Source organism: Pseudomonas sp. BNK-7 (assembly GCF_048072025.1).
In the GTDB taxonomy this organism is placed as follows: Bacteria; Pseudomonadota; Gammaproteobacteria; order Pseudomonadales; family Pseudomonadaceae; genus Aquipseudomonas; species Aquipseudomonas danubii.
In genome coordinates this window covers 4,324,371-4,439,713 of record NZ_CP182252.1, presented here as the reverse complement: position 1 = coordinate 4,439,713, position 115,343 = coordinate 4,324,371, and the positions used below count along the sequence as shown (strand labels likewise).

General features: G+C 64.5%; 67 protein-coding genes (2 of these 67 cut by a window edge). 25 read left to right on the top strand and 42 right to left on the bottom strand.

The window, feature by feature from the left end:
* Nucleotides 1–5,687 carry the start of an SDR family NAD(P)-dependent oxidoreductase gene (locus tag ACMGF8_RS20380; RefSeq protein WP_416757014.1) on the bottom strand. It extends 9,253 nt beyond the left edge of the window, so 5,687 of the gene's 14,940 nt are visible here — the first part of the coding sequence; the start codon lies at nt 5,685–5,687; its stop codon lies beyond the left edge, outside the window.
* Between the two features lie 56 nt (nt 5,688–5,743).
* Entirely contained in the window at nt 5,744–25,777 is a 20,034-nt protein-coding gene (locus tag ACMGF8_RS20375) for an amino acid adenylation domain-containing protein (protein ID WP_416757013.1), read from the bottom strand.
* A 739-nt stretch (nt 25,778–26,516) separates the two neighbouring features.
* On the opposite strand from ACMGF8_RS20375, the gene ACMGF8_RS20370 reads away from it, so the two are divergent.
* The 3 genes from ACMGF8_RS20370 (at nt 26,517) to ACMGF8_RS20360 (ending at nt 28,876) form a co-directional block, all read left to right on the top strand.
* A complete protein-coding gene (locus tag ACMGF8_RS20370) occupies nt 26,517–26,834 on the top strand; it encodes a hypothetical protein (RefSeq protein ID WP_207167909.1) in 318 nt (105 codons plus the stop codon).
* 123 nt (nt 26,835–26,957) lie between these two features.
* On the top strand, nt 26,958–27,938 hold the full coding sequence (locus ACMGF8_RS20365) for a response regulator (protein ID WP_102865050.1): 981 nt from the start codon (nt 26,958–26,960) through the stop codon (nt 27,936–27,938).
* Between the two features lie 20 nt (nt 27,939–27,958).
* Nucleotides 27,959–28,876: a LysR family transcriptional regulator gene (locus ACMGF8_RS20360; protein ID WP_115580025.1), complete on the top strand. Its 918-nt coding sequence runs from the start codon at nt 27,959–27,961 to the stop codon at nt 28,874–28,876.
* Here ACMGF8_RS20360 and ACMGF8_RS20355 read toward each other — a convergent pair.
* The 6 genes from ACMGF8_RS20355 to ACMGF8_RS20330 form a co-directional block, all read right to left on the bottom strand.
* On the bottom strand, nt 28,873–32,109 hold the full coding sequence (locus tag ACMGF8_RS20355) for an ATP-binding protein (RefSeq protein ID WP_207168053.1): 3,237 nt from the start codon (nt 32,107–32,109) through the stop codon (nt 28,873–28,875). The two genes, ACMGF8_RS20360 and ACMGF8_RS20355, sit on opposite strands and share 4 nt — an antisense overlap.
* An 80-nt stretch (nt 32,110–32,189) precedes the next feature.
* Entirely contained in the window at nt 32,190–33,695 is a 1,506-nt protein-coding gene (locus ACMGF8_RS20350) for a TolC family outer membrane protein (protein WP_207167907.1), read from the bottom strand.
* Between the two features lie 78 nt (nt 33,696–33,773).
* Nucleotides 33,774–42,785 (bottom strand): TcdA/TcdB pore-forming domain-containing protein, encoded by a 9,012-nt coding sequence (locus ACMGF8_RS20345; protein WP_207167905.1) that lies wholly within the window; start codon nt 42,783–42,785, stop codon nt 33,774–33,776.
* A gap of 115 nt (nt 42,786–42,900) precedes the next feature.
* Nucleotides 42,901–45,060: a type I secretion system permease/ATPase gene (locus tag ACMGF8_RS20340; RefSeq protein ID WP_416757012.1), complete on the bottom strand. Its 2,160-nt coding sequence runs from the start codon at nt 45,058–45,060 to the stop codon at nt 42,901–42,903.
* Nucleotides 45,061–45,062: 2 nt separating this feature from the next.
* On the bottom strand, nt 45,063–46,451 hold the full coding sequence (locus ACMGF8_RS20335; protein ID WP_207815137.1) for an HlyD family type I secretion periplasmic adaptor subunit: 1,389 nt from the start codon (nt 46,449–46,451) through the stop codon (nt 45,063–45,065).
* The gene (locus tag ACMGF8_RS20330; protein ID WP_207167904.1) at nt 46,448–48,589 is read right to left on the bottom strand and encodes a type I secretion system permease/ATPase; all 2,142 of its coding nucleotides are present in this window, start codon (nt 48,587–48,589) and stop codon (nt 46,448–46,450) included. The genes ACMGF8_RS20335 and ACMGF8_RS20330 overlap by 4 nt, the downstream gene beginning before the upstream one ends.
* Nucleotides 48,590–49,078: 489 nt before the next feature.
* On the opposite strand from ACMGF8_RS20330, the gene ACMGF8_RS20325 reads away from it, so the two are divergent.
* Complete coding sequence (locus ACMGF8_RS20325) at nt 49,079–49,846, top strand: substrate-binding periplasmic protein (RefSeq protein ID WP_207815136.1); 768 nt, start codon at nt 49,079–49,081, stop codon at nt 49,844–49,846.
* Nucleotides 49,847–49,979: 133 nt separating this feature from the next.
* Here the strand turns inward: ACMGF8_RS20325 and pelG are convergent, their stop codons facing one another.
* From pelG to ACMGF8_RS20265, 12 genes are all read right to left on the bottom strand, one after another.
* The gene (gene pelG / locus ACMGF8_RS20320) at nt 49,980–51,350 is read right to left on the bottom strand and encodes an exopolysaccharide Pel transporter PelG (protein ID WP_102865059.1); all 1,371 of its coding nucleotides are present in this window, start codon (nt 51,348–51,350) and stop codon (nt 49,980–49,982) included.
* On the bottom strand, nt 51,351–52,883 hold the full coding sequence (gene pelF / locus ACMGF8_RS20315; protein ID WP_115580017.1) for a GT4 family glycosyltransferase PelF: 1,533 nt from the start codon (nt 52,881–52,883) through the stop codon (nt 51,351–51,353).
* The gene (locus tag ACMGF8_RS20310) at nt 52,880–53,869 is read right to left on the bottom strand and encodes a tetratricopeptide repeat protein (protein ID WP_102865061.1); all 990 of its coding nucleotides are present in this window, start codon (nt 53,867–53,869) and stop codon (nt 52,880–52,882) included. The genes pelF and ACMGF8_RS20310 overlap by 4 nt, the downstream gene beginning before the upstream one ends.
* Nucleotides 53,847–55,217 carry a PelD GGDEF domain-containing protein gene (locus tag ACMGF8_RS20305; RefSeq protein WP_102865062.1) on the bottom strand — a complete coding sequence of 457 codons (1,371 nt, stop codon included), beginning with the start codon at nt 55,215–55,217 and terminating at the stop codon, nt 53,847–53,849. Before ACMGF8_RS20305 ends, ACMGF8_RS20310 begins: the two co-directional genes overlap by 23 nt.
* Before the next feature lie 5 nt (nt 55,218–55,222).
* Nucleotides 55,223–55,744, bottom strand: coding sequence for a penicillin-binding protein activator LpoB (locus ACMGF8_RS20300; RefSeq protein WP_102865063.1), 522 nt, complete (start codon nt 55,742–55,744; stop codon nt 55,223–55,225).
* 28 nt (nt 55,745–55,772) lie between these two features.
* Entirely contained in the window at nt 55,773–59,360 is a 3,588-nt protein-coding gene (locus ACMGF8_RS20295) for a tetratricopeptide repeat protein (protein WP_207815135.1), read from the bottom strand.
* Entirely contained in the window at nt 59,338–62,148 is a 2,811-nt protein-coding gene (locus tag ACMGF8_RS20290) for an endo alpha-1,4 polygalactosaminidase (RefSeq protein WP_416757011.1), read from the bottom strand. The genes ACMGF8_RS20295 and ACMGF8_RS20290 overlap by 23 nt, the downstream gene beginning before the upstream one ends.
* Before the next feature lie 80 nt (nt 62,149–62,228).
* A complete protein-coding gene (locus ACMGF8_RS20285; RefSeq protein WP_102865066.1) occupies nt 62,229–63,161 on the bottom strand; it encodes an NAD-dependent epimerase/dehydratase family protein in 933 nt (310 codons plus the stop codon).
* A 355-nt stretch (nt 63,162–63,516) separates the two neighbouring features.
* Entirely contained in the window at nt 63,517–64,560 is a 1,044-nt protein-coding gene (locus ACMGF8_RS20280) for a sensor histidine kinase (protein WP_102865067.1), read from the bottom strand.
* Nucleotides 64,561–64,570: 10 nt separating this feature from the next.
* Entirely contained in the window at nt 64,571–66,031 is a 1,461-nt protein-coding gene (locus ACMGF8_RS20275; protein ID WP_207167898.1) for an ATPase domain-containing protein, read from the bottom strand.
* A complete protein-coding gene (locus ACMGF8_RS20270; protein WP_240321997.1) occupies nt 66,028–66,462 on the bottom strand; it encodes a hypothetical protein in 435 nt (144 codons plus the stop codon). The genes ACMGF8_RS20275 and ACMGF8_RS20270 overlap by 4 nt, the downstream gene beginning before the upstream one ends.
* 82 nt (nt 66,463–66,544) lie before the next feature.
* Complete coding sequence (locus tag ACMGF8_RS20265) at nt 66,545–66,745, bottom strand: hypothetical protein (RefSeq protein ID WP_102865069.1); 201 nt, start codon at nt 66,743–66,745, stop codon at nt 66,545–66,547.
* Between the two features lie 512 nt (nt 66,746–67,257).
* Here ACMGF8_RS20265 and gltS point away from each other — a divergent pair.
* Complete coding sequence (gene gltS / locus ACMGF8_RS20260; RefSeq protein WP_102865070.1) at nt 67,258–68,469, top strand: sodium/glutamate symporter; 1,212 nt, start codon at nt 67,258–67,260, stop codon at nt 68,467–68,469.
* Between the two features lie 97 nt (nt 68,470–68,566).
* Here the strand turns inward: gltS and ACMGF8_RS20255 are convergent, their stop codons facing one another.
* The gene (locus ACMGF8_RS20255; RefSeq protein WP_162884047.1) at nt 68,567–68,710 is read right to left on the bottom strand and encodes a hypothetical protein; all 144 of its coding nucleotides are present in this window, start codon (nt 68,708–68,710) and stop codon (nt 68,567–68,569) included.
* Nucleotides 68,711–68,887: 177 nt separating this feature from the next.
* Here ACMGF8_RS20255 and ACMGF8_RS20250 point away from each other — a divergent pair, with 177 nt between their 5' ends.
* From ACMGF8_RS20250 to ACMGF8_RS20240, 3 genes are read left to right on the top strand one after another with little or no spacing between them, the layout of a single operon-like run.
* Nucleotides 68,888–69,598: an SDR family oxidoreductase gene (locus ACMGF8_RS20250; RefSeq protein ID WP_102865071.1), complete on the top strand. Its 711-nt coding sequence runs from the start codon at nt 68,888–68,890 to the stop codon at nt 69,596–69,598.
* Nucleotides 69,592–71,139, top strand: a complete 1,548-nt coding sequence (locus tag ACMGF8_RS20245; protein ID WP_115580013.1) for a cryptochrome/photolyase family protein — start codon at nt 69,592–69,594, stop codon at nt 71,137–71,139. Before ACMGF8_RS20250 ends, ACMGF8_RS20245 begins: the two co-directional genes overlap by 7 nt.
* Nucleotides 71,136–71,279, top strand: coding sequence for a DUF2256 domain-containing protein (locus tag ACMGF8_RS20240; protein ID WP_082729243.1), 144 nt, complete (start codon nt 71,136–71,138; stop codon nt 71,277–71,279). The genes ACMGF8_RS20245 and ACMGF8_RS20240 overlap by 4 nt, the downstream gene beginning before the upstream one ends.
* Before the next feature lie 12 nt (nt 71,280–71,291).
* On the opposite strand, the gene ACMGF8_RS20235 is transcribed toward ACMGF8_RS20240, so the two are convergent.
* The gene (locus ACMGF8_RS20235) at nt 71,292–71,633 is read right to left on the bottom strand and encodes a hypothetical protein (RefSeq protein WP_207815132.1); all 342 of its coding nucleotides are present in this window, start codon (nt 71,631–71,633) and stop codon (nt 71,292–71,294) included.
* A 197-nt stretch (nt 71,634–71,830) separates the two neighbouring features.
* Here ACMGF8_RS20235 and ACMGF8_RS20230 point away from each other — a divergent pair, with 197 nt between their 5' ends.
* Complete coding sequence (locus ACMGF8_RS20230; RefSeq protein ID WP_416757010.1) at nt 71,831–72,139, top strand: hypothetical protein; 309 nt, start codon at nt 71,831–71,833, stop codon at nt 72,137–72,139.
* On the opposite strand, the gene ACMGF8_RS20225 is transcribed toward ACMGF8_RS20230, so the two are convergent.
* Nucleotides 72,100–72,543: a nuclear transport factor 2 family protein gene (locus tag ACMGF8_RS20225; RefSeq protein WP_416757009.1), complete on the bottom strand. Its 444-nt coding sequence runs from the start codon at nt 72,541–72,543 to the stop codon at nt 72,100–72,102. The genes ACMGF8_RS20230 and ACMGF8_RS20225 overlap by 40 nt on opposite strands.
* A 138-nt stretch (nt 72,544–72,681) precedes the next feature.
* Between ACMGF8_RS20225 and ACMGF8_RS20220 the strand changes: the two genes are divergently transcribed.
* From ACMGF8_RS20220 to ACMGF8_RS20210, 3 genes are all read left to right on the top strand, one after another.
* Nucleotides 72,682–73,302: a TetR/AcrR family transcriptional regulator gene (locus tag ACMGF8_RS20220; protein WP_102865076.1), complete on the top strand. Its 621-nt coding sequence runs from the start codon at nt 72,682–72,684 to the stop codon at nt 73,300–73,302.
* Nucleotides 73,303–73,510: 208 nt separating this feature from the next.
* Entirely contained in the window at nt 73,511–73,891 is a 381-nt protein-coding gene (locus tag ACMGF8_RS20215) for a RidA family protein (RefSeq protein WP_102865077.1), read from the top strand.
* A 124-nt stretch (nt 73,892–74,015) separates the two neighbouring features.
* Nucleotides 74,016–76,019 carry a peptidase U32 family protein gene (locus ACMGF8_RS20210; protein WP_250330253.1) on the top strand — a complete coding sequence of 668 codons (2,004 nt, stop codon included), beginning with the start codon at nt 74,016–74,018 and terminating at the stop codon, nt 76,017–76,019.
* Nucleotides 76,020–76,038: 19 nt separating this feature from the next.
* On the opposite strand, the gene ACMGF8_RS20205 is transcribed toward ACMGF8_RS20210, so the two are convergent.
* The gene (locus ACMGF8_RS20205; RefSeq protein WP_416757008.1) at nt 76,039–76,920 is read right to left on the bottom strand and encodes a LysR family transcriptional regulator; all 882 of its coding nucleotides are present in this window, start codon (nt 76,918–76,920) and stop codon (nt 76,039–76,041) included.
* A 180-nt stretch (nt 76,921–77,100) separates the two neighbouring features.
* Here ACMGF8_RS20205 and ACMGF8_RS20200 point away from each other — a divergent pair, with 180 nt between their 5' ends.
* From ACMGF8_RS20200 to ACMGF8_RS20190, 3 genes are all read left to right on the top strand, one after another.
* Nucleotides 77,101–78,165, top strand: a complete 1,065-nt coding sequence (locus tag ACMGF8_RS20200) for an SDR family oxidoreductase (protein WP_416760343.1) — start codon at nt 77,101–77,103, stop codon at nt 78,163–78,165.
* Nucleotides 78,166–78,182: 17 nt separating this feature from the next.
* Nucleotides 78,183–78,719, top strand: coding sequence for a histidine phosphatase family protein (locus ACMGF8_RS20195; RefSeq protein WP_416760341.1), 537 nt, complete (start codon nt 78,183–78,185; stop codon nt 78,717–78,719).
* Nucleotides 78,720–78,895: 176 nt separating this feature from the next.
* A complete protein-coding gene (locus ACMGF8_RS20190) occupies nt 78,896–79,603 on the top strand; it encodes a peptidoglycan DD-metalloendopeptidase family protein (protein ID WP_102879395.1) in 708 nt (235 codons plus the stop codon).
* 91 nt (nt 79,604–79,694) lie between these two features.
* On the opposite strand, the gene ACMGF8_RS20185 is transcribed toward ACMGF8_RS20190, so the two are convergent.
* Nucleotides 79,695–81,887: a KAP family P-loop NTPase fold protein gene (locus ACMGF8_RS20185; RefSeq protein ID WP_416757007.1), complete on the bottom strand. Its 2,193-nt coding sequence runs from the start codon at nt 81,885–81,887 to the stop codon at nt 79,695–79,697.
* 99 nt (nt 81,888–81,986) lie between these two features.
* Nucleotides 81,987–83,393, bottom strand: coding sequence for a hypothetical protein (locus ACMGF8_RS20180; protein WP_102865082.1), 1,407 nt, complete (start codon nt 83,391–83,393; stop codon nt 81,987–81,989).
* Nucleotides 83,394–83,570: 177 nt separating this feature from the next.
* On the opposite strand from ACMGF8_RS20180, the gene fnr reads away from it, so the two are divergent.
* On the top strand, nt 83,571–84,323 hold the full coding sequence (fnr, locus tag ACMGF8_RS20175) for a fumarate/nitrate reduction transcriptional regulator Fnr (RefSeq protein WP_060843532.1): 753 nt from the start codon (nt 83,571–83,573) through the stop codon (nt 84,321–84,323).
* Here fnr and ACMGF8_RS20170 read toward each other — a convergent pair.
* Nucleotides 84,320–85,693, bottom strand: coding sequence for an MBL fold metallo-hydrolase RNA specificity domain-containing protein (locus ACMGF8_RS20170; RefSeq protein ID WP_102865083.1), 1,374 nt, complete (start codon nt 85,691–85,693; stop codon nt 84,320–84,322). The genes fnr and ACMGF8_RS20170 overlap by 4 nt on opposite strands.
* Nucleotides 85,694–85,739: 46 nt before the next feature.
* The gene (locus ACMGF8_RS20165; protein WP_102865084.1) at nt 85,740–86,651 is read right to left on the bottom strand and encodes a universal stress protein; all 912 of its coding nucleotides are present in this window, start codon (nt 86,649–86,651) and stop codon (nt 85,740–85,742) included.
* A 256-nt stretch (nt 86,652–86,907) separates the two neighbouring features.
* Between ACMGF8_RS20165 and ACMGF8_RS20160 the strand changes: the two genes are divergently transcribed.
* Complete coding sequence (locus ACMGF8_RS20160; protein ID WP_102865085.1) at nt 86,908–87,471, top strand: GNAT family N-acetyltransferase; 564 nt, start codon at nt 86,908–86,910, stop codon at nt 87,469–87,471.
* A 45-nt stretch (nt 87,472–87,516) separates the two neighbouring features.
* Here ACMGF8_RS20160 and ACMGF8_RS20155 read toward each other — a convergent pair whose 3' ends face one another.
* The 3 genes from ACMGF8_RS20155 to ACMGF8_RS20145 form a co-directional block, all read right to left on the bottom strand.
* Nucleotides 87,517–88,440 carry a universal stress protein gene (locus ACMGF8_RS20155; RefSeq protein WP_102865086.1) on the bottom strand — a complete coding sequence of 308 codons (924 nt, stop codon included), beginning with the start codon at nt 88,438–88,440 and terminating at the stop codon, nt 87,517–87,519.
* Between the two features lie 121 nt (nt 88,441–88,561).
* Nucleotides 88,562–89,800 carry an MgtC/SapB family protein gene (locus ACMGF8_RS20150; RefSeq protein ID WP_416757006.1) on the bottom strand — a complete coding sequence of 413 codons (1,239 nt, stop codon included), beginning with the start codon at nt 89,798–89,800 and terminating at the stop codon, nt 88,562–88,564.
* Between the two features lie 169 nt (nt 89,801–89,969).
* A complete protein-coding gene (locus tag ACMGF8_RS20145; protein ID WP_416757005.1) occupies nt 89,970–90,875 on the bottom strand; it encodes a helix-turn-helix domain-containing protein in 906 nt (301 codons plus the stop codon).
* Between the two features lie 163 nt (nt 90,876–91,038).
* On the opposite strand from ACMGF8_RS20145, the gene ACMGF8_RS20140 reads away from it, so the two are divergent.
* The 3 genes from ACMGF8_RS20140 to ACMGF8_RS20130 are packed head-to-tail and all read left to right on the top strand — an operon-like array spanning nt 91,039 to nt 94,844.
* Nucleotides 91,039–92,397 (top strand): glutamine synthetase family protein, encoded by a 1,359-nt coding sequence (locus tag ACMGF8_RS20140; RefSeq protein WP_207815128.1) that lies wholly within the window; start codon nt 91,039–91,041, stop codon nt 92,395–92,397.
* A gap of 48 nt (nt 92,398–92,445) precedes the next feature.
* A complete protein-coding gene (locus ACMGF8_RS20135; RefSeq protein WP_102865090.1) occupies nt 92,446–93,534 on the top strand; it encodes a polyamine ABC transporter substrate-binding protein in 1,089 nt (362 codons plus the stop codon).
* Nucleotides 93,531–94,844: an NAD(P)/FAD-dependent oxidoreductase gene (locus ACMGF8_RS20130; protein ID WP_102865091.1), complete on the top strand. Its 1,314-nt coding sequence runs from the start codon at nt 93,531–93,533 to the stop codon at nt 94,842–94,844. The genes ACMGF8_RS20135 and ACMGF8_RS20130 overlap by 4 nt, the downstream gene beginning before the upstream one ends.
* 251 nt (nt 94,845–95,095) lie before the next feature.
* Here ACMGF8_RS20130 and ACMGF8_RS20125 read toward each other — a convergent pair whose 3' ends face one another.
* Complete coding sequence (locus ACMGF8_RS20125; protein ID WP_207167879.1) at nt 95,096–95,851, bottom strand: TetR/AcrR family transcriptional regulator; 756 nt, start codon at nt 95,849–95,851, stop codon at nt 95,096–95,098.
* Between the two features lie 353 nt (nt 95,852–96,204).
* On the opposite strand from ACMGF8_RS20125, the gene ACMGF8_RS20120 reads away from it, so the two are divergent.
* From ACMGF8_RS20120 to ACMGF8_RS20105, 4 genes are read left to right on the top strand one after another with little or no spacing between them, the layout of a single operon-like run.
* Nucleotides 96,205–96,909 (top strand): ABC transporter ATP-binding protein, encoded by a 705-nt coding sequence (locus ACMGF8_RS20120; protein ID WP_250330245.1) that lies wholly within the window; start codon nt 96,205–96,207, stop codon nt 96,907–96,909.
* A complete protein-coding gene (locus ACMGF8_RS20115) occupies nt 96,906–98,105 on the top strand; it encodes an ABC transporter permease (protein ID WP_115579999.1) in 1,200 nt (399 codons plus the stop codon). The genes ACMGF8_RS20120 and ACMGF8_RS20115 overlap by 4 nt, the downstream gene beginning before the upstream one ends.
* On the top strand, nt 98,098–99,597 hold the full coding sequence (locus tag ACMGF8_RS20110) for a TolC family protein (RefSeq protein ID WP_102865095.1): 1,500 nt from the start codon (nt 98,098–98,100) through the stop codon (nt 99,595–99,597). The genes ACMGF8_RS20115 and ACMGF8_RS20110 overlap by 8 nt, the downstream gene beginning before the upstream one ends.
* Entirely contained in the window at nt 99,587–100,873 is a 1,287-nt protein-coding gene (locus tag ACMGF8_RS20105) for an efflux RND transporter periplasmic adaptor subunit (RefSeq protein WP_115579998.1), read from the top strand. The genes ACMGF8_RS20110 and ACMGF8_RS20105 overlap by 11 nt, the downstream gene beginning before the upstream one ends.
* 190 nt (nt 100,874–101,063) lie before the next feature.
* Here ACMGF8_RS20105 and ACMGF8_RS20100 read toward each other — a convergent pair whose 3' ends face one another.
* The 10 genes from ACMGF8_RS20100 to ACMGF8_RS20055 all read right to left on the bottom strand — a co-directional run bounded on the left by ACMGF8_RS20100 (nt 101,064) and on the right by ACMGF8_RS20055 (nt 114,653).
* On the bottom strand, nt 101,064–102,767 hold the full coding sequence (locus tag ACMGF8_RS20100) for an AMP-binding protein (protein WP_102865097.1): 1,704 nt from the start codon (nt 102,765–102,767) through the stop codon (nt 101,064–101,066).
* A gap of 19 nt (nt 102,768–102,786) precedes the next feature.
* Entirely contained in the window at nt 102,787–104,085 is a 1,299-nt protein-coding gene (locus ACMGF8_RS20095; RefSeq protein ID WP_115579996.1) for an acetyl-CoA C-acetyltransferase, read from the bottom strand.
* Entirely contained in the window at nt 104,082–104,975 is an 894-nt protein-coding gene (locus ACMGF8_RS20090; RefSeq protein ID WP_102865099.1) for a MaoC family dehydratase, read from the bottom strand. The genes ACMGF8_RS20095 and ACMGF8_RS20090 overlap by 4 nt, the downstream gene beginning before the upstream one ends.
* Before the next feature lie 3 nt (nt 104,976–104,978).
* The gene (locus ACMGF8_RS20085) at nt 104,979–106,331 is read right to left on the bottom strand and encodes a 3-oxoacyl-ACP reductase (protein ID WP_102865100.1); all 1,353 of its coding nucleotides are present in this window, start codon (nt 106,329–106,331) and stop codon (nt 104,979–104,981) included.
* 30 nt (nt 106,332–106,361) lie between these two features.
* Nucleotides 106,362–108,911 (bottom strand): acyl-CoA dehydrogenase, encoded by a 2,550-nt coding sequence (locus tag ACMGF8_RS20080; protein ID WP_102865101.1) that lies wholly within the window; start codon nt 108,909–108,911, stop codon nt 106,362–106,364.
* 279 nt (nt 108,912–109,190) lie between these two features.
* The gene (locus tag ACMGF8_RS20075; RefSeq protein ID WP_102865102.1) at nt 109,191–110,627 is read right to left on the bottom strand and encodes an outer membrane protein transport protein; all 1,437 of its coding nucleotides are present in this window, start codon (nt 110,625–110,627) and stop codon (nt 109,191–109,193) included.
* Nucleotides 110,628–110,750: 123 nt separating this feature from the next.
* The gene (gene praB / locus ACMGF8_RS20070) at nt 110,751–111,242 is read right to left on the bottom strand and encodes an alkane oxidation protein activator PraB (protein WP_102865103.1); all 492 of its coding nucleotides are present in this window, start codon (nt 111,240–111,242) and stop codon (nt 110,751–110,753) included.
* 207 nt (nt 111,243–111,449) lie between these two features.
* Nucleotides 111,450–111,941, bottom strand: a complete 492-nt coding sequence (gene praA / locus ACMGF8_RS20065; protein ID WP_102865104.1) for an alkane oxidation protein activator PraA — start codon at nt 111,939–111,941, stop codon at nt 111,450–111,452.
* A gap of 145 nt (nt 111,942–112,086) precedes the next feature.
* Nucleotides 112,087–113,364, bottom strand: coding sequence for an alkane 1-monooxygenase (locus ACMGF8_RS20060; protein WP_102865105.1), 1,278 nt, complete (start codon nt 113,362–113,364; stop codon nt 112,087–112,089).
* 293 nt (nt 113,365–113,657) lie between these two features.
* Complete coding sequence (locus ACMGF8_RS20055; RefSeq protein ID WP_207167874.1) at nt 113,658–114,653, bottom strand: alpha/beta fold hydrolase; 996 nt, start codon at nt 114,651–114,653, stop codon at nt 113,658–113,660.
* A 265-nt stretch (nt 114,654–114,918) separates the two neighbouring features.
* On the opposite strand from ACMGF8_RS20055, the gene ACMGF8_RS20050 reads away from it, so the two are divergent.
* Nucleotides 114,919–115,343 carry the 5' portion of a flavin-containing monooxygenase gene (locus ACMGF8_RS20050; protein ID WP_102865107.1) on the top strand. It continues 1,144 nt past the right edge of the window, so the window shows 425 of its 1,569 coding nt (coding positions 1–425); it begins with the start codon at nt 114,919–114,921; the stop codon falls past the right edge of the window.

Sequence of the window (115,343 nt, the reverse complement as noted above, 5' to 3'; positions counted from 1 at the left end):
CAGGTCTTACGGTTCAGTTCGTTCAACGCCAGCAGGCCGCCGCTGCGCAACAACGAACGGACATGGGCCAGGGTGTGGCGCATGTTGGCGGTGGCGTGCAGCACATTGGTGGCCACGACAATGTCATACCCCTGGCGGTTGCCGGGGAGCTGGCTGATGTCGAGGATTTGCGTGGTGAAGTAAGGCCGGCCGGCGGCGAAGCTGGCGTGCCCGTGCTGCAGGAAGGCGTGGGAAAGATCGCTGTAACAGTATTCACCCAGGTGCTCGGCCCAAGGTTCCAGCGCGGCCAGCAAGGGGGCTGTGGTGCCACCGGTGCCCGCGCCGATTTCCAGGATGCGCAGCGGCCGCCCGGGTTCGGCTGCGACCAGCCGTTGCACCTGTGCGCTGACCCGCGAGGCCAGTTGCGCGTTGAAAAAGTCCGACAGGCTGTTGTGCTTGTAGATGCCCTCGACCTGGTCCATCGAGCCGTCCGGAAACAGCAGGTCCGTGGCCTGGATCTGCCCCGTCAGGATCTGCGGCAGGTGCATCAGGCACGCGTCGACCAGGGTCACTTGAGCCCGGCGCTCGGGGTCTGCCAGGTAGTGCTCGCACTGGGTTTTCCAGGCCGCGAGGATCGCCGCGTGCCGTGAGCGGGCAATCGGCGTGGCCACCCCAAGGCCTTGGCCTTGCTGGCGCAGGTAGCCGTGCTCCAGCAGAATCGCCAGGCATTCCTGCCACCAGCGGCGGTAGCGCTCGCCGATACCCGCCTGCTGGCGCCAGAGCTCGGCGCTCTGCACCTCGGGGCTGGTGAAGATCCCCAGGGTCTGCAACTGGACCAACAGCAGCACGGCAATCGATTGATCGAGCATTTGCGGGTCAAACAGCTGCTGCAAGCGCTCATGCTCGGCAGGCTGCAGTTCGCCCCCCGGCAACCTGGCACTGGCCAGCGCTCCGGGCTCCAGGCGCCCTTGCAGGCCCTCGGGCACGGCCATCAACTGACGCACGGCCGGCGAGGCCTTGATGCACAGCAAGCGGCGCAGCGAGCTGCCGGCCAAATGCGCGACAAAACGGCTGAAACAGGTAAACCCCTGGTCATCATCCAGGGCATCCAGGTGCTCGCTGACCGCCTGCGCCTGCAGCGAGGCGCGCCAGAACCCCCAGTTGATCACCCCCACAGGAAAGCGCGCGCGCGGGCCAATGGCCTCGGCAAAGGCGTCGGCAAAGGTGATGCCACAGGCATAGGCCGAGAGCTTGGCCGCGCCGGAAAAGGCAAAGCCCTGCCCGGAGGAGAAATAGCAGAGAAAATCCAGCGCCTGCCCGGCCAGCGCCTGATAGAAATTCAGGCTGCCACGGCTCTTGATCTCGAGAATGTGCTGAAACTGCGCCTCGCTGCTGTGTTGGATGCTGTTCTCGAAGTCGAAGACCATGGCGCAAAACACCGCACCATTGATGCGTCCATACCGCTGATTGACCAGGGCCACGGCCTGCTGCAATTGCACCAGGTCGGTGCCATCGACCTGCAGGTAATCGACCCGACCGCGCCACTGCTCGTGCCCCAGGCTCTGCTGCAGTTGCGGACTGTCGGCGGCCTTGCGCCCGAGCCAGATCACCCGGGCCTGATAGTGCTCGATCAACTGACGGCTGATCACCTGACCGATCACACCGCTGCCGCCGAGAATCAGATAGACCCCGTTGTGTTGCAGCGCCGAGGCACTGCCGCGGTTCGCCGGCAGCGCCAACGGAATCAACTGCTGGACAAAGCGCTCGCCCCGGCTGAGCTTGATCGGTTCGCCGCGCTGGGACGCCGGCTCGGCGAGGATCTGTGCCAGCAGGCGTTGACGGCTGTCCGGGGTTTCCAGCTCGTCGCGGTTGAGGTCCAGGTTGCGCAGGTGCACCCGGTGCTCGCTCTGGGCCAGCGCATACCCCAGGCCGGCCATGCCCGCGCCCAGCGGATTGCCCCGTTGTGGCGCCCCGGCAAAGGCGTAGCGGCCAAACGACAACAGGAAACAGTCGATGCCGTGACCCGCTGGCATTTGGCTCGGCAACGCCTTGAACAGCCGCAGCAGCGGCAACTCGTGGTGTTGCAGGCTGTCGGCGAGCGCCGCCGGCGACAGCTCGTCGGCGCTTTGCCCGCTGATCACCAGCAACTGCGCCACCGGGCCCAGTGCCGCCAGAATCGTTGCCCAGCCAGCCGGATCAGCAGCACTGCAGCGCCAGTGGTCCGCCGCCAGTTGCGCCGTAGTGCCCAGGGTGCAATCGATCCGCAGCACCTGGCGGCGGTCCTGATAGTGCTCGGTCAGCGCCGCCAACAGCCCCTCGCTGGCAGCGGCAGACTCACCCAGCGTGACCAGCAGCACCGCGCCGGTGCCTGGCGCCTGAGCCTGTTCGTCGGCACTTTGCGCCTGCCAGCGAGGCAGGTAGCAGCAGCCGTTCAGATCTTGGTCCGAGGGTTCTGCACTGCGGACCTCATGGGCGGGCGGATGTGCCAGCCCGGGCATCCAGTAGCTGTTTCGGGCAAAGGGATAACCCGGCAGGCTGATCCGCAGCGGGCGCCGGTAGGCGTCGTGTCGGTAGAGCCTGGGCCAATCGACGACTGCGCCTGCGACCCACGCCGCGGCCAGTTCGCGCAGTTGCTGGTGCTGCAACCATTGCTCGATCAGCTGCGTGCCCGGCTCCTCCAGCGTCTCGTCATAGGGGTCGCTGTGCCCCTGCAACACCTGCTCTTGGGTTTCGCCTGCCAGCCATTGCGCCAGCCGACGCTGCAGCTCGGCGAGCGAATCGACCTGCAGCGCCAAGCGCTCGGCCATGGCTTCGCGGCCGACTTGCAGGGTCCACGCCAGATCGGCCAGGGCCACCTGTTGTGCGTCTTGTGTGGCGAGAAAGTCCTGCAAGCGCGTCACCGCTTGCCTCAGGCGCTGCTGGTCGCGGGCCGACAGCAGGATCAGCCAGGGGCCGGGCATGGCCGGGCGCGAGTCGGGGCTGGCGAGGTGTTCTTCAACGATCAGCGACGCATTGGCACCACCGGCGCCGAACGAGGAAATCGCCGCAATACGGGGCTCGCCCTGGGTGCTCCAGGGCGCCAGTTGCTGTTGCAGGCGAAACGGGCTGTGGGCGAAATCGATCTTCGGGTTGGGCTGTGCCGCATGCAGCGACGGCACCAACTGGCGGTGCTGCAATTGCAGCAGCACCTTGCTCAGGCCAGCGATGCCGGCGGCACTTTCGCAGTGACCGATATTGCTTTTGATCGAGCCAATGGCGCAGGAAGCGCCATCGCTGCTGGCAAAGACCCGGCTCAGGCCGCTGATCTCAATCGGATCGCCCAGCGCGGTGCCGGTGCCATGGGCCTCGATGTAGCTGATCTGCCGGGCATTGACCTCCGCCCGCGCCAGGGCTTTTTCCAGCACACGCTGTTGAGCCCCGGCGCTGGGGACGGTGTAGCCGTTGGTCTTGCCACCGGCGTTGATCGCCCCGCCACGAATCACCGCGTAGATCCGGTCGCCATCGGCCAGGGCCCGCTCCAGCGGCTTGAGCAGCACCGCACCCACACCTTCGGCGTCGACAAAGCCGTCGGCATCATCGGCAAAGGCCCGGCAGTGTTCGCCGCGCGACAGCATCATCATTTCGCACAGGCCGAGGTAGTGCTGCGGGTTGACGATCAGGTTGATGCCCCCGGCGATGGCCAGATCGCAGCTGCCACTGATCAGGCTCTCGACAGCCAGGTGGATGGCGGTCAGCGATGACGAGCAGGCACTGTCGAGCGCCAGGCTCGGGCCCTGCAGATCCAGCTGATAAGACACCCGGTTGGCAATCGACCAGTAATTGCTGATGGGGTTGTAGCTGCCGTTCATGACGCCGACAAACACCCCGACCTCGCCCTGTTGATGCAAGGTTGCCGGGTTGTAGCCTGCGTCTTCGATGCTGTGGTAGGCGACTTGCAGGAACAACCGCTCCTGGGGGTCCATCCGTTCGGCTTCGGTGCGCGAAATGCGGAAAAACGCCGCATCAAACTGATCGATGCCCTCGATGAAGCCGCCCCAGCGCGTGTAAAGGTGCCCGGGCTGCCCCTTCTCGGCCGAGAAATAGCGCTGCCAGTCCCAGCGTTCTTCGGGGATTTCGCCAATGGCGCAATGACCACCCGCCAGATTGCGCCACAAGTCGCTCATCGATTGCGCCCCTGGATAGCGGCCGTCGAGACCGATAATCGCGATAGAGCCGCCCGCGCCCTGCTCCCGGGCCTTGGCGCTGCTGTGCGGTGTGCTGGCGGGTGCCTGCGGCGCGGGCTGTTCGGCCTCGGGCTGGCCCAACAGCCGCTGAAGTTCTTCGCCACGCTGCTGGATAAAGTGCTCGGTCAGCGCCGCCAGGGTCGGGACTTCAAAAAACAGTGCGCTGTCCACGGCGGCAAAGTGCTCACTGAAGGCATGGGTCAGCCGCACCACCAGAATCGAGTCCAGGCCATAGTCTTCCAGTGGCCGCGACAGGCTCATCTTGTCGGCCGGGATCTTCAGCGTGGCGCTGACCAGATGGCGCAGGAAATCGGCGACCCGACGCCGCCAAGCGTCCGCGCTGCTCTGATCCGGGCCTGGGCTGAAGGTCTCCCGGGGCGCGCGGGCGTCAGCCGCCGCCGGCACCGGCCGCTGCTGGCCGACGACCGGCTGACGGACGATGCCGTCGCTCTCGGCGAGGATGATTTGCTGGCCCTGGGCATGGGCCTGCCGGGCCGGGAACAGCACCGGGCTGAATCCCTCTTGCTCCAGCACCGCCTGCCACCCCGCCGGCGACAGTCCAGGGCAACCGGGCAGCCGCAGAGGGCCATCGCGATACAGCCACCAGCCTTCGAGCAGGCCGAAGCTCAGGTGGGTGAACAACGACGCCTCGCTGATTTCGTTGAGCATCAGCAAACCGCCCTTGCAAAGCAGGGCCTTGGCATTGCGCAAGGTCTGGCGGATGTCGGGGGTGGCGTGCAGCACATTGGTCGCCACCACCAGGTGGTAGTGATCGGTATCGATTCCCTGTTCGGCGCAAGGGCGCGAGACATCGAACAGACGGGTGTGCAGGAACGGATGCTGGGCAGCGAACTGGTCGCTGCCGTGTTGCAGAAACGCCCGTGACAGATCGGTGTAGCAGTATTCGCCCATCTGCGAACGCCAGGGTGCCAGCGCCGCCAGCAGGCCGGCACTGGTGCCGCCGGTGCCGGCGCCGATTTCCAGGATGCGCAGCGGTTCGGCGTCCGCCGGGCGGCTTTCGATATAGGCCAGCACCGCCTCGGTCAGCACCTGATTGAAATAGTCGGCAACCCGGTTGTGCTTGTAGACCCCTTCCACCAGGGACATCGAGCCATCGGGAAACAGCAGGCCGGGGGCGCTCTGCTCGCCGCGCAGCACCCCCGGCAAACCCTTGAGGCAGGCGTCGAGCAACAACGCCCTGGGCGCCAGGTCCGGGTCCTGGCGCCATCCGGACAAAGCTTCATCCCACTGTTGCCACAGGGCCCCGGCGTCGGCGGTTTCGACACCGGTCACATACTTGAGGCTCTCGGCCAGCCACCGCTGCAGGTAAGCCGGCGTGACAGGGCCGTGGCGAGTGGCCAGGTGTTGCAGGTCCTCGGCATGGCCAAGTCCCAGCGCCTGGAGCTGGCTCGCCAGCAGGCGGCGCGCCAGTGCATCGAGTTCACCAAAGGCGCCGGCGCTGGTCTGATGTGCGGCTGTTTGCATGCTTCAACTTCCCTGTGACGCGTGTGCTGTAAGTGAATGAACGAGGGGCCGCAGCCCTAGGTGATCGCGGCCAACGCCGCCAGCCTGTGTTGCAACCTGTCCTGCATGGCCACCATGGCCCCGGGGTTGTCGGCGCACAGCACGATCTGTTCGTTGCCAAGCAGTCCGGCAAGGCTGTCGAATCCGGCGACCTGGGGGGTGTGCAACAGCTTGAGCAGCGCCAGTTGATCGAGGCCGCCCGCCAATAGCTGGTCGAGTGCCCGCAGGCCCTCCTCGGGCTCGATGGAACCCAGGCCCAGGGCCCTCATGCGCTCGCGGTAGCGCGGGTCGCTGACGGAACCGACGCCGCCCCAGTAGCCCCAATTGATCACCTTGACCGGGCACGCCCATTGGGCCCTGAGCTGGTCGGCAAAGGCGTCGGCGAAGGTGCAGCCTGCGGCGTAGTTGCTTTGCCCGGCGGCGCTGGTGAAGGACATCATCGAGGCGAAAAACAGCACGAAATCCAGCGTCGCGGCGCTGTCGCCGAAGACCTGGGCCAGGGCCACGCTGGTGGCGACCTTGGCGTTGAGTACCTGGCTGAAGGTCGCCTCGTCCATGTTGGCCAGGCTTTGATCCTTGAGCACGATGGCCGCGTGCACCACGCCATTGATCGGACCGAAACGCTCGTTAATCTGCTGTTTCGCCGTCGCCAGTTGCGTTGCGTCCGTGGCATCGACCTGCAGGTAAACCGGGGCCGGGGCCTCATGCATCAAGCTGACGGCGGTCAATTCGTCCAGCTTCGCTTCGATCTGCGCATCCCGCTCACGGCGACCGATCCACACCACCCGAGCACGATGCCGGCTGATCATCTGCTGGCTCCAGACGGCACCAATCCCGCCGGCGCCGCCGATGACCAGGTAAACGCCGCCGTCCCGATAGACCGGCAAACGAGGCGGCGCAGCATCGGCCTGCACCCGCGCCAATTGGCGGAACCACCATTGTCCCTGGCGCAGCGCCAGCACTTCACCAGACCGCACTGCCGTGAACGGCGCGCTGGCCAACCGCGGCAGTTGCGCGTCTTCCAGGTCGGCAAGGTGCACCTGCCAGTGCGGGTATTCCTTGGCCAGCGAGCCGGCCAGACCATGCACCGCCGCATGCGCCACATGGCTGGGCTCCCCAGGACGCAGGCTGATGGCCTGAGCAGTGACCAGGGTCAAGCGCAGCGGCCGTCGGCCGTAGCCCTGGCGCAGCAGCGCCTTGATCAGCCGCAACAGCGCCAGAACCCCCAGGTCCTGGGCGGCAATCAGGTCCTCGCTGCCATCAACCGGGGGGGCCAGCCACATCACGTCCGCCAGCTCGGGGCCGGCCTGCAGTTGGGCGTCGTAGTTGACCGGGCAGTCGTCCACCAGCCTCGCCTGGGGATAGAGCCCGGCCAGGGCCTGATGACGACATGGGGTCGCGCCGAAGATCAGCATCGCCCCCTGCCGATCCCTAGGCGGGTTGCTGCGGGTGCCGTCCCCGGCGAGCGGCTCATCGACAACCGACCAGATCGGCGTCAGCAGTTGCTCAATGGCCGGTGTCGGCGCTTTGGGGGCAGCCACGGCAAGCGCTCTGGCAGCGAACCCGACCCAGCGTGCGCAGAGACGACCCTGGTCGTCACTCAGCTCGATGTCGATCCGCTGGTTCGGGTGGTCGCCCGAGTCGCTGCGCAACAAGGCCCACATCCGCCGCGCACAGGGGGCGATGATCTCCAGGCGCTGCAGGGCAAAGGGCAGCATCAGTGGCAAGGGCTCGGTCGGCTCGGAATCCAGTGGCAGCAGCATACCGACGGCGGCCTGCAGCACGCTGTCGGTGATGCCGGGCTCCAGCCAGCAGTCGCTGGCCCCAGCGACCGCCTCAAGGCGCACCTCTGCCAGCACTTGGCGACGACCGCCCTGCTCCGCGATCAGCAACTGCTGGATACCGCGATGGCTGGGGCCGTAGGCCAGGCCCATGGCGTCGAACAGCCGATAGACGTCGTCGCGATCAAGGCGCCGCTGCCAAGGGCGATTACGCCAGTACCCAAGATCCAGGGGCTCGGCGACAGGCGCTGCCTCGGCCGTCACTCGGGCCTGACAATGCACCAGCGGTTGCTCGCCGTCATCGCTGAGCAAGGTCACGGCCAACTGATCATCGACCGCTTGCAGCGTGACCCGCAGACTCCGGGGCGCAGACTCCAGCGTCCAGGGGGCCAGCCAATGCAGCTGTTCGATGACCATGCCCCCGGCCTCGCCGGGCGCCCGCGAATGGCTCGCCGCGGCCCTGATGATTTCCAGGCAGGCAGCCCCGGGCAGGGTTTTGCGCCCCTGCACCTGGTGGTCAAGCAGCCACGGCTCGTCACCGCGAAAGAGGCTGATGAATTGCTGACGGTCGAAGGTCGAGCTGTTGCGGTGCAGCAAGGGATGCAAGGTCGTCGCCGCCGACGGCAACCCCGTGGTGGCAACGGGCGCCCAGTAACGACAGGTGGCGAAGGGATAGGTCGGCAGGCTGATACGCGAGGGGCGCTCGCCGCTGGCAGCGCGCAGCGCGTTCCAGTCGATACGCAGCCCGGCGCTCCACAACGCCAGCAATTGTTGCCGCTCGCCCTTGGCAAACAGCTGGGCCAGCTGTTCATGCCACGAGTTGCGGTAACGGTGCTTGAACGCCTGCAAGGTTTCGCTGCCGCTGTGGGTGTCACCGCAGATCCAGCCACTGCAGTCGTCATTGGCCAACGCGCGCAAGGCCTGAAGCAGGCTCGCGAGGGAACTGGTGATCAGCGCCGCGCGATGCTCCATGGCTTCGCGTCCGACCTGCAGCGTCCAGGCCACGGCCGCCAGGCTTGCGGCCACCGGGGCCTGCTCCAGTCTGGCCAGCAGGCGGCTGGCGATCTGGCGCAACTGTTCGGGCTCGCGGGCAGACAGCAGAATCATTTGCGGCTGGCCGTCAGGCGCCGGTACCGGCCGCTTGGACAGGTATTGCGCAACGATCAGGTGGGCGTTGGAGCCGCCAGCGCCAAAGGACGACAACCCGGCGATGCGCGGCAGCGGCTGGCCCTGGTGCCAAGGCTGCGGCCAGTCCCGCAACTGCTGGTTGACCTCGAACGGCGTGGCGGCAAAGTCGATAAAGGGATTGAGGGTCCGTGAGTGCAGCGAAGGTACGATTTTTTCGTGCTTGAGCTGCAACAGCACCTTGGTCAACCCGGCAATTCCGGCGGCCGCCTCGCAGTGGCCGATGTTGGACTTCACCGAGCCGATCCAGCAGGTCTGAGCCGGCGTGCGCGGGCCCAGGGCGCTGGCCAGGCCGGCGATTTCGATCGGGTCGCCCAGCCGGGTGCCGGTGCCGTGGGCCTCGATGTAGCTGATGGCGGCCGGATCGACCTTGGCGTCCTTGAGCGCACCGCTGATGGCGGCCTGCTGCGCCCGCGGATCGGGCACGCTGTAACCGGTGTTCTTGCCGCCGTGGTTGAGGTAGCTGCCCTTGATCAGGCCATAGACCTGATCGCCGTCGCGTTCGGCATCGGCGAGGCGCTTGAGCACCACCGCGCCAACCCCCTCCCCCGGCACATAGCCGTCGCCGCCTTCACCGAAGCTGGCGCACTGGCCCTGGTTGGAGATGAACTGACCACTGCTGAGCATCAGGTATTTGTTGGGGTGCAGGGTCAGGTTGACCCCGCCGGCAATGGCCATGGCCGTGCGCCCGCTGTGCAGATCCTGACAGGCCAGGTGCAAGGCTGTCAGCGAACTGGAGCACATCGAATCCACCGCCAGGCTCGGGCCCTGGAGGTTGAGGCAGAACGACACCCGGTTGGCGATGCTCGCGCTGGAACCGGCAAAGCCCATGCGCTGGCCGCGCAGGCTGGCTTCGGCACCCAGCAGTTGATACTCGTTGTACATCACCCCGGCATACACGCCGACCTGCAGCGCCGGGTCAGCCTGCTCGGCGCCGAGCTTTCGGCTGTAGCCGGCGTCTTCCATGGCTGACCAGGCGGTTTGCAGAAACAGCCGTTCCTGGGGGTCGATCAGCTCGGCTTCGAGGGGGGAAATATTGAAGAACAGCGGATCGAACTGATCGATGCCGTCGATAAAGCCGCCCCACTTGCTGTTGTGCACCCCGCTCAGGCTGCGGTCATTGCTGTAATAGTCGCGCCAGTCCCAGCGCTCGGGCGGAATTTCGCCAATGCTGTTCTTGCCCTGGCTGAGGTTCTGCCAGAAGGCCTCAAGATTGGCAGCCTCCGGGTAGCGCCCGGCGATGCCGATGATGGCGATATCGTCCCGTGGCTGGGCGGCCGGCAGCAGCGGTTGCGGCGGCCCGTCGAACAGCCGGCGTTGAGTCTCCTGGCTGGGGTTGCCCGCTTCGGCAGGTGCCTTGGCCGCCCTGGCCGTCAGGTAACGCGCCAGGGCCTGCAGGCTGGAATGCTCGAACAGCAACCCCGGCGGCAGCGCGCCAAAGCGCTGCTGCAGACGGCGCGTGAGTTCGACAATCTGCAACGAGTCGAGGCCATAGTCTTCGAAGCACTGCTGCTCGTCGATCTGCTGCGGCGGCAGGTCCAAGGCACTGGCAAGCAGGTCGCGCAACGAGTTGATCAAGGCGTTCTGGGGCGGTTTGCGAACCGGCCGCGTGGCCAGATGCTCGGCCAGGCCTTGCAGGCTGGGGTATTGGAAAAACAGGGTTTTGGACAAGGCGCCGAAGCGTTTTTCCAAGACCGCCGTCATCTCCATGATCATCAGCGAATCGATGCCGTAGTGTTCGAACGGCACCTCGCTGTCCAGCCGCGCTGGGTCGATCTTCAAGGTCTTGGCCAGTAGCTGGCGCAACCAGGCCAGCAGGTCATCGCCCTCCAGAGCGCCGGCTTCGGGGGTTGCGGCCGGCTCTGGGTTGAGCAAGGCGAGCAGTTTTTCGCGGTCACCGGCCAGCACCATCAACTGCGCTTGATCGCTGTGCAGGGCCTGATAGAGGGCCTGGACCCCGGTGGCGCTGGCCATCGCTTCAATGCCGCTGCGTTGTGCCAACAGGCGTCGCGCCGTATCGCTCATGTGCAGGCCGCCCTCCAGCCATAGCGGCCAGTTGATCGCCAGGCTGCGGCCGTGTCGCGTACCCGCCGCGACCTGCTGCTCGCGCTGGCTGGCGAATGCGTCCAGATAGCCGTTGGCCGCGGCGTAATCGGTCTGCCCGGGGTTGCCCAGAACGCTGGCGATCGAGGAGTACAACACGAAGAAATCCAGGGCCAGCCCGGCGCTGTAGCGATCCAGGTGGCGCACGCCGTCGACCTTGGCGGCGAACACCGCGGCAAAGTCCTCAATGGACTTGTCTGCCAGCAAGGCATCGCGGGTCACGCCTGCGCAATGGATGATCCCGTGCAGCCCACGGTCATCGCGCACCAGCTCAGCGATCAGTTGTTCAACCTGGTCGGCACTGGCCAGATCCACGGCGCGGTAGTCAACGCCGGCTCCCAGTTGCTCCAGTTTGGCCAGCACCGAGGGCGCGGTGGCCGGCGTGCGGCCACAGAGCACCACACGCGCCCGGGGCGCTGCCGCCCTGATCTCTCGTGCCAGGACCGTGCCGACACCGCCCAAGCCACCGGTGATCAGGTACACGCCCTCGGGCCGCCAGGGTGCGGGGGCCGTGTCCAGGGGCTGGTGATCCCAGCTCAGTTGCTGGCGGCGCAGTGTGCCGGCGTCTTGCAGATAGCGCAGTTGGCGTTCAGCGGGGTCGGCGGCCTCGGCAACCAGGGCCGTCAACAGCGGCTGGGCGGCAAGCTGCGGTGCCACTTCTATCAGTTGGCAGATCAAGGCCGGCTGCTCACGGCTGACGCTGTACAACAGGCCGCCAAGGCCGCGATAGCCATGGGCGTCGTCGGCTGCGACCAGCAGTTGAATCAGGCAAGGTTGAGCGCTGTGCAGCCAGGGCTTGAGCTGCTCGGCAAGGGCCAGCGCGGCCTGTGCATAGTCAAGCTCCGGCCAGGCGACATGACCGATGCCCCGCTCCGCCAGGTGCGGCGCCAGATCGGCAAAAGCCTGATGACGCCCCAGGGTCAGTACCTGATGCGCAAGCCCTGGCGCGGCAGCTGTTGGCGCCGGCCGCGCATCGTGCCAGTGCTTGTGGCAGAGCAGCCCGATGGTGGCGCCGGGGCCGGCGGCGAGGCTGGCGCCCGTCAGGGGCTGGAACGACAGTTGATTGAGGATCGCGCAGCACTGGCCCTGGTCGTCGAACAAGGCCAGATCGAAGCAATAGTCGTGCGCGGTGCTCGGGGCACGGCGTATCTGCACCTGCAGGCTGGCCGGGCAATCGGCCAACAGCACACATTGCCCCAGGCCGGCGGGCAACAGCAGTGCCGGGCGCTCCTCCAGTTCATCCAGGAGCAAGGCCATGACCCCTTGCATGGCGGCATCCAGCAAGGCCGGATGCAGCGCGAAACCGCTGTTCTGCGCCGGGTCTTGCAGGGCGATGCGCGCCAGCGCCTGATCCCCCTGGCGCACCAGCGACAGCAGCCGACGATGGCCCACGCCATACTCGATGCCCATGGCGGCAAAGCGCTGATAGCAGGCCTCGACGTCCACCACTTGCGCGCCAAGGCTGCTGAAGTCGAGCCGGGCCGCCTGGACCTCTGCGGTGCTGGCTCGGGCCTGGCAATGCAGTTGCAACTGCGCGGCTTGGTCATAGGCGTAGATCCCGATCCGATAGTCGCCCGCGGCCGGCATCGACAGTTCCAGGAACAGCTCGCCATTGTTGGCCGCATCAACGCTGAACGGCTGCCGCCAGCTCAGATCGCCGATCACCAGCCCCTTGCCCGCCGGCACCGCGCCGCCCAGGGCATCGGTCAACGCCGCCTGGATCATGACAATCATCGCGGCCCCCGCAAGCACCGCCTGGCCATTGACCCGATGCTCGGCCAGCACACTCTCATCACCGCTGAAGCGGCTCAGGTAGCGCAAGCCGCGCAGGTCCGAGACGTTGCGATGCAGCAGTGGGTGCAGGCGTTCCCCCCCTGTGGCAATCGCCGTGGCCGCCCCTTGCGTCGGTTGCCAATAGCGCTCGCGAGCAAAGGGATAACCCGGCAGGCTGAGGGGCGCCGGCGTGCCCTGGGGATACATCAGACGCCAATCCAGGGTCGCGCCCTCGAGCCAGGCGTCGAGCAGGCCTTGTTGTTCACCGCGCTGGAGCGCACTGGCCATGTCGAGGCTCGGTGCCTGGGTATCGGGTTTGAGCCGGCTACGGGCCTGGGTCGCGCCGTGGTCGATGAAGTCCCCCAGGCACTTGTGCAACTGGGCCAGGCAAGCAACCTGCCAGCCATGGCGATGTTCCATCGCTTCACGAGCGACTTGCAGGGTAAAGGCCAGCGCCGGCAGGTCGGCGTCAACCAGCACGCCCCGCTCCAGTTCCTCGCGCAACAGTCGGGCTTGCTGCAGCAACTGCTCGCCGGTCTTGGCGGACAGCAGGATGAGCGCCGGTTGCTCGTGGTTGACGGTGATCTGTGGCCGTACCCGCAGGTCTTCGTACTCTTCGATCACCACGTGGGCATTGGCGCCACCCGCACCGAAGGACGACACCGTGGCAATGCGCTTGAACGTCTGCTGCACCCCGTCGATCAGCACCTGCGGGCGCGACCATTGGGCCAGCGATTGCTGTACGACGAACGGGCTGTTGGCAAAATCGATGTGCGGGTTGGCGGTAGCGGCGTGCAGCGACGGCACCAACTGGCGGTGCTGCAGTTGCAGCAGCACCTTGGTGATACCGGCAATACCGGCTGCGCTTTCGCAATGGCCGATATTGGATTTGATCGAGCCGATGGCGCAGTACTGCTTGAGCGGCGTGGCGGCGTCGGCATTGAATGCCCGGGCCAGACCGGCGATCTCGATCGGGTCACCCAGCGCGGTGCCGGTGCCGTGGGCCTCGACATAGCTCACGGCTCTGGGGTCGACCCCGGCCCGGGCCAGGGAATCGACCACCAAACGGCTCTGGGCCAGGGGGTTGGGCACGGTGTAACCGTTGGTCTTGCCGCCGGCATTGATCATGCTGCCCTTGATCACACCGTAGATGCGGTCGCCATCGGCCTCGGCCTGTGCCAGCGGCTTGAGCAGCATGGCGCCCACCCCTTCTCCGGCGACAAAGCCGTCGGCATCGGCCCCGAACGCTTTGCAGTGCTGGCCCGAAGAGAGCATTTTCATTTCGCTCAGGCCGATGTAGTGCACCGGGTCCACCAGCAGGCTGACCCCGCCCACCAGCACGCAGTCGCTGACACCGTTGTGCAGGCTTTCCACGGCCAGATGCAGCGCAGTGAGCGACGACGAACAGGCGGTGTCGACTGCAAGGCTCGGACCCTGGAAGTTGAACTGATACGACACCCGGTTGGCCACCGACCAGTAGCTGGACTGGCGGCTGTAGGTGCCGTTCATCACGCCGACAAACACCCCGACTCGCTGCCGCTCGGCCAGGCGTGCGGGGGTATAACCGGCATCACTGATGCAGTGATAGGCCTCTTCCAGGAACAGCCGCTCCTGGGGGTCCATTTTCAGCGCTTCCCGGGGCGACAGGTGAAAGAACAGTGGATCGAACTGGTCGATCTGGCCAATGAATCCGCCCCACGGGCTGTAGACGCGGCCCTCGGTGCCCGGTGTCCGATCAAAGTACTGCCGCCAGTCCCAGCGGTCCGCCGGCACCTGAGCAATACAGCTTTCGGCGGCTTTGAGGTGTTGCCACAGCTCGCGAACGTTATCGGATTGGGCGTAGCGCCCCGCCAGACCGACGATGGCGACGTCTGAATCGCGGCCAGCGGCCGGGGTGTTGTCGGGCAACATGACCCTGAAGCGAGACGGGGCCGCTGGTTCGACGCTTGCTGTTGCTGTTGCTGATGGCGATGGGTTTGACGGCACCTGCCCCAGGCCCAGCAGGGTTTTGAGCCGATCCTGCTGGGTGGCGACAAAATGCTCCGCCAGCGCGTCGACCGTCTGGTATTCGAAGAACAGCGTGCTGCTGATCCCCGTCAGTTTGTCCCGCAGCAGGTTGGTCAGTTGCACCACCAGAATGGAATCGATGCCATAGGTTTCCAAGGCTTCACGGGCGTCGATCTGCTCGGGTTCGATCTTGAACAGCCCACCAATGACCTGTTTGAGGTAGCGCACCGTCTCGGCCTTGAGCCGGGCGCTGCTGACCTCGCCCAGCGGCGCGGCGATGACCCCAGGTTGTGGCGCACGCAATGCCTGGGACGCCGGCTGGTGGCGCTTGCTAGGCGCGATGGCGGGCGCTTGGGCGGCGTCGATAGGCTCCTGCCAGACCAGGCCATTGCTCTGGGCGATGACGATCTGCTGCCCCAGGTCATGCTCGGCCAGCGCCGGGAAATACACCTGTCGATAGCCTTCGCTTTCCAGCACCTGCTTCCATTGCGCTGGGGCCAATGCCGGGCCACCGGGCAAGCGCAACTGCGGATCGTCGAACAACCACCAGCCCTTGAGCAGGCCGAAGGTCAGGTGGGTAAACAGGCCATTGCGGGCAATCTCGTTGATCAGCAACAGGCCGTTGTGCTTGAGCGCGGCCTTGGCGTTTTGCAGGGCCCGGCGCAGGTCCGGCGTGGCGTGCAGGACGTTGGTGGCGATCACCAGATCATAGGCGTCGGGCTGGATGCCCTGAGCCGCCAGGGGCTGATGGACATCGAACAGCTGATAGCGCAGGTACGGCGTCTGCGGGCCGTAGGCTTGCTGCGCGTGGATCAGGAATGCCTGGGAGACGTCGGTGTAGCAGTACTCGGCGATCTGCGCCTGGAACGACCGCAGTTTTTCAAAGGCTCGCGCGCTGGTGCCGCCGGTGCCGGCACCGATCTCCAGGATGCGGATCGGCGTCTGCGGCGACTGCTCCAGGCGAGCGCGGACAAACTCCAGCAGGGCATCGAGCAGCACTTCGTTGAAGAAGTCGGACACCGGATTGTGTTTGTAGATGCCCTCGACCCGGGACATCGAAGCGTCGGGGAACAGGATGTCGGTGGCGGCAATCCGGCCATCGAGGATCTGCGGCAACTCGCGCAGGGTCGCTGCTGCGAGCAGGGTCTCGGCCTTGAGACCGGGGTATTCGAGCCACCCCGGCTGTTGCCGATCCCATTCGTGCCACAGCTGCTCAAGCATCAACGGCTGCGGGTGGCTGGCACGCCAGCTATCGCCTGCACGCTCGACGTAGCCGTGCTGGGCCAGCTCCTCCAGGCTCTGGTCGAACCAACGCTGGTACATCGGCAACAGCCCGATACGCTGGCGCATCTGAGCTACGGATTCGCCGTCCTGGCTGAAGCAGCCCAGGTGCTGCAACTGGGCGTAGAGCAGGCCACGCTGCAATTCGTCGATCACTGCCCGTTGCGCCTGTAGCTGCCCGGTGGCATGTCGCACCTGCTGATTGCTCGGCTGCAGATTGCGCTGCAACCGCTCGATCAGCGCCGGGTAAGCCGGCGGGCGAACTTCGCCGTACACGCCGAAGGTGCCGCCGGGATGTTGGGCCAGCCCCAGTTGGCTGAAGGTGTCGCTCAAGCGCTGCGAGGTGCGCAGGAAGGTCAATTGGCTCAACGGCGCGCCGTCATCACGGGCCCCGAGCAGCACGTCCAGGGCCTGCATCGCCGATTCGCCGTCGATGGAACCCAGCCCGACCGCGGCCATCCGCCGTCGATAGTCGTTGCTGGCCACCGAGCCGACCTCGCCCCAGTACCCCCAGTTGATGACCTTCACCGGGTAGCCGCGTTGTTGCGCCAGGTAGTGAGCGAAGGCGTTCTTGAAGGTGCAGCCGGCGGCGTAATTGCTCTGCCCCGCCGACCGGGTGAAGCTCTGCAACGAGGAGAAAAACAGCATGAAGTCCAGCGGCTGGTGCTCGAACACCTCGGCCAGACGGGCGCAGACATCGACTTTGGCGGCCAGTCCCGCAGCGAACTTCTGCCCGTCCATGCGGGCCAGGCTCTGGTCCTCAAGCTGGATCGCCGCGTGGATCACCCCGTGAATCTGCCCATGCTCGGCCAGCACCTGGCTCACCGCCTGCTGCAGCGCAGCGTGGTTGCCGGCATCGGCGCGGATGTAGCGCGGCGCCGGGCCCAGTCGGGCCAGTTCGCTGATGGCCGCGTCAATCCGGCTGTCTTGCTCACGGCGCCCCAACCAGATGATCCGGGCGCCCCGGGTACGGATCAGGTGTTCGCTCCACAGCCGGCCAATACCGCCGGCCCCTCCGACCACCAGGTACACACCGGCGTCGCGATACAGACTGCCCACCTCGGCGGCGCTGTCGGCCGGCACCAGGCACGGCGCCAGATAGGCGCGATGCCAGACACCCTGGCGCCAGGCCAAGGCCTCGCCACGTGGATCGGCGGGCAGTGACAGCAGGTCCTGGTCCGGCCAGCTGTCCCCCGCCGGCAGGTCCAGCAGGCACACCGGCCAATGGCTGTATTCCTTGGCCATCACCCCGATCAGCCCGTGGACGCTGGCGTGAGCCGGCGCCACCGGCTCACTGGCGGCCTGATGCAGCGGGCTGGCCTCGGCGAACACGGTCAGGGTGGCCCGGGTGATGACGGTCCAGGCCAACGGCTGCTGGTCCAGGCCCAGGGCCAGCAATGCCTTGATCAAGCGGAAGCAGCCGAGCACGCCGCGTTGCTGGGCGCGGATCATGCCGTCGGCGCTGGTATCTGCTGCCCCCGCGCCTGGCGCCAGCCACAGCAGATGCTCCAGGGGGCCGGCCTCGCCCAGCAATGCAGCGATCCTGTCGCTGGTTTCGCTGCCGTCGAGCAACAGTGTCGCGGCCTGCGGATAGCGGGCAGTCAACTGTTGCAAGCCTTGGGGATCGTTGGCGATCAACAGCAGCCGGGCGCCGCTGGACGGCACCGGTTGCACAGTGACCCGGCGCCATCGCTGCAGCAGATAGGCGTCCGTCCGCGATGGGTCGTCGAGCATCAGTTGCAGTGGCGACGGTGCTTTCAGCTCGCGCAGGACCAAGCCCTGCAGGGCAACGCAATGCTCGCCCTGGTGATTGTAGATATCGATATCAACGCTCGACTGCCCCGCTTCCCGGCGTTGCGCGCCGGGTCGCACCCAGGCCCATATCTGTTCGCCCAGTGCTGCGCCGCTGTGCTGCAACTGCTCCAGGGCAAAGGGCACAGCGGTGTGTTCGAGTTGCGGTGCAAGCCCCTGGTCCAGCTGATCCGCGACCAGTAGCCCCAGGGTGGACTGCAACGCCGCATCCATCAGGCTGGGGTGCAGGACGAACTGCCCGTGGCCGGCACTCAGTGACGGCGGCAGCTGGATCTGCGCCAGCACTTGGCCGCCGTCGATGCGCAGCTCGCGGACCGCCCGGTGGCTGGGGCCGTAATGGATATCGATGCTGTCGAACAGGCGGTACAGGCCCTCGGCGTCGAGACGATGGCCGTGGATTGCGCCTTGCAGCGACGCCAGCGAGGCCGGCGCCTGGACGGCGTTGTCATGCAACAGGGCCTCGCCCTGACAGCACAGGGTGCGCTGTGGCTGCTGGCGAATCTCGAATGTCAGTCGCTGGGGGGCCAGGCTATTGATGTGGATCTCGAGCGTAGCGGGCTCGGTGCCCTGCTCGCTGAGCGTCAACGGTTGCGACCACACCAGATGGCACAGGCTCAGGGTCGCGCGGGTGGCGCGGTCGCCGAGGGAGCGACTGAGGGCCTCTCGCGCCATCTCCAGATAGGCCACGCCGGGCAACACTTTCTGCCTGCCCACGCGATGATCGCGCAGGAAGAACTCAGCGCCGCTGAACACCGCGGTGAACTTCTGTTGCGCAAGGTCCGACACGTTGCGGTGCAGCAACGGGTGCAGACGGGCCTCGCCCAGGGACTCGACCTGAAGCGGAAACTGGACATCGCCGGACACCCAGATCCGCTCGCGGGCGAAGGGGTAACCCGGCAGGCTGATCCGCCGGACGCTGCCCATGGGCATCCCCAGCAGCGCCCAGTCGAAGTTCAGCCCCTTGACCCACAGCTCCAGCAGCTTCTGGTGTTTGCCCTTGTCGGCCCAGGCCGCCAGCGTCGCCGCCATGTCTTCATCGTGGGCCAGCACGGCCATGGCCGCCTTGTTCTCTTGCACCCGGCCTAGATGCAGGCCGTCAAAGCAGCCGAAGTGTTCGGGGGCCTTGAGCAGTTGCGCCAGGCCCTGTGCCAGACGCTCCTGCAACGCGCTGAAGGAGGCGGCGCTGAACCCCAGGCGATACTCCAGGGCTTCGCGGCCCTGCTGCAAGGTAAAGGCCAGGTCCGCCAGACGCGGCAGTTGGCCTTGCTGCTCGCGCCGTTGCAGGAACTGCTGCAAGCGTTCGACCTGCTGCTGCAACTGGCTCGGGGTCCTGGCCGACAGCACGATGATCGCGGGCTGTCCGGCAACCGGTTCATCCCGTTCGGGCGCCAGGTACTGGGCAAGGATCACGTGACCGTTGGAGCCGCCGGAGCCAAACGACGACACCGAAGCGGCCAAGGGGTACTCGCGCTCCCGGCCGTCGAGGTTGAGCCGTGGTCGGCGCCATTCCTGCAGTTGCTGCGGGATGTGGAACGGCGACTGGTCAAAGGCAATGCCCGGGTTGAGCCGGCTTGAATGCAGCGACGGTGCCAGTTGCCGATGCTTGAGCTGCAGCAGGACCTTGGCCACCCCGGCGATCCCGGCGGCCGATTCCAGGTGGCCGATATTCGACTTGGCCGAGCCCAGTGCGCACTGCTGCGCCGGCGCCGGTTCGCTGCCCAGGGCTGCGCTGCGCCGGGCAAAGCCCTGTTGCAGGCCGCTGATTTCAATCGGATCACCCAACGCGGTGCCGGTGCCGTGAGCCTCGATGTAACTCAGTTCCCGGGGATCCATCCCGGCCTTTTCCAGGGACTCGGCGATCATGGCGCCTTGGGCATTCGGACTAGGCACGGTGTAGCCATGGGTCTTGCCGTTATGGTTGATCGACGTCGCGCGGATCACGCCGTAAATATTGTCGCCATCGGCCTGTGCCTGGGACAGTGGCTTGAGCAACACCGCGCCGGCGCCTTCGCCCGGCACAAAGCCGTCGCCACCTTCACCGAAACTGCGGCAGCGGCCATCGCTGGAGGACATGGTCAGCTGCGACTGGATAAAGTATTTGTTCGGGTGCAACGACAGGTTGACGCCACCGGCCAGCGCCACCCGGCACTCGCCACGTTGCAGGCTTTGCACCGCCAGGTGCAGGGCCGTCAGCGACGACGAGCAGATGGTGTCGATGGCCATGCTCGGGCCGCTGCAGTCGAAGACGTAGGACACCCGATTGGCAATCGAACCAAAGGAAGCGTCCACCGCATCATCGGTGCAGTCGGCAGCGGCCGAGCGGGTATAGAGCAAGTATTCGCCGTGCATCACCCCGACAAACACGCCCATTTTCCCCTGGTAATGACGCTGCAGTGCGGCCCGGTCGTAGCCCGCGTCTTCCAGGGTGTGCCAGGCGGTTTCCAGGAAGATCCGTTCCTGGGGGTCCATGCGCTCGGCATCCCGCGGCGAAATGTTGAAAAACAGCGGATCAAAGCGGTCGACGTCGTCGATAAAGCCGCCCCATTTGCTGTTGATCTTGCCTTTGAGGCTGCGGTCGCGGCTGTAGTACTGCGGGTGCGCCCAACGCTCGGCGGGGATCTCGCTGATGCTGTCGACCCCGTTCTTCAGGTTGTCCCAGAAGTGCTCGATGTCCGGGGCCCCCGGAAAGCGTCCGGCCAGACCGATGATGGCGATGGGCTCATCGCAGGCCTGACGCCGCTCGATGTCGGTGCCGGGTGCGGCCTGCCGGGGGGCGGCAGCGCTTGCAACGGGCGCTTGCAGCCCCAGCAATTGGCGGCTGCGCGACGGATGCTCGGCAGCAAACCAGATCGCCAGTGCACGGATGCTCTGGTGTTCGAAGAACAGGGTGCTGGACAACTCGCCGAACCCTTGCGCCAGCCGTTGGTTGAGCTCGGTGATCATCAGCGAGGTCAAACCGTAGCGATCAAAGGTTTCCAGGCTGTCGATGCTGGCCTCGGGAATGGCCGATACCTTCGAGAAGTGTTGCTTGAGGTAGCCCTCCAGGGCCGTTTGCAGCCCCTCATCGGGCACAGGCGGCGCGACCATATCGCCCCTGGGGCTGTGGCCGAGATGGCAGTCGATGGCGGCAAAGGGGTACGCCGTCAACGCCACGCGCCGGCAATCGTGCCGGGCAATCGTCAGCAGCTCGGTCTCACCCGCCAGCCAACGGCGAGCGATGGCGTTCAGGGCCTGGCGATCGAGGCCACGCAGGTCCGCCTCGCTGGTCGGCGCTGGCGCGGCTCTGTCGAGGCGGCCTCGTAGCACTGAGTCGCCCTGGGCGGCGTTGAGCAGCGCCAGCAACTGGGCTTCGCTGTCAGCCACCAGCACCGCACGCTGGGCCTGTGCTACCCGTCCAACACACAGGCTGTAGCTGATGTCGCCGAGGCTTGCGGCGCTCAGGCGCCCAGCCTGAAGATCATCGGCAAACGCCGCCAGCAGTTGCTCAAGCTGAGCCTGACTGGCGGCGGAGAAGGGAAACAGCCAGGGCCCGACGGCCTTGCTCGGCGCGGCCACGGGGGGCGCTGCTTCGAGGATCAGATGACCGCCGGAACCGCTGGCGCCGAAGGCATTGATCAAGGCCCGCGGCGGCCCTTGCCATGGGCTCAAGGTGTCGGCGATGGCCAGATTGCCCGGCCCCTGTCCGATCAACGGACTCAGCGGATGACAGCCGAGGGTCGGTGCTATCTGGCCGTGTTGCAATTGCAGCAGGACCTTGGTGATCTGCGACAGGGCCGACGCCGATTCAAGGTGGCCGATATTGGCCTTGATCGAGCCGACTTTCAGCGGCGTCTGGCCAGGGCGCTCGCCGAAGACCTTGCCAAGCGCCGCGAACTCGGCGCCGTCCGCCAGGCTGGCGCCGGGCGCCGCAGCCTCCACGTAGCCGATGGCCTCGGCGGGCAGTCCCGCCTGCTCCAGGGCCTGGCGCATCGACGCAGCCTGACTCTCGGCGCTGGGTGTACCGTAGCGAAAGGTCTTGCCGCTGTGACTGATGGCCGTGGCGCGGATGACGCCGAGGATCTGGTCGCCTTCGCGGCGGGCAGCCTCCAGTGGCCTGATCAGCAGGGCACCAACGCCCTCACCCGCCACCCAGCCATTGGCATTGCGGCCGAACGGGTGCGACTGGCCCTCTGCGGACAACAGTTGCAGCGATGTCAGCAGCTCAAGGTGCGACGGATGGCTGATCAGGTTGACGCCGCCGACAATCGCCGCCTGGCATTCGCCGCGACGAATGCTCGCGCAGGCGAAATGCAGGGCGGTCATCGCGGACGAGCACGAGGTGTCGAACACCACGCTGGGGCCATTGAAGTCATTGAAGTACGAGACGCGGTTGGCAATGGCCGAATGGAACGAGGTGGCTCGCTCTCCCTGCGCCCCTGGCCGCTGGTGCTGGTAATCGCCCCACATTGCCCCGACGAACACGCCAACCCGTTGCGCCGTGCGGCGCAGACCGGCTGCGGTATAGCCGCTGTTTTCCAGGCAATGCCAGACCGTTTGCAGGAACAGCCGCTCCTGGGGGTCCAGGGTTTTCGCCTCGGCGGGGGTGATGTTGAACAACAGCGGATCGAACAGCTGCTTGTCGGCCAGTGTGCCCACCGCCCACTGCGGCGCATCCGCCGTGGGCGGGTCGCCAGCCAGCAGCGCTTGGCCGCTGACACTGTGGATCGACGAACGTCCGGCACTGAGGTTTTGCCACAGTTCCTGAGGATTGGCGGCGCCAGGATAGCGACCGCTGATGCCGATGATCGCCAGTGCGCCTTCACCCTCGGGCGCGGCGCCTGGTGGTTCATCAGCCTGGCGTTCGAGCCGTGGCCAGCCCAGCGGCAGCCGTTGGCTGACGGTGCCGCCAACGAAGCTGTGCAACAGCTCATCGCCCTCCTCCAGGTCGAAGGCGCCGCGAACCTTGTCGAAGTACATCGAGCCGATGGGGCACAGCCCGACGCCGAACTCCGTCTGATGGTCCAACAGCAACTGGCCGATTCTTCCTGCCTGGAGCAGGTTGAAATAGCGGCTGTCAGCGCCGTAGGCCGCAGAGCGAGCGCCAATGACGAATATCCGCAAACGGGCCTGTTGTGCATGTTTGCGATTGAACGGCGTGTAGCTGCCGTTGAACGCCTGCGGCTCAGCCTCGCCGATGCGGCTCAGGCAATGACGGTCGCTGTGGTAGCGGTAGATGCCCGGGGGCGGACATTGCGCCTGGCCCGGGGATTGATCCGTCGGGCCGGCCAGATGCAGGTAGATCTTCAGTGGCAGGGCGGGCTCGGTGTGGTACAGGCAGCCGCTGTCCGGCTCGGCCCGCAACAGGCTCAGCAGCCGGCTCAACTGCGCCACGCTCAGTGCTTCGCCGCCGTACTGACGCTTGGCGGCCCGCAGTTGCAGTGCATCGACGCTGATCGGCGCTGCCGGCAGTTCGATGACCCCATCCCCCTGCTCCGCCAGATCGCGGCGAATCTGCCGTTGTTGGCGGTGCAGCTGCTCCAGTGCATCCTTGCCCGGCAAGTCGAAGCCGTTGTTGTTACCGGCCAGAAAGTCGGCGAACAAGGCGCCGGGCTGCCCGCTGCCCAGCACAGAGGCCTGGGCCGGCATCAGGCAATGCAGCACACGGTGGCTGGGCTGCAGTTGCAACAGTGGCCCAAGCGTCGCCACGTCCACGCCATAGGCCGGGGCCAGCGCGATGCCGAAGTCGGCCTGGCGCGACAGCAACAGTTGCTCGATATAACCCGCTTCGAGTACCAGCAGCGCCGGGGCGGCGTGGTTGTAGATGGGCTCGATGGCGGCCATTTCCGCCACCAGAAACAGTGCCAGACCGGCTGCCGCCAGCGGCGACGCAGCCAGGGCGTGCGCATCGAGTTCGGCCGGCAGACGGACCGGCAACAGGCGGTTGAGCCGTGGCTGGTAGTACCAGGCGCCTGCCGGCAAGCCCTCGACCTGCCCCTGGGCCACATACAGATAGCACTGGATGGCGTTGAGGCCCCCGGCCGATGAATACAGGTACTTGCCCTTGCCCTCCAGGGTCACTTCACGCAGCAACGACAGCAGCCCCCCCAGCCGTTGAAGGCTGGGGGCTGCCACGTCGGTGGTTCGCCGATAGGCGCCTGGATCAAAGGGTACGGCTTGCAGGCAGATTGACGCCTGGATGCTGGCTCGCGGCGCCGGCAAGGCCTGCGCCACGCCGTTCTGGTCGGCGGCGACAGTTTGTTGATCGAGGATGTAGGCGATGACGGCGGCGAGGGTCGGCTGCTGAAGAAACACCTCCACCGGCAGCGTGACCTGATACTGCTGGTGAATGCTGTGGACGGCCTGGACCAGGGTGAAAGAAGTTGCGCCCTGATCAAAAAGATCATCGTCGACCCCCAGCGCCTCGATCCCCAGCGCCTCGATGAAATACTGCTGCAACCAGGCGCTGAGTGCCTGGGGCTCCAGCGCCGGTGCACGGACGCTGGCGGGCGCGATGCCATCAGCGGCGAGCAACGCCTGGCGGTCGGTCTTGCCGTGGGCCGTGACCGGGATCTGCTCGACGAACTGCACCCGATTGGGCGTCATGTACTCCGGCAGGCGGGCCTTTACAAAGTCGCGGATCGTCTTTTTGTCCAGCCCCTGGGCCACGACATAGGCCACCAGTTTGGGGTCTTCGCTGCCGGGGTCCTGGACCAGCACCACGGCATCACTGATCCCTGGATGGCTTTTGAGGGTGTTCTCGATCTCGCCCAATTCGATGCGAAACCCCCGCAGCTTGACCTGGGAGTCGAAACGCCCCAGCACTTCGATCTGGCCATCGTCGAGAAAGCGCGCCTCATCGCCGGTGCGGTACAGCCGCGCATCGGGCTGCGCGCAGAACGGGTCGCGGATGAACTTTTCCGCCGTCAGCTCGGGGCGATTGAGATACCCCCGGGCCAGGCCGACACCACCAATGCACAGCTCGCCGGTCTGGCCAATCGGCACGGGATGGGACTGGGCATCAAGGATATGAATCTGAATATTGTCGATGGGCCGGCCGATGGGCACGCGCTGGTCGGGCCTTGGTTCGGCGGGCCACCAAGTGACGTCCACCGCAGCCTCGGTCGGGCCATACAGGTTATGTAAGCGGGCATCCAGTCGCGAACAGAATTGCAGCAGCAGATCGTGGGTCAGGGCCTCGCCGCTGACGAACACCTGGCTCAAGGAGCGGCACTCGGCGACGGCCGGATGCTTGAGAAAGAAGCGCAGCATGGAGGGCACGAAATGGCAGATGGTGATCTGCTGTGCCTGGATGATCTGCACCAGATAATGGGCATCCTTGTGCCCTTCCGGCCTGGCCATGACCAGGCAGGCACCGCTGAGCAACGGCAGAAACAGCTCCCAGACCGAGACATCGAAGGTAAAGGGGGTCTTCTGCAAGATCCGCTCGGCCGGCCCGACCTGATAATGGCGCTGCATCCACAGCAGACGGTTGCAGATGGCCTTGTGCGGCAACATGCAGCCTTTGGGACGCCCGGTGGAACCGGAGGTGTAGATCACATAGGCCAGATCGCCGGGGCTGTTGATCGAGGCGGGATTGTCTTCGCTTGGGTGCAGCTCTTCGCTTGCCGGATCGTCCAGGCAGATCACTTCAACGGCCTGGGCCTTGAGCCGATGTGCAAAGCGCTGCTGCGTCAGCACCACGCTGACCGCGGCATCGTCAATGATCAGGGCCAGTCGTTCTTCGGGGTAACCCGGGTCCAGCGGCAGGTAGGCGCCACCGGCCTTGAGGATGGCCAGCAACGCGACCATCAGCTCCAGCGAGCGCTCCATCTGCACCCCGACCAGGCTGTCGGGGCCGATACCGAGCTCGCGCAGGTAGTGGGCCAGGCGATTGGCCCGACGATTCAACTGGCAGAAACTCAAGGTCTGATCGTCGAAACACACCGCCACGGCATCGGGGCTGCGCTGCACCTGTTGCTCGATCAACTGCTGCAGGCACTGGTCCAGCGGATACGCGTAGTGGGTCTGGTTCCAGCCGGCAATGAGCGCGGCTTCGGCAGTCCGATCAGCGGGTTGCGCTGCGCGCGGAGAGCTCTGTGGACCGTCATTGGTGGCGTTGTTGTCTGGCACTGCGCGACTTCCCTGTCAGGTTGGGCCGAGATCATCGGCGACTGTTCATCCGTGTCATTGCGTCAGCGCGGCACGCTTGAGTAGGCGCTTTGCCAGGCGACGTCAGATCGATACCCAGGAGTGTTCGGATTGGCTGTGCCGCTTAAGGACTCAACGGCGCGTAGAGCCGCAAGCCGACCGTCCTTGAAGGGACCGGGGCGTCCCACTCACAGGCACCTGCCCAGGAGAGGAAATGCGCAAAGCCGCCCACAGCCTCGCCGCAGCGGCAAGAATTGGGGCTGTTCAACGTGGATTCGATGAGGAGCAAGACCAACACATCCGTGTTCCTGAACACAGTAATTCCCTTTACCAGTGAGTGCCTGAAGATTGCCAGAGACAACGGTGCATGCCTTGCTTCGTTGTTTACTCACACTACTTGGGTCGTATTTTCTCGCTGGTGCCTGCCGCTTGGTGTCGCTTGCTGCAAGGCAACGGTACGAGCGTAGTAGGCAAAAATGAGCTGTCAAATTCACAGACCCAGACTTTACACAGGATGGACGGATGGCCTGTCGGGCGACACCCGACCAGCGTCACTCAAGCCCCCGGCGCGGCTCTGCTCCAGCGCTTTCAGCGGATCGAAAGGGCCTGTTTGCGGCAGGCAGAAAAATTGCCAATGGCAATTTTCCAGATCGGTATTAGGCTGACGATCTACGTGCCTATCGGCTTTCGGCACAATGCCATCATGAAAAGGATGACCTTCATGAGTACTTCCAACACGGATCGTTTCCACGTCTTTGGCGTTTGCCCCCCCACTGATTACTGCCTGTTCGTCGACTATGTCCTGGACGACATCAAGGATCACGAAAACAGCTTGCTGCAGCGCATCCAGCAAACGCCCGATCCGGCCTTGCGGGTCTGGCGCGAGGGTACGGCGCTGCAAGGCACGGACATCTTCGAAATCGAATGCGTGAATGACCGGGAAACCGCACAGGAAGCCGTGGAATTCTGGCGCGCCTATTTTCGCTCCCTGGGCGAAACCATCATCAAGGCCGAGCACCTGTGTGACAGGCTGGAGTGAGGTCGGACCCAGCACCGGGCACGGCCGTCAAACCATCGGTACGCTGACTGCGGCAGCTGGACGCTAGGAGCCCATAACGCAAATCAGTTAGACTGCCGGCCTATTTTGTTCAGGCCCCTCGTCATGCCCGCAGAGCATGCTTCCAAGCCCTATACCCTCCTGGCGATCGACGACGATCCGCAGTCGTTGATCGTGCTGTCGAAAACCTTGACCTGCGAGTATGAAGTGCTGCTGGCGAAGAACAGCGAGCGTGGCCTGGCCCTGGCGCGCAGTGCCAGTCCCGACCTGATCATTCTCGACATCCTGATGCCTGAGATGGACGGCTTCCAGGTGCTCAGCGCGCTCAAGAGCGACCCGGCGACTGCAACCATTCCGGTGATTTTCCTCACCTCGCGCAGCAGCGTCGAAGATGAACGCCTGGGGCTGCTGCTGGGCGCCGCCGATTACATCGCCAAGCCGATTTCACCGCCGGTGGTACTGGCCCGGGTGGCCACACAACTGGGCTACCGCAACAAGCCCCTGCATGGCCTGCCAGCGGCGCCCGGACCTTGCGCCGGCAGCGACATGCGCGACGGTTTTGTCAGTGCATTGACCCTGCAACTGGCCGGCAATCCGCTGATCCGCCTCCAAGCCCTGCTCGACAGCCTGTCGATTGTGCTGCGCAGCAGCCTGAGCCGGCGCGACCCCGCGGCCTTTCGCAGCGCCGCCTGCCTGGCGCTGATGGGCCTCAATCAGCCGGGCAGCCGCATCGATCAGGCCCTGGGCCACAGCAGGCTGTTGATCGAAGAGATTCTCGCCCACGCCGAGCCGGAAGATCCGATCCTCAACCTCGCCTGGAAAATGACCCACGCCGACGCCTTGCTCAAGGGCCCTGGGGAGCTGCCCAGCGGCGAGCAGTTGCCACTCTCGGCCCGTCTGTTTGCCCTGGCGCTGAACTACCACCTGAGCCTGCTGCAGAGCGCGCCCGAGGACCTCCACAGTCGGCATGCGCATGCCATGGACCAGCTGTACCGCCAGCCCGGGTTCGAGCAATGCATCGGCGGCGACCCGCAGGCACTGTCGGCGGCCTTGCTCAGTTCGTCACAGACCTTTTTTGGCCGGTGAGCGGACGGTGAGCCTGGCCAATGCCTAACTTCGCGGATCTGGAGCTGTTCATTCTGATCGCCGAGCTGCAGGGCCTGTCCCCCGCTGCCCGCGTCATGTCGATCACCCCGGCTGCCGCCAGCCTGGGGCTCAAGCGCCTGGAAAGTCGCCTCGGGGTGCGGCTGTTCACCCGCTCCACTCGCACCATGAAGCTGACCCCCGAAGGCGCACGCTACCTGGACAGTGCCCAGCACGCGTTGAAGATCCTGGCCAACGGCAAGCGCTCGTTGCGCCACGATGACGGCATGCTGGAACTCACGGTGTCTTCCGACCTGGGCCGCAATTTGCTGCTGGACATGCTCGCCCGGCTCAAGCATGAGCGGCCGCGCATGTACATCAAGCTGGCGCTGAGCGACAAGCAAGAGGACCTGCTCAAGGGGCGCTTCGATGCCGCGTTGCGCTATGGCAAGAACCAGGCGCTGGATCTGGTCGAGCTGCCGGTGCTCAAGCAGCATTACTTCATCGCCTGCGCCGCGCCCGATTACCTGGCGCAACATGGCCAGCCTGAGGCGCCGCAACAGTTGAGCGAACACGAATGCATCATCTGTCACAGCATCGGCCGCCCGGAGAGTCGCTGGCGTTTCCATGGCGCCGGCAAGGTCGAGGACGTGCCGGTGCAAGGGCACTTTTGCTGTGATGATGGCGATGCCGCACGGCGCTGGGCCGTGGCCGGCCACGGCGTGGTCAACCTGCCGCTGCTGAATGTCGTCGAGGACCTGCTCGCCGGTCGCTTGCTGGCGCTGCTGCCGGGCTGGCAATCCGATCCTGCGCCGCTGAATCTGGTGGTATCGCACCGCTCGCAGATCACTTCGTCGTTGCGCGCCTTGCATCAATGCCTGGTCGAGCACTGCACTGACCGCATGGCCCGCTATCAGGCCCTGAGCCAGAACAGCCGCTAGCCCTGCAAGTCCACTAGCAGGTCAAGGGCCTGCTGGAACTCCAAGCGGTAGATCCGCTCTTGAATGGCCCGCAGCGGGCCGCACGGGTATTGCTCGTACAGCTCATCGATCAGCGCCAGGGCCTGGGCATTATGCTTGCGCAGCAGCTGGGCCAGCCGCTCCAGCGCCAGCACCTGCTCAGCGTCCAGTCCCAGGCTCGGCGCTACCAGATCTTCGTTCGCCACTGGCAGGGAAGCCAGGCCGGCCAGTACCGGCTCCAGGCACTGCGCCAGATGCTCGATCAGCGGCCCCAGCGCTGCCGGCCCGGCCGCCTGTTCCTCCAGTTGTCTAGCGGCTTCCTTGACCGCCGTGGCGCCGATGCTCCCGGCATTGCCCTGCAGGCTGTGGGCCAGAAAGCCGATGGCGGCCAAGTCCCCGGCGGCATGGGCGTGCCACAAGCGCTCGATGACCTGCTGCTGGCCGTCACGAAAGTCGACCAAGAGTTTGCGCTGCAGAGCCAGGTCCTGGTTGACCACCGCCAGCCCCAGCGCGGTGTCGATCCCTTCGTAGGTCGAGGTCAAGACGCTTGCATCCGGTAGCGCTGCGCTCTGCGCGAGTGGCATGTCCGTGCCTGCAATCCAGCGCACCAGGGTCCGATAGAGCGCCGCGACCTCCAGGGGCTTGCTCAGCAGATCGCTCATGCCGGCCGCCAGCGCCCTGCCCTGCACATCGGTCTGGTGACTGGCGGTCACGGCAATGATCGGCAGGGACTGCAAATGGGGGTAGCCACGAATCTTGCGCGTGGTGCCGAAGCCGTCCATGACCGGCATCTGGCAATCCATCAGCACCGCATCGAAATGCCCCTGCTCCAGCAACAGGCGCAAGGCCTCGGCACCATTGACCGCCAGCACCACCTGGACCCCGACGCGCTGCAGCAGGCCCAGCAGCACTTCCTGGTTGAGACGGTTATCCTCGACCACCAGCACCCGTTTCCCCGCCAGCCAGCGTGCCGGGGCATTGACCAGACCCGGCCCCGCGACCTCGCCCATCGATGGCCCGGCAGGCGCAGTGCCGCTTGAAGCGTGCCCTTGCTCAAGCGCTGGCGGCGCCAGCCCCAGCTGCACACTGAACTTGAACGTCGCGCCCTGCCCCAGCCGGCTATTGACCCAGATATCGCCCTGCATCAGTTGCACGATTTTCTTCGAGATGGTCAGCCCCAGGCCGCTGCCGCCGTAACGCCGACTGATGGACCGGTCGGCCTGGACAAAGGCATTGAACAAACGGGCCTGCTGCTCGTCGCTGATGCCTACCCCGGTGTCGGTGACGCTGAAGCACAGCAGGGCCTGATGATCCCACTGGCGCACCAGGCACACACCGATACAGACATGGCCGGCCTCGGTGAACTTGATCGCGTTGTCCACCAGGTTGGTCAGCACCTGGGCCAGACGCAGTGGATCACCGACGTAACGGCGCGGCAGCGACGCCGGAATATCCAGCTGCAGCCGCAGCGCCTTTTCCTCTGCGCGCTGGCGAACCAGCAGCAACACATCGTCCACCAGCTCCCGCAGGTCAAAGCCGGTTTGCTCCATGCTCAGCTTGCCGGCCTCGATCTTCGACAGATCCAGCACGCCGTTGATGGTGCCCACCAGGTGCTTGGCCGCACGGTCGATCTTTTCGATGTAGTCGCGCTGCACCGGCTCCAACGGCAAGTCCTGGACCAGGTGGGCCATGCCGATGATCGCGTTCAGCGGCGTGCGGATTTCATGGGACATGCAGTCGAGAAATTCCGACTTGGCCTGGGTCGCCCGCTCGGCATCGCGCCGTGATTGCTGGATTTGCGCTTCCACCGCCTTGCGTTCGCTGATGTCCTGCAGCACCCCGGTGACTCGCGTCGGCGCGCCACTGGCGTCGCGCTGCATGATCTTGCCGATGTCCATGACCCACAGCCATTGCCCCTCTTTGTTGCGCATGCGGTATTCGGCGCGGTATTCGCCGACTTCATCGTTCAGGTGCGCCTTGAGCCGGGCCATCACCGGCTCGTAGTCGTCCGGGTGCACCAGAGCGGTCCAGCGCTCCAGGCCATGGCCGAAGGCCTGTTCCATCTGCTGTTTGCTGTAGCCAAGAATCTGCAGCCAGACATCGTTGTTGATGACGGTCCCCAGGCGCAGGTTCCAGTCCCACAGCCCCAGGGCCCCGCTTTGCAGGGCCATGTCCAGGCGCTGTTCGCTCTGCTCGATCTGCGCCACGTCACGCTTGTGTCGTCGGGCGTCGGCCAGACGCCGCAGGCCGCCCCACAGCAACAGCAAGAACACCAGGGCACTCACTCCCTCGATCAGCAGCACCTGTTCCGCCGGTAACAGTGCGTCCAGGTCGCCCAGGGTGATCAGGGTCCAGGGACCGCTCGGGTCATTCCAGTCGAAATCCACCCGGGACAGGCTGTAGCGCCGGCCGTCCAGCCGGACCACCGGCTGGTGGGCATCGAAGGGCAAGCGCTCAGGCACCCCGTTGGCAAACCGATAGTCGCTGAACTGGCGGCGGATCTCCCCGGTGAAGCGGTTCCAGGGCCAGGCGCGGTCGGACTTGAGGACCAAGTCCGGGGAACTGGCGGCCAGCACCACGCCGCTGGGGGACAGGATCATCTGCAGATCGGCGCTGTACGGCTTGCTCAAGCTGGCATCGAGCGTATCGGCGTCAAACCGCGCCACCAGCACCCCGATCACCTGGTCCTGGCGCGTACGCGACTCGAAGATCGGCACCGCCATGTAGAACATGCGCGTGCCGGTACTGGTGCTGATGGCGCCGTAGACACTGCTGCCGCCATTGAGGGCCACTTTGAAGTAGGGACGGAAGGCCACATTCAGCCCCAGGGGCGTCTGCCCCTGCTGGTCGTAGGCGGCCACCACCACCCCGTCCCGGTTGAGGACAAACGCATGGTTGGCATCCACCACCAGGGACAGGGTCTTGAGCGGCAGGGTGGCCCGTTCCATCAGCTCGGCAGAGGGCGCAGGCTCCAGGACGATGCGCTTGAGCCAGGGGTTGTGGCGCCCGAGGATCGACAGTGCGCCAATGGCAAAGCCGTTGGATTTCCATTGCTCCAGGTCCTGGGCCTGCTCCTGGGTCTGCATCTGGACGCTGGCCCGGTAGACGTCTTCGACCTGCACCCGGTAGTAGTTGCCCAACGCCACTGCGGCGCCGACCGCGATCACCACCCCCAAGGCATAACAGCAGCGTTTGTGACTGTCGAAGAAGTCCAATAACCCGTACAACCGCTCGCCCCTTTACCTTGAAAAAAACCCTGCCCGCCAACCCTGGCCCGGTGCCTTGCCAGGCCCTGTCAGCGTTTGGCCAGCCGGCGTGGAAACTCCGGCGGCAGAAAATCCAGGTCCGGATCGTAGTCGGCCTTGAGGTAATCACAAAGCGCCTTGAGGTCCTGGGGCGACAAGGTTCCCACCGCTTGCTTGAGCCGCAGGGTGTCGAGAATGTAGTCATAGCGGCTGTTGTTGTACTGGCGCACGGCGTTGTACAGCTGACGCTGCGCCTCCAGCACATCGACGATATTGCGGGTTCCGACTTGAAAGCCCATCTGCGAGGCCAGCACCGCGCCCTGGTTGGAAATGATCGACTGGCGCCGCGCCTGCACCTGATCGACACCGCTGTTGAGGCCACGATGCAGGTTGCGGGTCTGCTCCACGACCTGACGCCGCAAGCCGTCGTTGAGGGACTCGCGCTGGTTCATCCGCTGGTGGGCTTCGCGCACCTGGGAGCGGGTCTGGCCGCCGCTGAACAGCGGAATATTCAACTGCAGCCCGACCGTGCGCTGCTCGACGTTGCCGCCGTAGCCGTTGCCACGGATATCGCTGTTGCCGTAACCCAGGCTGTCGTTGTCACCGATCTGGTAGCGCAGCACCGCATCCAGGGTCGGCGCGTGCCCGGCCTTGCGCGCGCTCAGGGTCTGCTGCGTCGCCTCCAGGGCGTACTGGCTGGCCTGCAGGGTCAGGTTCTGGCGCACCGCGGTGTCCACCCAGCGCCGGGCGTCGTTGGGTTCGGGCAACAGCACCGGCATGTCGTGGCGCAGCCCCTGGATCGCCTGGTACTGCTGATGCGTCAGGGTGTCCAGGGCTTGGAAGGCATCGTCGGTCTGCTTCTGCGCGACGATGCGGTTGGCCCGCGCGGTGTCATGCCCGGCCTGGGCCTGCAGCACATCGGTGCGGTCCGACAGGCCCAGTTGCAAGCCGCGCTCGGCCAGTTGCTGCTGGCGCTTGAGCGCCGCTTCCTCGGCCTTGGCCGCCGCCAGGGCGTCCTGGGCCTTGAGCAGGCCGAAGTAGGCCTGGGCGCTGTCGAACATGAGTTTCTGCTCGGCGGCGGCCAGCTCCAGCTGGGCCTGCTGGTCTTCGGCTTGCGCCGCCTTGAGGGCGAACCAGCGATCGGCGCGGAATATCGGCTGGTTCAGCACCGCTTGATAACTGTTGCCACTGCGCCGGGTGTCCTGCCGTGGCTGCTGCAGGGAGGTGCGGGTGGCATTCAGATCGGCGCTGGCGGACAGCGTCGGCAGCAGGCCGGCCCTGGCCTGGGGCACCGCCTCGGCGCGGGCCGCCTGATCGGCCTGGGCCGCCGCCAGCTCGCTGTTGTTCTGCCGGGCATCCAGGTACACCCGCCACAGGTCACTGGGCAGCGCCTGGGGCCGCTGTTGTGGCATAGGGGGTGGCGGATGCTGCGCTGAGTCTGGTGGCAGGTCTTGCTGATGCAATGGCAGCGCCTGCACCAGGGGCGCCGCCAACAGCGGGACGACAAGCAGCCAGCCGGCAAAGGCTCGCTGCCGCGAATTCATGGGTTTGCTCATGGTTGGATCTAACACCGGGAAAAGAGGGAGCCGCAGACAGGAGAGGCTTTGCGCCCCTCCTGTGTTTCTGCTGCGTGGTCAGGTCAGTGAAGGCACCAGCACCGCCTGCGCGGCCTGATGGTGTTTGGGCAGCTGTTCGCGAGCGCCGCCTGTGTCAGCGAAGGCCGCCATGGCCCCGCTGAGTTTTGCCAGGCTGGGGCCCTGGCCATCTGCCGCCGGGTCCAGCCCAGCCGCCGCCGAGCTCAGAGCATTCGCCGCCGGCAGCGTCTCGCGCTGGCTCCAGGCCAGCTCGAACACGCTGTCCCGGGCTGATCCGCTCGGGCCAAAGCCCTTGAGCAGCTGCTCGACGCTGAGCATCGACGCATCGCCTTTGAGCTCGATCAGCAAATGCCCATGGGCGGCCGCCTGGCTGCCCAGCACCTGGCGCAGCACCAGGGCGGTGCCATTGCCCGTGTCGGTCAACTGCACGTCCTCACCCCGACGGCTGACGAGCATGTGCTTGCCATCGGCCACCGGCAGGATCACCCGGTCCAGAGCCAGGCCCGGATCGTCGTTGTCGATGACCACCGTGCGGTAATGCGCCCACATCGCCGGAGTCAGGCGGTAGGTGTCACCCCCGGCGCCGCCGTGCAGCACCAAACTGTCGACCCCGGCAATCAACGGCGGCGCCAGATCATCCTGATGACCATTGCCGCTGGCGCCCTGAAGCAGCAGCGAGGAGCCGATACGCTCGACATTGGCGTAGTGGCCAAGCTGCTGTGCCTGGCCGTCCTTGAGCTGATACAGCGCCTGCTCGGTCGGGCTATAGACATAGGCCGAGTTCGGCGTCCCGGCGGCGACTCCGATAAAGCGCAGGTCGCTGCCCGCAATACCGCTGCTGGCAAACATCTGCCCACTGGCGATATCGAACCAGCCGCGGCTGGCGCCATCCTGCAAGGTCAACACACCTTTGGCGCCCCACTGTCCAGCCACGGTCGCCAGGGCCTGGGGCAGATTGCCCAGATGTGCCTGCTGCCAGCCCTTGTCCACGGCCACCAACTGCGCATCGCCGTTGTTGCTGCGCAGCAGCACTTCGCCCTGCACGGTGGTCAGGCGCAAGCCGGCATCGACCTGGACCGCCGAGCGCAGTTGCAGCGTGGGCATCCAGTCAATGGCGGCCGGCAATTGGGCCGAGGCCTCAAGCACCTCATCGTTGCCAAACGCGCTCGGCAGTGCCTGGGATGTCAGCGGCGGCTGCAGATAGAGCTTGCCGCTCTCGGGCTCGAACAGCCGGGCACTGCCACTGGCACCGTCGAAGCCGAGAAACTGCAGCGGCTTGTCTTGCAGCGCGGACGACGCCACCACCACCTGAGCGTTGTGGTACCACACTGGCAACGCACGCTTGCCGTCGGCGGCCTTGACCCCGAATACCGCCAGGGTGGCGTTGCTGCCGGCGACCTCGGCGAGGTCCTTCCACCAGCTACTGCGCCCCTTGAGCCAATGCTCGTTGACCGCCTCATAGCTCAGGCGCCCGGTCGCCTCGATCCGCGCCATGCGCCCGTCCTGGGTCACGGCCAGCAGATGGCCGTTGAGATTGAGCACATTGGCCAGGGGCGGCGTGGTCAGGCGCAAGGCGCTTGGCTGGCCGGCATCGAGCACCTGCTGCCCCGGCCCTTCCTGGCGGAACAGCACCTGCTGCGCCTGGCTGTAGAAATAGAACACCTCCTGGCCACCGGGCTGGGCCAGGCTGCCGGCCAACACCAGGTCCGCCGGAATCTTCCAGGCACTTTGCACCTGCCCCGACGCATCGGCACTCGGCGCCTGCCCGGCCGGTGGCGCCAGGTTCGGCTTGATCACCACACCATCGCTGCTGCGCACCCAGTAGCGGTGCGCGACTTTGGCGTTATCCAGGCCAAACACCGTGATCAGCTCTGCCGCGGTCGGCTCCAGCAGGGGCGCGCCCAGGCTGTACACCGGTGTGTCGCGCGGGGTGGTCTGAGCCTCGTAACCCTTGAGCAGGGTACTGAGCAGGGTCTTGGCGTCCCTGCCATGCTGACCGTTGCTTGCCGACCGTTGCAGCAGCGACTCATCGCCGACCACCCCCACCAGCTCCATCCGGTCACCGAGGATGCGGAAGCTCAGCTCGGCTTCCCGTTCCTTGAGCTGATAACGACGGGCCAGATACACCGCGTCGCCCTCTTGCCAGAACCGGCTGATCTGGCCGGCGCTCTGGTTGAACGACGGGGCGAACTGCGCATCGACCTTGCCGCTGGCAATCTCGACCCGCCAGGCGGCGGCGTTCTGGGCATCGACGAAGTAGGCATGCTCGCCGATGACCGCGCCCAGCTGGGCGTTGCCGGCCTGCTGTACATCGGTGTCGGTGAACAGCATGCGGTCCTTGGCGACGTCGTAGTACGCCCGACCGACATTGCGCTCACCGTGCTTGTAGTTCTCCACCAGCACGTATTGGCCGTGCAACTGATGGGCCTGGGCCAGGTCCTTGAGGTGCTGTTCGATGCGCTGCCCGGGCACTTGCCATTGGCTGGCGTCTTCCTTGACCACGTCAGTGGTCTGGCCGACAAAATCGACTGCCCGCACTTCGCCCTTGGCGTTGACCAGCAGCACCTGGCCGCTTTGGGCCGGATCGAGCTTGACCTTGACCCCGCCCACCAGCAAATGGTCCTTGGCCACCGTAATGCTGTCGCTCTCCAGCTGGCTGCTGTCGATGATCCAGCGTGACGGCTGACGGCCGGCCTCGTTGCTGAGCCTGACCTCGGTGCCTTCATTGAGGCCGATCAGGTATTCGCCGCCGGCGCCCTGGATGTCGTAGCGCAGGTAGCCGTACAGTTCCTTGGGCAATTGCGGTACCACCAATTGCCGGTTGCGCCCATCCAGCAGCACTTCTACCGGCGTCTCGACGTACTCCTGGTGAATGCGCCGGATCGTCTCCTCGCTCGGGAAGATGTAGAAGTCGTAGTCGAAGCGCCGGTCCTGCTCGAGCCTGCGAATCACATCGAAGCCCGTGTCATGCCGGGTGGTGGCCCCCGGCAGGATCATGTACTCGTAGCTGATGTAGGACTTGGGCGTGCCCGGCAGGATCACCGTCCGGCTGTCGCCGTGGTCGAGTTTGGGCGGTGGGTTGCCGTGGCCAATGCCGCTGCGCACCTCGATCGCCTGGGCGCGGTCGTTGATCATCCGCGGGAAGTCGCCAACCCAGAAGAAGTAGTTGATCGCCCCGGAGCCGGTGGAACCGTGATGGGTGCGGTAGATGTACTGGCTGTCGAAACCGACCTCGCTTGAGCGCAGGTCGAGGCGCTTGACCACCGCTCCGGGCAGCGGCACCAGCACCTGCTGTTTCTCGTCATAACGGTAGCCGTTGCCTTGATAGGCCTTGTCCAGGGTATCGAAGTAACGTCCCACCGCCTTGGCGTCTTCGGCCACCGCGCCAAAAGCCTGGGCCAGGGCCGTGAAGCCTACCGCCAGGCCGCCGAGGATCACCCCCGCGCCGCCCAGCACCGCCGCGGTGGTCGAGGCGCCGACCAACCCGGCACCGATACCCGCCGCGCCGCTGACGAAGCTCGCCGAATCGAACGCCAGTTGGGTGCCGAATACGGCTTTCTGCACATCGTTTTCGGCATGGGCCAGCTCATAGGCATCCAGGCCGACCATGACCCCGCCAAACAGCACGCCTGCGCCCTCGTTGACCGTGTGCCCCAGGGTCGAGGCAAAGTCCTTGAGCGAGGACTCGGCGGCCAGGGCCTCGCCACGCAACGCGGTTTGCACCAGTTGGGTGACCTTGGCCACATCTTGCACGGTGCCGTGGCCGATCTGCGCCAGGCCCAGGTAGCTATGGATCTTCAGGGCCGTGGCCAGGTCCGGTGACACCACGCCCTGGGCTGCGTCCTTGCGGTTCTTGTCGGCCAACCACTGGATCAGGGTCTGGACCGCAAAGCCCGCGTTCAGGCCGTCCACATGCGCCGCTTCGCCGACCCCGGCGCGGGGCCGGATCTGCCCGTGTTCCAGGGTGAAGTGCTCGCTGAGCACGCTCATGTGCTCATCGACGAAACGACGGAATTCGACAAAGGTGCCGTCGTCGGTGCTCAGCCAGCGGGTCTGCTCGGGCTGGTCACGGTTGATGAACTGCACCCGATAGCCGCCCTCCGGCTGCGCCTCGGTGTTGGCGATGATCGGTATCCACTGGCTGCTCAGCTGGTGCTCCTGGGCCAGTCGGGTGCTGGCGGCATCGAAGCGCGCACCCCATTGCTCGGCGTCGAAGGTGGTCAGCGCCGCACCCAGGCGCAGGTCCTGGCTGACACGCTGCTGGGCACCTACCGCCTGCTCCACCTGACGGCGTTGGCCGATGACGCCGGCCAGTTCCTCGGGACGGGACAGATCGGCGACATTCAGCCCGCTGCCCAGCGGCACCTCGGCCATCTTGTGGGTGTCGATCTCGACCAGGTTGAAGGCCGGCTGCGACTGGCTGCCGAACGAGCTGTAGTGCGCCGCCAGTTTTCGGCGCACCAGGTGCTGCTCCATGGCCTTGGCCAGGCCCTTGCTGGAATCGAAGGCGAAGATCCCCACGTTCGGGTCATAGAAGTAGTAGCGACGGCCTTCGGGGCCCTGGGCACTGCCCACCAGCATCGAGTGGTTCCGGGTATTGAGGGCAAACATCGAGTCGCTGCCGCTGTTGGCCAGCCGCGCCACCACGTCGGACAACTGGAACTGCCCCAGCGCCTTGGAGGCCTGGACCGCGTCGACATTGGAATGCAGGCGGATCAGGCTGTTCTTGAGCAAGGTCGAGCTGCCGGCCTGGGGATCGGCCGAGGCCAGGAACAGCTTCTGCACCAGGCTGTTGACCCCCGCCTCGCCGCCATTGGCCAGGGCCACGGCCATGGCCCGGACCAGCGGGTAGCAGCGACCGCCGGAGCGATCCCCCACCAGCGACAGGTAAAAGTCCTGGGGTGCCAACTGACTGAAGACACTGCCGGCGCCCTGGAAGTCTTCACTGAAGGTCGCGGTCTGGCGCAGCACCTTGTCGACGTATTCGGCCTGGCTGGTTTCGCTGATGCGAGCACTCAAGGCGCCACGCTGCCCAGGCGTGAACTGGCCGTCGAGAAACAGGCGCTTCATTTCCAGGGCCGACTGCTTGCCGTCCAGCCCGGGGATCTTGATCTCGCGAAAATCCCGCACGCCATCGCTGAAGGCCGTGCCCCGGGCCCCGCGCTGATAGGCTTCGGCAATGGCGTAGCGCTCGCCGATGCTGGTGCTGCGCTCATCGCCCCCGCCCTGGATCGCCGTGTCGTCGGTGCGCACCACCGCAGCGCTGCCTTGCTTGGCCTGGATCTGCTGCCAGAGCCAGGTCTTTTCTACCGAAGCGGCCTCACGCAAGACCGGCTCGTACTGCGCCCGGTAGAAATCCTGGGTGAGGTTGAGCTGCTTGATCTGCTGGTCGATCAGGCGCTTGTCGCCCGCCCCGCGCCGCTGCTCCTGGAGTTGATAGCGCTGATTGCTGAGCTGTTCGATGTCGGCACTGACCCTGGCATGGACCGCTTCGCGCAGCCGATTCCAGGCGGCAATGGCCGGATGCTCGGCAGAGAAATCGCCGCCGTTGTAGACGCCATCGGCCACCCCTTCGCTGGACACGCCGAACTGGCTCGCGACTTTCTTCAGGTTCTGGTGCACCTGTTCGCGGTACTCGGCGAACTGGATCCGGTTGCGTTCCTGCACCTGGTTGTCGGCGGTCTGGATGGCAAGCGGCTCTGCACCCTCGCGCAACTTCGGCCAGACCATCTGCCCTTCGCGCTGGTACTCCTGGCGCTGGAACACCAGTTGCCACTGGCCGTCGACGAATTGCATGTACGCCGCCGCCAGGCCCTCGGCCGTGCCGGCCACCTGGTAGTCCTTGTAGTCGACCGCCATCACCACGTTGTCGTACAGCAGCGAACTGTTGACCCGACCGTCGTGATAGACCCGATAGGTATCGGCGTCCAGGCGGGTCACCACCAGCGAGCTGCCCGACAAGGTGCCGGTAAACAGGAAGCTGCCCGGGCGCGCCTGCCGGGGAATGTCCACATAGGCCGGCGCGGCGTTGGCCTGGTTCGGCCCGTTGTAGCCGAGGAAGTACGCCGGCACGCTGTCCGCGCTCGCGGTGCTCACGGAGTTGGCGCTGTGCTCGGTGTATTCGAGCTCATACAGCTTGGGCGCGACTTCCACCAACTGCACGTGGCCCTGGGCTGGCAAGCGTCCGGCCTTGACCAGGGCCTCGGCGCTGAGGGTGTGGGTCTGGGCGAACTGCACCGGGTCGGCGGCAAACTGATGAATGTCGGCGCTGCCCTGGCGTGGTTCGAAGCCGGCCTCGTGGGCTGTCAGTCCGCCCTTGAGTTGCCGGTCCTTGTCGGCCTGCCCCAACAGCGCAGGCAGCGGGCCGAGGTCGGTGAAGCGCGGCGGATGGAACTCCTCGCTCGGCGCCAGGCCTTGATTGACGATGGGCAGGACTCGGGCCATCACCGCGTCGTACAGCTCCCCGTGCAAGGCCTCGCGGCGCCCTTGGGCACGGTAGCGGTCGAAGGTCTGCAGCAGGTCCTGGCCGATGCTGTCCGGCCCCTGGGGTTCATAACGGGCGGCGACATACAGGGTTTCGAAGAACGAGTGATAGCCGTTGCGGATCATGAAGGCCGCGTTGGCCATCTGGAACTGCCAGTACTGCTTGACGCTCGGCACACGACCGAACAACTCCGGCAAGGCATTGCTGACGGTCTGGGTGGTGCCGGAAATGCCCCCCACGAACGGGGTGTCCAAATCGTTCATGTAGCGCGTGGCTTCATTGTTCGGATCGGGACGGAACTGGCTGTAGCTGCGGTACTTGTCGTCCTGGATCAGCAGCGCTGTATCGGTCTGGGCCTGCTCCGGGTGGGTATTGAGGATCAGGTAGGGGTCGGGCTGATTCAGCCGGTTGTTGATCATGACCTTGTCGGCGCCGGTTTTCGGCGTCAGCGCGGCATGGGCATTGACCGGCACCGCGGCCTTGGAAAAGCTGTCGGCCACGGGGCGCAGGGCATGGAACAACGCCTGCTTGCGCAGGCTGCGGCCCTGGTCGCCGGACAACAGCGCCTCGACCGTCGGGCGCAAGGCGCCGTCGGCCGGCGCCAGGCCCTGGGGGCCGCTCAACAACAGGTTCAGCAGTTTGCTGTCCAGGCCGCGCTCCAGCGTCACCTTATCGAAGACATGCACCTTCGGGTTGCCGGGATGCTGCGCGGCGTTGGCGCTGGCCACACGCTGGGTTTCCAACTCGATCGCCTGGGCGCGCCACTGTTCATACAGCGGTGCCAGCAGCAACTTGGCCTGGGCAATGTCGCTTTGCAGATAGCCGCCTTGCAGGACCTTGCCCAGTGCCTGGCTCTGCACCAGGTTCTGCCCCAGGTCGAACAACAGTTGATCGTTGTCGTGGCTCTGCCAGACCGACGCGGCGAAGGCCTGTTCCCACAGCACCTTGTTCAGGTTGTTGCCCTTGATATCCCGCAGGCTCGGGCGGCTGTGTTGCGCCAGCAGCACCCCGGCCGGGGTGATGTGGTTGCGTTCGAGCAAGCGCGTCAGTTGTTGCACGAAGGTGGCGCGCTCGCTGCTGCCTTCGAACAGCCGGCTGGCCTTGAAGCCTTTGTCGCGCAGTTGTTCCAGGCGCTCGAAAAACGCCGCGTTGTATTGGTACAAAGCCTCGGTCTGGGCCTTGCTCAGGTGGCTGCTGCTGACCTTGTCGCCCTCGACGGTCATCAGGGCAAACGGCGTCGCCGAACGGAAAGCGTCGCCCTGGGGCATTTCCAGCAGGTACTGGTGCTCGGCAAAGCCGACCGAGCGCTGCAGCTCATGAACATTGACGAACAGCCCGTCGCGGTCCGGGTGGTAGCTGTGCTGCCGATAGTCTTCGACGCCCAGGGTCTGGAAGCTGCTGAGGTCCGCGTTCTGGTTGATCAGCTCGCTCAAGGCGCCGGCCAGGGGCACTTCGCGAGGCACGCTGGTGCCGGGCGACTGGCCCGATACCTGGATGCCGACCTGGTTGGGCACCTTGCGATCGACGTTGGTCAACAGCAGCTTGTGGCCGTTGCTCAGCAACTGGGCCTTGAAGCCTTCACGCAGGGAGCTTTCCGACACCAGATGGTTGGCGAAGTACTGCTCGACGAACCCGGTCTTGACCAGCACCGAGCGAATCGGCGCAAAGGTCGGCGAGCGCATGGACGGCGGCTCACTCTTGAGCCGGTACTGTTGCTGCCAGGCCAGAGACCGGGCCGCGGTGCCAAAGGAAAAATTCAGCACGCCGTCGGTGGGCACCACCAGCCGGCCGTGGTCCAGGTAGAAGTCCTTGAAACGCCCATCGGTACTGGCATTGACCAGTGCCACGTTCATGCGGATATAGCCCGGGCGCTCTTCCATCATCAGCAGTGACAGGTTCACCGGCAGCTCGTCGGAAGCCCGAGGCGGCTTGACCAGTGCCGCCAGGCTCGCGGCCTGCTGCTGCGGTGCGGCCTTGAGCAAGGCGTTGTAGCGAGTACTCACCTCCTTGTAGGCCTGCAGCTCGGAGAACAGGGTCACGTAGGCCTGACTGAAGGTGGAGTCGGCAACCTGCACGCTCAGGAGCTTCTCCAGGCGATTGATCCGGCCCTTGAGCTCTTTCTGCTTGGCCGGCGCATCGGCTTGCAGGACCTCGGCCTTGGCGCCACCAGGACTGAGCAGCCGCAGGGCCTTGTTCCAGGTGCTGTCATAGTGGCTGATCGCCGTGTCCTGGCGGCTGTACAGCTGGATGTCGCGGTCCAGTTGCTGCTTGTAGGCAAGGGTGGCCGGAGTGTCGGCGATGGCCTTCATTTCTTTGCGGCGTTGTTGCAGCACCTGCAACTGGTCGCTCACCGAGACCGGGTTGTCCTGCATCTGGTAGTGCTGGGCGGCCAGCACGCTCAGGGTGCTCTGCTGCATTTCCAGCAGCCGCTCGCCGACCTGGCCGATGTACTCGGCGCGCTCGTCGGCGCTCATGTGGAACCATTCGGTTTGCCGCCCTGCCGTCTTGATCTGTTGGTCGATCAGGGTATTGAGCAGGCGCGTGAAGTCCTTGGACATAAAAGCCATTGCAATGATCCTTTGTCTGTTTTGAGCCGGGCCCTGCGTATTGCGCAGGGCTGCCTATGGATATGCGGAGTGGGGAGACATGACGGGTGGCTGAGTCCTCCTGCCGTGGGTGGGGTCAATCCTTCATCTGCAGTGCCCATTGCCGGGCATACACGCCGTCCAGGGCGAGCAGCTGTTGATGTGTGCCTTGTTCGAGCACCCGGCCCTGATCGATGACCAGAATCCGGTCCGCGTGGCGCAGGGTGTTGAGGCGATGGGCGACACTGATCACCGTGCGGCCGCGGACGATGCCCTGCAGATTGGCCATCACCGCTGCTTCCGACTCGTAGTCCAGGGCACTGGTGGCTTCATCCAGCAACAGGATGCCGGGGTTGGTCAGCAGGGCCCGGGCCAGGGCGATGCGTTGCCGCTGGCCGCCGGAGAGCTGGCCGCCCCGCTCGCCCACCTCGGTCTCGTAGCCTTGGGCCAGGACCTCGATAAAGGACGCCGCCCCGGCCAGACTGGCGGCGTGCCGCACTTCGGCATCGCTGGCCTGAGGCCGGCACAGGCGGATGTTCTGGGCAATGCTGCCGGCGAACAGCACGCTCTCCTGGAGCACCACGCTCATGTTGCGGCGCAGGGCCACCGGGTCGGCGATGGCCAGGTCGATGCCGTCCACCAGCACCCGGCCGTGCTGGGGCACATAGAGGCGCTGCAGCAGGCGGGTCAGGGTCGACTTGCCGGAACCGGAGGGCCCGGTAATGCCGACGAACTCGCCCGGCTGGATCTCCAGATCCAGCTGGCGCAGCACCTCCTGGCCGTCTTCTTCGTAGCGAAAGCGCACGCCCTGGAAGCTCACGGCGCCCTGCAACGCCGGCACCGAGGCCAGACCGCCGCTACCGCTTTCACAGTCGCTGTCGAGAATGTCCCCCAGGCGGCGCAGGGAAATCAGCGTGTGCTGAAAGTCCTGCCAGACCTGGGCCAGGCGCAGGATCGGCTCCACCACATGCCCGGCCAGCATGTTGAAGGCCACCAGCTGGCCGGGGCTCAACTGGCCGTCCAGCACCAGCATTACGCCCCACCAGAGCAACAGCGCCGCGGTCAGCTTCTGGATCAGGCCGATGCCCTGCCCGGCCCAGATGCCGACGATGCGGGTGTGGAACGCCGCCCGCACATAGGCCGCCAGCTGGCGCTGCCACTGCTGCTGGAAGGCGCTTTCGATGGCCCCGGTCTTGATGGTCTCGATGCCGCTCACGGTCTCGGTGAGAAACGCCGTGTTGGCCGCATTCAACTCGTATTCGCGCAAGGCCCGGCTGCGCAGCAAGGGCCCCACGCACAGCCAGAAAAGGAAATACAGGGCCAGGGAGCCCACCACCACCCAGGTCAGCAGCGGTGCATAGCTGTACATCACGGCGATGAACAGCCCGCAGAACGCCAGGTCCAGCACCAGGGTCAAGGCCGAGCCGGTGAGAAACTGGCGGACCTGCTGCATCTCGCCGACCCGGGCGATGATCTCGCCGCTCTGGCGGCGCTGGAAATACTCCAGCGGTAACTGGATCAGGTGCTGGTACAGGCGCGCGGACAACTCGGCGTTGATCTTGCTCGCCACATTGCTGAACAGCCAGGACCGCAACAAGCCGAACAATGGCTCGAACAGCGCCAGGGCCAACATGGCGATCCCCAGCACTTGCAGGCTCGACAGGCCGCGACTGACCAGGACCCGGTCGATGATGTTCTCGAACAGCAGCGGCGTGACCAGCGCCACCCCTTGCAGCATCAGCGACACCAGCAGCACGCTGCGAAACTGGCGCCCATGCTTGAGGATCGACGGCAGGAACCAGGAGACGCCGAAACCACCGGTCTTGAGTTGCACGTGCCGCTCGGCCAGCAGCAGCACCTCTCCCGTTCGCTGATCCTGGCCCTGCCAGAGCGTCGCCAGCTCCTGGCGCGACAGGCTCTGGCATTGCCCCTGCAACGGCCAGAACACCCGGACCTGCTCGTCCTCTACCGCCTCCAGCACCGCCCAGCCGTGAGGGGTGTTCAACAGTGCCGGCAGCGGCAGGTGATGCAGGCGCTGCACCCGGCTCTGCACCGCCCGTGCGCGCAGGCCGATCCAGCCGGCGCAGCGCCGCAGGTCAAGGCTGTCGGCCGGACCTTCAACCCGTCCCAGGCGGTGAGTCAGTTGCGCCACGCTGATGTTCAGGTCGAAGCGCCGGGCGGCCCAGGCCAGGGCGTGCAGGCCGGTGTCGAGCAGCGTCGCTGAGGGTTCGGAGGCGGCATCGAAAGCGCGGGTCATGTTCAACGCTCCCGCAACGCTTCGGACTGATACTCACGAATCGGGCTCAGCAGGTAATTGATCACCCGCCGCTCGCCGGTGCGAATCTCGCCGGTCACGCTCATCCCCGCCTGCAAGGGCATCCAGCCCTGCCCCGCGGCAATGGCCGCACGCTCCAGGCGAATCCGCGTGGGGAACACCAGCCCCAGCTGGTCGTCCTTGATGGCATCACCGGAGACATGCTCCACCGTGCCGCGCAAGGTGCCGTAGCGGGTGTAGGGAAACGCATCCACCTTGATCTCCACCGGCTGGCCGGCCCTGACGAAGCCCACGTCCTTGTTCAGCACCATGACCTCGGCATCCAGCTCGGCCCCTTCGGGCACGATCACCAGCAACTGTTGCGCCGCTTGCACGGCGCCGCCCAGGGTATGCACCGCCAGTTGCTGGACCACGCCGTCCACCGGTGCCAGCAGGGTTTGCAGGCGCTGGCGGTCGCGGCCGCGAATCAGTTGCTGCTCAAGCACAGCGATCTCCTGTTGACTGCGGTTGAGCAGTTCGTGCTGCTCGCGCTGGGTCCTGGCCAGGAAGCTGTCGCGCTGCTCGCGACGGTTCTGCGCCTGGGCCTTGAGCACCTGCAACTCGGCCTGTTGCTGGGCCAGCGAACGCTCGACTTCCAGTTGCTCCTTTTCCTGCTCAAGCAACTCGACCATGGGCATCAATTGTTCAGCCGCCATCGCCCGGCGTGCATGGAGCCGTTTGCGCACATTGCTGGACAGCTTGCCCAGGGCGCTGATCTCGCTGCCCCGGGCCCGCTGATTGGCCTGGTTGATGGCGATCTCGGCATTGAGGCTGTCCAGGTTGGCGCTGATTTCCTTCCAGGTGCTCAGCAGTTGCTCCCGGGCCGCTGCTACCTGCTGTGCATCCAGGCCCGCCGGCGCCTGATAGCTGTGCAAGGGCTCCGGGGTCAGCAGTGCGCGAGCCCGGGCCAGCTCCAGACGTTTGAAGTCCAGTTGCGTGCGCAACTCGCTCAGTTCGGCGTCGATGCCAATCGGGTTCAGCGCCACCAGCACCTCGCCGGCCTTGACCCGCTGCCCGTCACGCACATGGATGGCCCGGACTTCACCTGCCTCGTGGGCCTGGATCACCTTGGTGTAGCTGGACACCATGAGGCGTCCGGCGGCACTGGCATGAATGTCGAGAAAACCGAAGATCGCCCAGCCCAGGGCCAGCAGGATCGCCAGGATCAGCAGCAGCGCCGTGCAGCGCGCCCAGGGCGCCGGTGGCCGCTCGACAATTTCCAGGTAGCCGGGCTGGAACTCGTACTCGTCGCGGCTGCGCTTGAGCCGCGTCCGCGCCTGCCCCAGGCGTTGCCAGGCGCGACGTGCGCGAGACAACAGCGTGCCGAACATCATGACGCCTCCTTGCTCAGCGCCTGCTGCAACGCCCACAGGCGCGCGTAGCAACCACCGTTGGCCAAGAGTTGCTGATGGCTGCCGGATTCGCTGATACGCCCCTGTTCCAGGGCGATGATGCGTTGGCAATGCCGTACCGCAGACAGGCGATGGGCAATGATGATCACCGTGCGTCCCTGGGCGATGCTTGCCATGTTGTCCTGGATCAGCGCCTGGGATTCGTCATCCAGGGCGCTGGTGGCCTCGTCGAAAATCAGCAGGCGCGGGTCGCCCATCAGTGCCCGGGCAATGGCGATGCGTTGCCGCTGGCCGCCGGACAACGAGCTGCCGGCTTCGGCCAGCACCGTGTCGTAGCCCAGGGGCAGGCGCAGGATGAAATCATGGGCACCGGCCAGGCGCGCCGCGGCAATCACGCTTTCCAGGGAAGCCGTGGGATGGCGCAGGGCGATGTTGTGGCGCACGCTGCGGTTGAACAGGTAGTTTTCCTGGAGCACCACGCCAATCTGGCTGCGCAGCCAGGCCGGCTGCAACTGATCCAGGGGCAAGCCGTCGATCAGGATGCGCCCGCCATCGGGGGTGTAGAGTTTCTGCAGCAGGCGGGTCAGCGTGCTCTTACCGGAGCCGGACGGGCCGACGATACCCAAGGTCTGCCCGGCGGCGATATGCAGGTCCAGGCCGCGCAGCACCCATGCAAGTTCCGGGCGGTAGCGGAACACCAACTGTTCGATGCGCACTTCGCCACGCAGCGCCTGAGTCGGGCGCAAATCCCCCTCGGCCTGCTCCACCGGCAGGTTGAGCATGTCGCCCAGCTTGTCCACCGACACCCGCACCCGGACGAACTGCTGCCAGACCTCGATCAGCTTGGCCACAGGCTGGCTGACGTGGGACAGCATCATGTTGAAGGCAATCAACTGGCCGATGCTCATCTGCAGGTCGATGACACGGCTCGCGCCCCAGCAGATCACCGCCACCGCGGTGACTTTCTGCAACAGCATCACGCTCTGGCTGATGGCGCTGCCCAGGGTCTGGCTGGCAAACCCGGCCTCGACCATCTGCGCCGTCTGCGACTCCCAGCGACGCTGCATGCGCGGCTCCACCGCCAGGCTCTTGATGGTTTCGCTGCTGCTGACGCTTTCATTGAGAAAGGCGGTGTTGCGCGCCGCGCTGTAGAACTGGCGCTCGATGCGCTTCTCCAGCGGGCCGGTGCTGAACCAGGCCAGCAGCGCATACAGCGGCAGGGTCAGCAGCACCAGCAGGGTCAAGGGCCAGGAAATCCAGGCCATGACCGCAAAGAACACCAGGGTGAAGGCCACGTCGACACACAGGGTCAGCAGCGAGCCGGTGAGAAACTCGCGGATGCTGTCCAGCTCCTGGACCCGGGTGATGATCGCCCCCACCTGGCGTTGCTTGAAGTACAGCAACGGCAGGCCCAGCAGATGGCGCAAGAGCTTGACCCCAAGGCCGATGTCGATGCGATTGGCGGTGTGCGCCGCCAGGTATTCACGCAAGCCCTTGAGCAGCACCTCGAACAGGCCCACCAGCACCAGGGTCAGCACCAGCACGTCGAGGGTCGACAGCGCCCGGTGCACCATGACCTTGTCCATCACCGCCTGGAAGAACAGCGGCGTCGCCAGGGCCAGCACCTGCAGCAACAGCGAGCACAGCAACACTTCGCCGAGTATCCGCCGATGGCGCAGCAGCTCCGGTACGAACCAGGACAGATCGAAGCGCAGGCCGCTCTGGCGCAGGCGAATCACCTCCCCGCTCCACTGCTCGGCCAACTGCTGGCGATCGAGCATGTCCGGAGTCGGCATTGAAGGTCGCTGCACCAGCGCCTGGGTGTCCGAGAGCCGCGCCAGCAGCATGAATTCGCCGCTGTGGTTGCGCCAGACCAGGGGCAGCATCTTCGGCGTCAGTCGGGCCAGCGCCAGGCGTTCCAGGCGCAGATCAACGCCGGCGTTGCGCGCATAGTCCCTGAGGGCCTGGCGCAGGTCCGGCGAGGGGGACTGCTCCTGGGATGGCGGCTGCGCAGCTGGCGGTAGGCGTTCCTGGGTCAGTTGCAGCAGCAGATGGCAACAGGCCAAGGCTGATTGAACGGCCGTGTCGGCCGCGGATGAGGTGGCAGACAGCGTCGTCATAGCGGCGCGTCCGCAAAAAACAGACTGCGGGGTGGTGCAATAGTGACTGGCATAGACCGCTCGTTGCTTGCTCCAGGGAGCGTGGAGGCACGAACGCAGTCTGAGTCAGCTAATTGCGAATGATAATCAGCAGTTTGATTGAAGCGTTTTAACTAAAACTTAAAGCTGTCCCCTAAATCCCCGGCATGCCCAGGCTGCGCATGCAGGGGGACCTGGCCCCAGGCTGACGAGGCTACTGATACAGCGCTGCCCACGGCTGTTCAACCTGAGTCTCAGCGCGTACCAGTCGCTGCCCTCACCGGTTGCGCCAGCCCTGAACCGTGATGGCAATCAGCGGTCAAAATAATCCGTCAAATCCATCCATCTCTGCACATAACCCTCTAATCTTGGCGGCACGTTTTGCAGGTCGTTGCGGTCGGTCTTTGTAGGTGTCGAATACGCAGCGTTAATCCGAGAGCATGAAATGCCACTGTCTGTTGAGTTACTGCCATGACTCAGGTGAGTCAATCGTTGCGCCAGCGGGGGGCGCTGATCCTGACGACGCTGCTCGCGCTGATGGCCTGGGGGCCCGCAGTGTCTGGCGCAGAGTCCCGTAGCTTCGAGCTGTACATCGCCGAAGCGCCGCCTTTATCGATGCTGGATCAGTCCGGCCTGCATGGCATCGTCGGCGACGCGACACTGGAAGCGGCGACCCGGGCCGGATATGCGCTGCACTTTGTCGAAGTGCCTTGGGCACGAGCCCAGCAAAGCGTACGCAAAGGCGTCGACAAGCTGATCATTCCGCTGTCGCGCACGCCAGAAAGAGAGGCTGATTACACCTGGATCGCGCCCATCATGACCATGGACAGAGCGTTTTTCAGCCTCGATAAACGCGTCCAGAGCATGCAGCAGGCACGGGAAACCTTTGCCCGCATCGCCGTTGGCCGAGGCAGCGCCCAAGAGCAAAAACTGCGGGCAGAGGGCTTTAGCGATGCCCAGATTTATCCGTTTGAGATTGGTGAGAATCCGGCGCAATTGCTGCTGATGGGGCGCGTCGATGCCTGGTTCAACGGCATTCCTGAAACGCAAGCTATCTGGCGCAAGCTGTCAAACAGGACGTTGCAGGTCAGTCCGTCCTTGATGAAGACCGATCTGTATCTGGCCTGCTCCAGACAGTGCGATGCGCTACTCGTGCGCCACTTGCAGGCGGCAGTCGAGACACTGCGCAAGGACGGCACGCTGGAGCGGATAAAAAACGCTTACCTGAAAGAGCGGTGATCCGTTGCCCCGGCGCAGGTCAATCAGCACCTCGCGCCAGGGGGCAACTCACGCAGTGCACTGCATCACCTCGGCCCTGTACCCGGCTTGCGCTGGCGTCATGACTGCGAGCCTGGAGAGGCCGTGCACGGCCTTAACGCGAGAGCATGAAGGTCTCGTACTCCAGGTCATCCAGCGCCGTCGACAGCCGCGCCAGCCCCAGCAATACGCAGATCAGCAGCGACAGGGTAAAGCCATAACCGAAGTAGCTCGGCCCCAGGTGCAGGCTCAGCAGGGTCAAGGCGGCGTTGAGGGCGACGAAGAACAGGCACAGCTCCAGCACGATCGCGCGTTTGTCGAGGTAGAAAAACACGTTGAGGATCGCCATGAACACCACCTGGATGCTCACCCCGATCAGGTCGATGTAGAACAGCGGCAGGTAATAACTGGACATCCCCAGCCACTCCAGCAGGCGCGGACCGAAGAGAAACAGCAGCACCACCGTCAGCCCCTGGACCTTGCAGATTTCCAGCAGGCCCTGGCGGATCGAGAAGGTCATCTCGGCTTTCAGCGAGCCGATATGCTGCAGGGTCTCGCCGTCGCGCACCGCGCGAAACAGCCGGTCGTACCACTCGGCGAAGTCGGTTTCGATCCTGACCAGAAACACCGCCATGCCGGGAATGATCGCCAGGTAGGCGAGGAAGATCGGCAAGTCGTAGAGGATCGAGGCGCGCATCGGCCCGATCACCTGGCTTGAGGTGTCCGGGTTGAACCAGAAGATGAACTTGTCGATCCAGATGCCCAGGTTGTAGCAAAACCCGGTCAACAGCAGGCTGAGGAACACCTGGCGACGGTCGAGGAAGTCGAAGGCCACCAGCTTTTCCGCCCGGTACTCGCGCAGGATGTCGTAGAGAAACAGGAACAACAGCGAGCTATGCCCCAGCAGCAACGCCAGCAACAAGCCTTCCATGCCCATGTGGCGCAGGAAGAATGCGCTGCCGACCATCAGTCCGTAGCCCACCAGCATCACCAGCAGGATGCGGTTATAGGCCTTCATCCCCGAGAGAAAGATGATCACCAGCCACAGGTTGCACAGCACCACGAAGTTGGCCAGGGTCAGCAGGCGGTAGAGCAGCGGCTGGTCGAACAGGGTGCCCAACAGCACGATGCCCAGCACCCCGGAGCCCAGGGTCACCAGCAGCAGTACACCCACCAGGTTCGGCAGGATCTGCTCGTACTTGCGCTCGAACAGGCGGTCGGAGACAAAACGGGTGAAGAACAGCTGCAAACCGCCGGTGAGGATCAGCGACGTGGCCATCAGGTAGGTCACGGTGATCAGGAACTGGCGGATCAACACCTCCGGAATCACCAGCCCCAGGCTGATGACCCCCACCAGCATCACGCTGAGAATCGACAGCACCCAGGGTCCGGAGCTGATCAGCCCGGCATAGACATAGGCGTGCAGCGTCGCCGTGTAGGAGTCGCGGGAGAGAATCTTGCGCAGTTCAAAACCGATGCCGGCCATTTACACAGCCTCCTTGTGTGCGGTGCCCATGGCGGTGTCATACAGCGCACGATAGCGTTCGATCATCAGGGTTTCGCTGTAATAGCGATGCACCCGCAGCAAACCGGCGGCCTGGGCGGACTTCCAGCGTTCGGGACTGCGCAGCAGGTCGATGATCGCCTGGGACGTGGCCTGGGGATCGGCGATGGCCACCACTTCCCCGGCCAGCCCCAGATCGCGGTCGGCCGCCTCGCCGCCCTCGATCAGCTCACGGCAGGAGCCCACGTCGCTGCTCACCACCGGCGTGCCGGCGGCCCAGGCTTCGAGAATCACCAGGGGCTGGGCCTCGCTGATGGAGGTCAGCACCATCAGGCCCAGTTGCGGCAGGATGTCCTGGATCTTCTGGAACCCGAGGAACAGCACCTTTTGCTCCAGCCCGAGACTGGCCACCAGGCTGCGACACTCGGCGACGTACTCGGGGTCTTCCTCTTCCGGCCCGACGATCCAGCCTTCGACCTGGGGCATGACGCTGACCACCCCGCGCATGGCCCGCAGGAAGGTCTTCACGTCCTTGATCGGCACCACCCGGCCGATCAGCCCGACCACCGGAGCGATGCCGTCGGCCCGGGACTCAAGGGCCTGGGTCCACACGTCCAGGTTGATGCCGTTGGGAATCACCCGGGTGCGCTCGGCCGGCGCGCCGTCCTTGATCTGGCGCTGGCGGTTGCCGTCGTACAGGGCAATGATCTGGTCGGCGCTTTCGTAGACCAGATGACCGATGCGCTCGAAGAAGCGCACCCAGAGCATGCGGATGTAACCGGAGCCTGCGTCCATGCTGTCGTTGAGCGCCTGGTTGCTGCTTTCGGCGATCCAGCTGGCCTGAGCCAGGTCGATCTTGCGCTCCTTGGTGTAGATCCCATGTTCGCTGAGCAGCAACTGGCAGCCCCACAGCTGCTTGAGAATGCAGCCCACCAGCCCGGCATAACCGGTTGAAATCGAGTGCAGGACCCGGGCCCGCGGCATGTGCCGGGCGGCATCGGCGAGCATCAGCAACGGCGACTGCATGGTGCGCAGGGTCCAGAAATAGTTGACGAAGGACGGGTCGGCACAGTGCTGTTCGTAACCTTCGGTCAGCGCCTCCCAACTGGGACGACTGTAAAGCACGTCATCCAGGGTGATACGCGCCTGGGCCAGGGAATCGAGCACGCCAATGCCCAGCTCGGCGGCCGGTTTCTCCGGGTTGTGCAGGTAACGGTACAGGTTGCTCAATTCCTCCAGGGACGCCGTGTGGGCAACCCGCTTGTGCTTGGGATTGCGCCAGGCCTCCTCCAGATACACTTCTTCGATGTGCACCACGTTGGCCGGGATCTCGTAGCGGCGCTGACCGTAGGCTTCGCGCTGCCCCCCAATGAACAGCACGGAAAAGGTCAGTTGCGGCAGACCGAGGATCATCTGGTGAATCCAGCTGGACACACCGCCGCGCACATAAGGCCAGGTGCCCTCGAGCAACAGGCAGACATCGGCAATGGGCGTTGGGTTGACGGCGGTTTTCATGTCCAGGTCCTTACCAGCCCGGCAAAGGGCGGACGTTGTTGCATCTGCGGCGGCAAGCTTTTGAGCAGCGCGGGAATCTCTGAATAGTTGCCGGTTTCAAAGGCGATCTCGGCCCGAAACGGCAGGACCTTGGCCGGGTCCATGCCCGCTTCCTGGGCCTGGTGCATGTGCAGTCGCGCCTTGCCGATGTCGCCCCGCTCAAGGGCGATACGCCCGGCCAGCAACAGCAACTCGCCGCCCTCTCCCGCCTCCAGCGCCAGCTCGGCATGCTCGCCGGCTTGCCCTAGCACGTGCTGCTGGACGCTGCCCTGGGCCAGGCCCAGGTAGGCCAGTTCCCAGTACCAGCGCGCCAGGGTGGCATGCAAGGCGCCGGCCTTCTTCGGCGCGGCACCGGGCAGCTGTTCGAGGGCGGTCTGGATGCGCTGGTTGATGTCGGTTTCCTGCTTGTCGAGCATCGAATAGGCCAGCAGGCGGACATCGTCGCTGGGATCTCCCAGGGCCAGCTTGAGGATCGGCACCGCTTCCTTGCCCGGCATCTTGCGGGTGGCGAGCAGCGCTGCCAGGCGCTGGTCGGGGTCCGGGGCGTGGCGCAGCACGTCCTGCAAGCCGCTGTCGCCGAAGGTCGGCGAATGCAGATGGGTCTGGGCGCGAAACGGCAGTTCGGGAATGCCAACCGCCTGCCACATCTGCGTCTCGCGCTTGCGCGGCAGATACAGCGCCGGAAAGATCGCGGCAATCACCCCGACCGAGCCCAGCAGCGGTACAAAGAACGCCAGGCTGAAAATGAACAGCGGACTCCAGGGCAACGGCCGGCGATAGCGGGCCGGCAACAGCAGCCACACCGCCGCCGTCAGCAGGCCGCAGGCGATACCGTGGGACATTGCATACAGCAGCGCGATCTGCAGGTCGGGCAATTGAGTCGTCAGACTGGCCCAGCTCCCCACCTCGAAAAACAGCGCTCCGCTAAACAGCCACTTGCTGATCATTCAGGCCACACTCGTTGTACAGGAAGTTACGCAGCCCATCGCGTTGCCGGGCCGACTCCAGGTCGTAAGGCAGCACCGCGACCCCCAGGCTGGCCAGGTCCACGTTCATGCCGAAGTGCTCGTGAACCAGCTTGCCCAGGCGCGCCAGGTAGCCTTGGGCGCCCTCGGCACTGGTCAGTGGCAACAGCACCAGCAACAGCCCGTGCCCGCGACTGTTGACCAGGCTCAGGTGCAGGTCCAGCCCGCGCTGGCTGCGCTCGAACAGCCGCGCCAGTTCATCGTTGGGCTGGGTCAGTTCAAAGGCGTAGAGGCATCCGGACAGACCGTGTTGCTCGACATCCACCAGCGAACGCTTGAGCTGGCGGGTGAAGTGCTGGGCGTCGGCGTTTTCCAGCTGCAGTACCTGTGAATCCGGGTGCAGCAGGTCGGCGATATGCCCGGCCAGCAGCGCCAGCAGGCTGAGGGTGCGCTCCTGGAAGGCAAAGAACGGCATCTGCCGCACCGCGAGAATCGCCAGCACCCGCCCCTGGGTATCGACCAAGGGAATACAGGCCTGCAGGGACGACACCGACGCCTGCCCGCCGCTGTCGAGCAGCTCTTCACGCACACTCACCAGCTCTTCGCGCTCCAGGCACAAGCGCACCAGCAGGTCCTGGTTGTCCAGGGGCCCCATGGTCCCGGTGGAGGCCAGCAGCGTCAGAGTGGGAGGCGCGCTGCCGGCCTGCTCCACACGGTACAGCCCGGCCACCCGCAACGAGCCGTACTGGCCCAGCAGGGTCAGCACCGGCTCGGCCAGCAGGGTCAGCGAATCATCGCCATTGGGCACCGCACGCAGGCGCTCGCGCAGGCCCAGCAAGGAACTGCGCAGGCTCTGATCGCTGCCGGCCAGACGCTGCTCCAGGCGATCATGGGACACCCGCAGGATCTGGTGCGCCCGGGTGAAGTCGTCGAGTCGGTACTGGCGATACTCGTTGGCCATCTGCAAGCGCAACAGGCGCCGCTCCCACAGGTCGCGCACCTCGCCCACGAGCATGCCGCAGACCAGCACGCCGACGATGTAGGACGAAGCGATAGGCGCATAAGCCTCCAGCCCCGACTGACGCAGGATGAAGAACGCCGCCACCAGCAGGCTGGCGCTGATCAGGCCGCGGACAAAGCCGTAGCGCACGCCCAGCAACAACGGCGCCAGCACCGGCCAGGGAAACTCGGCCTGTACTTGCAAAGGGTCCTGCGGCGTCAGCCACAGCCCCAAGCCGATGACCAGCGCGGTCACCAGGAATGTTTCCAGCCATGACGCCGGACCGCTGGCGCGGGGCGCCAGCGCGTAGTCCATGTGTGGAGAGCTCATGACAGTCACTCGATCCTGAGGCCACCGACAAGCTTGTCGAGCACCTTCTGCGCTGCGCCAGCCAGGCTTTCACGAGACCAGCCGGCACGGGCGCCACTGTTGCTCCAGAGCACTTTGCCAGTGCCCGCCTCAACCACCCGCAGGCTGATGCCCACCGCCGGCTCGCCATCCAGGCCATTTTTGTACTGCCACTCTTCAACACTGCCGGACACCACATAGTCGAGCTTCTGCTCGCGGGCCCAATCCATGGCACCGGCCAGACGCTCGTTGTCGTCGAGCAAGGCCTGCTCGCCCTGCCCCGGCGCGCCGCTGTAGACCTGGGGTTGCAGGCCGCGGCTGCTCAGCACGCTGAGCAGAATCTGCTCACTGCGCTCCCCGGCCTGGGGCGTCTGGGAATAGTTGACCAGCGGCAACACGCCCCAGCGCGCACTCTTGGACAGTTCAGGGCTGTCTTGACCGGTAAAGCTGGTGCAGCCGGCCATCAGCAAAGCGGCCATCGCCAGACTCACGCAACGAATGGATTGCATAAGGTTCACTCCTCTTTGAATTCCATGATCAGCGTCCGAAACGCACGCTGTAGCTGACACCTGCGGTGCCACCGGACTGGCCAGTTCCGCCTTGTGGCGCCGACTGGTAGCCGAAGGTCACTGCCAATTCGTCATCCCCTATGACCTCGGTGCCGATACCGGTACTGATGGCGTAGTTGATGGTGTTGTCGGTCCACTGCCAGCCGGAGCTGACGTCCACCAGCCAGGTGTATTGCCCGCGCGTGCGGTTCAATGCTCCCGGGAAGCCACGCCGCCACGAACTGCCGAAGAACAGTTGGCCGTAGTGTTTCTGCAGCAGGGTCTGGCTGTTGATCTGGTCCGGATTGTCGAGTTCGGCCCCGATCAGGTCGATGCCCCCGCCCAGGGTATTGGCCAGGTTGGGCAGCGAACGGTTGTTCAGGCTGTTTTGCTGGTAGTCGATACCGCTGCGCAATTGCCAGTTCGGCCCTTCGAACTGCAGGGTGTGGTCGAACTCGATCTTCAACGCCTGACCATTGCCCAGGTCATCGCCGCCGCGGGTCGAGAACCAGCGCTGGGCCAGGCTCCAGGACAACTGGTCACGGGCCGAATAGCGATGCCGCCCACCGACCCAGACATCATTCTGCCGGCCGAAGGTGCGCATGTAGCCGCTGTCCTCGTTCTTGCGATGCCAATCGGCGCCGACGTCCAGTTCGTTGCCGCTGTCCACCTGCCAGGTGCGGCTGGCGCCCAGGCCGTTGCGGTCATCGTCCTTGCGCAGGCTGCTGTCGAAGATCAGCTTGTAGTTGCCGTTCTCCAACTGCCGCTGCAAGGTCAATTCGGTGTTGGTCTCGTTGCCCAGGCGCGATGGGTCGAGGACATCGCCGCTGTATCGACCCTGCTCCAGTACCAGCTTGGCGTACCAGTTGTCGTTCAGGTAACGCGCCGCGGTGAGGCGCGGGCCGTTGAACACCAGTCCGCCGTAGTCCTGGCGATCCCAGGCGATCTGCACCCCCTGGGGGGTGCGCTCGGTCAACTCGATGGCCTGGCGCCGCAATTGCTCACGGAGCGACGCAGACTGGTCCTCGCCGAGCGCCGACAGGTCCACGGCCAGCGCTTCGCCACTGCGCCCCAGGCTGTTGAGGGCCTCGACCCGTTGCGCCGGGTCCAGGTCGTCGCTGGCCACCAGGCGTTCCAGGGCCTGGCGGTTGTTGCCGCGCAGGGCTTCCTGGATCTGTTCGTAGCGATTGACCTTGAGGCCACGGGCGCGGGCCCAGGCCAGCCAGTCATCTTTCTGCGCCGACTGATTGATCTCATCCAGGCGGGCCAGCATCTGCTCGAACCACAACTGCAGCATCGGCTTGGAGCCGTCCTGCCATTGCATCGCCTTGTTCAGCGCCTTGCGCGACGAGTAGCTGCTGGCCACCAGGCGCAGCCAGGTCGCATAGCCCTGAGGCGTGGCGCGGATCTGCTCAGGCGTCACTTCACGGTTGAGCTTGAGCCGCAGGCGCTGGGCCGAGTCGGCATAACCCGCGCCTTCCAGGGCGTCGGCGTAGGCCGCCTGGACCATCCAGTCCTGAGGGTTGCTCCGCAGGTACAGGCGGTACCAGGCCAGGGCCTCGGTATTGCGCCCGAGCAACTGACTGGCAGCGGCAAACGGCAACCACAGGGTGCTGTCACCGCGGGCCAGGGAGCGCCATTGCTGCAACAGCGGCTTGAGCTCGCCGGTGCGGCCCAGGTCGACATACAGCCACATCAGGCGCTCGCGGAAGGTGTTGTCATCCGGGAAGCGGCTCAAGCCCAGGCGATACAGGCGCAGGGCCTCGTCGGTACGGCCTTGTTGCACCGCCAGCGCACCGCGGGCAGCCAGGACCTGGGAGCGGTCGGAGGCATCCGGGTACTGGTCGGCTTCCTTGAGCAGGTCGACCACCAGTGGCCAGTCCTGAAGCTCCTGGGCCAGTTGCAGGGCCGCAATCAGGCGTTGCGGATTGTGCTCACGGCGCCAACTGTCAACGGTCAACTGCAAGGCCTTGCGCGGATCGCGGACGCGATAGAGGGCAATCAACTCACTCTCGTCGCCACTATTGAGCGAGCCCTTGATGGCCAGCATCTTCTCCAGTGCCAGCTGCAGTTCATCGTCCAACTCCAGGTCCCACGCCAGTGCGGCACGGGACTGCCAGTAGTTGAAGTCATCGATCTTGTTGCCGTCGACTGCGGTGATCACCTTCCAGGCCGACGGGCTGTCAAACAGCTTGAGGTGGTTGTTGGCCCAGTCCACCCGCTCGGTGCTGGTCAACGGATAAAGGCCGGCGAAACGCTTCCAGACCGCCAGCCGCTGCGGGTACTGCGCGGTGTTTTCCAGGTTCTGCAACAGGCGGACCCAGGCCAGACGATGTTTCGGGTATTTGCCGACATAGCGGCGCAGCCACTGTTCCGCCTGCTCGGGCGTGCCCCTGGACTCTTCGGCGTACACCAGGGCATCGAGTTCGACATCGCTCAAGGCCCGGGTGTTCATGATCCCCGCCAACAGTGGAATGCCCCGGTCGAAATCGTAGGTCTGCATCGCCAGGCGCCAGGTGTGCTCGAACTCGGCCGGGTTGTTGCGCAGCTTGCTCAGGCTGATCCAGTAGCCCAGCGCCGAGGCCGAATCGCCCTGCCATTCGGCAAGATGAGCCATCTGCTCCAGCAGCAGCGGATCATCCGGATGCAGCTGGAGCAACTGCGTGCCCACGGCATGGGCACCTTCGAGGTCACCGAAGGCCAGGCGCTGCTTGAATTCCTTGGCCAGCACTTCCGGGCTGTCGGGTTGCAACTTGCGCCAGGCACTGAAGAACTGCTCGGCCAGGTCCCTGCGGTTGTGCGCCACCGCCACGTCGACGCCCTGATCCAGCAGCGCCGCATCCAGCGCCTCCGGCTGGGTGGCCAGCTCCCGGGCCAGCAGCTCGGCGGCCTGATCGCCACGATCCGCTGCCACCAGGCTCTTGAAGGCTTTCTCCAGGAACTGGCGACGCGCTTGCGGCGTCTGGCTGGCATCGAGCAGTTGCACATAGAGATCGGCGGCGCGTCCGGGTTGCTCGCTGGCCTGGTACCACTTGGCCGCCTCGGGCAGCCATTGATCGCGCTGCTTGGGATCGCGACGGGCCAGTTCGGTATAGACATCCGCCGCCAGTCCCGGGGCCTGGGCACTCAAGGCCAGCGTGGCCAGGCGCTCGAGCTGCGGGCTGGGCAGTGTCTTGTAGTCAAAGGCCTTGAAGCGCTCGGCCAGGGCCTGCAACGCGGCGCTGTCGGTGCTGTTGTTCAGCGCCAGGGCATCGAGTTGCAAGCGGTAGTAGGCCTTCAATGCCGGATCGGGCTGTGGCCACTGCGCCAGGTGCTTTTCCGCCCTCGGGTAGTCGCCCAGCTGGATCAGCAGGTCGAGCAACTGGGTGCGCAACTCGTTGTTGTCCGGGTGGGCCGCCAGCAGGACTTCGGCATAGCTGGCGGACACTTCGTCCGGTTGGCCGCCCTTGGGACGGAACGCATCTTCGTTGCGATAGGTCGCCCACAGCAGCACGCCGACGACAATCGCCACCACCAGCAATGCCCAGGGATTGAGCAGCCGCGCGCGTGGGGCCTTAGTTGCAGAAGAGTTGGGCATCACTCACCTGCTTCATGGGAAGTTGGAAATGCCACAGGCCCTGCTCGGACTTGCCGGCATAGCGTTGGCCCTGGACCTCGACCCGGCAGGGGCTGGCCGAACGCACCGAGAACTCCAGGTTGAATTGACCGGCAAATGAGAATGTCACCTGTCGGTCGCTCACATAACGCCAGTCCCGCAGGGGAATGTTCGCCAGCTCCAGAGCCGGACGTGGATCACGCTCAGGCCGCAGGGCCAGCAGCGCATGATCGCGGCTCAAGGCCACATAACGCCCCTGAGGCAGATCGCGGACCCCCGCTACGCCCTGGGAACGGCCGAGGTCCGGCCAGCCCAGCGCCGGGTCCAGGCGCAGGGTGCGCAAGCCATCCATGCCGCGAACCTGCCAGTCACCATTGGGCGTACGGGCCAGGCTGGCCTGGTACAGGCCATGGATCCGATCCAGGTAGTCGCTCATCCACAAGGACATCGGCTGCTGGCCACGCATGAACTGATAGATGTCGGTCATGGCCTTGATCGATGCCTGCTTGGTCCCCGAATAGAAGTGGTAGTACAGGTGAATGCCCCGCAGGCGCCGTGGGCTGTCGGTCAGTTCGAAGGTGTCGATCACGTCGCGAAAGCCGTAATACGGGCCTTTCCAGAGGTTGGTGTACATGTTCTCGTTGATCACCGGCGCGTAGTACTGCAAGCCGCCTTCGGTGGGACGCAGCAAGGGGTACAGGCCGGTCAGCGAGGGATTGGCCTTGGTCAGGATGGTCTGCCCGCCGTTGACGTTTTTCAGTCCGGCGTCGTAGGCCAGCTTGATGGTCTCGGCGCTGGGCAGCGCGTCCCCCGGCCAGAAGAGCAGCTTTACCGGCTTCTGCGCGGTGGTCAGGCGGCTATTGATGTAGTCCCGCGAGCCGAGGATCTCGCGCTTGTAATCCAGGTTCTTGTACCCCGGGATATTCAGGCGCAGGCCGTATTCAGCGCTGAAGTCCTCGTCCTTCTTGGCCTTCTCCGGCTGCAGGTAGAACGGGTGACTGTAGGTGTGGGTGGCCACTTCGACCTTGGGGTCGGCAAAGATCTCCTGGGCGATCGGCTCCAGTTCCCTGGCCAGAAACGGCGACATGCCCTTGGGCCCGATCTCCCCTTCGATGATCGACACCGAGGTCAGGTACGGGTTGGGACGAATGTAGTCATCCAGCACCTGGCGCCCGGAATACGGGGTGCCGCGCACTTCGGCGCGGGAGGGAAAGCCGTCGCCGTCGATATGCACGGTGGCGATCCGCCGGCCGTTCTCGGTGGTGGTGTCCGGGCGTGGTTGCGCCGGCAGACGCAGGGCTTTCTGGATAAAGGCGAAGGGGTCGAGAATCCAGCGGCTGCGCTCGATATTGGACTCCACCACATAAGGCGCCAAGGCCATGCCGCCCCAGGCGCCGATGGCCACGGGGGCGTACTTGCCTCCCTTGTCATCGCCCAGCAACAGTGCCGGTTTCGGCCCGTCGGGCAGCAGTGTCACCCGGGTCAGTTCACGGGAACGGGCCACGACCGGCGCTTCGAAGCCACCGATCAGCGTCTTGTCCTGGCTCAGCACCTGCAGTGCCCCGCGAGCCCCCGGCGCTGCGAGGTTCAGCCCCAGGCGCTTGAGCAGTGCGCGATCTTCGATGGGCAGCCCGGCCATGATGGCCAACGGCACCTGTTCGTCCAAGCGTTGGCCAATCCAGCTGTTAAAGGCACGACTGTCCTGGGGCGGGCCGCTGGTCATCCACAGCACCACCCCGGCATAGAGGCCGGCGAAGTTGTAGGACGGCAGGCTGTCATCGGCGGGCAGGTAGTCGACCCGATAGCCCAGATATTCCAGCAGGCCGCCCAGCATCCGGTGCCCGGCGTGGTCGTAGAGTTCACCTTCACGCGGGTCATAGAGCATGGCGATGCGCCGCGGCTGTACTTCCACGGTGCTCATGCTGATGGCATTCAGGTCCGGGGTGGTGATCACCGGGATAAAGCCTTCCTGACTCAATTGGCGCACCAGCTTGCGCGCCTCTTCACGACGGTTGGACGGCAAGTAGTCAATGGCCACCAGTGGAATGTTTTTTGCCCGCAGTGGTTTGAGTTCGCCTTCGAGCCAGTTGCGATCGGACTCGGACACCGGACGATAACGCTTGGTCGAGGCATCCCAGCCGGCATGGATCGATTCGACCGCCACGGCCGAGGCGACGCCGTCGAGTTCGCCCAAGACCTCGAACCCCCGGTTGAAGAACAGTTTGAGGTTCGGCAGGCGGCTGTGCAGTTCCCGCAGGAACGACGCCAGGGCCTGGCGTTGCGGTTCGCGATCGGCTTCGGGAAGCAACTGGAAGCTGTCCAGGGTATCGAGGAACAGACCGGCATAACCCTGGTCCTGCAAGGCCTTGGCACGCTTGAACAGGTGTTCGCGCCAGGCCGGGGTGGCGATGTCCATCACCTGGCTGTTCCACGCCTTGTTGCGGATGGCGCTGGCTCCGTGGCTCAGGGCTTCCTTGTCCAGTGCGGCGCGATCGCCATCGAACTCGCCCACCGACAGGTAGGCGAACGGCTGGCTGCCCAGCTTGCGCAAGGTAGCGACATCCCCTGGGGCCATATGACCGGGCTCGACCACCGCCCACTCGAACTGCGCCAGCTCCGGCAGCGGCGGTTGCTCGGCGTACCAGAAACCGACGCTGGCGGGAGCCACCGGGGCGGCTTGCACCAGCGAATGGCCGGCACATAAAGCTAATGCAGTAAACAGACGCCGAACCACTGTGCAGACACTCCCCCGGCGAAACTCCATGTCCATCACTCACTCTTCAAATAGATCAATCCGCACAACAGCAAACGTTCAAGTCCCCGGAAACGGGTCTGTGCAAGCCCGCAAAGCTAAAGACTGCGGTACAGCCTAGCCAAGCCTTCGGTCAGGCTGGTGGGCGTGCCCAGGTCGAAGCGCTCCAACAAACGCCGGTTGTCAGCCTTGGAATGGCGGATATCGCCAGAACGGGCCGCCCCATGGCTGACGTTCAGAGGTTGGCCGCTGATCTGTTCCAGGGCGGCAATCAGGTCATTGAGGGTGGTCACGCCGCTGAGGCCGACGTTGGTGGCATCGGCTGCAGGTGCCGGGTGTTCAAGGCCCTGGACCAGGATCTTCACCAAGTCCTCAACATAGACAAAGTCGCGGGTTTGGCCACCATCACCGAACACGGTGATGGGGCGTGCGCTCTTGGCCCGTTCGCTGAAGATGCTGATTACGCCGGAGTACGGCGACGATGGGTCCTGGCGCGGCCCGAAGATATTGAAGAAGCGCAGGATGACCGGCTCCAGGCCATGCTGGCGGCGGTAGAAATCCAGGTAGTACTCGCTGGCGAGCTTGTCCGCCGCATAGGGCGTGAGGGGAGACTTGGGCGTGTCTTCGTTGATCGGGGTGCCCTCCCCGTTATTGCCATAGACCGCAGCACTGGACGCAAACACCACTCGACGGATGCCGGCGGCGACCATGGCCTCGCACACCCGCAGCGTGCCGATGAAGTTGCTCTGGTGGGTGCGCACCGGGTCCTCGACCGAGGCCTGGACCGAAGCGACAGCCGCCAAGTGCACCACCGCGCCGCAGCCGTGCATGGCTTCTGCCAGGGCCGCGGCATCGGCCACATCCCCCACTACAAGTTGCAGTTGCGGATTGTCCATCGGCAGATTGCTGACCTTGCCGGTCGAAAGGTCATCCAGAACCCGGACCCCATAGCCTTTGGCCAACAGCGCATCAACCAGGTGAGAACCGATGAAGCCTGCGCCCCCTGTCACCAGTATCCGTTCAGTAGACATAGATCATCCCGAAGAAAAATATCGCAGCTGCGCCGTTTGAAACTAGCACACCCACTGAATACGCCATGGCTATTAGCCCCTATGGCCAATATTTCCCTGGTTACTCACGCTTATTCAAAGGCTGAAACGCGTTTCTGGAAGAACTCCCGAAACCATGACGTCAAAAAAACATCAACAAAATCAAGCGTTCAGCGGCCGGATACTGGGATAAAAAGACTGTTGCGTCAATATTGCGTCGATCTATTATTTTTTCATCTACAGAGCTAAACAGAGGCCAATATATTGACGATTTAGCGTTTCAAGGCTCTGGATCAAGGCTGTCAGCCTTGACAGTGATGGCATCAGGCGATCACCGCTACGGGTTGGGGGTGGAAATTAAATCGCTCACCAGGGGCAGAATCACGACGAAGCGACTGCCTTTGCCGCTGCCTTCGCTCATGCCTTGCACTGTTCCGCCATGGGCTTCCACCAGTTCGCGCACCACCGTCAGGCCGATGCCCAGCCCGGCGCCATTGAAGCCGATAGCATGGGCGTCCTGAATGAAGGGTTCGAAGATAAACGGCAGGGCTTTGGCAGAAATGCCAATACCGTTATCGCAAACCGTCAGTTGCACGGCATCGCCCCGGGTGCTGACCGAAAGCGTCACCTGCCCCTCTGCGGGGGTGTATTTGGCCGCATTGCCCAGCAGGTTGCCGAGAATCTGCTTGAGACGCACCGGGTCGCCTTCGACCGGCAATGGGTCATCCGGTCGCTGGGCACTGAAGTGCAGATGCCGGGCCTTCATCAAGGGTCTGCAGGTCTCGATGGCGTCATCGACAATCTGCCTCAAGTCCAGCACCTGGCGATCCAGATGCAGCTTGCCGGTGCTGACCCGAGAGACATCCAGCAGATCATCCACAAGTCGCGACATATGCTGCACCTGACCTTCGATCAGTGCCTGCATTCGTGGCAGCTCTTCACTGGGGACCCGGGCCAGGCGGCCGGCAATCATGCTGATGGGCGTCAGTGGGTGGCGCAGTTCATGGGCCACCAGCACCAGGATGTGCCGCTGTTGCTCCAGCAGTTGCTCGGCGGTGGCCTGCAGGTGTTGCGCGCTGAGCGCTGCAATCACCAACTGCTCATTGGCTTCGCGCATCTCCAGGCTCAACGGCTGCTCCTGCTGGATGCGCAGGGCTTCCTGCGCGCTGGACTGCGCCAGCAGGATGGCCTGTACCAGTTGCTGATTGGCCTCGATCAGTTGCTCGATGTACTGGCTATCGCCGACCCGGGTGCTGGCTTCGCCCAGTTCTTTTTGCAACGACGCCAGAACTGCGCGCGCCTGGACGATTTTCTGGCCGAGGAGCAACAGTTCACGAGCCGCCGTGGCGGCCTGGTCGGTCTTGCCATTGACCTCGTTCATCGTTTTCTACTCACACCTCGCCTTTGTCCACGTGCTGCCGAGTGGGACGACCGCCGAGCAGGCCTTCCTGATCAGGCAGCATTTCGCCGATCTGCAAGCCGTCATCATCGATGTGGTACAGGCGCAGCTCATCGGAATGAGCGCTGGCCCGCACCTTGACCACCGCCATGATGCGCTGCAAACGGCTTTGCACTTCGATGTAGCGCTGGACGATGATGGCATCGGTGAGAAACGCTGTACCGTAGGGACTGAAGCGCAGGTCGGTGTAGCGATCTTCCAACTCCGAGGTCAGCAGCACGGTAATGCCGGCACTGGTCAGCGCGCTGACCATCCGCGCCAGAGATTCGCGAAAATCCTCGCGAAACGTCGGCGCCACGGCCAGCTCGAAGCCGGACAGAGAATCCACCACCACTCGGGTCGCCTTGATCCGGGTGATTTCGGTCAACAGCAGATGGACTATTTCATCAATCGACAAATCAGCGGCCCGGCTGTCCACCAGGCCAACCTGGCCACTGTGGATCAGGGCGGCCAGGGTGGGGTTCTGCGAATGGTTGGGTCGTTGCTCGAACACCGCAATCACGCCGGTTTCACCGTTGCGCGCGCCTTCGGCGAGGAAGGTCGCCGCCAGAATGCTCTTGCCCGAGCCCGACGGTCCGGCCACCAGCAGCGAATACCCCTGCGGCAGGCCGCCACCGAGCATGTCGTCAAGACGCGCAACGCCCATCTTCAGGCGCTTGATGGGGAACTCCAGTGGCGTTTCAACGGTGCCGATGGCCGCCGGTGCAAAGACCCGGACTCCCGAAGTGGCGATGCGAAAAGTGTGCAGTCCTGGCAGCGTCGGCTGGCCGCGCATCTTCATGATTTCCATCTTGCGCACCATGGAGTTGCGCTGAACGCTCTGACGCAACCAGATCAAGCCGTCGGCAACGGTGAACACCGGGTTGGTGTCGGTTTCATTGAAGTATTCACCGATGAGGAAGGTGGTCGCCTGCCATGTGGTCATCAACATGCCCAACTGCTGGACGAACAGCGGCAGGTTGTTGTTGGGGTTGTCCCGGGTCTGGCTTGCCAGCACCACCGAACGGAAGGAATCGACGAACACCAACCCCGGCGAGTGAGCCTGGACCTCACTGACGATGCGCCGCAGTACCTCATCCAGGTCGCCGGCCTGGGTGTCGTCGGCCAGGTTGATGTAGTGAATCGACTGGTTGATCGCTGCGCTATCGAAAAAGTCGAACTGTTGCTGATAGCGGAGCATCTTCAACGGCGGCTCCCCGAGCACCGTAAAGAACAGCGCCGGACGCTGCGGCGTCGCCAGGGCGAACATCATCTGGTGAGCCAGGGTGGTCTTGCCGCAGCCCGGCGGGCCGGCGATCAGATTGAACGAAAACTCCGGCAATCCTCCGCCCAGCACCTCGTCCAGTCCTGGCACGCCAGTGGCCAAGCGATTGATCGTGACTTTGCTGCTCATGGCGCATGTTCCTGCGAAGGGGGATCGCTCAAGAAAGGCTCCCACACGCCACTCAGCAAGCGTGCAGTGAGCGAGGGACCAATCAGCGTGGTCAGCAGTTCATAGAAGGTGGTGAGCATCACTTCACCGAAAAACAGGGCCTCGGCCGGGCTTTGCTCTATGAGTACCGACTTGAGGGCCGTCAGGTTCAATTCGGCCTGTAGCCCGTCATAGAGGCCGGCCAGGCGCGGTTGCGCCGAGATGCACAGATGAAGGCTGCGGCAGTAAAGAGCGGCAACTCCCTGCTCACCGATAATCGGCGTAAGGGCGAGGCTCATGCGCTGCAAGGTTGAGACAATCGCCTGAGCGATGCTTGCAACGTCAGCCTCCGGGCCAACACTTCGCGCCAGAGAAGCTACGAACTGGCGGCTCTCTTCGCTTAGCGTGGACATGGCTGGCTGATAGTGAGTGAGAAGAATTCCATGGTACACCCTATAGCCGCGTATAGAAGCGCTATTGCATGCGGCCCTGTCCCTACAAAGAGGGCTCCGGGGCCTGGCTGCTGAGAAACAGCGTCCAGGCCTCAAAAGCCTGTTGATGCCTGCGGGTTGCGTTCTCCCACTCCGGCCCGCAGGTCTGTCGTGCGGAAACCAGCATCATCATGCTCGTCGTTGCAGCATCCAGCTCAAGTAGCAGCTTGTACGCCTCAAGCCGGAAATCATCGACGGACTTCATGGTTTGTCCCTGGTGGCGACACGTCTGGACGAAGAAATCTTGTTCCTTCTGCCGTGGAGTGCCTGCAAAACCAGTAGTTCAAATCGATCCTGCTCGGGAATGCGCCCTCGCCTGATCTCGCCCCTGATCAGACATTTCTTAAAAAACCGCTTTCCACGCACGCCGGGGCCTCTGTTAATCCGCTCTTAACGCCAGCGCAATGCAATCAGCCCGCCATTGCGGGCGCAAAGTGCAGGCGTGAATCAATGGCTTGAAAACCTCCCACGCAGAACACCGGACCGACTACCGGCCGCGGCGCGACCACTCAATGCGCCTGCCGCTGCGTGCAACAGCCTTATCCAACGGCCCGACTTGATTGATCGGCGCCAGGCAATGTGCGTGGCTATCCGTGCAGGTCGCAAGCCAGTAACCGCCGTCCAGCCCGCAATCAATCAGGTTGAGGCCTCTCAACCCTAGCCGCTGGCGCGACTGGCTGACAGTGCGTCCAGAAACCCAGACTGAGGAGTGTGCGAATGGTCCAACTGGACTTCTATGGAACCCTGGTGGCCGCATCGTTGGTGCTGTTACTGGGGCGTGGCCTTGTCACCCGAGTCGGTTTCTTGCGTGCCTACAATATTCCCGAACCTGTGGCCGGAGGCTTGGTGGTGGCCTTGCTGCTTCTGCTGCTGCGGGGTATGGGGGACATGGAAGTCAGCATTGATACCTCGCTCCAGGCGCCCTTGATGCTGGCCTTCTTTGCCACCATTGGCCTGAGCGCAGACTTTGCCAGCCTGAAAAAAGGTGGGCGCAACCTGACGGTATTCCTGCTGCTGGTGACCGGTTTTCTGCTGGTACAGAACGCCATGGGCATCGGTCTGGCCAAGGCGCTGGGGCTTGATCCCTTGATGGGGCTGTTGACCGGCTCTGTGACACTGTCCGGCGGTCACGGCACGGGTGGAGCCTGGGGCGCAGTGTTCAAGGAGCAATATGGCCTGGCCTCGGCCCCCGAAATCGCCATGGCCTCGGCCACCTTCGGCCTGGTGCTGGGGGGCTTGATCGGCGGTCCGGTCGCCCGCCTGCTGGTCAAGCGGGTGCAAACCCCTGGGGCCGTACAAGGCGAACCGCGCTTGCCCAGAGGCTATGAGCAGCCCTACAAGGAGCGGCAGATCACCGCGCTGAGTTTCATCGAGACCCTGGCCCTGGTTGCCATCAGCCTCCAGGCCGGGAGTTTTCTCAGCGGCTTGATCCAGGGCACGGCGCTGGAACTGCCGACCTTCGTCTGCGTGCTGTTCGTCGGGGTGGTATTGCGCAATGGCCTGTCGGCGCTGGGCTGGCATCAGGTCTTCGATCAGGAAGTGTCGCTGCTGGGCAACGTGAGCCTCTCGCTGTTCCTGGCGATTGCCTTGATGTCGCTGCGGCTGTGGGATCTGGCCAGCCTGGCCCTGCCCATCCTGATTCTGCTGGCCGTGCAGACCCTGGTGATGGCGCTGTTTGCGATCTTCGTCACCTTCCGCGTCATGGGCCGCAACTATGACGCTGCGGTCCTGGCTGCCGGCCATTGCGGTTTCGGGCTAGGCGCGACGCCGACGGCCATTGCCAATATGCAGGCGGTGACCCAGCGCTACGGGCCATCGCCGATGGCATTCCTGGTGGTGCCGATGGTGGGGGCATTTTTTATCGACATCAGCAACGCCATCGTGATCAAGCTGTACCTGGCGCTGCCTTGGCTGGGGGTTGCTGCTTGATGGAGCGCTCCGCCCGCCGGACTCCTGTGCCGGCGGGCGAATCATGATCAGCACAGCCATAGAGCAAAGCTGTACAGCACAATCGCACACGTACAACCTAATCGAGCGGCTGCTGCTCTTCGCCGCCCAGACAGGCACTGGCCTTGCGCATCGGTCGCCGCACCCTCGGCCAGCGCCGGCGCAGGCAAAGGAACAGCGCCACGACCAATACCAGGCCAAGCATCAAGCAAAAACCCCACATTGCCCTCTCCTTCCATTGCCGAAGCCGGCAGCGGCTTCACCCTGAAGACTTTTTAGCCGCAATCGCTGCAAAAATCCTGTACAAAATCAAATTTTATGTACAACTATTACTCATGGATTTTGACAGTGCGAGCAGGGAGTCAGGCTCGCTGCCACGTCAATCGGTGGGTAAAACACAATGAGCACTACCTTGAACATGCAGTCCCTGGGTGCGGGCTATCGTGCTCTGGTGATTGGCGCCAGCGGCGCGCTGGGCTCGGCCTTTTGCCAGTGGCTCGAAGAGGACCCGCGCTGCGCCGGGGTGCGCGCCCTGTCCCGCGGCACGCTTCCCGCGCTCGACCTTGAACAGCCCGACAGCATTGCCCGGGCCGCCGCCGAATTGGCGGATGAGGCGCCCTACCAGCTGATTGTGCATGCCGCCGGGCTGCTGCATCGCGCCGACATCAAACCGGAAAAAACCTACGCCGCCCTTGAAGACCAGGCGCTCAAGGCCGTGTTCCAGGTCAATGCCGTGGGCCCGGCCCTGGTCCTGCGGCACTTTCTGCCCTTGCTGGCGCCCCAGGGCGCGATGGCGCTGCTGTCGGCCAAGGTCGGCAGCATCAGCGACAACCGCTTGGGCGGCTGGTACGCCTATCGCGCCTCCAAGGCCGCGCTGAACATGCTGGTTAAAACCGCGGCCATCGAACTGGCGCGAACCCGGCCCGGGGCCCGCCTGCTCAGCCTGCATCCCGGCACGGTGGTGTCGCAGCTGTCGCAACCGTTTCGCGGCTCCGCGGCGGCGCGGCCGGCCAGCGTGGCGGCCTGGGAGCTGCTGACGCTGATCGACCGCCTGAGTGCGGCCGACAGCGGCCAGTTCTTTGCCTACGACGGCGAGCGTCTGCCATGGTAAGCGCCGGTACTGGCGGCCGACTGGGGCTGGTGCTGGGCGACCAGTTGTCGTTCGACCTGGAGTTGCTCAAGGTCCTGGACCCGGCCCACGACACACTGCTGATGGCCGAAGTCGACAGCGAAGCGCGGTATGTCCGGCATCATCCACAGAAAATCCTGCTGATCTTCAGCGCCATGCGCCACTTTGCCGAGCGCTTGCGCGAGCAAGGCTGGCGGGTGATTTACGTCAAGCTGGACGACCCTGACAACAGCGGCAGCCTTCCTGGCGAGTTGCGGCGCTGGCAGACGGCCCTCGGCGCGGCTCAACTGCATGTCACCGAGTGCGGAGAATGGCGACTGGAACAGGCCCTGCGCGATGCCGGCCTGCCCCTGACCGTTCATGTGGATCGGCGGTTCCTGTGTTCGCGCGAAGCGTTCCGTGATTGGGCGGCCGGGCGGACGTCGTTGCGCATGGAATATTTCTACCGCGAGATGCGCAGGCAAAGCGGCCTGCTGCTGGAGCCCGACGGGCGCCCCTGCGGTGGCACCTGGAACCTCGATGCCGACAACCGCAAGGCCCTGCCCCGGGGCTTGCGCGGGCCCTTTGCGGCGCGCTTCGGCCACGACGCCATTACCCGCGAGGTACTCCAACTGGTGGGCCAGCGCTTCAGCGATCACTACGGTGACCTGGCGCGCTTCGACTATCCGGTGACCCACGAGCAGGCGCAGGAGCTGTGGCAGCACTTCCTCGACTTTTCCCTGGCCGCGTTCGGCGATTACCAGGACGCCATGGCCGAGGGCGAGCCCTTTCTGTTTCATGCGCGGATCAGCGCCGCGCTGAACATCGGCCTGCTGGATGTGCGCCAGCTCTGCGCCGATGTCGAGCGTGCCTACCGCGAGAACCGGGTGGCACTGAATGCCGCGGAGGGTTTCATCCGCCAACTGATCGGCTGGCGTGAATATGTACGCGGCATCTACTGGCTGCGCATGCCGGAATACGCCGAGCTCAACGGCCTGGGCAATACCCGGGCCCTGCCGGAGTTCTACTGGAGCGGCGCCACCGACATGCGCTGCATGTCCCAGGCCATCGGCCAGACCCTGGAACTGGGTTACGCCCACCATATCCAGCGGCTGATGGTCACCGGCAATTTTGCCCTGCTGGCCGGCATCGCCCCCAAGGCCATCTGCGACTGGTACCTGGCGGTCTACCTGGATGCCTTCGACTGGGTCGAACTGCCCAATACCCTGGGCATGGTGATGCACGCCGACGGCGGCTACCTGGGCTCCAAGCCCTATTGCGCCAGCGGTCGTTATATCCAGCGGATGTCCGACTACTGCGGCGGCTGCCGTTACCGGGTGGACCAGGCCACCGGCAGCGATGCCTGCCCGTTCAATGCCCTGTACTGGCATTTCCTGATGCGCCACCAGGAGCAACTGAGCGCCAATCCGCGCCTGGCGCTGACCTATCGCAACCTGCAGCGCATGGACGCCCCGCGCCGGGACGCCATCTGGCAACGGGGCGAGGAGTTACTGGCGCGCCTGGACGCTGGAGAGGCCCTGTGAAGAAGTCCGAACTGCCGCGCAAGGACTGCGCCGCCTGCGGCCGGCCCTTTACCTGGCGCAAGCGCTGGGCGCGTTGCTGGGATGAGGTGCGCTGGTGTTCCGAACGCTGTCGCCGCAGCGCCCGCGCCAGGCAGCCATGAGCCCTGGGCAGGCTACAGGCAGTCTTGCGCGGCCTTTTCGAAATGGGACGGGGCAAAGCTGGAGGCCAGCAGATGCCGCTCATAGAGGAACACCTTGCCGCCATTGGGGGCCTTGTAGGCTTCCAGTACGTTGTCCGCCACCACCTTGCTGGTGACCACGATCCGGTAGCCGCGCTGCGACTGCGAAACGGTGGCGGTCTGGTCGTTGCTCTGCAGCTTGGGGATCACGCAATCGGCGTACTGGGCGGGTGTTTTGCGGGTCTGCATGACCAGGCTCGGGTCGTTCGGCGCGGAGGCACAGCCGGCCAGCACGAGAACGGCAGAAGTCATGGCAAACAGGGGTAAAAGGCGCATCGGACAAATCCTGGAGTCAAGAACGCGGTACAGGGCGCCACGGGTTGAACCCTGCGGGCGCTATCGAGGGCGGCGATTTTCCACGGTTGACGCGTCCGACAAAATAGCTGTTTTTTGATTGTCACTATCACTTGAACCAATAGTTGCCCTCCGGCAGACTGCCCGGCAGTCCAACTACAACTAAAAAGGATTCTTGCGTGCGAACTTTTGACCTTATCCGCGATGCCGTCCTGCCCGAATTTCGCGAGCGGGTGGCCGACTACCTGATCGAGTATGAAAGCGTATTGCGCGACGACAGCGCAGAACCGCAGGCATTGCAGGCGGTTGCCTACCAACTGCGCGGCTATTTGCGCGGCCTGAACACCACTCGGGTGCTGGGAATGGCGGACTGGGAAGAGCTGGATCGGCGGGTGGTGGCGACCTGGTTGAGCCCGGCCGCCGGTGAAACCTCGAATAACCCGGCTTCTCAGGGTGCCGACGGCGCTCCCTTGCTGGCGGCGAGGTAGGCGGACAAACGCTTGCCCATTTCCTCTCCCAGGGCCTGCAGCCCACTCATGGGCCGCACCATGACCTCGAATTCGACAATCTTGCCGCCCTCGTCAAAGCGGATCATGTCGATCCCCTTGACCTGTTTGTCGCCGACCCGGGCACTGAACTCCAGCACCACGCTCAGGCCATCGGCGGTGGCCAGCTCGCGGTGATAGGCAAAATCCTCGAAGACATTGAGCACCGTGCCAAGGATGGTCGCCACGACCTGGGCTCCCGGGTAGGCGGTATGGGCCATGGGCGAACGAAACACCACCTTGGGGTCCAGCAGTCCGGGCAAGTCGTGCAGGTCTTGCCCGGCGACCATGGCGTGCCAGCGTTGCAAGGATACAGCGGCCTGGGGTTGCAGTTTCAGTTCTGACATAGGGGGCTTCCTTAAGCGGTCTTGTTGTTGTGGCGCCCAGGCTACGAGCCAATCTTAGCGCCGTCAAGATTATGGCTCATGATAAGATTTCGGCGTTTTTTTTGCCTTTCCGTCGACGCCATTCGGGGCCTTCCAAACATGACCAAGCACTCCTCGCGCTCACGGGATTCCTACCACGTGGGCAATCTGGCACCGCAACTGCTCGATGCGGCCCGGGACATGCTTGAGGAAGTCGGCCCGACCAAGCTGTCGCTGCGCGCTGTGTCCGAACGGGTCGGGGTCAGTGCCACGGCGGCCTATCACCATTACGCCAATCGCGCGGAGCTCATTGGCCACTTGGCCGCTCAAGGCTTTCACGAATTGGCCCAGGTGTTGCCCCGGGACAGTACCCAGAGCGGTCAGCACAAGTTGCGCGATGCCTGCCTGGCCTACTTCAGTTTTGCCCGCGCCAACCCGGCGCTGTACCAACTGATGTTCGGCCCCGAGTTCGCCACTGGCGAGATGCCGCCCCTCTTACTCGATGCCCGCAACCAAGCCTTTGGCGAGCTACGACGGATCATTGCCGAGATCCTCGAACTGGACATCGAACAACCCGAGGTCCGTCGGGCCGCCCTCGCCGGCTGGTCCTATACCCACGGCCTGGCGTCGCTGGTGATCCATGGCGTCCTGCACTTTCCCGCCGGCACCTCCGACCAGCGCTTCGTCGACAACACCCTGCAAGGCTTCCTGCAACTGTTCCAGGCCGGTAGCCGGGAATGAAGTTCGCTGACGACAAGCTCAGTGTCATGCTCAAAAGCGCTCCCGCAGCCGACGCGCAACGGGCCCGCGATTTGCACAGGCGCCTGAGCCTGCAAGCGTGACCTGGACGATGCATGGGAGGAGGACCGGAAAAAGACCCTCACAACTTGAACTTCAATCGGCACCCACTCATCCTTGCGAACCGTTTTCCCTCGAACAAGAGACCCCCATGGCCAACCCAGACCTCATCTTCACCCCCGACCCGGACGCGGACTCCATCTCCTCCGACGTCGCCGCGTTCAACGGCATCCTGGTTTCCACCCAGATCCCGACCCGTGCCGACGGCAGCCTGGAACTGGGGGACATCACCCTGCAGAGCGAATGCACCCTGCAGGCGCTGAAAGTGGCCCTGGAACGGGCCGGCAGTTCCATGGATCGGGTCATGCACTTGACCATCTACCTCACCGACATGGCCGACCGCGCCGCGTTCAACGAGGTCTACCAGCGTTTCTTCGCCAAGCCCTGGCCGGTGCGCGCCGCCGTTGGCGTGGCCGCTCTGGCGGTGGAAGGCATGCGCGTGGAAGTCACCGCCATGGCCGCCAAGGCCTGACGCAACGGCTGTAACCGGCGGCTGCGCGCAACGCGTGGCCGCCACCGGGCAGCATACGGATGCCGGGCACGCGTTTCGCCGCTACAATGCGCGCCTTGACCCTGATAAGCCTGACTAAAAAAACATGTCCTTGCCCAAACATCACCTGGAACTGCTCAGCCCTGCCCGCGACGTGGCCATCGCCCGCGAAGCCATCCTGCACGGCGCCGACGCGGTGTACATCGGTGGCCCGAGCTTCGGCGCCCGTCACAACGCCAGCAACGAGGTGGGCGAGATCGCCCAGTTGGTGGAGTTCGCCCGCCGCTATCACGCCCGGGTGTTCACCACCCTCAACACCATCCTCCACGACAACGAACTGGAGCCGGCACGCCAGCTGATCCATCAGTTGTACGACGCGGGTGTCGATGCGTTGATCGTCCAGGATCTGGGGGTGATGGAGCTGGATATTCCGCCCATCGAGCTGCATGCCAGCACCCAGACCGATATCCGCACCCTGGAGCGGGCCCGGTTCCTCGACCAGGCCGGTTTCTCCCAACTGGTGCTGGCCCGTGAACTGAACCTGAAAGAAATCAGCGCCATCGCCGCCGAAACCGACGCGGCCATCGAGTTCTTCATTCACGGCGCCTTGTGCGTGGCCTTTTCCGGCCAGTGCAATATCTCCCACGCCCAGACCGGTCGCAGCGCCAACCGCGGCGACTGCTCCCAGGCCTGCCGCCTGCCCTACACCCTCAAAGACGAGCACGGCGGCGTGATCGCCTACGAGAAGCACCTGCTGTCGATGAAGGACAACAACCAGAGCGCCAACATCCGCGCCCTGGTGGAAGCCGGCGTGCGCTCGTTCAAGATCGAGGGGCGCTACAAGGACATGGCCTATGTGAAGAACATCACGGCCTACTACCGCCAGCGCCTGGACGACGTCCTCGAAGACCGTCCGGACCTGGCCCGCGCCTCCAGCGGCCGCACCGCGCACTTCTTCGTCCCCGATCCGGACAAGACCTTCCACCGTGGCAGCACCGACTACTTCGTCAGCGAGCGCAAGATCGACATCGGCGCCTTCGACTCGCCGACCTTTACCGGCCTGCCAGTGGGCAGCGTGGAAAAAGTCGGCAAGCGCGACCTGCAAGTGGTGACCTTCGAGCCGCTGTCCAACGGCGACGGCCTCAACCTGCTGGTCAAGCGCGAGGTGGTGGGTTTTCGCGCCAACATCGCTGAAGCCCGCGGCGAGTTCGAAGAAGACGGTGAGAAACGTTACCGCTATCGGGTCGAGCCCAACGAGATGCCCGAAGCCCTGCAGCGCCTGCGGCCCAACCATCCGCTGAGCCGCAACCTCGATCACAACTGGCAACAGGCCCTGACCCGTACCTCCGCCGAGCGGCGCATTGGCCTGTCCTGGCTGGCCACCCTGCGGGAAGAACGCCTGCAACTGACTGCCACCAGCGAAGAAGGCATCAGCGCCAGCGTCGCCCTGGACGGTCCGTTCGGCGTGGCCAACAAACCGGAGCAGGCCCTCGGGCAACTGCAGGACCTGCTGGGGCAACTGGGCACCACCCTCTACCACGCCACGAACATCAAGCTGGATGCGCCCCAGGCGTACTTCATCCCCAATTCCCAGCTCAAGGCCCTGCGCCGGGAAGTCATCGAAGCGCTGGACACGGCCCGCGTCGCGGCTCATCCACGGGGCACGCGCAAGGCCGAAAGCAACCCGCCGCCGGTGTACCCGGAGTCGCACCTGTCGTTCCTGGCCAACGTCTACAACCAGAAGGCCCGGGACTTCTACCACCGTCACGGCGTGCAACTGATCGACGCCGCGTTCGAGGCCCACGAAGAGCACGGCGACGTGCCGGTGATGATCACCAAGCACTGCCTGCGCTTCTCCTTCAACCTGTGCCCCAAGCAGGCCAAGGGCGTGACCGGGGTGCGCACCAAGGTGGCGCCGATGCAACTGGTGCACGGTGACGAAGTGCTGACCCTGAAGTTCGATTGCAAGCCCTGCGAGATGCACGTGGTGGGCAAGATCAAGGGCCACATCCTCGACCTGCCGCTGCCCGGCAGCGCCGCCGCCGAAGCCGTCGTCGGCCACATCAGCCCCGAAGACCTGCTCAAGACCATCCCCCGCGCACCGCATTGAGTGCCGGGCCGGCGCAACCCTAAGCGGTTGCGCCGGTTGCAGCAGCCGACAGCCGCTCACCCAGCACCTGCTCCAGCACCGCGAAAAACTGCTTGATGTGCGGCTGCTTCAAGGCTTGCGGCCGGGTCACCAGGTAGACCTCCAGCGGCGCAAATGTCATGGGCGCAAACACCTCCAGCAGATCCCCGGCCAAAATCCGCGGCATCACCGCAACCCCCATCCCCTGACGCACCGCCTCGACCTGCGCACTGAACGAGTTGACCCGGATCTGCTTGCCGTCAAGGCCTGCGGCCTTGGCCGTGCGCATCGGCGGCAGGTTGTCCAGGGGCGGCAGCAGGCCGATGGTGGGGGCGGTGGCCGGGGTGATGCCCGGGCAGCGGCGCAGCAGCTCCGGGCTGGCGAACACCCCGTATTCAAGCTTGCCCAGGGCTCGATAGATCAGCGACGGCTCTCCCAGATGCGCGGTTCGCACGGCGATATCCGTCACACCGCGAGCCAGCTTGTGAAACTCGGCACTGACCTGCAATTCCACCGAGCATCCAGGGTGGACCGATGTCAGGCGCCGGGCCGCCTCGAGCACACTGGAGGCAAACCCCTCCCCGGCGCTGACCAGGATGCTGCCCTGCAGTTCGCTCTGTCGCGGCGGGTTGCCCAGGGCCCGCTGTCGCCTGAGCCCGGCCTCCGCCGCCAGGGCCACGTCCACCAGCGCCTGGCCCCGAGGGGTCAACCAGCAGCCTTCGACGCCCCGCTCCAGCAACGGCTCGCCCAGGGCCGCCTCCAGCTGGCTCAAGCGCCGGGACACCGTCGACGGCGCCACCTGCAGCAACTGCCCGGCCTGTAGCAAGCTGCCCCGTCGCCAGACCGCCAGCAACAGGCGCAGATCATCCCAATTGGCTTCCAAAGTGCTACTCCCTGCCGTCAGCTGTGCAAATTCGCAAAGCCATTATGCAGGACTCGCCATTTTTCCAGGGTCTCGTCCAAGGTATATCTAGCGCCCTCGCCTCCCCATGGAACGGATTGAATGAGCAACGCCCCCGAACACCCTGTACCCACAGACACCGATAGCGGCTATTGCCCTGAAATGCACTGCACCTTTGTCACCGGTGCCACCGGCCTGCTGGGCAACAACCTGGTACGCGAGCTGCTGGCCCGAGGCTGCAAGGTCAAGGCCCTGGTGCGTTCCAGGGCCAAGGGCGAACAACAGTTCGGTCCCCTGCACGGCCTGGAACTGGTGGTCGGCGACCTGGCCGATGTCGACGGGTTCGCCGCCGCGTTGCAGGGCTGCGACACGCTGTTTCATGCCGCAGCGTTCTTTCGCGACAATTACAAGGGCGGCAGCCACTGGGAGCAGTTGCACAAGATCAACGTCCTGGGCACGCAGCACTTGCTGGAGCGGGCCTACGGCGCCGGCATCCGCCGCGTCGTGCAGACCTCGTCGATTGCCGTGCTCAACGGCGCGCCCGGCAGCCTGATCGATGAAACCTGCCTGCGCGACCCGGCAGGCGCGGACCACTACTACCGCAGCAAGATCCTCGCCGATCGCGTCCTGCTGGCCTTTCTCGACAGCCATCCACAGATGCAGGGGTGCATGGTCCTGCCCGGCTGGATGTGGGGCCCTGGCGATATCGGGCCGACCTCCGCCGGGCAATTGCTCATGGACGTGGTGCGCGGCCGCCTGCCGGGACTGGTTCCCGGCAGCTTCTCCCTGGTCGACGCCCGGGATGTGGCCCTGGCGCAGATTGCCGCTGCCCGCTACGGACGCCGCTGCCAACGCTACCTGGCGGCGGGCCGGCACATGACCATGGCCCAGTTGGTGCCCATCATCGGGCGTATCGCCGGGGTCGCCACGCCGACACGCCCGCTGCCGGTGCCCTTGCTCTATACCCTGGCCGCCGTGCAGGAGGTCTATGCGCGCCTGACCGGCAAGCCGGTGTTGCTGAGCCTGGCGACCGTGCGCCTGATGCTTCGGGAAGCGGACCGCAGCCACTTCGACCCCAGCAAGAGCGAACAGGAACTCGAGCTGAGTTTTCGCTCCCTGGAACGCACCATTGGCGATACCCTGGCCTGGTACCGGGATCACGGCTGGATCGCCCAGGCTGCCCCCGCCTCCTCAAGCAGCACCAACAAGGACGTAGAAAGCCGTTGAACAACACCATCATTCTCATGCGTCACGGTCAGCCCCAAGGTATCGCCACCCGGAAAGTTTCCGCCCTCGACATGCAGGGCTGGATACAGGACTACGAACGTTCCGACATCGGCGGGCAACCGGCCCCGCCCTCCAGCCTGCAACTGGCCGCCAGCGCTGGGGTGATTGTCTCCAGCAACGCTCCGCGGGCCCTGGCGTCCGTCCAGGCGCTCAGGAGGGAGCCAACCCTGGTGGACCCGGTGTTTGGCGAGGCGCAACTGCCCTACGCACGCTGGAGACGACCACGCCTGTCGCCCTTTACCTGGGCCGCGATCCTGAGAATCCTCTGGGTGTGCGGTTACTCAAGGCAGGTCGAATCGGCCGCTGCGGCCCGCCAGCGCGCCGCTGTCGCCGCCCATCGATTGCAGTCCCTGGCCGGGCAACAGCCGGTGCTGTTGCTCGGTCATGGCTGGATGAACCGCCTGATCGGCAAGCAGTTGGCCGCGGCCGGCTGGAAACGCCAGCACAGCGACGGCAGTCGCTACTGGAGTGCGGCAGTCTATCGACGGCAATAGCCCGCCCGAGGCGGCCCGGGAATTCCGCCACGCCCTGAGTCCTGATGGAATTTAACGGCACCGAACACTGTCTATTACGCGCCGGTTGTCCGGCAAACGGGTATAGTTGCCGGCTTGCCCGGCGCGCTACAGGCGGCTTGGGCTACAGGACTTGGTCAGGACTTAATGGTTGCCGCGTGTTGGTAAGACTTCTATTGATTGCACTGCTGCTGGCGGTATCGGCCTGCAGCTCCAATTCCTCCAGCCCTGGCGGCACTGGGCCGCTCAAGGCTGGTGAATACCGGGTCAAGCGTGGCGACACGCTGTATTCGATCGCCAGCCGCAATGGCACCAACTGGAAGGAAGTGGCGCGGCTCAACGGCCTCAAGGCGCCCTACACCGTGGAAGTCGGCCAGGTACTGCGAGTTGGCGGCGCGACCAGGACCACCCGCGTAGTCAGCAGCAAGTCGCGCAGCACCGCCAGCAAGAGCAAGGTCAAGGCCGCACCGCCCGCCCCGCCCATGCCCAAGGTCACCCTGCAAGGCTGGAGTTGGCCGCTGCGCGGGGTGCTGATCGGCCGTTTCTCCCCCACCGGCAAGCTCAACCAGGGCATCCGCATCGCCACCACCCAGGGCCAGCCCATCCACGCCACCCTGGGCGGAAAAGTGGCGTTCGCCGGTTACATGCGCGGCTACGGCAACCTGATGATCCTCCAGCACGGCCCCTCCTACACCAGCACCTACGCCTACAACAGCCGCTTGGTGGTCAAGGAAGGCCAGATGGTGATCAAGGGCCAGAAGATTGCCGAGGCCGGGTCCCAGGACACCGACCGCGCCCAGTTGTACTTCGAGATCCGCGCCAATGGCGTACCGGTGGACCCGTTGCGGTTGCTGCCGCCGGGGTGAGTGCACCAAGCCCCCTGCGCCCAGGGCCAAGGCACGTCAACGAAACCCGGGGCAATGGCCTCTCGCGCTATTGAGCGGAGGCCGCGCGGAGTCAAATGCCTCGCAGTTCGTGCTCGATGTCATCGGGCTTGCCACTCCACCAGTCGGGAGTGTCAAGCAACCCCGGGCTTGCCACCTGCTTTTCAAGCTGCGACTTCAACTTCTTCAGATACACCCGGGTCTGGATGGTCGGCTCCAGCTGGCAGAGGGCTTGCCAAGCCAGCTGGATATATTCCAGGTAGCGCGTGGCCTGCTCTGCACAGGTAGAGGAAGACTCCCATCGATCAGTAAACGCACCAAGGTAGGACAAGGCGTTCTTCGCCAGTATTTCCCTGGCGCCCAGCTCCTGGGTGCTGCCGATCAGTTCCTTCAAGGCTGCGCATCCCAAGTCTTTACTGGCCTGGGTATACAGGGGTGAGCGCTCTTCAGTCAGTACCCACTTTAGTCGCGCATCATCCTGGCCCAGTGCATTCGCTACGCCATTGGGCAAGACGAACACCTGGATGGCACTGTGTATCAGAGGCGGCGCGAGCACCGTCCGCAACGCATCCACATAGTGCTCATATGCTCGGGCAACTTCCAAGGCAGGAACACGCAGCGTGCCCTGTATAGGCTCGGCATCCAGATACAGGCGCTGTGGATCATCGCACTGAGCGGCAATGATCGCCGCCAATCGCAGCTCGCGTTCACGAAGTGCTCTTTCCGGTTGGCTGCCGTCCTTTGAGACACTCCCATAAAAGCTCCTGATAAAGCCGATACACACGTCATATTCGCTGCGTGCCTTGAATATGGCGCCCTGAAGATCGGCCGTGTAACAGAACTCGATCAACCCCAGCAGCTCACCGGCACGGCTCAACGCTCGCTCAAAGGCTTCCCGTGAGTAGAACGAGGCGGTTCTGCCCAACTGCTCGCCATACTGGAAATTCGCCATGTTGAGCATCGCCCTGGCCACGGCAACCTCACCTTCATCGCTACGACTGGCCGCATCACGAATGAAGTCGTTGAGGGTCTGGACGTTCTGGAATTCACCCCAGGATTTCACCAACCGGGAAAACTCGGGAATGGTGAACTCCACTTCGCGGACCGCCAGGCTCATCTCATAGTGAATGTTTGCCAGAGACAGTTTGCTTCTGGCATGACCCAGCTCTTCGATCAACTTCAGCAGGCGCTTGTTCTTAATCTCATCCTTGGGAGATTGTGCGGCGTTGAGCGCTACTTGCTTGTGCTGCTCCTGTTCCTTGGTATTGGCATTGCCGAACATGTTAGCTCTGAAGGCCGAGTGGAAACCCAGCAGGTGCTCTTCAACCACCTGGGCCACCTTGGGTTCGGTCTCACGCAAGAGGGTTTGCAGGATGATTCCGCGCCAGTCCAGTTGCCCATCGGCATGTCGATCAGCCGCCGCGCCAAACACCGACAAGCTGCGGCAGATGCGTTTGGCCTGGCGCGGATTGGTGGGAAACCACTCGGCGGTCTGCGCGATGGCCGTGTCCGGCAGGAATGGGCAGCAGTATTTCAGGTTCCTGGCGACCATTCGCTGCACCTGCTTCGGGCTTGGCTCGGGCAGGGTCACCGGTACATCGATGATCTTGTCCAGAAAGTGCAGGGCCGACTCGCCGAAGGCTTCGGAATAGGAGCGAAGTGCCTTGCCCACCACGTCCTTGTCGAAGGCCAGGACAAAGACGAATCCCGGCCAGTCCAGGAGCTCGCGCAGCGTCAACAGGGTCGTCGGGAGCATCCGGGGATCGGCACGGTCGAGGTCGTCGACAAAAACAATGATGCGTCTATCGCCCAGTTGCTTGCGCAGGGCATCCAGGTCGCTTTTTTCCAGCTGCAGTATTTCGCTCAGTTTCTCGAAGACCAGCCCTGCCGCGCCGGCGGCCAAGGTTACGATTTCGCTGTAGCTGGCCGACTCGGGCAGTTTGAGGTCAGCGGTTTTATTGGCGGCTTTTTCCAGGATCTCGGCGATCTTTTTCGACTGACGCTTGGTCCAGTGCTTGAAGGGTTCGCCAACACCTGAACGTTGCAGTGTATCCGCCAGCGCCAGATAGAACTGGACGATGAACTCCTGCTCCCCGGTGGTGCGCCACGCGGGAAGCCGCACTACGATGTCGTCCTTCTCCTCGGCTATGAGCTGCAGAAAATTCAGCACGCTGGTCTTGCCGCTGCCCCACTGACCATAGAGGCCGATCCGCGCCGACCAGCCCAAGGGCGTCGCGGTGATCATGCGATAGACCAGCTTGGCCACCGGCCAGCGGTCCAGAAGGTCGTCGTCGCGTCGGGTCAGCGCCGCGTCGTGCCCGCCCGGGGCGGAAAAAGCCTGTGTGGCTGACATCTGCTTACGTCCTTACTGCTGCGGCTTGATCAGCTCGATGGAAATCATTTTGTGCATGCCACTGAGGGGCACCAGACGCTTGACGTCCATCTGGTAGAAACCGGCCACCGGACTGATGGACGCCGGCATGGCCGGGGTGCAACCGGTCAGGCTGTAGAGGTTCATGTAGTCGGCATTGGGGTCGCCCACGGTGCCCTGGCGCATGGACAGGCTGCAACGCAGGCTGCCCTTGAGCCCCGGGCCACCGTCACCCTGGACTTCCAGGCGCAACGGGCAGACACCCATGCGCCGCCCACCCATCCAGGGGTCCTGGGCCTGCGGGCATTCCTGGTCGCCAACGGTGGCCATGACTTGACCCACCAACTGGCGCAGGTCCTTGTTCTGGTCGGGCCAGACTTCGCCGTTGTCGACCATGCGGTCCTTGATGAACAGGGTGTAGCGCACCGGGAAGCCGACCTTGTTGCTGAGCATGAACGCACCCTGGGAATAGGCCAGCTTGTCGCCGGCCATACAACCGGCGCGATCGGTGACGGAGAACTCGGTGGTGTTGAGGTTCTTGATGTCGGTGCCGCCGTTGAATCTGATCAGGCACTGGGCTTGCCGGCCATCGCGGCAGTTGTTTTCCACCAGGCGCAACCCCTTGCCGACCACAGCGCTGTCGTCGATGACAAAACCGTTGAAGTTGGTCATGTCGCTGGGCAGCACGCGGTTGACCCGCAAGTCGACGAGAAAATCGCCGTTCTGTGCCAGCGAGGGCTCCAGGTTCATCGAGAAGCGTGCATTGCATTGCTGCTTCAGGGTCACCTTGAAGTTCTGCGCATCCGGTAGGCCACCGATCATGCCGCCCGCACCGATCGGCAGGCCGAGTACGCTGCCCAGGGTGGTCAGAATGCCCGAGATCATGGCCTTGGTCTTGGCATAGGCCTCCAGCTCGTCGTTGGTCATATCGCTGACTTGGGCTTGGCTGAAGTTGTTCGACTGGTTCCAGTTGAAGCTGGTGGTGGAGCGGATGGTGCCGCTGAGCCGGGCCTCGTCACAGGCCCCACGTTCCTGGCAGAACTTGAGGTTGAACCCCCAGTCCTTGCTGAAGATATCGAGGATGTTGAACATCGGCTTGCTCAAGGCCATCACCAGCATGCCCTGCTGGCGCGCGCCGATCACCACGGGACCGGACTCCAAGCCCTTGGCGGTGGCGTATTTGGGCACGCTTACCGGGTATTTGCGCTCGAAATCCGAAGAATCGACGTGGAACGGCGGCTCGAACGTGATGGGATAGTCGCCTTCGTTCTCGATCACCAGGGTGATGAAATCAGGCTCCGCTGCCTGAGTCTCAGGGCTGAGAACGGCCAGCGGCAGGCCGAGCAGGCAGCTGGTCAATACGGCGGTTTGGCAGCGGGTCCAGAATCCGGTTGGGCGCATCGTCAATCCTTGAACGAGGGTGGGGGACGCTCACTTTAATGACTTTATGGCCCATTGCCACTTCTTCGTTCATGACCTCCGATTGACATCAAGCAGCACCGATCGCATCGGTCTACAGTTAATCGTCAGGCTTGCCCTCCTCCCTTGCCGAGCCGGCTCAACCGTCGAGAGCCCCCCATGCCGCCATTCGAAGCACGCCCGATTCAGGTACAGCACCTCAAGACCGCCTGCTCAAGTTGCAGCGTGCAGGAGTTGTGCCTGCCCATCGGCCTCAGCCACCAGGAAGTGGAGTGCCTGGACACCTTGATCCTGCAACGGTTGAAGGTGAAGAAAGGCCATGCGCTGTATCACGCCGGCGACCCCTTGCATTCGCTGTACGCCGTGCGCCTGGGGTTCTTCAAGACCTGCGTGCTGTCGGTGGATGGCCGCGAGCAGGTCACCGGGTTCCAGATGGCCGGCGAGATTCTCGGGCTGGATGCCATCAGCACCAACCAGCATGCCTGCAGCGCCTTTGCCCTGGAGGATTGCGAGGTCTGCCCGATTCCCTTTGCCCAGCTGGAGCACTTGTCCCAGGCCCTGCCTTCGCTGCAGCACAACCTGAACAAGATCCTCAGCCGGGAGATCGTGCGTGATCACGGCATGTTGCTGCTGATGGGCAACATGAACTCCGACGAGCGCCTGGCGGCATTCCTGCTCAATCTGTCCCAGCGCCTGAGCCTGCGGGGCTATTCGTCGCGGGCCTTTATCCTGCGCATGCGCCGCGAGGAAATCGGCTCCTACCTGGGGCTGCGCCTGGAAACCGTTTGTCGGGGCATAGCCCATCTGCGGGACCAGGGCCTGGTGACCATCAACGGCAAGCAGGTGGAGATCCTCGATCTGGAGGGCCTGAAGCAGCGGGTCGCGGGTTGCCAGAACGCGGCCAGGGACTAGGTCGCCGGGCCAGGCTGCAACTCCACGCTGTCCCGGTATTCCGGCACCGACACCGACCAGCCCAGTTCCAGGCTGATGCGCCGACGCAAGGTGTCGGCGGCGTTGGCCTCGCCGTGGACCACATACGTGTGTTTCGGCGGGCGCTTGAAGCCTCGCAGCCATTGCATGATCTCGTCGGCATCGGCATGGGCCGAGAGGTTCTGCATGGCCGTGACTTCGGCGCGGATCGGCACCTCCCGGCCATGAATGCGCACCGACTCGGCGCCGGCGATGATCTGCGCGCCGCGGGTGCCGCCGGCCTGAAACCCGGGAAACAGCAGGCTGTTGGCCGGATCAGGCGCCAGCACCTTGAGGTGGTAGAGCACCCGGCCACCGGTGGCCATGCCACTGGCGGCAATGATCACCGCCGGGCTCTTGAGCTGGTCCAGGGCCATGGACTCCTGGGTGCTGCGCACGATGTGCGCCACATGGCACATGCCTTCGCACTCCTCCCGGGACAGTCGATGGTCGCTGCGAAAGCGCTGGTACAGATGGGTGGTGTCGGTGGCCATAGGGCTGTTGAGGTAGATCGGCAGGTCGGGAATCGCCTGGCGCTGGCGCAGGCGATACAGGTGGTACATCAGCAGTTGCGCGCGCCCCACGGCAAAGGACGGCACCAGGGTGATGCCGCCACGCTCGGCGGTGCGGTTGATGACATCGGCCAGTTGCTGCTCGGGGTCGTCCCGGGGATGCAGGCGGTCGCCGTAGGTCGACTCCACCAGCAGATAATCGGCTTGCTCGATGCTTTCGGGGGCGAACATCAGCGGGTCCTGCATGCGGCCCAGGTCACCGGAAAACACCAGGCTCATGCCCGCGGCGTCGACCTGGACCGTGGCGGCGCCGAGAATGTGCCCGGCGCCGCGCAACTGGATGTGCAGCCCCGGCAGCACTTCCACCCGGTGGTGCAATTGCAGCGGATGCAGGAGTTTCAGGGCCTGCTCGGCATCGCGCTCGGTGTACAGCGGCAATGCCGGAGAGTGCTTGGAGAAGCCATGGCGGTTGGCATAAGCCGCCTCCTCTTCCTGCAGGCGCGCACTGTCGCGCAGCAGAATCCTGGCCAGCTCGCAGGTGGCCGCCGTGGCATACACCGGCCCGCGATAGCCATTGCGCACCAGCAGCGGCAGGTAGCCGCTGTGATCCAAGTGAGCATGGGTCAGCACGATGGCGTCCAGCTCGCGCAGCGGCAGGCCGAAGGCTTCCCAGTTGTGCTGGCGCAGCTGCTTGTAGCCCTGGAACAGCCCGCAGTCCACCAGCACATGCCGGTCCTCATGCTGCAACAGGTATTTGCTGCCGGTGACGGTGCCGGCGGCACCGAGAAAGCTCAGGCGCATCTCCATCTCCTTCGTGTCGGGCGAGGTTGCGGGGCATGGCCGCACCTCACTCCTGGGGCTCCACCAGCATCAGGCTGCAGGGTGTGTGATACAGCAGTTGCTCGGCGCTGGAGCCGATGAAGCGTTGCAAGCCCCGGCGATGTGCGCGCCCGAGGACCATCAGGTCGAAATCGTTGTCGGCGGCAAAGCGTGCGATGACCTGATGCGGCACACCCTCCAGGCGATAGCAGTGCTCAGGGGCAATGGCGTAGCGCTCGGCCAGGGTCTCGAACGCTTCCTGCTGCGCATCATTCACCGCATCGCGCAAGCTGATGTTGGTGTCAGGACTGTAGATCGGCAGGCCGGTGGCGTTCTCAGTGGCCCAATCCACCACATTCAGCAAGTGCACCCGGGCACCGCAGTGTTTGGCCAGGGTCGCGCACATCTCGAGAATGCGTTGGTTCAGGCCCTGGGTCAGGTATTCCAGATGGGACAGGTCCAGGGCGGCCAATACCTTCAACGGCAAGGGGTGCCGACAGTCCGTCACCAGGTGCAACGGCTGGCGCAGCTCGCGCAGCAGCAACCAGTCCAGGGGCTTGTAGAAAATCCGCCGCAGGGCCGGTACTGGCTGGGCGTCCTTGATCACCAGGTCCGGGTGGTAGTCGGTCACATAATCGAGGATGTCCTGCAGCCGGGCCTTGGCCCACAACACTTCGGTGGTCACCCGCAGGCCATTGGCCCGTTCGAAGCGAGCCTGTTGCTCCAGCCACTGCCGATGCACCTGCAGGTAGCCTTCCCGGGCCTGGGCCATGGCCTGGTGATCGAACAGCCCGGCGACCTCCAGCACTTCGATGAAGTCGAAGGCGACGATGTGCAGGCTGGCGCCCATGGCCCGGGCCAGGGCACTGGCCCGGTCGAAAGCCGGCGTGCGGGACAGCGCCGTGGGGGCGATCAACAACACGCGTTGCAGTGTGGACATGAGCACCTCCCGGGCGGCGCACTGGACAACGGCCCGGGAGTCCCGAGCCGATGCGCCGATGATGCGCGCCGCTCGGGCCGCCGATTTGACAAAAGTCACAAAGCCTCGGGTTAAGCCCGCGCCGGCAGTCAATATCCGCGGCGGTGGGCCGCATCTGATCCAGATCAGATCCTGCCCCGGGCAACAGGGGTAAAGGATAGTCAGCACGCGGCCGCGGGTCGCGGGCCCACCTTCATCGTCCCCAGAGGATCGCCCCATGTTCAGCATCAAGGAACACAACGATCAGGCCGCCGCTGCCTACGGCACCGTGACCGGCCTGCACTGGATCGAGGCGCTTAACGACGGCCGCCACGTGCTGATACGGCCCTTGGCCGAGAAAGACCGCGAGCGCGAGTACAACTTCATCAAGCGCCTGTCCCCGCAATCGCGACACATGCGCTTTCTGGCGCAGATCAAGGAGCCCGACGCCGCCATGCTCGAGCAGTTGATGGATGTCGACGGCAAGCAGCGTCTGGCCTACATCGCCCTGGTGCATGAACAGGGCCAGTTGATCGAGATCGGTGTCAGCCGCTATGCCGCCACGTCCCACGATGAATGCGAATGCGCCGTCACCGTGGCCGATCAATGGCAGCATCTGGGTCTGGGGTCATTGCTGATGACCCATCTGATCCGCGCCGCCCGCCAGCATGGGTTTGTGCAGATGTATTCGGTGGACAGCGTGAACAACCAGGCCATGCGCGAGTTGGCCGCGCACCTGGGTTTCACCACCCACACCGACCCTGACGACGCCCATCAGGTGGTGCATCGTTTGCTCCTGTGACCGGCGGTGCCACGCCGGTGTGGCACCGGCGTGGCCTGGTGCGGCTCATGGCAAGGGGTCACGCGGCGGCTTGACCGCCCAGATACTGCAGGGTGCCTGCAACAGCAGATGTTCGGCGGTGCTGCCCAGGCGCTTGTGCAGGCCGCGGTGCTGGGTGGTGCCCATGACGATCACATCGCTCTGGTGCTCCTCGGCGAAACGACAGATTTGCTGCAGCGGCATGCCCTCGATGAAGTGGCTGCGTTGCGGGGGCACGCCGTGGCGCTCCGCCAGAGCGCGATAGACATCGTGTTGCGCCGCGCCCAGGGCTTCATACAAACCACTGGCCAGGGACAGCGCGCCGGCTCCGGTGTCTTTGGCATAGACGGCCACCCAGTCATACACATGCAGCAGGTCCAGCTCGGCGCCGCATTGCTCGGCCAGTTTCACCGCCGCGTCGACGATCTGATCGTTGAACTGCAAGTCCTGCACTTCGCTGCGCAGCACGTCGATGATGGCCAGCACTCGGCGTGGCCGTGGGTGCCGGGCCTCGGTCACCAGATGCACCGGCAGCACGCAATCGCGCAGCAACTGCCAGTCCAGCGGGGTATAGAAGATCCGCCGCATCGCCGACTCGGCATGGGCGTCCTTGATGATCAGGGCCAGGGGCATCTCGTTGGCGAACAGCTGGATCTCTTGATACGGCTGGCTGGCCCAGCGCGCTTCGCAGGTCACCGACAGGCCACGCTCGCGCATGCCTTGCGCCTGCAGCTCCAGCCATTGCCCGTGCTGTTCCAGATAGGCCGCCTGCAACTGCTCGGCCTCACGGCTCTCGAACAGCCCGGCCAGCGTCAGGGCCTGCAGATGATCCAGGGCGACGATATGCACCGGCAATTGCATGGCCAGGGCCAGTTGCTCCGTGCGTTCGAACGCCGGCGTGCGCTGCATCTGCTGGGGCGCGATCAAGAGTAAACGCGGAGTTTGCGACATGGTTCACCTCGGCACTGGAGCTTGAAGAAACCGCTAGGGGGTCATTCAAGACTGAGCGCAATGGCCAGGCACGAGTTGATCTTTATCAGGCGTCGCGGCTTTTTTTCGACCCGGCAGCCGCTTATGGCAGCCAGACACCGATCCACATCGCCAGGGTCAGCAGCGCCTGCCCGGGCACGACGTACAGCGCAAAGCGCCATCCACCGCTGAGGGCCGCCAGCATGCACTTGCTCAGGGAGTTGCTGCTGACCGCCAGCATCACCGCGCTGCCAATGGCACTGCCGGGCAGTTGCCCGGACTTGACCAGCGAAGCAATGGACGCCGTAGACGCATGGGCATCGGCAAAGCCGCTGATCAAGGCGCTCAACATCAGGCCCAACTGCCCGAAGTAATTGAGCATCAGCGAACAGGCGAAGGTTATGGCGCTCATGGTCAGGGCCACGATCAAGGCCAGCTTGGGATTGAACGCGCCCTTGTCGCTGACCGGTTCGACGCTGCTGGGCTGGCTGCGGGGAAACACCAGGCAAGCGGCATACAGCGCGGTGCAGAGCCCCCCCAGCACCAGGGGCAGCCACATGGTTTGCAGCAGTGCGCTGTCGACCGTTACCAGGATCAGAGCGATCTGGGTCACCGTGGCCAGGTTGGACAGCAGCGCCGCGGCGGCCAGAACCCTGACCTGCCCGGGCGCCTTGGCGACCCGCTGGCCCATGGAGGCGATGGTCAAGGTGCTGGAAACGAATCCCGACGCCACGGCGCTGAGGGCATAACCGTAATGGGCGCCCAGGGTCCGCACCGCGACGTGGCCCAGGGCCCCAACCGCCATCAGCAACACGGTCAGGGTGCCGATGGTGCGCAGGTTGAACGCCTCATAGGGGCCGATGAAACGATCCGGCGCCAGGGGCAGGATCACCAGCGCCGCCACCAGCAGCGTCAGACCGTCGGCGATTTCCCGGTCGCTCAACTGACTGCGCACAAAGTGATGGAGTGTCTGTCGATAGGCCAGCAAGGCGGTCATGACCACGGCGATGGCCAGCGCCAGCTCCGGTGCCGTGCCACACAAGGCCCCGAGGATCAGCACCGCCAGCAGCGCCACTTCGCTGGTGACCCCCGGGTCCTCTTGCTCGTTGCGCCAATAGGCCACCGTCACCAACCCGGCCACAGCAATGGCCAGCGAGGCCAACAGCAGCGGACCGCCGACTCGCTGGCCGATGAACCCCAACAGCGCGGTGATGGCGAAGGTACGCAACCCGGCGCTGCCACGCTGAGGCCCCTGCCCTTTGCGCCGCTCGCGCTCCAGGCCCACCAGCATGCCGATCCCCAGGGCCGCGGCGGCGTTGGTCAGGTCGATGGTTTCAAGCATTGCACGCCCCAGGAAGACAGCCCACACCGAGAATAGAGCGCTGCCGGCGCTTTCGCGAATCGGCCGCCCAGCGCCTTGCAGGAGCCGGCTTGCCGACGACGGCTGAGAGTGATGCAGGGTTTGCGGGCCTCTTCGCTGGCAAACCAGTTTCTGCGGCCAGTGCTGCCGATCAGCTCGGGCGACGTTTCAGGGTCTGGCTGGGCAACTCCTTGAATAGCGCCCGATAGCTGCTGGAAAACCGTCCCAGGTGCCAGAACGACCAGTGCATCGCCACCTCGGCCACGGTGGTCTCGCTGGGCCCGCGGCTGAGCAGTTCGCGGTGCGCGCTGTTGAGCCGGCGCAGGCGCAGCCACTGGCTGGGGGCCATGCCGGTAAAGGCCTTGAACGCGCTTTGCAACTGACGCAGGGAAACCCCGGCCACCTGGGACAGCTCCAGCAGATTGAGGGTTTCCTCAGGGACGTCGGCCGCCCATTGCGCCACCCGCTGCATGATCACCCGCTCTTCGCTGCGCCGTTGCAGGCCGCCCGGGTCCAGGCGCACGCAGGCGTTGTCGAGGATGTACAGGCAGTCGTCCAGCAGTTGCTGGGTCAGGGCTTCGCGGCTGGGTGGGTCAAAGGTCTGGGACAGGCGGGTCAAGGTGGCGCTCAGCCAGCGACAGAACAGCGCGTTCTGCTGGCTGCCCAGCGGCGCCATGAACAGGCCGTCGAGGCGTTCCAGCCCCAGGCACTGGCCCTGGACGAACTCCGGGCCGAACACCACCGCCACTTCCTGGTAGTTCTCCGGGGTGATCCAGATATTGCGGCTCTCGCCATTGAGCAGGTACAGGGCGTTGTCACTGCGGTCGAAACAGAACGCCAGGGCGCCTTGCGGGGCGCTGAAATTCTGCTCGACCCGGGTGTTCATGTACTCCTCGTAGATCTCCACGCCCTGCAGGTCGAGGTAGCGCACCAGGCCGTTGAAATGCCCGGGGGACATCTGCTGGTAGTGCTGCACCCAACCCGGGGTGGCACGGATCTGATCGGCGACATCGAAGGTGTTGAACGCTTGAACCTGAAGCGGATTGGACGCTGTCATCGGGGGACCTTGCGCACTCTTTTGGTGCGCTTTGGTACTGCTTAAAGTGGATAGATGGAACAACAAGGCTCGCCCAAGATAGTCGCCAATGCGCCGCAGGGGAAGCCTTGCCGGGATACTCCCGCTCACCTCGGAGCAGACAAGAACAATCATCGAGGTCTTTATGAACGCCCCTTTCGATCAGCTGTCCTCCTGGCTGAAAGATCACAAGATTACCGAAGTCGAATGCGTGGTCAGCGACCTGACCGGCATTGCCCGCGGCAAGATCGCGCCCACCAACAAGTTCCTGCACGAGCGCGGCATGCGCCTGCCGGAAAGTGTCCTGCTGCAAACGGTAACCGGGGATTTTGTCGACGACGACCTGTACTACGAACTGCTGGACCCGGCGGACATCGACATGGTCTGCCGCCCCGACTCGTCATCGATCTACCTGGTGCCCTGGGCCATCGAACCCACCGCCATCGTCATCCACGACACCTTCGACAAGTTCGGCAACCCCATCGAGCTGTCGCCGCGCAACGTGCTGAAAAAAGTGCTGCAGCTGTACACCGACAAGGGCTGGCAGCCGATCGTCGCCCCGGAAATGGAGTTCTACCTGACCCAGCGCTGCGAAGACCCGGACCTGCCGCTCAAGGCCCCGCTGGGCCGCTCCGGTCGCGCGGAAAGCGGCCGCCAGTCGTTCTCCATCGATGCCGCCAACGAGTTCGATCCGCTGTTCGAAGACGTCTATGACTGGTGCGAAGCCCAGGGCCTGGACCTGGACACGCTGATCCACGAAGACGGCCCGGCGCAGATGGAAATCAACTTCCGCCACGGCGACGCCCTGGACCTGGCGGACCAGATCACCGTGTTCAAGCGCACCCTGCGCGAGGCGGCGCTCAAGCACAACGTCACCGCCACCTTCATGGCCAAGCCGGTGGCCGACGAACCCGGCAGCGCCATGCACCTGCACCAGAGCGTGGTGGACATCGCCACCGGCAAGCCGATCTTCGTCGATGCCGACGGCCAGAAGAGCCAGCTGTTCCTGCACCACATCGGCGGCCTGCAGAAGTACATCCCCAAGGTGCTGCCGATGTTCGCCCCCAACGTCAACTCGTTCCGCCGCTTCCTGCCGGACACCTCGGCCCCGGTGAACGTCGAATGGGGCGAGGAAAACCGCACCGTCGGCCTGCGCGTGCCGACCGCCAGCCCGGAAGCCATGCGCGTGGAAAACCGCCTGCCCGGCGCCGACGCCAACCCCTACCTGGCCATCGCCGCCAGCCTGCTGTGCGGCTACCTGGGCATGGTCGAGGGCATCGAGCCCAGCGCCCCGGTGGAAGGCCGGGCCTATGAACGGCGCAACCTGCGCCTGCCGATCACCATCGAAGACGCCCTGGCGCACATGGAGGATTGCCCGACCATCGAGCACTACCTGGGGCGCAAGTTCGTCCGCGGCTACGTGGCGGTCAAGCGCGCCGAACACGAGAACTTCAAGCGCGTGATCAGTTCCTGGGAGCGTGAGTTCCTGCTGCTCAGCGTCTGATTTGTCCGCAGTCCGCAATCAACAAAAACAACCCGAAGAGGTGTCGACATGCGTCTTTTGCAAACAGTGATCCCGGCAGCACTGGCGGCCTTGATGAGCGCCGCCGTCCAGGCACAACCCAGTGTCAGCGTGTACAACTGGACCGACTACATCGGCCAGACCACCCTCGCCGACTTCCAGGGGCAAAGCGGGGTCAAGGTGATCTACGACGTGTTCGACTCCAACGAAACCCTGGAGGGCAAGTTGCTGGCCGGGCGCACCGGCTACGACGTGGTGGTGCCCTCCAACCATTTCCTGGCGCGCCAGGTGAAGGCCGGCGCGTTCCTCAAGCTGGACCGCTCGCAGTTGCCCAACTGGAAGAACCTGGACCCCAAGCTGCTGGCGCTGCTGGAGCAGAACGACCCCGGCAACCAGTACTCGGTGCCCTACCTGTGGGGCACCAACGGCATCGGCTACAACGTCGACAAGGTCAAGCAGGTGCTGGGCATCGACCACATCGACTCCTGGGCGGTGCTGCTGGAGCCAGAAAACCTGAAGAAGCTCCAGCAATGCGGGGTGTCGATGATGGACTCGCCGGATGAAGTGTTCCCGGCGGTGCTCAACTACCTGGGCCTGGACCCGCGCAGCGAAAAACCCGAGGACTACCAGAAGGCCGAGGCCAAGCTGCTGACCCTGCGCCCGTACATCACCTACTTCCACTCCTCCAAGTACGTCTCGGACCTGGCCAACGGTGATATCTGCATCGCCTTCGGCTACTCCGGGGACGTGTTCCAGGCCGCCAACCGGGCCAAGGAAGCCAAGAACGGGGTGAACATCGCCTACTCGATTCCCAAGGAAGGCAGCAACCTGTGGTTCGACCTGCTGGCGATTCCCGCCGATGCCGGCAACGTCAAGGAAGCCCACGCCTTCATCAACTACCTGCTGGACCCGCAGGTGATCGCCAAGGTCAGCGCCTACGTCGGCTACGCCAACCCCAACCCGGGTTCACAGCCGTACATGGACGCCGAGCTGGTGAACAATCCCGAGGTGTACCCGCCTCAGGACGTGCTCGACAAACTGTACATTTCCACCACCCAGTCGCCGGCCATCATGCGCTTGATGACCCGCTCCTGGAGCAAAGTGAAGTCCAACAAATGATTCAGCCAAACCTTTCTGGCAGTGCCACCGGGCATGCCCGCTCCTACTACGCCGCCTCCGCCGGCAGCCTGCCTGGCTATCCGTCCCTGGACGGTGACCTGAGCGCCGACGTCTGTGTCATCGGCGCAGGTTTCACCGGCGTCAACACTGCCATCGAGCTGGCCCAGCGCGGGCTGTCGGTGATTCTCCTGGAAGCCCGGCGCATCGGCTGGGGCGCCAGTGGGCGCAACGGCGGCCAGCTGATCCGCGGCATTGGCCACGACGTCAGCGGCTTTGCCCGCTACGTCGGCAAGGAAGGGGTGAAATACCTCGAGCATGCCGGGATCGAGTCGGTGGACGTGGTGCGTCAGCGCATCGCCGAGCACGGTATCGACTGCGACCTGCGCTGGGGCTTCTGCGAGCTGGCCAATACCCCGGCCCAGTTCGCGGCGTTCCAGGCAGAACAGGAGCATCTGGCGAGCCTGGGCTACCGCCACCCTACCCGCCTGGTGGCGCCTCAGGACATGCATCAGGTGGTGGACTCCCCGGTGTATGCCGGGGGCCTGGTGGACATGGGCTCGGGGCATCTGCACCCACTCAAGCTGGTGTTGGGGGAAGCGCGGGTCGCGGCCTCCCTGGGGGTGAGGATCTTCGAACAGAGCCCGGTGCTGGAACTGGTGCATGGCAACCGCGTCGAGGTGCGTTGCGCCACAGGCACCGTGCGCGCCGCCAGCGTGGTGCTCGGATGCAACGCCCACCTGGATGAACTGGAACCGCGCCTGAGCGGCAAGGTATTGCCCGCCGGCAGCTACATCATCACCACCGAGCCATTGCCTGAGGCGCTGGCGACACAGTTGATCCCGCAGAACCTGGCGCTGTGCGACCAGAAAGTGGGCCTGGACTACTACCGGCTGACGGCGGATCGACGCCTGCTGTTCGGCGGTGCCTGCCACTATTCAGGGCGTGATCCTGCGGACATCGGCGCCTACATGCGGCCGAAGATGCTCAAGGTATTTGCGCAATTGAACGATGTGGCCATCGACTTCCAATGGGGCGGCAAGATTGGCATCACCGCCAATCGCTTCCCCCAGGTAGGTCGGCTGCACCAGTACCCCAACGTGTACTACGCCCAGGGCTATTCCGGTCATGGCCTGAATGTCACCCACTGGACTGCACGGCTGCTGGCCGAAGCCATCCATGCCGGGCACAGCCATGGCCTGGATGTGTTCAGCGCCGTCCCACACATGACCTTCCCCGGCGGCCCAGCCCTGCGCGCACCGCTGCTGGCCCTGGGCATGCTCTGGCACCGGATGCGGGAAATGCTCGGTTGACCGCCCGCCTTCGCCGGCCCACCCCGCTTGCTATGGGGCGGGCAGGTTCTCCAGGAGACCGTCACTGCGGAAAATCCAGCAACAGCGCATTGACCCGTTGTGGCTGCTCATTCTGAATGCCGGGCGCTCCAGGGTAGATGCGAGGAGCGGAACCTGGCACATGGCGGCCGCAGCCCTGAGCAATATTGATGCTTCGAATGACACTGCCGCTCCTGCCGGCACGGTGCGCTGCTGGCAGGAGCGGCAGCTCCTCAGACAGGAATCATTCCGACCTGGGACTGGCTGTGCTGGCGAATCAGGCGCTGAGTGTTCAAGACCTTTTCCAGGGCCTGCTCGGAGTCGGGGTCCTGCATGGGCGCACGAATCGCTGCCGACACCAGGCTGATCAGCTTGGCCATGACTTCGGCGTCGGTGGCCGGACGGCCCAGGCTCATGGCCTGCATCAGCAAGCGCAGTTCGGTGCCGGCCATCACCCCGGAAATCGCCTTGAGGGCAAACTGCAGGCGCACCCCCAATTCGTTGCGCGGCAGGTCCGGCAGCGCCAGGGCGAAGGCCTTGAAGAAGCGCTCGAACACCGGTTGGTAGTGTTCCTTGAGGTATTCCTGAATGAACGGCGAGGTATCGCTGTACACCCGCCCCAGGAAACGGATGAACGACCGGCCTTCCAGGCCACCGCTTTCATCACTGCGCTCCAGGCCCATGGCCGGGGCGAACAGCACCCCCAGCAGGGTCTCGCAATCCAGCGGTCCCTGGGCCTGCTCTTCACATTTGGCCAGCAGTTCCAGGCGTTGATCGTTGAGGGGGCCCAGGCGCTGCATCAGCAGGGCCTTCATCAGCGAATCCTTGTCGCCGAAGTGATAGTTCACCGCCGCCAGGTTGACCTGGGCGCGCTCGGTGATCTGACGCAGCAGCACGGCGTCGTAGCCGTACTTGATGAACAATGCCTCGGTCGCTTCCAGCAGTCGGGTCTTGGTGACATTGGGGGCACTGAGTTTCTTGGCGACCATGGAGGACTAACCTTTGCTGGGATGAAAAACTGACCGTTCGAACAGTGTTTTAAAAAAAAATTTGATTTTTTATACCCGCGAGAAGCCCTAAAAGCAAGCGTCCCAGGGACGTCCCCTGCGGCCCGAGGCCGTTTTGTGACCCGCCGGTTCCTGGTCGAAAAATCCCGAAAAAAGCCCGCAATTACCCGGTTCAGACAGCTGGCGCGCCAGGATGAACGCAGTTACTATTCAAACAAATTTTTTAAAATAATAAATAAAACCAGAGCTTGGCGTTGCCCCTGAACCCCCGCTGCACGAGCCGTACGCGGTGGGAGTGTTCAAGCATTCAGTCGAGCCAGCCGGCGCGGTAAGCGATGACAGCGACGATAATCGACCCAGGTTTTATCTCCCTGCAAGGCATAGGCAAGAGCTATCGGCTGGCGGAGCAACCGCTCCACATTCTCAAGAACGTTTCCCTGTCCATCGAAGCCGGTGAAAGCTGCGCCATTCTCGGTGCCTCCGGTTCCGGCAAGAGCACCCTGCTCAACATCCTCGGCCTGCTGGACCTGCCCGACAACGGCGACTACCGCTTTGCCGGGCACGATATCTTCCGCGCCAGCCCCGACCAACTGGCGGCGATCCGCAACCAGCAGATCGGCTTCGTCTTCCAGAGTTTCAACCTGCTGCCGCGCCTCAGTGCCCTGGACAATGTCGCCCTGCCCCTGAGCTATCGCGCAGTGGCACGGCGTGAATCGCTGGAACGCGCCCAGCACATGCTCGATCAGGTGGGCCTGGGGCAACGGGCCCACCACCGCCCGGCGGACCTCTCCGGCGGTCAGCGCCAGCGGGTGGCGATTGCCCGGGCCCTGGTGGGCGAACCCTCGGTGATCCTCGCCGACGAACCCACCGGCAACCTCGACAGCCATACCGCCCAGGAGATCATGGACCTGCTGCTGTCGCTGAACCGCGAGCGCCAGGTGACGCTGATCATCGTCACCCACGACCCGGGCATCGCCCAGCGCCTGGACCGGCAGATCCGGGTCACCAACGGCGTGGTCCAGGAGGTCTGCCCGGCATGAGCCTCAAGGTCGAGCAAAGCGCCAGCCAGTTGCTGCACGAGGCCTTGGTCAGCCTGCGCACCCTGGGCAAGCGTTCGATCCTGGCCCTGCTGGGGATCGTCATCGGCAGTTCATCGGTGGTGGCCCTGATCAATATCGGCCATAACGCCGCCGAAGACGCCGCGGCCATCTTCCAGGACATGGGCACCGACACCCTGGCAGTGCAGTTCCCCGACACTTCGGGGACGCGCACGCCCATGCCGGCGGCGCTGGACCTGGCCACCCTGTACAAGGCCCTGCCCAACCTGCTGCACATCGCCCCGGTGGCGTTGTTCAGCGGCCCGGTGGTGTTCCAGGGACGCACCACCAACGCCAACCTGGTGGGCAGCACCGCTGCATTGAACGACGCCATGCGCCTGCAACTGCAGCAAGGACGCTTCCTCTCGGAATTCGATGCCGCCGAAACCTACGCGGTGGTGGGGGCACAAGTGGCCCAGGCCCTGAGCCAGCCCCATGCCCCACTGCGCCTGGGCGACAGAATCCGTATCAACGATTACCTGTTCCAGGTGATTGGCATCCTGCACTCGCAACCGGCTGCCGTGCTGATCCCGGTACAGACCAACGAATCCCTGTTCGTACCTCTGGAGGGCATGCGGCGAATATCCTCCAGTGCGCAGATCAGCAACCTGATAGCCCGCGCCGCTCCCTCCCAGGACATGAACCAACTGGCCACGGCCCTGGGCGATGCGCTGAAAAAACAGCTACCGGGACGGGGCGTGGAAGTACAGATACCGCAAAAGATCATCGACGGCATGACCCGGCAAAGCCGCACCTTCGGTTACCTGCTGATGGCCCTGGGGGGCATCTCCCTGGTGGGGGGCGGGGTCGGGGTGATGAACGTGATGCTGATGAACGTCTCGGAACGGCGCCGCGAGATCGGCATCCGCATGGCCCTGGGCGCCAGGCGCCGGGATATCCGCAACCTGTTCCTGCTCGAAGCCGTGACCCTGACGGCGGTCGGTGCTCTGTCCGGGGCGGTGCTGGGCATGAGCGCCGCCTACCTCTATGCCCGGGTTTCCGGCTGGCAGTTTTCCCTGGCCTCTGCATCCCTGCCCCTGGGCATCGGCAGCACCTTGTTGATCGGCCTGTTCTTCGGCCTGTACCCGGCCATCTCGGCCTCGCGCCTGCAACCGGTGGAGGCGCTGCGCGATGAATGATCGCCAACGCGCCGGGCTGTTGCTGCTGTGGCTGATCAGCCCCTTGGGGCACGCCGCCTCCCAGGACATGAATGTGGCTCGCCAAGCGTCAGCCCCGACCCTGCACAGCGGCTATGAACGCAGCGTCCTGCTGAGCCAGCAGCAGACCGACCTGACCCTCGCCGACGCGGTCTACCTGGGCCTGCGCAACAACCGCGGGATTCGCAGCGCCTACTTGCAGCGCGTGGCGCAAAAGTTCGACCTGCGGGTCTCGGAAGATGCCTTCAATCCCAAACTGCTCCTCAGTGGCACCTATCAGGCCAACAAGGGCAGCCACGACGGGGTACGCAACGCCATGCTCACGCCCAGTTCCAGTCTGCTGGGGGAGTACGGCACCCGCTTGAACATGGCCTGGCGGCAAGAGTTGAGCAATGCCAATCGGGCCGGCTACTACCGACGCGACGGCCTCGACCTGGCGATTATCCAGCCCCTGCTCAAGGGCGCCGGCTGGGATGTGACCACCGCGCCGCTACGCCTGGCGCGGATCAACGAACAGGCCTATCGCCTCAACCTCAAGGCCAACGTGGCGCAGACCATCAGCGACATCATCGGCGCCTACCGCGAGCTGCTGCGGGCCCAGCAACAGCTGGCAATCGTCGAGGATGCCCTCAAGCGCGCCAATGCCCTGCTCCAGGTGAACAAGGCGCTGATCGCTGCCGGGCGCATGGCCGAGTTCGAGATTGTGCAGACCGAAGCCGATATCGCCAGCCAGGAACTGGGGGTCGAAGAAGCGCGCAATCAGGTGGACATCAATCGCCTGTCGCTGCTGCGGCTGCTGGCCCTGGACCTGTCCACGCGCATTCGCGCCAGCGACGCCCTGGAGGCCGCCAGGATCAACATCGACCAGCAGGACGCCCTGCGCCTGGCCCAGCTCCAGCAACCCAGTTACCTGGCGACCTTGCTCGGCAGCCAGCAGGCCGATCTGAACCTGGTGATCGCCAAGGACCAGGGCCGTTGGGACGTGTCCCTGGTGGCCGGTGCCAACCAGGTGCGCAACCGCTACGACAACGACGGCGGCAATGGCGCGGGCAGGACCTGGGACAGCTATGCCGGGGTCCAGGTGCAGATCCCCATTGGCGACCTCAGTACCCGCCAGGCGGAAGTCCACGCCCGGGTCGACGTGGAAAACCAGGCGCTGGTCCTGGCCGATGCCCGCCAGGCCCTGGAGCGCAGTGTCAATGACGTGGTGCGCGACCTCGGCACCCGTTGGCGCCAGTATGAAATTGCCCAGCGCGCCGTGGAACTGTCCAAGCGCAAACTGGAGATCGAACGGGAGAAACTCAGCGCCGGACGCTCCAGCAACTTTCAGGTGCTGAGCTATGAAAGCGACCTGCGCACCAGTGAAAACGCCCGCCTCAACGCACTTATCGCCTACCTCAACGCCCAGACCCAACTGGACCTGACCCTGGGCACGACCTTGGAGACCTGGGACATTGCGCTCAATGACTACTGAGCAGAAAAGCTCGCGCAAACGCTACCTGCAAGGGGGAGCGGCGCTGGTGGTGCTGGCCTTGGCCGGCGTGGCCCTGATCGGTTACCACGCCCCGGACCACACAGCGACTGACAAGGGCCGCTGGATCGAGGTCAGCAGTGCGCCGCTGATTCATCAGATCGGCCTGGTGGGCAAGATCGAACCCCAGCGCACCATCAGCCTGACCGCGCCGTTCGACGGCATTGTCCTGGCCAACCTGGTGGAACAGGGCCAACGGGTGGAGGCCGGCCAGACCCTGCTGAAAATGGACCCCAGCCTGATCGAGATCCAGTTGCGCGAAGCCTTGTCGGTCCAGCTCAAGGCCCGACGCAGCGTCCAGGAACTGCAGGACTGGAACAACAGCGCCCAGGTCACCCGTGCCCGGCGGACCTTGCGTTCCTCGCAGATGGCGGTCAGCAATTCCGAGCGCAAGCTCAGTGAAAGCCAGAGCCTGTTTGCCCGGGGCATCATTCCCCGCAACGAACTGGACGACCTGACCCAACAACTGCAGACCCAGCGCCTGGACCTGAGCGCGGCCCAGGGCGAGCTGCAACAGGCCCTGGATCAGGGCAAGGGCGAATACCGGCAGATTGCCGAGATGGAACTGACCAATGCCACGGTCAAATACGAAGCCCTGCGCGCTCTGCTGGCGGGCAAGGACGTCACCGCGCCGTTTGCCGGCATCGTGGTGCCGGCGCCGGGCGTCAACCTGAGCCAAATCGCCTCGGCAGGGGCCTCGGGCCCGGTGCAGACCGGCAGCAAGGTCGGCCAGGGCCAGGCCCTGTTCGGCCTGGCCAACATCGAGCAACTGAAGATCGTCAGCAAGGTCTCGGAGCTGGACATCAACCAGCTGCGTCAGGGCCAAAGCGTGGAAATCCTCGGTGACGGCTTTGATGGCGAACGCCTCAATGGCCAGGTGGACATCGTCAGCAGCCTGGCCCTGCCCGGCGACGCCAGCGGCGCCAGCGCACAGTTCCCGGTGACCCTGTCGATCCCCACGCTGACCCGGGAACAACTGCAGCGGGTGCGCCTGGGCATGAGCGCGCGATTGACCATCATCACCTACCGCAACGATCAGGCAATCGTCATCCCGCCGGCAGCGATCCAGCGCGGCGCAGATGGCATGAGTGTGGAATATCGGGCGAGCGCCGATCAGCCGGCACAACGGCTGCCGGTGAGCGTCGGCCAATCGACGGCGGAGGGTATCGAAGTGTTCGGCCTGCAGCCGGGCCAGGTCCGCCTGCCCAACGCCTTGTAGGTTCAGGCTTGCCTGGCTATCACCCGAAGAACCTCTAGCGCCCTCGGGACGCTTGCGCCCCTGCGGGCCGTTCGCAGCCTTCGGCAGCGGCTACAGTGATCGCCGTGGCGGTAGCCGCTGCCGAGCCCCGGCGAGGCTGCGAAAAGGCCCGCAGGGCCTTGCTTGACGATCTTCCGAACAACCTCGGACGCTAACGCAGGGCCCGACGCAGGACCTTGCCCACGGTGGTCTTGGGCAACTCTTCGGTACGGAACTCGACGTAGCGCGGCACCTTGTAGCCGGTCAGGTACTCGCGGCAGTGGGCCAGCAACTGCTCCTGGGTCAGGTTCGGGTCCTTGCGCACCACGAAGATCTTCACCTTCTCCCCCGTCACCCCATCCTCGACCCCGATCGCCGCCACTTCCGCCACGCCCGGATGCAAGGCCACCACATCCTCGATCTCGTTGGGGTACACGTTGAAGCCGGACACCAGGATCATGTCCTTCTTGCGGTCCACCAGGCGGATGAAGCCCTGCTCGTTCATCACCCCGATATCCCCGGTGGACAGCCAGCCATGACGGTCCAGGACCTTGGCGGTCTCTTCCGGACGCTGCCAGTAGCCCTTCATCACTTGGGGGCCACGCACCTGCAACTCGCCCTCCTCGCCCAGCTCCGCCAGTTCGCCGTCCTCGCGCACGAAGCGCACCCAGGTCGACGGCAGCGGCACGCCGATGGTCCCGGTGAAGTCACCCTCGCGCATGCGCGCGATGTCGATCGGGCTGATGCTCACCACCGGCGAGCATTCGGTGAGGCCGTAGCCTTCGATGATCGGCACCCCGGTGACCTCCTTCCAGCGCCGGGCCACGGCGGTGTGGGTGGCCATGCCACCGGCGATGGCCAGCTTCAGGTCGGAGAAGTCACGGCCACGAAACTCTTCGTTCTCCAGCAAGCCGTTGAACAGAGTGTTGACCCCGACGATGCCGCTGAACTTCTCCTTGCGCAGGATCATCTGCACCCGCTTCACGTCCCGCGGGTTGGCGATCAGGATGTTGCGCCCGCCCAGGCACATGAACATCAGGCAGTTCACCGTCAGCGACAGCACGTGGTACAGCGGCAGCAAGGTGACGTTGGTTTCCTGCTGGTTTTCGTCCAACTGGTCGCCAACCCAGGCCTTGGCCTGCATCAGGTTGGCGAGGATGTTGCGGTGGCTGAGCATGGCGCCCTTGGCATCGCCGGTGGTGCCGCCGGTGTATTGCAAAAAGGCAATGTCATCCTGCTTCAGCTCCACTGGACGGGGCTCCAGCACGGCGGCCAGTTTCATCATCGCCGGGAAGCGGATCGAGCCTGGCAGGTTGAACTTGGGCACCTGCTTCTGCACATGGCGCAGGGCGAAGTTCAAGGCCGCGCCTTTGAAGGTGCCCAGCAAGTCGCCAATGGCGGCCACCACCACGTTCTTCAATTGGCTGCCCGGCATCGCCTGCTCCAGGGTGTGGGCGAAGTTCTCGAAGATCACCACGGTTTCGGCGCCACTGTCCTTGAGCAGATGCCGCAGTTCATGGGCGGTGTACAGCGGGTTGACGTTGACCACCACCGCCCCCACCAACAGGGTGCCGAACAGGCAGATCGGATATTGCAGGCAGTTGGGCATCATCAGGGCCACCCGATCGCCCTTCTTCACCCCTTTGGATTGCAACCAGGCGGCGAAGGCGAATACGCGCTTCTCCCAGAGGTCGTAGCCCATCTCGGTGCCGATGCTGACGTAGGCCACCCGGTGGCGGTACTTGTCCACGTGTTCGAGGAACACTTCCCGCAGCGACGGGTAGCGGTCGATGTCGGCTTCGATATCGCTGGGCACACCCGGCAGGTAAGCGTTCAGCCAGATACGCTCGGCGGGTTGCAGGCTCACGACACTCATTGGCAGTCTCCTGGTTATTTTATTTTTCGACGATGGCGGTGATACCCAGCCCGCCGGCTGCACAAACGGAAATCAGCCCGCGGCCGGAACCGCGCTGGTGGATCGCCTTGGCCAGGGTCGCCAGCAGGCGCCCGCCGGTGGCGGCAAAGGGATGCCCGCAGCCCAGGGAGCCGCCGTTGACGTTGAGTTTGCTGCGCTCGATGCTGCCCAGCGGCCCTTCAAGGCCGAGTTTTTCCCGGCAGTAATCGGCGTCTTCCCAGGCCTTGAGGGTGCACAGCACCTGGGCGGCGAAAGCCTCGTGAATCTCGTAGAAGTCGAAATCCTGCAAGCCCAGGCCTTCCCGGGCGAGCATGCGCGGCACCGCGTAGGCCGGAGCCATCAGCAGCCCTTCCGTACCGTCGACGAAGTTCACTGCGGCAGTTTCCCCGGTCCGCAGGTAGGCCAGCACCGGCAGGTTGTGGGCGGCGGCCCACTCCTCGCTGGCCAGCAGCACCACCGAGGCACCGTCGGTGAGCGGGGTCGAGTTGCCGGCGGTCAGGGTGCCGTTGTGGCGGTCGTACGCCGGGCCCAGGCCGGCGAGCTTCTCCAGGCTGGCATCGGCCCGCAGGTTGTTGTCCCGGGTCAGGCCGCGATACGGGGTGATCAGGTCGTCGAAGAAGCCGCGCTGATAAGCGGCCTGCAGTTGCTGGTGGCTGGCCAGGGCCAGTTCATCCTGGGCCAGACGCTTGATATGCCAGCGCTTGGCCATTTCTTCACAGTGCTCACCCATGGACAACCCGGTGCGCGGCTCGCCGTTGCGCGGCAGCAGCGGCTTGAACAACATCCCCGGGCGCACCTTGAGCAAGCTGCGCAGTTTGTTGCCGGCGCCCTTGGCGCGATTGGCCTGGAGCAAGGTCCGCCGCAGCCCTTCGTTGATGCCGATGGGCGCATCGGAAGTGGTGTCGGCACCACCGGCGATGCCCACTTCGATCTGCCCCAGGGCGATCTTGTTGGCCACCAGCAGCGCCGCCTCAAGCCCAGTGCCGCACGCCTGCTGCACGTCGTAGGCCGGGGTCTGCGGCGACAGCGTGGTGGACAGCAGGCTTTCCCGGGCCAGGTTGAAATCCCGGGAATGCTTGATCACCGCCCCCGCGGCGAACTCCCCCAGGCGCTGGCCCGACAGGCCGTAACGATCCACCAGCCCCTGCAACGCCGCCACCAGCAGGTCCTGGTTGCTGTCGTTGGCATACACCGTATTGGAGCGGGCGAACGGGATCCGGTTGCCGCCGATGATCGCCACCCGGCGCACCGGCGCCGGATTGAAACTGTACTCAGTCATTGCCCAGCTCCCCAGATAAATAGGCCGCGCATGTGGGGTTTGTCCCCCGCGTTGTTGCGCACTTCGAACGCATGGCGCGGACCGTCGGGCAGACGGTTCCACAGGGTCACCGCCGCCGGCAGGAAGATCGGCAGCTTGAACTCGCAGTCCAGCTCCGCCGCCGCCAGTGGATGGGGCGGCTGCTGCGCTGCCAGGGCCCGGCCCAGGGTCCACATGCCGTGGGCGATGGGCCGACGGAAACCGAACAGCCGCGCGCCGAGCCAGGAGGTGTGGATCGGATTGAAATCGCCGCTGACCTGGGCAAAACGCCGCCCCAGGTCGCCCCCCAGGCTCCAACGTTGAGTGCGCACCAGGGCCTGTTCATCCAGCGGCAGCGAGCCTTGCCAGGGCTCACCAATGGGCGCGCTGACGCCTCGGCGCAGATACAGGCTGTCGCTTTCCCAGACCAGGCTGCCGCCACTGTGGGCCCGGGTGGCAATCAACAACGCCTGGCCCTTGGGATGGGCCAGCCAACGCTCGGCAAACACCTCCAGGCGCAGGGCCTGCCCTTCCTCCAGCTTCTGGTACTGACGGATACGGTTGGCCAGGTGGACCATGCCGCTGGCCGGATAGGGAAACGTCGGGTGGGTCAGCAACAACAGATGCAACGGGAAAGCCAGGGTATGGGGAAAGGCCAGCGGCACACCGTGCTCCCGGCGAAAGCCGCAGGCCTGGGCATAACGGGCGATTTCGGCGGCCTGCAGCTCCACCGCCGGGCGTACCAGACGCTCGCTGGGCAGCTTGGGGGCGACCTCCAGTTTGGGCTTGCGCAAGCTGCGGATGCCGTCGTACAGCAACTGGCCCCGGGACGGCGGCGGTTCGATGATGCGAATGGCGGAGTCGGCATTCATGGTTCAGGCCCCCAGCAGGCTTTGTCCGCAGACGCGGACCACCTGTCCATTGATCCCGCCGGAGGCCGGATGGGCCAGCCAGGCGATGGTTTGCGCCACATCCACGGCCTGACCGCCCTGGTTCATGGAGTTCATGCGCCGTCCGGCCTCGCGAATCAGCAGCGGGATCTTCGCGGTCATCTGGGTTTCGATGAAGCCCGGTGCCACCGCGTTGACCGTGATCTGCTGACGCGCCGCCAGTGGCCCCAGACTCTCCACCAGACCAATGACCCCGGCCTTGGAAGTGGCGTAGTTGCTTTGCCCGAGGTTGCCGGCGATCCCGGAAATCGACGAGACACAGACGATCCGTCCCCCCGGGTTCAGGCCCTGACCCTCCAGCAGCGCCTGGCTCAGTAGCAGCGGTGCTTCCAGGTTGACGGCCATGACCTTGCGCCAGGCGGCTTCAGTCATCTTCGCCAGGGTCTTGTCCTGGGTGATGCCGGCGTTGTGCACGACGATATCGAAAGCACCGTGCTCACCGACGAACTCCAGCAGCCGCTGCCCGGCACCAGAAGCGGTGATGTCCAGGGCCAGGGCGCTGCCCTTGAGGCCCGCTGCCGCCTGCTGCAACTCAGCCTCGACCTGGGGAATGTCCAGGCACACCACCTGGGCGCCTTCCCGGGCCAGGACCTGGGCAATGGCCAGGCCAATGCCGCGACAGGCCCCCGTGACCAGGGCCCGCCGGCCCTCCAGTGGCTGGGCCCAGTCGATGTGCCGGGGCACATCCACCGGCTCGCCGATGCGCACCACCTGACCCGAGACATAGGCCGAACGACGGGACAGGAAAAACCGCAGGCTGCTGTCCAGTTCAGCTTCGGCACCGGGCTCGACATACAGCAGTTGCGCGGTAATGGCCCGGCGCAACTCCTTGCCCAGGGAGCGCACGAAACCCTCCAGGGCCCGCTGCGCCACGGCCTGGGCCAGCGCCTTGCAGTGCTCCGGCGGCGTGCCCAGCACCAGCACCCGACCGTGGGCGGTCAGGCGCCGGACATTGGCATGGAAGAAGCGGTACAGCTCATCGAGCTGGGCGATGTCCGCCAGCCCGCTGGCGTCGAAGACCAGGCCCTGGACCTTCACGGTCGAGGGCGCGTTGATGCTTGCGGCCTGGGCCGCCACGGTGTCGGTGGCGGCGAAGATCCGTTGCAGCTCGCCCAGGAGGCGCCCCTCGGGCGCCGCGGCGAGGACCACCGGGTTGATCAGGTTGCCGCCCTGCCCCTCGCGCTGGCGTTGCAGCGGCAGCGGTTGCGGCAGGCCGGTCCGTTGGGCCAGCCAGCGGCCCCACCCGGAATTGACGAACGAAAGATAACCGTCAGACATAAAGAGATCCCGATCCAATCCAGTAGAGGCTCAATAGGCCGAATCGCTGGCCAGCACCGCGTCTTCGCTGCTGGCGGCACGTTTGCGCGAGGCCGGCTTGGCGCTTTGCTCGAAGTGCGCCTGACGCTGTTGCAAGGCTTCCAGCAGCCCGAAGTCCTGGGGGAAGTCGTCGACCTGGATCGCGTGATCGCCGTATTCCACGTAACGACTGAGCAGCTCGTCTTCGTCCTGGCTGATCAACTGCTGTTCCAGAGCCTGGACCCGCCACACGCCGAAGGCCTCGCGGGAGATCGGCAACGGCGCCAGGGCGCCCTGCTTGATCGCCGGCTTGAGCCGGGCCTCGATCAGTTCCACTTGCGGTTGCAGGCGGAACGCCAGTTCGCCGTAGGCCAGTTTGTCGATGTCCGGTTGCGGGATGTAGGAGTCGGCCAACAGGCGGTCCCGGGTGGCGCCTGGGGTTTGCACCAGCTCGGCCACCTCGGCCAGCAAGCGGTCGCTGGGTTTGTGCTGGGGAATGCCCAGGGGGAAGCTCAGACCACGAATAATCCGCGCCGCCGCTCTGGACGGATAGTTGTCCAGCACCTCGGCCAGGGCTTCATGGGCCCGCAGCAGGGCATCCTGGGCCGCCCAATGCACCAGCGGCAGATCGGCCTGGGGCCGGCCATCGTCCTCGAAACGCTTCAGCACGCAGGACAGGATGTACAGCTGGGAAAGAATGTCCCCCAGGCGTCCGGTGATGCTTTCCTTGCGCTTGAGGGCACCACCCAGCACGCCCATGGAAATGTCCGAAGCCAGGGCCAGCACCACCGACAGACGCTGGATCTGCCGGTAATAGCCAGCCAGGGCCTTGTCGGTGTTGGCCGGGGCTTTGATCAGGCGGCCGCCAGTCAGCGCATGCACCGCGGCGCGCACGGTGTTGGCGCAGACAAAGCTGATATGGCCGAACATGGCGCTGTCGAACGCTTCCAGGCCTTTGCGTCCACCATCGCGAGCGGCTTCCATTTCACGGAACACATAAGGATGGCAACGGATCAGCCCCTGGCCGTAGATGATCAGGCAGCGGGTCATGATGTTCGCGCCTTCCACGGTGATGGCAATCGGGCTTTGCTGGTAGGCCCGGGCCAGGAAGTTGTTGGGGCCCATGCAGATGCCCTTGCCGGCGACGATGTCCATGCCGTCGTTGACGATGGCCCGGGCCCGCTCGGTGACGTGGTATTTGGCAATCGCCGAGATCACCGAAGGTTTCTCGCCGGCATCCAGGGACGCCACCGAGACCTTGCGCACCGCATCGCAGGCATACAGGTGCCCGGCCATGCGCGCCAACGGCGCCTGAACCCCTTCGAACTTGCCGATGGGCAAGCCGAACTGCTTGCGCATCGCCGCGTAGGCGGTGGTGCCGCGCACCGCCACCTTGCCCAGGCCGACGTTGGCCGACGGCAGGGAAATGGCGCGCCCGGCGGCCAGGCACTCCATCAGCATGCGCCAGCCGTTGCCCACCTGGGCGCCGCCGCCGATCACCCATTCCAGGGGAATGAACACATCCTTGCCGGTAGTCGGGCCGTTCTGGAACACCGCGTTCAGCGGCCAGTGGCGACGCCCGGTATTGACCCCCGGATGGGTGGTGGGAATCAGTGCGCAGGTAATCCCCAGGCTGCCCTTGCTGCCCAGCAGGCCGTCCGGGTCTTCGGCGCGAAACGCCAGGCCCAGCACCGTGGCGATGGGGCCCAGGGTGATGTAGCGCTTGTCCCAGGTGACGCGAAAGCCCAGCACCTCCTGGCCTTCGAACTGGCCCTTGCACACCACCCCGACGTCGGGAATGGCCCCGGCGTCGGAACCGGCATAGGGGCTGGTCAGGGCAAAGCACGGAATGTCTTCGCCGCGAGCCAGGCGCGGCAGGTAATGCTGGCGCTGGGCCTCGGTGCCGTAGTGCAGCAATAGCTCGGCCGGGCCCAGGGAGTTGGGCACCATCACCGAGATCGCCGCTGCCGAGCAGCGGGTGGAAAGCTTCATCACCACCTGGGAATGGGCGTAATGGGAGAAGCCTTTGCCGCCGTACTGCTTGGGAATGATCATCCCCAGAAAGCCCGCGTCCTTGGTGTATTGCCAGGCCTTGGGCGACAGGTCCTGCCAGATCTGGGTGGTTTCCCAGTCGTTGGCCATGTTGCACAGGGTTTCCACTTCGTTGTCCATGAACGCCTGTTCTTCGGCGCTCAGGCTGGCCGGGGCGGCCTGCAGCAGGCGCGGCCAGTCGGGCTTGCCGCTGAACAGCTCGGCGTCCCACCAGACCGTGCCGGACTCGATGGCGGCGCGCTCGGTGTCGGACATGACCGGCATGATCTTGCGAAACATGGCCAGGGCGCGGCGGGTGAGCAAGGCACGGCGCAGGGGCTTGATGCTCAGCAGCGCGGCCGGCGCCAGCACCAGCAGCACGCCGAGGGTCAGTCCCAGGGTGCCCACCAGATTGAACAGATAACCTGCCGCCAGCCATACCAGGCCGCCGCCCAGCCACAGGGCCGCGGCGGCCTGGCGATAGGCCAGTGCACAGGCTGCGGCGAGTCCCACCAATAACCAGACAATCATGGAATACCTCTCTTGTTCTAACGAGACAACCACTGGGAGCCCGGGCGTTGTGCCGACCCCTCGACGATCACCCTACAAAGGAAAGAAGCATGTTTCAAATTTTATTTTTAAATATTGTTTTGAGTGTTTTCGGTAACGCATAACGGCTGAACGATGTCAGCCAAAGGTCGGAAAAGCAGGCAGGTCGAGACGGGTCCTGAGGTGACCCGTCCAGCCAACGGCAGTCGCACACTCCCTTGGTACTGCCGTTATCTCAAGGCATGGATGAAGCGCGAGACCTCAGAAGTGATAGGTCGCGGAGAGACTCACCACTTCGCCTTTGGAGTCGACTTTGCCGTCGATGGTGGAACCACCGAGACGGTCGACGTTGACGGTCTTGAGCTTGGCCTCTTTGACGAACTGTCGGGAATAGGCGCCGTCGATAGTCAGCCCGGGAATGGCCTTGATGTCATAGCCAAAACCGATGGAAGTGAACCAGCGATCGTTATCCGGAATCCGTGGGTCACGGGTCGAATTGCGAGTCGGGGTCTGGTCGAAGGCCACACCGGCGCGCAGGGTCAGCTCATCGGTGAAGCGATAGTCGCCACCCAGGGAGTACATCATCGAGTCCTTGTAGTTGTAAGGAATCGCCACCAGGGTGTTGCCATCAGACTTCAGCGTCAGGTCCTTGAACGACGACCACTGGGTCCAGAGCAGACTGGCACCCATGGTGAAGCGATCGTTGAACACGTGGACCCAGTCCAGGCCGGCGGTGGCCGGAATGTCCAGTTGGGTACTGGCGTTGGCACCATCGGGGTTTAGCTTGAGGCCCGGATAGGCCAGTTCGGTCAGGGTTTCACCGTTGGGACCGGCCGGCTGGGTCATGAAATTGCGGCCCAGGGCGTCGGCACGAATGTTGTACTTGCCCTCCATCTTGTTCTTGATCTTGGCGTGATAGTTCAGGCCCAGGGTGTCCTGCTCGGTGGGTTTCCAGGTGATGCCGGTGAACCAGCCGACCGAGGTGTTATCGACCTTGACCCGCATCAGGTTGGAGCCAATGCCCGAGGGCGCTCCAGGAAGCACCGACATGCCCGCCGAACCACTGACGTTGAGGTTCTGGCTGACGAAGCCCTTGCTGTGCTGCACGATGACCCCGGCACCGATGGAGAAGTCCTCACGGACCTTGAACGACAGGGCCCCAGTGAGGCCGACAGTCTCAATCTTGGTATCCACGGCGAAGTCACGACCTTTCCAGCCTTCGTCCCAGGTGCTGCGCATGCCCAAGGGCACGACCTGGCTGAGGCCAAAAGCAAAGCGATCGTTGATCGGCATCACCATGAAACCGGTGGGCAACCAGGCGGTGAAACCACCTTCCCCGCCATCGCCGGTCAGGGGCATCGCCGCGCCACTGGGAGCGCCGGTGTCATCCACGGGAGTGATGGAGGCCGGATTCCCCTGATAGTCGTTGACGTTGCCTTTGAACTTCATCTTGATCCGCGCGTAATCCACGGTCATCTGTGCCACGTTGTGATCGATGAACGCCATGGCCGCCGGGTTGTTGTACGCAGCACTGGGATCATTCTTGAACAGCGAACCACCACCAAACGCCCGACCCCAGCCTGGAGCGCCATAGGTCGGAGTAGAGAAACCACCCGCCTGCACCGACCCGGAACCGATCAGGCCACCCAGCACCGCCAAGCCAATAGCGGCCTGGATCTTGTGTTTCTTATTATTCATGCCCCACTCCTTATTATTATCGACCGCGATCGGCCACCACCGACCCAGGGCGTTGCAACAGGCGCCTCAAACGAGGCGCCTGTTTTTTCAGCAAGTGATCAACAGGCTGAAGTCAGATCAACTTCAAGGGGTTACGGTGAAGGCTGGGTTCGGCTTGACGCTCAACGCCGTGATTTTGCAACTGCCGACGGATTGCGCCGAAGGAATGCTCAGGGTGTTGGTGGCGTTGTTCCAAGTGGCGTTGATGGTCACCGGCGTGCTGCTGCAGTTGGAGAGGATCTTGAAGTTGACCCCGGTCACGGTGCCCGCGGTAGCGCTGGAGGCGGTCAGGGTCCAAGGCAGGTTCAGCAGAACCGGCACGCCGCACAGCGAGTTGCTACCGCTGACGGTGGCGCCGGTGATCGAGGCATTGGAGCCGTCGGCCGCCACGGTACCGGTGAAGTTGATGTTGCAATTGACCGGAATCCCAAACGATGCCGGCGAAGACACCGAGATGGTGCCCGGTGCCGAGAAGGACGCACCGGCAGGTGCAATGGTGGCAGCGTTGGCCATCGACGCGGCGCCCAGGCAGATGGCGAAAGAAGCTACGGATACCAGAGTCTTGATGCTTTGCATTGTTGTTTTCCTCAAGATTTAGGCAACAGGCAGTTGCCAGGGGGTTATCAGCCTCGCCAGGGTGTCGATGACGCCATCGGCTCTCCAGTTCGACCGAATTCGGTGCTGGAGCACGCTATGGCGATACCGACCGGGCTTGAGCTGCCGGCGCTTTCGGACTACTTGATCGCACGTTCATCAGCGTCCCTCCATGGAATCTGTTGTGACTCAGGGCGCAACCCGGAACGTGGGCGGCATCTGGATCGATACGGTCTTGATGGTGCAGCCGCCCTCAAGGCTGACCTGGGTCGCCTCCAGCTTGCCGGTGCGGTTGTTCCAACTGCCTTCGGCGGTGCTCGGCCCGCAATCGCCGCCCACCAGGGGGGCGTGTACGGTGACCTGGATGCCGGACATGGCGCCGCTGGTTTCATCCTTGGCAATCAGCTTCCAGGGCAGGTGCGTGGCTTCCACCTGGCCACACTTGAGGCCGCCGCTGAAGTCGACTTTCTCGACGCTGGCGAAGCTGCCGTCGGGGCTGACCTTGCCGCTGACCTGGATGGTGCAGTCGGCATTGATGATGCTTTTGGCGAAGCTGATGGGCCCTTTGGCGGTGAACTCGGTGTTGGCCGGCTCGATGCGCGCCGCATCGGCGGCGCCCATCAGTGACACACCCAGCATGACCACGAACAGACGGGCAGCGAGCAGAGGTGAAATAGACATCCGTGACTTCCTTACAGTTGCTTATTGTTGTTGTCGGTCAACGTGTTCAAGGACTTCTGTATTCGGGGCTCACCCTTCAAGCAGGCAAACGCAGGCGGTTCACGGGCACTTGAAGGAGTGAGCGGTCCAACTAAAGAGCGGTGTCTCAATCGGTGTCGGTGAAACCGTATTGCTTGAGCAGTTCGGCACGCTTGGCCGGATGCAGGTTGGCCAACCGCACATCCCCCGAGTAATGGGCCAGGACCCGGTGGTCCATCAGTCGCCGCCAGAGCGCCGGCACATAGGCCCAGACGATCATGGTGGCGTAGCCATAGGGCAGTTGCGGGGACTCGTCGAAGTGGCGCAAGGCCTGGTACGAACGGGTCGGGTTGGCATGGTGGTCAGAGTGACGCTGCAGCTGGAACAGGAAGATGTTGGTGACGATGCGGTTGCTGTTCCAGGAATGGCGTGGCGAGCAGCGCTCATACCGGCCGTTGGGCTGTTTCTGCCGCAGCAGACCGTAGTGCTCGACGTAGTTCACCACTTCCAGCAGGGAGAAACCGTAGATGCCCTGGATCACCAGGAAGGGAATCACTGCCGCGCCGAGCCAGGCGATCAGCACGCCCCAAAGCACCACGCTGTACAGCCAGGCACTGAGCACGCCGTTCTTCCAGTGCAGGGTCGGCAGTCCGAGCTTGTGCAGGCGCTCGCTTTCCAGGTGCCAGGCCGAGCGCAGGCTGAACCACACGGTGCGCGGCAGGAAACTCCAGAACGACTCGCCAAGGCGCGAGCTGGCCGGATCTTCAGGGGTCGCCACGCGCACGTGATGGCCACGGTTGTGTTCGACGAAGAAGTGCCCGTAGAAGGTCGAGGCCAGGGCCAGCTTGGCCAGGAACTTGGCCATCCCGCGGTTCTTGTGCCCCAGCTCATGGGCAATGTTGATGGCGATACCGGTGGCGGCACCGGTGGACATGGCCATGCCCAGGTAAGTGAACCAGCCGACGCTGCCATGCAGTTGCGCACGTTCGGTCAGAAAGGCCGCGAAACTCGCCAGGCTGCCCTGCAGGTGCAGCTGTTCACTAAGCTGCAACAAGCCACCGGCCAGGATCCAGTCGACCCCCTTGATGGCCATCCAGGCGGTGACTACCAGGGACACCACCGAGAGCACGGCGCAGCTGTAGACGATGAAACGGTAGTAGGGTTGTTTTTCCAGATCGGGAACCGCGGACTCCGGCGGGTTGCTGGCGTCCTCTCCGAGCAGGCCGTCAATCAGGGGAATCAGGCCGAAGATCACCACCACCCCGCTCCACCAGAACACCTGGACACCGGTGGTCAGTGCGAACAGGCCTGCGAGCAAAGGGGTGATCATCGGCAAGGTGCCCAGCCACCAGAGGTGACGCTTGCCATCGGTCCAGACGCCGGGTGCCGCCACGGAGACAGTCATGGCAGCCTCCGCAGGATGGCCGTCGGCAGGGATGCCATAGAGAACAGCGCGACGGCGCTGTACGGAGCGTGAACAGACGAAAAAACAAAAGCGTGAAATGGCGTTATTTTCATTATTTTAATCGCTCAATTGCACTTTCAAAAAAAACATTCAAAACATTTTTTTAAAAAAATAGCTCGGGTTCGTTAGCTCGTCAACTATTTTCTCGGTCTGTTTTGAATGTCGCCCGTGAAGCCTTTACAGCTGCTGCCAGAGTCGTTGCGCGACGATCGCAATCACCACCTACAACGCCCCTAGCCTGCTCGGGATGCCGCGAACGGCGGGCGCAGCACGGTGGCGCTGCGCTGCGGTGCGGCTTGTGCAGCAATGTGCTCGACCATGGCCACCACTCGCTCGACGGCGCTGATGGGCAGCATGTGCCCTCGACCTGGAACGATCTCAAGTTGCAGCCCCGGCACCTTGCCCACCATGGCCTCGCCATGCCGGCGGCAATTGAGTATCGAGTCCGCCGAACCATAGATCAGCCCCACCGGCAGCTTCAGGCTGGGGTAGCGCTTGACCATGCCCGGCAAGGCGCGATTGACCACCGCGATCTCGCTGGAGGCGTTATAGAAGTTGTCCGAACGCATCCCCAGCAAGCCGCCGCCACGCTCGGCGAAGTCCTCGGGCACCGGGTCCGGGGCGAATATCGCCTTCACCAGACCGCGACGACCGAGCATCGCCATGGGCGCCGCCAGGGTCAGGGACATCCAGCGACGCAGGAAGGCCGGACGTACTCCAAGGGACAGGAACACCCAGGGCAGCATGCGTTGCGGATGAGTCAAGGGCGCCACCAGGATCAGCCCGGACACCGATTGCGGATGATCCAGCGCCAAAGACAAGGCCACGGCGCCGCCCAGGGAATGCCCGAGTACCAGCGGCTGCCTCAGGTCCAGGGTGCGAATGAACTTGGCCACCAGACTGGCCTGGGCCGGCAGGTCCGCCGCCGCACCGCGGGCCCGCGTGGAATAGCCTGAGCCGGGGCGGTCGAGGGTGATCACCCGGAACCGTTCACGCAACTGCGGCGCCAGGGAGTGGGTCAGGTTGCGACCGCAACCGGACAGGCCATGGATCATCAGCAGTGCCGGGCCGCGGCCCTCGTCGGTGTAGTGCAGGCGTTCACCGCCGACTTCGAGAAAGCGCCCGTTGATCGGCACCTGGCGTTCGATCCTGCGGTTGATACGCAAGCTCACCACCCAAAGCACCGCGCTGACCGCCAGAAATACCGCCGCCGCTACCAGCCACTGCATAACCCGTCCCCTCAGCTTCCCTGCGCCGCGCTGCAGGACCAGGATGATCCGCCGCAGTGGCTGTCGCCTTGGCCCGGTAGCGCCTGTGGCGTCTCATCCCGGCTCCGGATGAGCCCTGCAAGATCCACAAGCGAATGGCGTAGGTGACTTTTTCAGGTGATTTATTTAAATTAATTTTTAAAACATTATTTTAAATTGTGCAATCCTGAGGTTTCACTCACCGACGAAAGTCACCCCAAGCATCACCACAATCGAGGTACACACCATGAATGCGTACTCGCCACCCAACGACCCCGAGGTCGTTGACATCGCCATCATCGGCGCCGGCTTCGCCGGGCTGTGCATGGCGATCAAGCTCAAGCAAGCCGGGCTGCAAGACTTCCTGGTCGCCGAACAAGCCGCGTCCCTGGGGGGCACCTGGCGCGACAATCACTACCCCGGCTGCGCCTGCGACGTGCAATCCCACGTTTACTCCTTTTCCTTTGCGCCCAACCCGAACTGGACCCGGCAGTTCGCGCCCCAGGCGGAAATCCGCGAGTACCTGGAGAACTGCGCCAGGGACTTCGCCCTGGCGCCCTTTCTGCACTTCAACATGGGCCTGGAGCAGGCGGTCTTCGATGAGGTTTCAGAGCGCTGGCAACTGAGGTTCGGCAATGGCCGCAAGGTCAGCGCGCGGGTGCTGGTGTCCGG

Bases quoted from the DNA above. Each gene is read 5' to 3' on its own strand.
- ACMGF8_RS20140 (WP_207815128.1), top strand. From the start codon at position 91,039: ATGAACGCCCCTTTCGATCAGCTGTCCTCCTGGCTGAAAGATCACAAG.
- praB (WP_102865103.1), bottom strand. From the start codon at position 111,242: ATGCAAAGCATCAAGACTCTGGTATCCGTAGCTTCTTTCGCCATCTGC.
- ACMGF8_RS20250 (WP_102865071.1), top strand. From the start codon at position 68,888: ATGAGCACTACCTTGAACATGCAGTCCCTGGGTGCGGGCTATCGTGCT.
- ACMGF8_RS20245 (WP_115580013.1), top strand. From the start codon at position 69,592: ATGGTAAGCGCCGGTACTGGCGGCCGACTGGGGCTGGTGCTGGGCGAC.
- gltS (WP_102865070.1), top strand. From the start codon at position 67,258: ATGGTCCAACTGGACTTCTATGGAACCCTGGTGGCCGCATCGTTGGTG.
- ACMGF8_RS20150 (WP_416757006.1), bottom strand. From the start codon at position 89,800: ATGCTTGAAACCATCGACCTGACCAACGCCGCCGCGGCCCTGGGGATC.
- ACMGF8_RS20165 (WP_102865084.1), bottom strand. From the start codon at position 86,651: ATGTCCACACTGCAACGCGTGTTGTTGATCGCCCCCACGGCGCTGTCC.
- ACMGF8_RS20180 (WP_102865082.1), bottom strand. From the start codon at position 83,393: ATGCGCCCAACCGGATTCTGGACCCGCTGCCAAACCGCCGTATTGACC.
- ACMGF8_RS20110 (WP_102865095.1), top strand. From the start codon at position 98,098: ATGAATGATCGCCAACGCGCCGGGCTGTTGCTGCTGTGGCTGATCAGC.
- ACMGF8_RS20340 (WP_416757012.1), bottom strand. From the start codon at position 45,060: ATGACCCGCGCTTTCGATGCCGCCTCCGAACCCTCAGCGACGCTGCTC.
- ACMGF8_RS20265 (WP_102865069.1), bottom strand. From the start codon at position 66,745: ATGAAGTCCGTCGATGATTTCCGGCTTGAGGCGTACAAGCTGCTACTT.
- pelF (WP_115580017.1), bottom strand. From the start codon at position 52,883: ATGAAAACCGCCGTCAACCCAACGCCCATTGCCGATGTCTGCCTGTTG.
- ACMGF8_RS20155 (WP_102865086.1), bottom strand. From the start codon at position 88,440: ATGTCGCAAACTCCGCGTTTACTCTTGATCGCGCCCCAGCAGATGCAG.
- ACMGF8_RS20085 (WP_102865100.1), bottom strand. From the start codon at position 106,331: ATGTCTGACGGTTATCTTTCGTTCGTCAATTCCGGGTGGGGCCGCTGG.
- ACMGF8_RS20255 (WP_162884047.1), bottom strand. From the start codon at position 68,710: ATGTGGGGTTTTTGCTTGATGCTTGGCCTGGTATTGGTCGTGGCGCTG.
- ACMGF8_RS20225 (WP_416757009.1), bottom strand. From the start codon at position 72,543: ATGTCAGAACTGAAACTGCAACCCCAGGCCGCTGTATCCTTGCAACGC.
- ACMGF8_RS20090 (WP_102865099.1), bottom strand. From the start codon at position 104,975: ATGAATGCCGACTCCGCCATTCGCATCATCGAACCGCCGCCGTCCCGG.
- ACMGF8_RS20370 (WP_207167909.1), top strand. From the start codon at position 26,517: ATGAGTACTTCCAACACGGATCGTTTCCACGTCTTTGGCGTTTGCCCC.
- ACMGF8_RS20055 (WP_207167874.1), bottom strand. From the start codon at position 114,653: ATGCAGTGGCTGGTAGCGGCGGCGGTATTTCTGGCGGTCAGCGCGGTG.
- ACMGF8_RS20235 (WP_207815132.1), bottom strand. From the start codon at position 71,633: ATGCGCCTTTTACCCCTGTTTGCCATGACTTCTGCCGTTCTCGTGCTG.
- ACMGF8_RS20220 (WP_102865076.1), top strand. From the start codon at position 72,682: ATGACCAAGCACTCCTCGCGCTCACGGGATTCCTACCACGTGGGCAAT.
- ACMGF8_RS20310 (WP_102865061.1), bottom strand. From the start codon at position 53,869: ATGATCAGCAAGTGGCTGTTTAGCGGAGCGCTGTTTTTCGAGGTGGGG.
- ACMGF8_RS20075 (WP_102865102.1), bottom strand. From the start codon at position 110,627: ATGAATAATAAGAAACACAAGATCCAGGCCGCTATTGGCTTGGCGGTG.
- ACMGF8_RS20100 (WP_102865097.1), bottom strand. From the start codon at position 102,767: ATGAGTGTCGTGAGCCTGCAACCCGCCGAGCGTATCTGGCTGAACGCT.
- ACMGF8_RS20095 (WP_115579996.1), bottom strand. From the start codon at position 104,085: ATGACTGAGTACAGTTTCAATCCGGCGCCGGTGCGCCGGGTGGCGATC.
- ACMGF8_RS20210 (WP_250330253.1), top strand. From the start codon at position 74,016: ATGTCCTTGCCCAAACATCACCTGGAACTGCTCAGCCCTGCCCGCGAC.
- ACMGF8_RS20290 (WP_416757011.1), bottom strand. From the start codon at position 62,148: ATGGACATGGAGTTTCGCCGGGGGAGTGTCTGCACAGTGGTTCGGCGT.
- ACMGF8_RS20160 (WP_102865085.1), top strand. From the start codon at position 86,908: ATGTTCAGCATCAAGGAACACAACGATCAGGCCGCCGCTGCCTACGGC.
- ACMGF8_RS20365 (WP_102865050.1), top strand. From the start codon at position 26,958: ATGCCCGCAGAGCATGCTTCCAAGCCCTATACCCTCCTGGCGATCGAC.
- pelG (WP_102865059.1), bottom strand. From the start codon at position 51,350: ATGGCCGGCATCGGTTTTGAACTGCGCAAGATTCTCTCCCGCGACTCC.
- ACMGF8_RS20145 (WP_416757005.1), bottom strand. From the start codon at position 90,875: ATGACAGCGTCCAATCCGCTTCAGGTTCAAGCGTTCAACACCTTCGAT.
- ACMGF8_RS20200 (WP_416760343.1), top strand. From the start codon at position 77,101: ATGCACTGCACCTTTGTCACCGGTGCCACCGGCCTGCTGGGCAACAAC.
- ACMGF8_RS20275 (WP_207167898.1), bottom strand. From the start codon at position 66,031: ATGAGCAGCAAAGTCACGATCAATCGCTTGGCCACTGGCGTGCCAGGA.
- ACMGF8_RS20060 (WP_102865105.1), bottom strand. From the start codon at position 113,364: ATGACTGTCTCCGTGGCGGCACCCGGCGTCTGGACCGATGGCAAGCGT.
- ACMGF8_RS20135 (WP_102865090.1), top strand. From the start codon at position 92,446: ATGCGTCTTTTGCAAACAGTGATCCCGGCAGCACTGGCGGCCTTGATG.
- ACMGF8_RS20195 (WP_416760341.1), top strand. From the start codon at position 78,183: ATGCGTCACGGTCAGCCCCAAGGTATCGCCACCCGGAAAGTTTCCGCC.
- praA (WP_102865104.1), bottom strand. From the start codon at position 111,941: ATGTCTATTTCACCTCTGCTCGCTGCCCGTCTGTTCGTGGTCATGCTG.
- ACMGF8_RS20270 (WP_240321997.1), bottom strand. From the start codon at position 66,462: ATGTCCACGCTAAGCGAAGAGAGCCGCCAGTTCGTAGCTTCTCTGGCG.
- ACMGF8_RS20325 (WP_207815136.1), top strand. From the start codon at position 49,079: ATGACTCAGGTGAGTCAATCGTTGCGCCAGCGGGGGGCGCTGATCCTG.
- ACMGF8_RS20125 (WP_207167879.1), bottom strand. From the start codon at position 95,851: ATGGTCGCCAAGAAACTCAGTGCCCCCAATGTCACCAAGACCCGACTG.
- ACMGF8_RS20330 (WP_207167904.1), bottom strand. From the start codon at position 48,589: ATGACGACGCTGTCTGCCACCTCATCCGCGGCCGACACGGCCGTTCAA.
- ACMGF8_RS20170 (WP_102865083.1), bottom strand. From the start codon at position 85,693: ATGCGCCTGAGCTTTCTCGGTGCCGCCGGCACCGTCACCGGCAGCAAA.
- ACMGF8_RS20360 (WP_115580025.1), top strand. From the start codon at position 27,959: ATGCCTAACTTCGCGGATCTGGAGCTGTTCATTCTGATCGCCGAGCTG.
- ACMGF8_RS20120 (WP_250330245.1), top strand. From the start codon at position 96,205: ATGACAGCGACGATAATCGACCCAGGTTTTATCTCCCTGCAAGGCATA.
- ACMGF8_RS20350 (WP_207167907.1), bottom strand. From the start codon at position 33,695: ATGAGCAAACCCATGAATTCGCGGCAGCGAGCCTTTGCCGGCTGGCTG.
- ACMGF8_RS20130 (WP_102865091.1), top strand. From the start codon at position 93,531: ATGATTCAGCCAAACCTTTCTGGCAGTGCCACCGGGCATGCCCGCTCC.
- ACMGF8_RS20285 (WP_102865066.1), bottom strand. From the start codon at position 63,161: ATGTCTACTGAACGGATACTGGTGACAGGGGGCGCAGGCTTCATCGGT.
- ACMGF8_RS20280 (WP_102865067.1), bottom strand. From the start codon at position 64,560: ATGAACGAGGTCAATGGCAAGACCGACCAGGCCGCCACGGCGGCTCGT.
- fnr (WP_060843532.1), top strand. From the start codon at position 83,571: ATGCCGCCATTCGAAGCACGCCCGATTCAGGTACAGCACCTCAAGACC.
- ACMGF8_RS20105 (WP_115579998.1), top strand. From the start codon at position 99,587: ATGACTACTGAGCAGAAAAGCTCGCGCAAACGCTACCTGCAAGGGGGA.
- ACMGF8_RS20300 (WP_102865063.1), bottom strand. From the start codon at position 55,744: ATGCAATCCATTCGTTGCGTGAGTCTGGCGATGGCCGCTTTGCTGATG.
- ACMGF8_RS20215 (WP_102865077.1), top strand. From the start codon at position 73,511: ATGGCCAACCCAGACCTCATCTTCACCCCCGACCCGGACGCGGACTCC.
- ACMGF8_RS20335 (WP_207815137.1), bottom strand. From the start codon at position 46,451: ATGATGTTCGGCACGCTGTTGTCTCGCGCACGTCGCGCCTGGCAACGC.
- ACMGF8_RS20345 (WP_207167905.1), bottom strand. From the start codon at position 42,785: ATGGCTTTTATGTCCAAGGACTTCACGCGCCTGCTCAATACCCTGATC.
- ACMGF8_RS20305 (WP_102865062.1), bottom strand. From the start codon at position 55,217: ATGAGCTCTCCACACATGGACTACGCGCTGGCGCCCCGCGCCAGCGGT.
- ACMGF8_RS20115 (WP_115579999.1), top strand. From the start codon at position 96,906: ATGAGCCTCAAGGTCGAGCAAAGCGCCAGCCAGTTGCTGCACGAGGCC.
- ACMGF8_RS20080 (WP_102865101.1), bottom strand. From the start codon at position 108,911: ATGATTGTCTGGTTATTGGTGGGACTCGCCGCAGCCTGTGCACTGGCC.
- ACMGF8_RS20295 (WP_207815135.1), bottom strand. From the start codon at position 59,360: ATGCCCAACTCTTCTGCAACTAAGGCCCCACGCGCGCGGCTGCTCAAT.